General features: G+C 72.2%; 97 protein-coding genes and 2 pseudogenes (1 of these 99 cut by a window edge). 42 read left to right on the top strand and 57 right to left on the bottom strand.

Annotated features, from left to right (window positions below):
• The first annotated feature begins 203 nt into the window (after positions 1 to 203).
• The 4 genes from AC07DA_RS18810 to AC07DA_RS18825 all read left to right on the top strand — a co-directional run bounded on the left by AC07DA_RS18810 (position 204) and on the right by AC07DA_RS18825 (position 7242).
• Positions 204 to 1076: an aldo/keto reductase family oxidoreductase gene (locus tag AC07DA_RS18810; protein WP_479129274.1), complete on the top strand. Its 873-nt coding sequence runs from the start codon at positions 204 to 206 to the stop codon at positions 1074 to 1076.
• A 589-nt stretch (positions 1077 to 1665) separates the two neighbouring features.
• Complete coding sequence (locus AC07DA_RS18815) at positions 1666 to 4188, top strand: SpoIIE family protein phosphatase (protein ID WP_479129275.1); 2523 nt, start codon at positions 1666 to 1668, stop codon at positions 4186 to 4188.
• A 578-nt stretch (positions 4189 to 4766) separates the two neighbouring features.
• On the top strand, positions 4767 to 6275 hold the full coding sequence (locus tag AC07DA_RS18820) for a DUF4246 domain-containing protein (RefSeq protein WP_479129276.1): 1509 nt from the start codon (positions 4767 to 4769) through the stop codon (positions 6273 to 6275).
• Between the two features lie 124 nt (positions 6276 to 6399).
• On the top strand, positions 6400 to 7242 hold the full coding sequence (locus AC07DA_RS18825; protein ID WP_479129277.1) for an alpha/beta fold hydrolase: 843 nt from the start codon (positions 6400 to 6402) through the stop codon (positions 7240 to 7242).
• Here the strand turns inward: AC07DA_RS18825 and AC07DA_RS18830 are convergent.
• Entirely contained in the window at positions 7239 to 8027 is a 789-nt protein-coding gene (locus AC07DA_RS18830) for a class I SAM-dependent methyltransferase (protein ID WP_479129278.1), read from the bottom strand. The genes AC07DA_RS18825 and AC07DA_RS18830 overlap by 4 nt on opposite strands.
• A gap of 103 nt (positions 8028 to 8130) precedes the next feature.
• Between AC07DA_RS18830 and AC07DA_RS18835 the strand changes: the two genes are divergently transcribed.
• On the top strand, positions 8131 to 8760 hold the full coding sequence (locus tag AC07DA_RS18835) for a dihydrofolate reductase family protein (RefSeq protein WP_479129453.1): 630 nt from the start codon (positions 8131 to 8133) through the stop codon (positions 8758 to 8760).
• Here the strand turns inward: AC07DA_RS18835 and AC07DA_RS18840 are convergent.
• The 8 genes from AC07DA_RS18840 to AC07DA_RS18875 all read right to left on the bottom strand — a co-directional run bounded on the left by AC07DA_RS18840 (position 8711) and on the right by AC07DA_RS18875 (position 18851).
• A complete protein-coding gene (locus AC07DA_RS18840; protein WP_014677112.1) occupies positions 8711 to 8914 on the bottom strand; it encodes a cold-shock protein in 204 nt (67 codons plus the stop codon). The genes AC07DA_RS18835 and AC07DA_RS18840 overlap by 50 nt on opposite strands.
• Before the next feature lie 490 nt (positions 8915 to 9404).
• Positions 9405 to 9794: an STAS domain-containing protein gene (locus tag AC07DA_RS18845; RefSeq protein WP_479129279.1), complete on the bottom strand. Its 390-nt coding sequence runs from the start codon at positions 9792 to 9794 to the stop codon at positions 9405 to 9407.
• Positions 9795 to 9854: 60 nt separating this feature from the next.
• On the bottom strand, positions 9855 to 10160 hold the full coding sequence (locus AC07DA_RS18850) for an STAS domain-containing protein (RefSeq protein WP_479129280.1): 306 nt from the start codon (positions 10158 to 10160) through the stop codon (positions 9855 to 9857).
• Positions 10157 to 14326 carry a SpoIIE family protein phosphatase gene (locus AC07DA_RS18855; protein ID WP_479129281.1) on the bottom strand — a complete coding sequence of 1390 codons (4170 nt, stop codon included), beginning with the start codon at positions 14324 to 14326 and terminating at the stop codon, positions 10157 to 10159. The genes AC07DA_RS18850 and AC07DA_RS18855 overlap by 4 nt, the downstream gene beginning before the upstream one ends.
• Positions 14327 to 14465: 139 nt before the next feature.
• Positions 14466 to 15845, bottom strand: a complete 1380-nt coding sequence (locus AC07DA_RS18860) for a GH1 family beta-glucosidase (RefSeq protein ID WP_479129282.1) — start codon at positions 15843 to 15845, stop codon at positions 14466 to 14468.
• Between the two features lie 32 nt (positions 15846 to 15877).
• The gene (locus AC07DA_RS18865; protein WP_479129283.1) at positions 15878 to 16705 is read right to left on the bottom strand and encodes a carbohydrate ABC transporter permease; all 828 of its coding nucleotides are present in this window, start codon (positions 16703 to 16705) and stop codon (positions 15878 to 15880) included.
• 5 nt (positions 16706 to 16710) lie between these two features.
• Complete coding sequence (locus AC07DA_RS18870; protein WP_479129284.1) at positions 16711 to 17664, bottom strand: carbohydrate ABC transporter permease; 954 nt, start codon at positions 17662 to 17664, stop codon at positions 16711 to 16713.
• Positions 17661 to 18851, bottom strand: a complete 1191-nt coding sequence (locus AC07DA_RS18875; RefSeq protein WP_479129454.1) for an ABC transporter substrate-binding protein — start codon at positions 18849 to 18851, stop codon at positions 17661 to 17663. The genes AC07DA_RS18870 and AC07DA_RS18875 overlap by 4 nt, the downstream gene beginning before the upstream one ends.
• A 356-nt stretch (positions 18852 to 19207) precedes the next feature.
• Here AC07DA_RS18875 and yicI point away from each other — a divergent pair, with 356 nt between their 5' ends.
• Positions 19208 to 21478, top strand: a complete 2271-nt coding sequence (gene yicI, locus AC07DA_RS18880; RefSeq protein ID WP_479129285.1) for an alpha-xylosidase — start codon at positions 19208 to 19210, stop codon at positions 21476 to 21478.
• Between the two features lie 108 nt (positions 21479 to 21586).
• On the opposite strand, the gene AC07DA_RS18885 is transcribed toward yicI, so the two are convergent.
• Positions 21587 to 22759, bottom strand: a complete 1173-nt coding sequence (locus AC07DA_RS18885) for an ABC-2 transporter permease (RefSeq protein ID WP_479129455.1) — start codon at positions 22757 to 22759, stop codon at positions 21587 to 21589.
• Positions 22760 to 22915: 156 nt separating this feature from the next.
• Between AC07DA_RS18885 and AC07DA_RS18890 the strand changes: the two genes are divergently transcribed.
• On the top strand, positions 22916 to 23548 hold the full coding sequence (locus AC07DA_RS18890; RefSeq protein WP_479129286.1) for an HAD family hydrolase: 633 nt from the start codon (positions 22916 to 22918) through the stop codon (positions 23546 to 23548).
• A 53-nt stretch (positions 23549 to 23601) separates the two neighbouring features.
• Here the strand turns inward: AC07DA_RS18890 and AC07DA_RS18895 are convergent, their stop codons facing one another.
• From AC07DA_RS18895 to AC07DA_RS18905, 3 genes are all read right to left on the bottom strand, one after another.
• Positions 23602 to 25530 carry a ricin-type beta-trefoil lectin domain protein gene (locus AC07DA_RS18895; RefSeq protein ID WP_479129287.1) on the bottom strand — a complete coding sequence of 643 codons (1929 nt, stop codon included), beginning with the start codon at positions 25528 to 25530 and terminating at the stop codon, positions 23602 to 23604.
• 371 nt (positions 25531 to 25901) lie between these two features.
• A complete protein-coding gene (locus AC07DA_RS18900) occupies positions 25902 to 27011 on the bottom strand; it encodes an SPFH domain-containing protein (protein WP_479129288.1) in 1110 nt (369 codons plus the stop codon).
• A gap of 29 nt (positions 27012 to 27040) precedes the next feature.
• Positions 27041 to 27478, bottom strand: a complete 438-nt coding sequence (locus AC07DA_RS18905; RefSeq protein ID WP_479129289.1) for an NfeD family protein — start codon at positions 27476 to 27478, stop codon at positions 27041 to 27043.
• Positions 27479 to 28118: 640 nt separating this feature from the next.
• On the opposite strand from AC07DA_RS18905, the gene AC07DA_RS18910 reads away from it, so the two are divergent.
• The gene (locus AC07DA_RS18910) at positions 28119 to 28766 is read left to right on the top strand and encodes a response regulator transcription factor (protein ID WP_479129290.1); all 648 of its coding nucleotides are present in this window, start codon (positions 28119 to 28121) and stop codon (positions 28764 to 28766) included.
• Positions 28767 to 28795: 29 nt separating this feature from the next.
• On the opposite strand, the gene AC07DA_RS18915 is transcribed toward AC07DA_RS18910, so the two are convergent.
• A complete protein-coding gene (locus AC07DA_RS18915) occupies positions 28796 to 29593 on the bottom strand; it encodes a crotonase/enoyl-CoA hydratase family protein (RefSeq protein WP_479129291.1) in 798 nt (265 codons plus the stop codon).
• 494 nt (positions 29594 to 30087) lie between these two features.
• Here AC07DA_RS18915 and AC07DA_RS18920 point away from each other — a divergent pair, with 494 nt between their 5' ends.
• Positions 30088 to 30315: a hypothetical protein gene (locus AC07DA_RS18920; protein WP_479129292.1), complete on the top strand. Its 228-nt coding sequence runs from the start codon at positions 30088 to 30090 to the stop codon at positions 30313 to 30315.
• A gap of 76 nt (positions 30316 to 30391) precedes the next feature.
• Here AC07DA_RS18920 and AC07DA_RS18925 read toward each other — a convergent pair whose 3' ends face one another.
• From AC07DA_RS18925 to AC07DA_RS18985, 13 genes are all read right to left on the bottom strand, one after another.
• Positions 30392 to 31201 carry a class I SAM-dependent DNA methyltransferase gene (locus tag AC07DA_RS18925; protein WP_479129293.1) on the bottom strand — a complete coding sequence of 270 codons (810 nt, stop codon included), beginning with the start codon at positions 31199 to 31201 and terminating at the stop codon, positions 30392 to 30394.
• 62 nt (positions 31202 to 31263) lie between these two features.
• Positions 31264 to 32610, bottom strand: a complete 1347-nt coding sequence (locus tag AC07DA_RS18930; protein WP_479129294.1) for an aminotransferase family protein — start codon at positions 32608 to 32610, stop codon at positions 31264 to 31266.
• A 93-nt stretch (positions 32611 to 32703) separates the two neighbouring features.
• Complete coding sequence (locus tag AC07DA_RS18935; RefSeq protein ID WP_479129295.1) at positions 32704 to 33687, bottom strand: amidohydrolase family protein; 984 nt, start codon at positions 33685 to 33687, stop codon at positions 32704 to 32706.
• Positions 33671 to 35350 (bottom strand): AMP-binding protein, encoded by a 1680-nt coding sequence (locus tag AC07DA_RS18940; protein WP_479129296.1) that lies wholly within the window; start codon positions 35348 to 35350, stop codon positions 33671 to 33673. Before AC07DA_RS18940 ends, AC07DA_RS18935 begins: the two co-directional genes overlap by 17 nt.
• Complete coding sequence (locus AC07DA_RS18945) at positions 35347 to 36174, bottom strand: SDR family oxidoreductase (protein WP_479129297.1); 828 nt, start codon at positions 36172 to 36174, stop codon at positions 35347 to 35349. The genes AC07DA_RS18940 and AC07DA_RS18945 overlap by 4 nt, the downstream gene beginning before the upstream one ends.
• Before the next feature lie 118 nt (positions 36175 to 36292).
• Positions 36293 to 37801 (bottom strand): SDR family NAD(P)-dependent oxidoreductase, encoded by a 1509-nt coding sequence (locus tag AC07DA_RS18950; protein WP_479129298.1) that lies wholly within the window; start codon positions 37799 to 37801, stop codon positions 36293 to 36295.
• Positions 37794 to 39089 (bottom strand): beta-ketoacyl-[acyl-carrier-protein] synthase family protein, encoded by a 1296-nt coding sequence (locus AC07DA_RS18955; protein WP_479129299.1) that lies wholly within the window; start codon positions 39087 to 39089, stop codon positions 37794 to 37796. Before AC07DA_RS18955 ends, AC07DA_RS18950 begins: the two co-directional genes overlap by 8 nt.
• Before the next feature lie 15 nt (positions 39090 to 39104).
• Positions 39105 to 40079: a 3-oxoacyl-ACP synthase III family protein gene (locus AC07DA_RS18960; RefSeq protein ID WP_479129300.1), complete on the bottom strand. Its 975-nt coding sequence runs from the start codon at positions 40077 to 40079 to the stop codon at positions 39105 to 39107.
• A 118-nt stretch (positions 40080 to 40197) separates the two neighbouring features.
• Positions 40198 to 40989: an SDR family NAD(P)-dependent oxidoreductase gene (locus AC07DA_RS18965; protein ID WP_479129301.1), complete on the bottom strand. Its 792-nt coding sequence runs from the start codon at positions 40987 to 40989 to the stop codon at positions 40198 to 40200.
• A gap of 45 nt (positions 40990 to 41034) precedes the next feature.
• Positions 41035 to 42069 (bottom strand): 3-oxoacyl-ACP synthase III family protein, encoded by a 1035-nt coding sequence (locus AC07DA_RS18970; RefSeq protein ID WP_479129302.1) that lies wholly within the window; start codon positions 42067 to 42069, stop codon positions 41035 to 41037.
• A 78-nt stretch (positions 42070 to 42147) separates the two neighbouring features.
• The gene (locus tag AC07DA_RS18975) at positions 42148 to 43113 is read right to left on the bottom strand and encodes a ketoacyl-ACP synthase III (RefSeq protein WP_479129303.1); all 966 of its coding nucleotides are present in this window, start codon (positions 43111 to 43113) and stop codon (positions 42148 to 42150) included.
• Between the two features lie 5 nt (positions 43114 to 43118).
• Complete coding sequence (locus tag AC07DA_RS18980) at positions 43119 to 44972, bottom strand: CoA-transferase (protein ID WP_479129304.1); 1854 nt, start codon at positions 44970 to 44972, stop codon at positions 43119 to 43121.
• Positions 44973 to 45016: 44 nt separating this feature from the next.
• Positions 45017 to 46357 (bottom strand): beta-ketoacyl-[acyl-carrier-protein] synthase family protein, encoded by a 1341-nt coding sequence (locus AC07DA_RS18985; protein WP_479129305.1) that lies wholly within the window; start codon positions 46355 to 46357, stop codon positions 45017 to 45019.
• A 198-nt stretch (positions 46358 to 46555) separates the two neighbouring features.
• Here AC07DA_RS18985 and AC07DA_RS18990 point away from each other — a divergent pair, with 198 nt between their 5' ends.
• The 3 genes from AC07DA_RS18990 to AC07DA_RS19000 all read left to right on the top strand — a co-directional run bounded on the left by AC07DA_RS18990 (position 46556) and on the right by AC07DA_RS19000 (position 49243).
• Positions 46556 to 47875: a beta-ketoacyl synthase N-terminal-like domain-containing protein gene (locus AC07DA_RS18990; RefSeq protein ID WP_479129306.1), complete on the top strand. Its 1320-nt coding sequence runs from the start codon at positions 46556 to 46558 to the stop codon at positions 47873 to 47875.
• Between the two features lie 11 nt (positions 47876 to 47886).
• Positions 47887 to 48942, top strand: a complete 1056-nt coding sequence (locus AC07DA_RS18995) for a beta-ketoacyl-ACP synthase III (RefSeq protein WP_479129307.1) — start codon at positions 47887 to 47889, stop codon at positions 48940 to 48942.
• 70 nt (positions 48943 to 49012) lie between these two features.
• The gene (locus tag AC07DA_RS19000) at positions 49013 to 49243 is read left to right on the top strand and encodes an acyl carrier protein (protein ID WP_479129308.1); all 231 of its coding nucleotides are present in this window, start codon (positions 49013 to 49015) and stop codon (positions 49241 to 49243) included.
• Between the two features lie 487 nt (positions 49244 to 49730).
• Here the strand turns inward: AC07DA_RS19000 and AC07DA_RS19005 are convergent, their stop codons facing one another.
• A complete protein-coding gene (locus AC07DA_RS19005; protein WP_479129309.1) occupies positions 49731 to 51341 on the bottom strand; it encodes an MFS transporter in 1611 nt (536 codons plus the stop codon).
• An 89-nt stretch (positions 51342 to 51430) separates the two neighbouring features.
• Here AC07DA_RS19005 and AC07DA_RS19010 point away from each other — a divergent pair, with 89 nt between their 5' ends.
• On the top strand, positions 51431 to 52183 hold the full coding sequence (locus AC07DA_RS19010; RefSeq protein WP_479129310.1) for a TetR/AcrR family transcriptional regulator: 753 nt from the start codon (positions 51431 to 51433) through the stop codon (positions 52181 to 52183).
• Positions 52184 to 52615: 432 nt separating this feature from the next.
• Here the strand turns inward: AC07DA_RS19010 and AC07DA_RS19015 are convergent, their stop codons facing one another.
• Positions 52616 to 53317 carry a FadR/GntR family transcriptional regulator gene (locus AC07DA_RS19015; RefSeq protein WP_479129311.1) on the bottom strand — a complete coding sequence of 234 codons (702 nt, stop codon included), beginning with the start codon at positions 53315 to 53317 and terminating at the stop codon, positions 52616 to 52618.
• Between the two features lie 236 nt (positions 53318 to 53553).
• On the opposite strand from AC07DA_RS19015, the gene AC07DA_RS19020 reads away from it, so the two are divergent.
• From AC07DA_RS19020 to AC07DA_RS19035, 4 genes are read left to right on the top strand one after another with little or no spacing between them, the layout of a single operon-like run.
• A complete protein-coding gene (locus AC07DA_RS19020; protein WP_479129312.1) occupies positions 53554 to 54804 on the top strand; it encodes an aminotransferase class V-fold PLP-dependent enzyme in 1251 nt (416 codons plus the stop codon).
• Entirely contained in the window at positions 54801 to 56102 is a 1302-nt protein-coding gene (locus AC07DA_RS19025) for an ABC transporter substrate-binding protein (RefSeq protein WP_479129313.1), read from the top strand. The genes AC07DA_RS19020 and AC07DA_RS19025 overlap by 4 nt, the downstream gene beginning before the upstream one ends.
• Positions 56103 to 56104: 2 nt before the next feature.
• Positions 56105 to 57088, top strand: coding sequence for a carbohydrate ABC transporter permease (locus tag AC07DA_RS19030; RefSeq protein WP_479129314.1), 984 nt, complete (start codon positions 56105 to 56107; stop codon positions 57086 to 57088).
• Positions 57085 to 57921, top strand: a complete 837-nt coding sequence (locus AC07DA_RS19035; RefSeq protein ID WP_479129315.1) for a carbohydrate ABC transporter permease — start codon at positions 57085 to 57087, stop codon at positions 57919 to 57921. Before AC07DA_RS19030 ends, AC07DA_RS19035 begins: the two co-directional genes overlap by 4 nt.
• Positions 57922 to 58023: 102 nt before the next feature.
• On the opposite strand, the gene AC07DA_RS19040 is transcribed toward AC07DA_RS19035, so the two are convergent.
• Positions 58024 to 59046: an aldo/keto reductase gene (locus AC07DA_RS19040; RefSeq protein ID WP_479129316.1), complete on the bottom strand. Its 1023-nt coding sequence runs from the start codon at positions 59044 to 59046 to the stop codon at positions 58024 to 58026.
• A gap of 112 nt (positions 59047 to 59158) precedes the next feature.
• Here AC07DA_RS19040 and AC07DA_RS19045 point away from each other — a divergent pair, with 112 nt between their 5' ends.
• Entirely contained in the window at positions 59159 to 59794 is a 636-nt protein-coding gene (locus AC07DA_RS19045) for a TetR/AcrR family transcriptional regulator (RefSeq protein WP_479129317.1), read from the top strand.
• A gap of 56 nt (positions 59795 to 59850) precedes the next feature.
• Here AC07DA_RS19045 and AC07DA_RS19050 read toward each other — a convergent pair whose 3' ends face one another.
• Positions 59851 to 60687 (bottom strand): calcium-binding protein, encoded by an 837-nt coding sequence (locus AC07DA_RS19050; RefSeq protein WP_479129318.1) that lies wholly within the window; start codon positions 60685 to 60687, stop codon positions 59851 to 59853.
• A 643-nt stretch (positions 60688 to 61330) separates the two neighbouring features.
• Between AC07DA_RS19050 and aroQ the strand changes: the two genes are divergently transcribed.
• The gene (gene aroQ / locus AC07DA_RS19055) at positions 61331 to 61798 is read left to right on the top strand and encodes a gamma subclass chorismate mutase AroQ (RefSeq protein WP_479129319.1); all 468 of its coding nucleotides are present in this window, start codon (positions 61331 to 61333) and stop codon (positions 61796 to 61798) included.
• 17 nt (positions 61799 to 61815) lie between these two features.
• Here aroQ and AC07DA_RS19060 read toward each other — a convergent pair whose 3' ends face one another.
• Positions 61816 to 62766: a LysR family transcriptional regulator gene (locus AC07DA_RS19060; protein ID WP_479129320.1), complete on the bottom strand. Its 951-nt coding sequence runs from the start codon at positions 62764 to 62766 to the stop codon at positions 61816 to 61818.
• 170 nt (positions 62767 to 62936) lie between these two features.
• Between AC07DA_RS19060 and AC07DA_RS19065 the strand changes: the two genes are divergently transcribed.
• The 7 genes from AC07DA_RS19065 to AC07DA_RS19095 all read left to right on the top strand — a co-directional run bounded on the left by AC07DA_RS19065 (position 62937) and on the right by AC07DA_RS19095 (position 70351).
• Positions 62937 to 63539, top strand: coding sequence for a (2Fe-2S)-binding protein (locus AC07DA_RS19065; RefSeq protein ID WP_479129321.1), 603 nt, complete (start codon positions 62937 to 62939; stop codon positions 63537 to 63539).
• On the top strand, positions 63536 to 64522 hold the full coding sequence (locus AC07DA_RS19070) for an FAD binding domain-containing protein (protein WP_479129322.1): 987 nt from the start codon (positions 63536 to 63538) through the stop codon (positions 64520 to 64522). The genes AC07DA_RS19065 and AC07DA_RS19070 overlap by 4 nt, the downstream gene beginning before the upstream one ends.
• Complete coding sequence (locus AC07DA_RS19075; RefSeq protein ID WP_479129323.1) at positions 64519 to 66699, top strand: xanthine dehydrogenase family protein molybdopterin-binding subunit; 2181 nt, start codon at positions 64519 to 64521, stop codon at positions 66697 to 66699. The genes AC07DA_RS19070 and AC07DA_RS19075 overlap by 4 nt, the downstream gene beginning before the upstream one ends.
• Positions 66696 to 67814: an XdhC family protein gene (locus tag AC07DA_RS19080; RefSeq protein ID WP_479129324.1), complete on the top strand. Its 1119-nt coding sequence runs from the start codon at positions 66696 to 66698 to the stop codon at positions 67812 to 67814. The genes AC07DA_RS19075 and AC07DA_RS19080 overlap by 4 nt, the downstream gene beginning before the upstream one ends.
• 206 nt (positions 67815 to 68020) lie before the next feature.
• Positions 68021 to 68428 (top strand): hypothetical protein, encoded by a 408-nt coding sequence (locus AC07DA_RS19085; protein WP_479129325.1) that lies wholly within the window; start codon positions 68021 to 68023, stop codon positions 68426 to 68428.
• A gap of 147 nt (positions 68429 to 68575) precedes the next feature.
• Complete coding sequence (locus tag AC07DA_RS19090) at positions 68576 to 69229, top strand: SigE family RNA polymerase sigma factor (RefSeq protein WP_479129326.1); 654 nt, start codon at positions 68576 to 68578, stop codon at positions 69227 to 69229.
• 579 nt (positions 69230 to 69808) lie between these two features.
• Entirely contained in the window at positions 69809 to 70351 is a 543-nt protein-coding gene (locus AC07DA_RS19095; RefSeq protein ID WP_479129327.1) for a DUF4232 domain-containing protein, read from the top strand.
• A 161-nt stretch (positions 70352 to 70512) separates the two neighbouring features.
• On the opposite strand, the gene AC07DA_RS19100 is transcribed toward AC07DA_RS19095, so the two are convergent.
• From AC07DA_RS19100 to AC07DA_RS19135, 8 genes are all read right to left on the bottom strand, one after another.
• Positions 70513 to 71349, bottom strand: coding sequence for an SDR family oxidoreductase (locus AC07DA_RS19100; RefSeq protein WP_479129328.1), 837 nt, complete (start codon positions 71347 to 71349; stop codon positions 70513 to 70515).
• A gap of 111 nt (positions 71350 to 71460) precedes the next feature.
• Positions 71461 to 72930 (bottom strand): alpha/beta hydrolase family protein, encoded by a 1470-nt coding sequence (locus AC07DA_RS19105; RefSeq protein ID WP_479129456.1) that lies wholly within the window; start codon positions 72928 to 72930, stop codon positions 71461 to 71463.
• The gene (locus tag AC07DA_RS19110) at positions 72927 to 73265 is read right to left on the bottom strand and encodes a DUF4387 domain-containing protein (protein ID WP_479129329.1); all 339 of its coding nucleotides are present in this window, start codon (positions 73263 to 73265) and stop codon (positions 72927 to 72929) included. The genes AC07DA_RS19105 and AC07DA_RS19110 overlap by 4 nt, the downstream gene beginning before the upstream one ends.
• Positions 73258 to 74643 (bottom strand): acyclic terpene utilization AtuA family protein, encoded by a 1386-nt coding sequence (locus AC07DA_RS19115; RefSeq protein ID WP_479129330.1) that lies wholly within the window; start codon positions 74641 to 74643, stop codon positions 73258 to 73260. Before AC07DA_RS19115 ends, AC07DA_RS19110 begins: the two co-directional genes overlap by 8 nt.
• A 43-nt stretch (positions 74644 to 74686) precedes the next feature.
• Entirely contained in the window at positions 74687 to 75673 is a 987-nt protein-coding gene (locus tag AC07DA_RS19120; RefSeq protein WP_479129331.1) for a phosphoglycerate dehydrogenase, read from the bottom strand.
• Positions 75674 to 75729: 56 nt separating this feature from the next.
• Positions 75730 to 77004, bottom strand: coding sequence for an MFS transporter (locus AC07DA_RS19125; protein ID WP_479129332.1), 1275 nt, complete (start codon positions 77002 to 77004; stop codon positions 75730 to 75732).
• A 155-nt stretch (positions 77005 to 77159) separates the two neighbouring features.
• On the bottom strand, positions 77160 to 77741 hold the full coding sequence (locus tag AC07DA_RS19130) for a hydantoinase B/oxoprolinase family protein (RefSeq protein ID WP_479129333.1): 582 nt from the start codon (positions 77739 to 77741) through the stop codon (positions 77160 to 77162).
• A gap of 91 nt (positions 77742 to 77832) precedes the next feature.
• Positions 77833 to 78987, bottom strand: coding sequence for a tartrate dehydrogenase (locus AC07DA_RS19135; RefSeq protein WP_479129334.1), 1155 nt, complete (start codon positions 78985 to 78987; stop codon positions 77833 to 77835).
• 197 nt (positions 78988 to 79184) lie between these two features.
• Here AC07DA_RS19135 and AC07DA_RS19140 point away from each other — a divergent pair, with 197 nt between their 5' ends.
• The 4 genes from AC07DA_RS19140 (at position 79185) to AC07DA_RS19155 (ending at position 84735) form a co-directional block, all read left to right on the top strand.
• A complete protein-coding gene (locus tag AC07DA_RS19140) occupies positions 79185 to 80111 on the top strand; it encodes a LysR family transcriptional regulator (protein ID WP_479129335.1) in 927 nt (308 codons plus the stop codon).
• A 138-nt stretch (positions 80112 to 80249) separates the two neighbouring features.
• Positions 80250 to 82502, top strand: coding sequence for an MMPL family transporter (locus AC07DA_RS19145; protein WP_479129336.1), 2253 nt, complete (start codon positions 80250 to 80252; stop codon positions 82500 to 82502).
• 101 nt (positions 82503 to 82603) lie between these two features.
• Positions 82604 to 83323, top strand: a complete 720-nt coding sequence (locus AC07DA_RS19150; RefSeq protein ID WP_479129337.1) for a response regulator transcription factor — start codon at positions 82604 to 82606, stop codon at positions 83321 to 83323.
• Positions 83320 to 84735, top strand: a complete 1416-nt coding sequence (locus tag AC07DA_RS19155) for a sensor histidine kinase (RefSeq protein ID WP_479129338.1) — start codon at positions 83320 to 83322, stop codon at positions 84733 to 84735. The genes AC07DA_RS19150 and AC07DA_RS19155 overlap by 4 nt, the downstream gene beginning before the upstream one ends.
• 404 nt (positions 84736 to 85139) lie before the next feature.
• Here the strand turns inward: AC07DA_RS19155 and AC07DA_RS19160 are convergent, their stop codons facing one another.
• Positions 85140 to 85784, bottom strand: a complete 645-nt coding sequence (locus AC07DA_RS19160) for a LuxR C-terminal-related transcriptional regulator (protein WP_479129339.1) — start codon at positions 85782 to 85784, stop codon at positions 85140 to 85142.
• A 204-nt stretch (positions 85785 to 85988) separates the two neighbouring features.
• Between AC07DA_RS19160 and AC07DA_RS19165 the strand changes: the two genes are divergently transcribed.
• On the top strand, positions 85989 to 86708 hold the full coding sequence (locus AC07DA_RS19165; RefSeq protein WP_479129340.1) for a GntR family transcriptional regulator: 720 nt from the start codon (positions 85989 to 85991) through the stop codon (positions 86706 to 86708).
• Between the two features lie 622 nt (positions 86709 to 87330).
• Positions 87331 to 88668: an MFS transporter gene (locus tag AC07DA_RS19170; RefSeq protein WP_479129457.1), complete on the top strand. Its 1338-nt coding sequence runs from the start codon at positions 87331 to 87333 to the stop codon at positions 88666 to 88668.
• Between the two features lie 309 nt (positions 88669 to 88977).
• On the opposite strand, the gene AC07DA_RS19175 is transcribed toward AC07DA_RS19170, so the two are convergent.
• The 6 genes and pseudogenes from AC07DA_RS19175 to AC07DA_RS19200 form a co-directional block, all read right to left on the bottom strand.
• Positions 88978 to 90330, bottom strand: a complete 1353-nt coding sequence (locus AC07DA_RS19175) for a CHAT domain-containing protein (RefSeq protein ID WP_479129458.1) — start codon at positions 90328 to 90330, stop codon at positions 88978 to 88980.
• Positions 90331 to 90552: 222 nt separating this feature from the next.
• Positions 90553 to 91887 (bottom strand): annotated as a pseudogene (locus tag AC07DA_RS19180) (VWA domain-containing protein); the annotation flags it as partial.
• A 133-nt stretch (positions 91888 to 92020) separates the two neighbouring features.
• Positions 92021 to 93463, bottom strand: a complete 1443-nt coding sequence (locus tag AC07DA_RS19185; protein ID WP_479129341.1) for a GH1 family beta-glucosidase — start codon at positions 93461 to 93463, stop codon at positions 92021 to 92023.
• A 119-nt stretch (positions 93464 to 93582) separates the two neighbouring features.
• Positions 93583 to 94506 (bottom strand): carbohydrate ABC transporter permease, encoded by a 924-nt coding sequence (locus AC07DA_RS19190; protein WP_479129342.1) that lies wholly within the window; start codon positions 94504 to 94506, stop codon positions 93583 to 93585.
• A 12-nt stretch (positions 94507 to 94518) separates the two neighbouring features.
• Entirely contained in the window at positions 94519 to 95502 is a 984-nt protein-coding gene (locus AC07DA_RS19195) for a carbohydrate ABC transporter permease (protein ID WP_479129343.1), read from the bottom strand.
• Positions 95503 to 95595: 93 nt separating this feature from the next.
• Positions 95596 to 96906 carry an ABC transporter substrate-binding protein gene (locus AC07DA_RS19200; RefSeq protein ID WP_479129344.1) on the bottom strand — a complete coding sequence of 437 codons (1311 nt, stop codon included), beginning with the start codon at positions 96904 to 96906 and terminating at the stop codon, positions 95596 to 95598.
• Between the two features lie 326 nt (positions 96907 to 97232).
• Here AC07DA_RS19200 and AC07DA_RS19205 point away from each other — a divergent pair, with 326 nt between their 5' ends.
• On the top strand, positions 97233 to 98246 hold the full coding sequence (locus AC07DA_RS19205; protein WP_479129345.1) for a LacI family DNA-binding transcriptional regulator: 1014 nt from the start codon (positions 97233 to 97235) through the stop codon (positions 98244 to 98246).
• Positions 98247 to 98634: 388 nt separating this feature from the next.
• On the opposite strand, the gene AC07DA_RS19210 is transcribed toward AC07DA_RS19205, so the two are convergent.
• Positions 98635 to 99102, bottom strand: coding sequence for a winged helix-turn-helix transcriptional regulator (locus tag AC07DA_RS19210; RefSeq protein WP_479129346.1), 468 nt, complete (start codon positions 99100 to 99102; stop codon positions 98635 to 98637).
• A 90-nt stretch (positions 99103 to 99192) separates the two neighbouring features.
• On the opposite strand from AC07DA_RS19210, the gene AC07DA_RS19215 reads away from it, so the two are divergent.
• Positions 99193 to 99687 carry a PaaI family thioesterase gene (locus AC07DA_RS19215; RefSeq protein ID WP_479129347.1) on the top strand — a complete coding sequence of 165 codons (495 nt, stop codon included), beginning with the start codon at positions 99193 to 99195 and terminating at the stop codon, positions 99685 to 99687.
• Positions 99688 to 99868: 181 nt separating this feature from the next.
• On the opposite strand, the pseudogene AC07DA_RS19220 reads toward AC07DA_RS19215, so the two are convergent.
• The 3 genes and pseudogenes from AC07DA_RS19220 to AC07DA_RS19230 form a co-directional block, all read right to left on the bottom strand.
• Positions 99869 to 100162, bottom strand: a pseudogene (locus AC07DA_RS19220) (hypothetical protein); the annotation flags it as partial.
• The gene (locus tag AC07DA_RS19225) at positions 100087 to 101358 is read right to left on the bottom strand and encodes a PP2C family protein-serine/threonine phosphatase (RefSeq protein ID WP_479129348.1); all 1272 of its coding nucleotides are present in this window, start codon (positions 101356 to 101358) and stop codon (positions 100087 to 100089) included. The pseudogene AC07DA_RS19220 and the gene AC07DA_RS19225, both read right to left, overlap by 76 nt.
• 153 nt (positions 101359 to 101511) lie before the next feature.
• The gene (locus AC07DA_RS19230; RefSeq protein ID WP_479129349.1) at positions 101512 to 102045 is read right to left on the bottom strand and encodes a 2'-5' RNA ligase family protein; all 534 of its coding nucleotides are present in this window, start codon (positions 102043 to 102045) and stop codon (positions 101512 to 101514) included.
• Between the two features lie 806 nt (positions 102046 to 102851).
• Between AC07DA_RS19230 and AC07DA_RS19235 the strand changes: the two genes are divergently transcribed.
• Entirely contained in the window at positions 102852 to 103289 is a 438-nt protein-coding gene (locus AC07DA_RS19235; protein ID WP_479129350.1) for a VOC family protein, read from the top strand.
• A 177-nt stretch (positions 103290 to 103466) separates the two neighbouring features.
• On the opposite strand, the gene AC07DA_RS19240 is transcribed toward AC07DA_RS19235, so the two are convergent.
• Positions 103467 to 103679, bottom strand: coding sequence for a hypothetical protein (locus tag AC07DA_RS19240; RefSeq protein WP_479129351.1), 213 nt, complete (start codon positions 103677 to 103679; stop codon positions 103467 to 103469).
• A 294-nt stretch (positions 103680 to 103973) separates the two neighbouring features.
• Between AC07DA_RS19240 and AC07DA_RS19245 the strand changes: the two genes are divergently transcribed.
• The 3 genes from AC07DA_RS19245 to AC07DA_RS19255 all read left to right on the top strand — a co-directional run bounded on the left by AC07DA_RS19245 (position 103974) and on the right by AC07DA_RS19255 (position 108525).
• Complete coding sequence (locus tag AC07DA_RS19245; protein ID WP_479129352.1) at positions 103974 to 106973, top strand: 3-keto-alpha-glucoside-1,2-lyase-like domain-containing protein; 3000 nt, start codon at positions 103974 to 103976, stop codon at positions 106971 to 106973.
• A 125-nt stretch (positions 106974 to 107098) separates the two neighbouring features.
• Positions 107099 to 107488 carry a thiol-disulfide oxidoreductase DCC family protein gene (locus AC07DA_RS19250; protein WP_479129353.1) on the top strand — a complete coding sequence of 130 codons (390 nt, stop codon included), beginning with the start codon at positions 107099 to 107101 and terminating at the stop codon, positions 107486 to 107488.
• A 161-nt stretch (positions 107489 to 107649) separates the two neighbouring features.
• On the top strand, positions 107650 to 108525 hold the full coding sequence (locus AC07DA_RS19255) for an alpha/beta fold hydrolase (RefSeq protein ID WP_479129354.1): 876 nt from the start codon (positions 107650 to 107652) through the stop codon (positions 108523 to 108525).
• 97 nt (positions 108526 to 108622) lie between these two features.
• On the opposite strand, the gene AC07DA_RS19260 is transcribed toward AC07DA_RS19255, so the two are convergent.
• The 3 genes from AC07DA_RS19260 to AC07DA_RS19270 form a co-directional block, all read right to left on the bottom strand.
• Positions 108623 to 109072 (bottom strand): ATP-binding protein, encoded by a 450-nt coding sequence (locus AC07DA_RS19260; protein ID WP_479129459.1) that lies wholly within the window; start codon positions 109070 to 109072, stop codon positions 108623 to 108625.
• 181 nt (positions 109073 to 109253) lie between these two features.
• On the bottom strand, positions 109254 to 109598 hold the full coding sequence (locus AC07DA_RS19265; protein WP_479129355.1) for an ANTAR domain-containing protein: 345 nt from the start codon (positions 109596 to 109598) through the stop codon (positions 109254 to 109256).
• Positions 109599 to 109884: 286 nt separating this feature from the next.
• Positions 109885 to 110496, bottom strand: coding sequence for a dihydrofolate reductase family protein (locus AC07DA_RS19270; RefSeq protein WP_479129356.1), 612 nt, complete (start codon positions 110494 to 110496; stop codon positions 109885 to 109887).
• A 67-nt stretch (positions 110497 to 110563) separates the two neighbouring features.
• On the opposite strand from AC07DA_RS19270, the gene AC07DA_RS19275 reads away from it, so the two are divergent.
• The 4 genes from AC07DA_RS19275 (at position 110564) to AC07DA_RS19290 (ending at position 113597) form a co-directional block, all read left to right on the top strand.
• A complete protein-coding gene (locus AC07DA_RS19275; RefSeq protein ID WP_479129357.1) occupies positions 110564 to 111142 on the top strand; it encodes a TetR/AcrR family transcriptional regulator in 579 nt (192 codons plus the stop codon).
• 104 nt (positions 111143 to 111246) lie between these two features.
• Positions 111247 to 112203: a GlxA family transcriptional regulator gene (locus AC07DA_RS19280; protein ID WP_479129358.1), complete on the top strand. Its 957-nt coding sequence runs from the start codon at positions 111247 to 111249 to the stop codon at positions 112201 to 112203.
• Between the two features lie 106 nt (positions 112204 to 112309).
• Positions 112310 to 113308, top strand: coding sequence for a type I glyceraldehyde-3-phosphate dehydrogenase (gene gap, locus AC07DA_RS19285; protein WP_479129359.1), 999 nt, complete (start codon positions 112310 to 112312; stop codon positions 113306 to 113308).
• Positions 113309 to 113402: 94 nt separating this feature from the next.
• Positions 113403 to 113597, top strand: a complete 195-nt coding sequence (locus tag AC07DA_RS19290) for a hypothetical protein (protein WP_479129360.1) — start codon at positions 113403 to 113405, stop codon at positions 113595 to 113597.
• 170 nt (positions 113598 to 113767) lie between these two features.
• Here the strand turns inward: AC07DA_RS19290 and AC07DA_RS19295 are convergent, their stop codons facing one another.
• Positions 113768 to 114556 (bottom strand): sulfite exporter TauE/SafE family protein, encoded by a 789-nt coding sequence (locus tag AC07DA_RS19295; protein ID WP_479129361.1) that lies wholly within the window; start codon positions 114554 to 114556, stop codon positions 113768 to 113770.
• Positions 114557 to 114679: 123 nt separating this feature from the next.
• A protein-coding gene (locus AC07DA_RS19300) for an FAD-dependent monooxygenase (protein ID WP_479129362.1) crosses the window boundary here: on the bottom strand, positions 114680 to 115343 show its 3' portion. The gene runs 563 nt beyond the window's last position; only the last 664 of its 1227 coding nucleotides appear in the window; its start codon lies beyond the right edge, outside the window; the stop codon is at positions 114680 to 114682.

The raw sequence follows: 115343 nt of genomic DNA on the forward strand, positions 1-115343 counted from the left end.
GTAGCCGGTGATACCGGCCAGGTATCACCGGCCACCGTTTCGGTATTGGCTGGGCCGCCCGCGTGCGGGTGAGTATCGACCGCGGCGGAGCAGTGAGGACCCGGGTCCGCGGCCGGCACGGCCACGTTGCGCCCCGGCAGGCCACGGACCACGTGACACGCAGCCCGCCCCCTGACATCCGTCCCACGGAAGAGGACTCGGCCATGGACGCGCATGCGACCGCACTGCCCGGAGGCACCTGGCTCCTGGGTGACCTGACCGTCACACGCTTCGGCTACGGCGCCATGCAGCTCGCCGGCCCGGGGGTCATGGGACCGCCCGCCGACCACGACGGCGCCATCGCCGTCCTGCGGGAGGCCGCCGCCCGCGGGATCACCCACATCGACACCGCCGGCGCCTACGGGCCCCGCGTCACCAACCGGCTGATCCGTGAAGCGCTGCACCCCTATCCCGCATCGCTGCGCATCGTGACCAAGGTCGGAGCGGTCCGCGACCCGCAGGGCGGCTGGCCCATCGCCCGGCGGCCCTCGGAGCTGCGCCGCGCCGTCCACGAGAACCTGCAGGACCTCGGCCTCGACACGCTCGACGTGGTCAACCTCCGGCTCGGCGACGCCCAGGGCCCCCGGCCCGGCTCGCTCGCCGAGCCCTTCGAGACCCTCGCCGAACTCCGGCAACAGGGTCTGATCCGACACCTGGGAGTGAGCAACGCGACCGCGGAACAGGTCGCCGAGGCACGGACGATCGCGCCGATCGTGTGTGTGCAGAACCTGTACAACCTCGCCCACCGCCACGACGACGAACTGATCGACCACCTCGCCGCCGAGGACATCGCCTACGTGCCGTACTTCCCGCTCGGCGGCTTCACCCCGCTGCAGTCCGCGGCGCTCTCCGCGGTGGCCGACCGGCTCGCGTCGACGCCGATGTCGGTCGCCCTGGCCTGGCTGCTGCAGCGCTCGCCGAACATACTGCTCATCCCCGGCACCTCGTCACTGGCGCACCTGCGCGAGAACATCGCCGGCGCGGGACTCGCGCTGTCCGGCGAGGACCTCGCCGAGCTGGACGAGATCGGCCACTAGGCGAGCTCTTCGGCGGCGGACGAGGCACGGGCCGCGAAAGGAACCCTCCGGACCGGGCCGGCCGTCGCGCAGGCGCCCCGGACCCGGCACGACGCGCTCAGCAGGCCGCGTAGCCTCCGTCCACGGGCAGCACGGCGCCCGTGACGTACGACGACCCCGGACAGGCGAGGTGCTGTGGAGCAGGTCGCGCGCGTCGTCGGCCGTGGGTCTCGGCGAGCGGGCCGGACCGCTGGAGTCCGCGGCAGAGGACGACCACGCCCACCTCCCCCCAGCTGGTCCGCGGCCGTGGCGGCGAGCGTGGAGACGAAGGTCTCGTCGTCGAGGTCTCCCGGGCGGAGGGGACGGGCAGCGACCGGAGGGGCGCTGGACGGGTAGCGACCGGAGGGGCGCTGGGAGGCGACCCGCCTCGCGCGTATGCCCATGTGGCTCACCGGATCGTACCGGGCTCCCTTGGAGGGCTCTGTCCCCCGGGTGGAACGGGCTCCCGCCGTCTTCCGCCGGTGCCGCGCACGCGAGCCGGCGGCCGGAGCGCCGTGGAGCGGGGGCCGATTTAGGCTGGAAGCAGCCGCTGGAGACCAGCCCTGACGGGATGGCTGTCCGGACGGAGGCGTGGCGCGTGGAGATGGCCGACAAGCAGGACGCTCCCACTGCCGTCGCAGTGGTGGACGCGGACGGCATCGTGAGCGGCTGGAGCGAGGGGGGCCGCTCGGTGCTGGGCTGGACGGCGCAGGACACCGTCGGCCGCCCGGTGACCGACCTGCTGGCCGGTGCCCCGCCGCCCGGCTTCCCCGTGGACCAGGGCACCGGTCCGGCCGGGTCCCTCCCCGTGCGCCACAGGGACGGCTCCACCGTGGACGCCGTCGTAGCGGCTCAGCCCCTGTCGGGCCCCGACGGGCGGCCACTGGGCCACGTGGTGACCTTCCAGCGCTGGGAGCGCCGCCCGCTGATCGCCGACCGGGCCTTCGAGCAGTGCCCCTTCGCTCTGGGCGTGTACGACCCCGAACTGCGCTTCCTGTGGATCAACGCCTCGTCCGGCCGGGTGATAGCGCACTCCGAGGAGCAGGTGCTCGGCAGGCAGTACCGGGAGGTGCTGCCCGAGTTCGACCGCACGCTGTTCCCCGAGAGGGACGACAAGCCCTACACCGACAAGCTCGCCGAAGTGGCGAGGACGGGCGAGCCCGCGCGTCTCATCACCGTCTTCCGTCCTCGCGGCAGCAACTACGCCAACGCCTGGGCCACCAGCATCTGGCCCGTCCGGGACGGCGACGGCAGGGTTCGCGCGGTCGCCAACTGGGGGTTCGACATGAGCGCCGAGTACTGGGCTCGGCAACGCCTGCTCATCCTCAACGAGGCCAGCGGCGGGATCGGCCGCACCCTCGACGTCCTCGGCACCGCCCGGGAACTGGCCCGCACGCCGGTGCCGGTCTTCGTCGACCTCGTCAGCGTGGATCTCTTCGACGAGGTACTGCGCGGAGAGGAACCGCCCTCGGCGTCCGCGTTCACCTCCGGCGAGACGGCCGGACTCAGCCGTGCCGCCCGGCACAGCAGGACGGAGGACACCGGCCGGGCTCCGGGACCCCCGTCACCGGTCACGCACCCGCCCGGCTCGGTCGCCGCCCGCTGCATGGCCACCGGCAGGTCCACGGTCGAACTCGCCGTCGAGCCCGGTGAGGGCGGCGAGTGGGCCTTCGGACCCGGCCTCGCGGCGGACCCCGCCCACTGGCCGCCCGGCAACCCGGTGATCGAGGAGTCCCTCGCCGCCGAAGGGCTGACCGGCCGGATCACCGTGCCGCTCCGGGCGCGCGGCGCGCTGCTCGGCGTCGTCGCCTTCTGCCGCCTGGACCGGCCCGAGGCGTTCACCGCCGACGACCTGATCCTCGCCGAGGAGCTGGCCGCCAAGGCGGCCGTCGCCATCGACAACGCCCGCCGGTACTCGCGCGAGCGCACGACCGCGCTGACCCTGCAACGCAGCCTGCTGCCGCAGGGGCTGCCGGACCAGGAGTCGGTCGACGTGGCGTCCCGGTACTCGCCCGGCGGGACCGGCACGGAGGTGGGCGGCGACTGGTTCGACGTCATTCCGCTGTCCGGCGCCCGTGTCGCCCTGGTCGTGGGCGATGTCGTCGGTCACGGCCTGCACGCCTCGGCCAGCATGGGCCGGCTGCGCACGGCGGTCCGCACCCTCGCCGACGTCGACCTGCCGCCCGACGAACTGCTGACGCATCTGGACGACCTGGTCCTCCACCTGGCGAGCGACCTCCGGCCCGGCAGTCACTTCCAGCCCACCGGTGAGTCCGGCGCCACCTGCCTGTACGCCGTCTACGACCCCGTCTCCCGACGCCTCACCCTGGCCAGCGCCGGCCACCCCCTGCCGCTGATCATCCATCCGGACGGCACCACGGCCGCGGTGACCGCACAACCCGGACCGCCGCTCGGCATCGGCGGACTGCCCTTCGAGGCCACCGAGCTGCGACTGCCGGAGGGCAGCCTGCTCGCCCTGTACACCGACGGCCTGGTGGGGAGCCGCGAGCGCGAGGCCGACCAGGGGCTCGCCGAACTCCAGCGGGTGCTGAGCCGCTCGGTCACGTCCCTGGAGGCGCTGTGCGACACGGTGATGGATGCCCTGCTCCCCGCACGCCGCACCGACGACGCCGCCCTGCTGCTCGCGCGCACGCACGGTCTCGATCCGCAGCACGTCGCCGACTGGGACGTCGAGCCCGACCCCGCCCAGGTGCCGCTCGCCAGGAAGTTCGCCGTGGACCAGGTGGACGCCTGGGGCCTGGAGGAGGCGTCCTTCGTCACCGAGCTGGTCGTCAGCGAGCTGGTCACCAACGCCATCAGATACGGCGAACCGCCGATCAGGCTGCGGCTGATCCGTGACGCCTCGCTGATCTGCGAGGTCTCCGACTGCAGCAACACCGCCCCGCACCTGCGCCGGGCCCGTGTCTTCGACGAGGGCGGCCGGGGCCTGTTGCTCGTCGCCCAGCTCACCCAGGGATGGGGAACCCGGCACACCACCGACGGCAAGACGATCTGGTGCGCACAAGCCCTCCCCCAGCGTCCGGCGCCGGACGAGCCGTACGACGGCACCGGCCCGTCGGCGGACCACCCGTAGGCGACGGACCCTCCATGTCCGGGCGCGGGTACCGCTTCCGCCCCTTCCGGCCCGGCACGGGAGCCGTCGCAGCAGAGGCACGGCCAGCGGCCGCCAGGCCGGGGTGCGGTCCGCTCATGTCGCGTCCTCGCCGGCGGCGGTGGAGGCGGCGGCGCGCGCGCCACGGGAACAGGCGGGCAGGTCGGCCCAGCGAACGGTTCGCCCGGGACCGATCCGCGTCCCGGACCGGAGGGACAGAGCGGCGACGATGCCCAGGCCGCGGCCGCACTCGTCGGAATCCGGCCCGTCGGGGTACTCCGTAGTGGGTGAGGACGATGCGCGCGCGGTGACGCAGGGTGCGGAGCGCCTCGGAGATGCGCGGGACGGGGGAAGACGCGGGCCGCGCCGGCGGGCGCGGTGACGTCGGGAGCGGTCCTCCGCGTGGCCGAGGTGGCGCCGGCAGCTTCGATGCCCGGGGGGATCCCGGCCTCCTCCACCCGCTGGAGCGAATCACCCGAAGGCCCCCTGACCAGGGCCGCGTTGTCAGTGCGCTCACGTATCCTTCCCGCCACCTGACCACGACCGGGAGGACCAGGACCTTGACCGGCTTGTCCGCTTTCCCCTTGCCTTTTCACGCCGCCCGTTCCCTGTCGTTCGCGGCGCCGCGAACGCTGCGGGAACTCCAGATGATGCGGTGCAGCGCGCACATCCGGGCGAAACCGGGGTGGTCCGACAAGATGAACGACCCCGGCATCGTCGCCAGGTGGACACGGGAAGCGGTCGCCCAGGGCCTCACCGAGGCGCAGGTCCGCTACGTGCTCGCCGAACTCGGGCACTACGCCGCGCTGCGGGACGAACGGACCGGCATGGAGGTGTCCGCCGTCGACGGGGTGTGGCAGTCGGACACGCTGGTCGACGACGAGCTCGGATCCCGGCTGCGCCGGGCGGTGCGGGTGCTGGAGCAGGTCCCCGAAGCGGAGCAGGACTGGCATCCCGGCTCCGACGGCCAGGTGCTGGACCTGGTGCATCCGTCCCTGTTCTGCCTGGTGAGGGAGGTGAGCGGCGCACCCGCGCAGACGTGGCGGAACCCGACGGACCGCTACTCGAAGTACGAGTTCTCTGAGCGGTTCCAGTGGCTGCCGACGGACGTCGACGTCAGTGCCGACGGCGATGTCGCCTTCCGCTCGTACGTCAACAACGTCCACCCCGACAGGCACCGCGAACTGGCCCGCGTCCTCCCGGACCTGTTCGCGCGCATACGCCCCCTCCTGGAGAACGTGCTCACCGATCTGCGCCACCCGCGCCCGCTGCGGATCCAGGCCGATCCCTACGGGTGGTACGACTCGGAGCCGGAGCACCCGCTCAAGTCCTCCTACAGTGACGAGCAGGCCTACGAGCAAGCACTCCGTGCCTGGGAGGTGGCCCAGGACGACTGGTGGGAGAACCGCCGCCCGGTCGTCCCGGACGCTCCGGCCTTCACCCCGCCCGAGGTGCCCGGCGCGTCCGACCGGATCGACCTGCGCGGCCACCGCCTCCAGGTCATCGTCAAGCTCGCCACCGTTCACCTCACCCCGGACAAGCCCGAGTACCCCGGCGGTTCCTGGCATGTCGAGGGGATGCTGAACGAGCGCATCGTCTCGACCTGCATCTACTACTGGGACAGCGAGAACATCACCGAGAGCCGGTTGAGTTTCCGGGCGGCGCTCGACGATCCGCGGTACGAGCAGAACGACGACAACGGGCTCCGCGAGGTCTACGGCCTGGAGGACGAGGACGCGCTGAACCAGGTACTGGGATCCGCATCGACCCCGGCAGGCCGCTGTCTGGCGTTCCCGAACATCCTGCAACACCGTGTCGGCTCGTTCCGGCTCGCGGACCCCACCCGCCCGGGACATCGCAAGATCCTCGCGTTCTTCCTGGTCGACCCCTCGGAGAGGATCGTCTCGACCTCCGACGTGCCACCGCAGCAACCGTGGGCCGACACCTCGACCATGACGCTCGAGCAGGCCAGGCACTATCGCGAAGAGCTCATGCGGGAACGCAAGTTCTTCGTCGACGAGCACAACGAGCAGCTGTACGAGCGGGAGTTCTCCCTCTGCGAGCACTGAACCGGCGCGGGCAGCGATGAGTCCGGGCGGCGATCGACGTCTGTCCTGGCATGACTTCTCTCATCAGCGCCCCCGCGCCCTCGGCCGCCACGCACCTGACCCACGTCGTCGTCCCGGTGATCCGATGACCACGGTCAGCGTCAACGGAATCGCCCTGGGCGTCGAGTCGTTCGGCGACGACGACGCACCCCTCGTGCTGCTCGCGGGCGGGACGACGATGCTCTCGTGGCCCGACGCCCTGTGCGAACGTCTCGCCGCCGGCGGTCGCCGCGCCGTGCGCTACGACCTGCGCGACAGCGGCGAGTCGACGACGTCGGACCCCGAGGCTCCCGCCTACACCCTGCGCGACCTCGCCGCCGACGCGGCGGCCCTCGCCGGCGCACTCGGCGGCGGGCCCGCACACCTCGCGGGGATCGGCGTCGGCGGGATGGTCGCCCAGGTCGCCGCGCTCGACCATCCGGGCTCCTTCTCGGCGCTCACCCTGGTCGGCACCCGCGCGGTCGCCCCCGGCCCGCCCGACGACGACCTGCCCGACCACGACCGGGCGACGATGCGCGGGCTGTTCGCCCGTCCGACGCCCGACTGGACCGACCGCGAGGCGGTGGCGGAGTTCGCCGCCGCCGGCGCGGAGATCCTCGGCGACGACCCCACGGCCGCGCGCGAGCTCGCCGGACGCGTCTGGGACCGCACACCCGGCACCGCGCCCGCGCTCCACCTGGCCAACCAGGTGGGCATGGTGTTCTCGAAGCTCGACTGCGGACCCCGCTGGCGCGAGCGCCTGCCCGGGATCGCGGTCCCCACGCTCGTCGTCCACGGCCGCCGTAACCGGTTCTTCCCCGTGGGCAACGGCGAGGCGATCGCGCGCGAGATCCCCGGGGCGCGGCTGCTCCTGCTGGAGTCGGTTGCCACGGCGATCCCGGACGCGGCGGCCGACGAGGTCGCCGAGGCGATGCTCACGCTCGGCTAGTGCCGTGACCGCGACCGACCACCACAGGGGCCGGGCCGCTGGGTCCCGGCAGCGCCCGGCGGTGGCGGGGAGACGGTCCCGTCCCCGGCGGGGCGGCACGCGCTCACCAGCAGCGTGTCGGCGGTACGCGGCCCGTCGGCGGCGGCAGGCAGCCGTTCGACGGTGATGCCGGTGAACCCGGCTTCCTCGAGCAACCCGGCCCACACGTGCTCCTGGAGGACCCAGCGGCGCAGCGTGGTGGCTTCGCCGTCCGGCGTCCTCGCCGGGATGGCGGTAGCCACCGCGCGGGTCCGGGCGGGTGCTCCGCCCGGGTAGTGGGCGAGAGTGGCGAACACCAGCCGTCCGCCGGGTCCGAGGGAGGCGGCCGCCGCGGGCAGCGCCTCGCGCGGGTCGGTGAAGTCCAGTGCGCCGAAGACGCTGTACAGCACGTCGTACGCGCCGTGCGCCGCCCGGAGGTGGGACACCACCTCGGACCGCACGATGCCCAGGCGGGGGGCCAGGTGGCCGTAGAGGCCGGTCGCCATGGCGTGCTGGGCGGGCGACGCGTCGAGGGCGACGACCCGCGCGGGCCGGTGATGGACCGTCAGGTATGCCGCGTGCCGGGCCGCTCCGGCGCCGAGGTCGCCCACACGGCGCCCGTGCAGGTCACCGAGCACCTCGGGACCGGGCCCGGCGTCCTGGCCCCAGGTCCAGTGGAAGGTGCCGGGAACCGCACGGTCCCGGGCCGCGCGGTCGCGGCCGTAGTGGTGCCAGAGGTCGGGGGTGTCGGGGGTGTCGGTGGTCACCCAGCCCATCCTGTCCGACGACTCACCCCTTCAAATACTCCTCGACGGGACCCTACGCCGCACCGGACAACCCCTGGACATGGGCTGGGTGACGCCGTACGCGATGACCGACGCCGCCCGCGACCACCTCACCAGCCTCTGGCAGTCGGCGACCACGGCCCTGCTTGCTCGGCCGGGTCAACGCCGAGGGGTTACTGGGTTTCTGGCCCACCGGCATCGGCATGGAAGGTGCCGACCCGCGAGGTGGTCGCGGGCCTCAGGGGCCACCGGCGGTGGCGACATCCTCGTGCTCTCCAGCGCGAGCGTCATCGAGGCACTGCCGGCGGCTGGCCAGGTCGACCGGCTGGCGCTCACGGTCTTCCCGCTCTTCCTCGGCGGCGGGCCGCGCCTCTTCGACGACGGCCTGCCCGCGGGCTGGGGACGCTCACCAGCCAGAGCGCCGGCGAACACGGCACTCTGGCCCTCGTCAACGACCGAGTCCGCTGAGCCTTCCGCGACAGTCACGCGCGGACCCGAGCGTGTCGCCGGTCGGCGGAGCGTGGAGCACGCGACGCGTACAACGGGCCAGGGGCCCGGCTGGTGCCGGGCCCCTGGCGTGCGTAGCGGGACAGCGTGGAGGCTGCGGCCCCCGGGTGACGAGCCCTCGTGCCACTCCACGCGGGACGCCACGGCTGATGCGGGCGTCAGCCGCGCACGATGTTCTCGGCCTGCGGGCCCTTCTGGCCCTGGGTGACGTCGAATGTGACCGTCTCCCCCTCGACCAACTCCCGGTAGCCGTTGCCGGAGATGTTGGAGTAGTGAGCGAAGACGTCCGGTCCACCACCGTCCTGGGCGATGAAGCCGAAGCCCTTTTCGGAGTTGAACCACTTCACGGTGCCGCTGGCCATACTGCGTCCTTCGATCGCGCCGGGGGTACCGGCCGGAGTGAGTAACGGGGCCTTCCGCCTGGCGAAGGCGCCCGCGTCCGTTCTACCCCGACCAGGGCCCGCTCATTCGATCATTCGTCCACGAGTCGGATGCGATGTGATCCGATCGTGTTGCCCTGGGAGGGACGGCGGAGCCGGTGAGGCCTGCTGCCGCGGCACAGTGGTAGGGGGACCCGGGCCCACTCGTGGACGATGCGCCGGGCGTTCAGCGAGTCCGCCGGTAGCCGCGCACGGTGAGTGCGGCTCCGTCGCGGCCGAAGGCGAGCGAGCTCACCGGGTCCCGGCGGTGAGCAGCCGGTGTCCGAGCGGACTCGTCGTCGCGTCCCACAGCCTCACCGTGCTGCCGCCCGCCACGGCCGGGACGCGCCCGTCGGATGAGCAGGCGAGTGCCGAGACCGCCGGGCTTGCGAGGGGTGATCTCGCGTTCGGGCGGGCGTGTCCCCTCCCCGCCTCAGCCGGACGCACTGCCCCCGTCGCCGGCCGGGGCACCGGGTGCCCCGGCGGCCACCGCCTCTGCCACGGTCGCGTGGACCGGCAGCAGTTCGGAGATGCCGGTCATGGTCACCATGCGCATGAGGCGCTCGGGGAGGTCGGCGAGGCGGAGGGAACCACCCTGGTTCTCAGCCGCGTGCAGGATCCTGATGAAGGTGCTGATGCCGGAGGAGTCGACGTACTCCACTCCCGCGAGATCCAGTACCAGATGCCGGGCTCCTTCGTTCAGCAGCGCGAAGACGTGCGCGCGCAACGAGACGGCCGAATGCAGGTCCACGTCTCCGGTGACGACGACGACCGCGGTGCTGTCGTCGAGGTGCTGGACGGTCACGCCGAGCGCGTCGGACACGTGGTCACACTCCTGGCAGGTACGGGAACGTCGAGGGGCGGGAGGGGAAGGCGGTGAGGGTCACGGCACGCCGTCGGCGCCGACGCGGTGGACGGTGGCCAGGTCGGCCAGGCCGGACACGGCGAGTACCGGCTCCAGCAGGGGGGTGACCATCAGCTCCAGCCGGTCGGCGTGGGCGAACAGCACGCTCAGGGCGGCGCTGTCCAGGTACTCGACCCCGGTCAGGTCCACGACGAGGGGCCCGGAGCCGGCGCCGAGGGCTTCGGCCAGGGCCGCGGCGTTGCTCATGTCGATCTCGCCGCTGACCGAGAGACGCGGGGTGCCGTCCGCACGCCGACCGGTGGTGAGGGTGAGCGGAGTGGTCATCGGGCGATCCTCATCTGCATGTCGACAGTGGTGCCGGAGGGGCCGGGAGTGATGGTCACCTGCTGCATCATGGCCCGCATCAGTGCCACACCGCGACCGCGGTGGGCGTGGGGCTCGGGCTGCGGTGCCTTCCATCGGCCGGAGTCGGCGACCGTCAGGCGCAGGGAGTCCGCGAAGGCCTCGGCGCTCAGGCGCACGGGCCGTCCCGGCGCGTGCCGGTGCCCGTGCTCGATCGCGTTGGCGCACGCCTCCCCCGCGGCGACGAGGACGTTCTGCGCGTCGTTCGGAGTCAGGTCGCACTCGGCGAGCCAGCTGCGCAGCGCGTTGCGGACCGGCGCCAGCTGGGAGGACTCGGCCGGGAAGGACAGGTCGAGCGGCGCCGGGTGGCGGTAGAGCAGCAGCGCCACGTCGTCGTCGTAGCCTCCGGCGGGCGCGAGCCGGCTCATCACCTCGGTGGCGAGCTCGTCGACGGGCAGGTCGCGGCCCTCCTGGACGGCCTTGCCGGCCTCGTCGATCCCCGTGCTGAGCGGGCGGCGACGGCGCTCCACGAGGCCGTCGGTGTAGAGCAGCAGCGTGGACCGGGCGGGCAGGGTGCACCGTGCTTCCGGGCGCCGGCTGCCCGGGCGTACCGCCAGCGGCAGGGAGCGCCCCTCCTCCAGCAGCCGGACGGTGCCGTCGGCGTGCGCGAGGATCCCCGGCGGGTGTCCGGCGGTGGAGTAGGTCAGTTCTCCCGTGCCGGGGTCGAAGACACCGCAGAACACGGTCGTGCACAGCGCGCCGGGAACGCTCGCGGCGAACTGGTCGAGTGCCATCAGCGTCCTGGCCGGGCTGGGCTCCTGCAGCATCAGCGCCCGGCAGGCGCTGCGCAGTTGGCCCATGACGCTGGCCGCCTCCACGCCTCGTCCGACGCAGTCGCCGACGACGATGCCGATCCGCCCGTCCGGCAGGGTGACCGTGTCGTACCAGTCGCCTCCCACCTCCAGCGGGCGCGTGGCGGGCTCGTACCGCACGGCGAAGCCGTCCGGGAGCCGTGCCGGGCCCAGGATGGCGCGCTGCAGCGCGATGGCGGTCTCGCGTTGCTGGTCGATCTGGTGGGCTCGCACCAGGCCCTGCGCGAGGCGCCCGGCCAGCAGGGAGAGCAGGACCTGGTCCTCGGCGGAGAACGGCCGGTGTTCCCCCAGGTCGATCCAGACGGCCAGCGGTCCGTCGGGGTGCTCCAGCAGGACGCCCGCGCCGGTGTCCTCGGCCACCGGGGAGAGGGGGGACCGCCCGCGCAGTCCGCTGAGCACGGCCCGGCGCTCGGCGGAAAGGCCCTCCCAGCTCGCGCCGGGGTCCGTGGCCGTCAGGGCCGGCACGTCACCGCGTGCGAAGAGGGCGGCCAGCACGGACCGCGCGCGCCACAGGCTCCGCAGTTCGTTCAGCGCGCTGGTGAGCGCCTCGGGGAGACTGGAGGCCTGCGACAGCACGGTGTTCAGCGCCGCCAGTGCCGTATTGCGCTGGATGACGTAGTGCTCGGCGGTGACGTCGCGGAACGTCCCGACGGTGGCCCGGCGCCCGGTGTCCGGGTCCTGGGCCTTGTTCCAGGTGACGGCGATCCACAGGCGGTGTCCGTCCCGGTGCGTGACGGGGACGGTGGTGGAACCCTGATCGTGTGCCAGCAGGTCGGCGAAGGCGGCGCCGACCTGACGGTGCGCCTCGGGGTCGGCGGCGGCGTCCGGCCACCAGGGGTGGATCGGCTTGTACGGCAGGTCCTCGGGGCCGTAGCCGAGGATGTCGGTGAAGGCGGTGTTGATCTCCACGACGGCTCCGGACTCGTCGCAGACGAAGAACGCCTCCTGCAGCGAATCGATGAGCGCGGTGCGCCACCGCAGGTGATGGCTGCGCAGCCGGGCCAGTTCGATGTTGGCGCGCACCCGGGCCAGCAGTTCGGCGGCGGCGAAGGGCTTGACGAGGTAGTCGTCCGCTCCCGCCTGCAGGCCCTCGATCGACGCCTCCTGCCCGGCGCGCGCCGACAGCAGCACGACGGGCACCGCGGCCGTGCGGGCGTCCGCGCGCAGTCTCGCCACCATGGCGCGCCCGTCCAGCCGGGGCATCATCACGTCGCTGACGACGAGGTCGGGGACGTCGCGGCGGACGGCGTGGAGGGCTTCGACGCCGTCGGCCACGGCGGTCACCTCGTAGCCCGCTCCGGCGAGCGTGCGGGAGAGGTACTCGCGCATGTCGGCGTTGTCGTCCGCCACCAGCACGCGGCCGCTGACGGGCCGGCCCGGCACCACGGCCGGGTTCGCGTCGCCCGGCACCCGAAGGGCGCCGTCCTCGGCGCCGGCGGCCGCCGGCAGCCAGCGCAGTGCCTCCTGCACGTAGGGGTCGGCGGTCGCGGAGACGGTGGTGCCGCTCGCCTCGGACACCACGGAGCCGGGCGGCAGGTGGGCGGTCCCGAACGGGATGCGGACGGTGAAGGTGGTGCCCTCGTCCTGGCGGCTCTCCGCGGTGATCGAGCCGCCGTGCAGACCGACCAGCTCCCGTACCAGGGCGAGTCCGATGCCGCTGCCCTCGTTCGAGCGGGAGCGGGCGTTCTCGATGCGGTGGAAGCGCTCGAACAGCCGGGGCATCTCCGCCTCCGGCACGCCGATCCCGGTGTCGGAGACGGTCACCACGGCGTGGGCGCCCGACCGGCGCACCCGGACCCGGACCGCACCGTCGAAGGTGAACTTCAGGGCGTTGCTCAGCAGATTGAGCACCACCTTCTCCCACATGCCGCGGTCGAGGTACACCGGCTCGCCCAGGGGCGGGCAGTCCACCTCGAAGGCGAGCCCGGCGCGTTCCACGGCCGAGCGGAAGACGCTGGCGAGTTCCGCGGTCGCCCCGGCCAGGTCGACCGGCTCGTGGCGGGCTTGCATACGGCCGGCCTCGATGCGGGAGAAGTCCAGCAGGGTGTTCACCAGCTTGCCCAGGCGCAGCCCGTTGCGGTGCACCACGTCCAGGTCCTGCCGGACGGCCTCGTCGGCGTCGGCGAACCGGCTGCGCAGTTCCTCGACGGGGCCCATGATCAGCGTCAGCGGGGTGCGGAACTCGTGGCTGATGTTGGAGAAGAAGGTGGTCTTGGCGCGGTCCAGCTCAGCGAGCTCCTCGGCCCGCCGCTGCTGGGCCTCGTAACTCCGGGCGCTGCCGATGCCGGAGGCGATGTACCCGGCCGTCAGCTCGATGAACCCCCGGTAGCCCTCGTCGAGCACGCGGTAGCGGTTCAGCGCCGCGACGCAGAAGCCGTAGGGGGCGCTGCCCTGCTGTACGAGCGGGACGACGAGCGCCTCCCGGGGCGGTTTCGGCCAGTCACCGGCGGGGAGGTCGGCGAACGCATCGCCGACCAGCGGCACCAGGGCCGTCTCGCCCTGGGCCAGCGCCGCGGCCGGCCACGGCCCGTCCGGGTCGTCGACGCGGAGGGCGGCGGGTGCCGCCGGGTGGCCCGCCGGGATGCCGGTGGCGGCGGACAGCCGGGCGGTGCCCTCGTCGAAGAGGTAGGTCAGGGTGAAGGGCAGGTCCCTGCGGTTGCGGTCCAGCTGCCGGCCGGTGAAGGCCAGCACCTCCTGCTCGGTGCGGATCACGCTCGGGTCCGAGCCCAGGTCCCGCAGCGTGGCCATCCGCCGCTCCCCGATCACCCGGTCGGTGTCCTCGCTGACGACGCACAGCATGCCCACCACGGCGCCGGCGTCGTCGCGCAGCGGGCTGTAGGAGAAGGTGTGGTACGTCTCCTCGCTGTAGCCGGACCGCTCCAGGAAGAGCAGCAGGCCCTCGTCCCAGGTGGCCTCGCCGGTGCGGAGCACGGTCTCGATGCGCGGGCCGATGTCGTCCCAGATCTCCGCCCAGACCTCGTTGGCGGGCCGCCCGAGCGCCCACGGGTACTTACGGCCCAGCGTGTCGCGCCGGTAGGCGGCGTTGCAGAAGAAGGTGAGCTGCTCACCCCACGCCATCCACATGGGGAAGCGCGAGGACAGCAGGATGCTGACGGCGGTCTGCAGGCTCTGCGGCCACCGCGCCGGCGGCCCGAGCGGCGTGGCCTCCCAGTTCACCCGGGCGAGGTCGCCGCCCACCTCGCGGTCGGCGGCGAACACGTCGCCTCCGGCCGACGCGGGCGACAGATCCTGTCCGGCCACGTCCGACTCCTCCACGCGCTACCCGCCCCTCCGTACGGCCACCCCGTCGGCCGTTCCCACACGGACACGCAGGCGTATATCCCCTCGTCGCGTACCTAACCCTCGCAGAGCGCCGGCGCCGAAGGGGCGCCACCACCCGGCCCCCCGTCGCCCGTCAGCCCCGGTGGGCGGCGATCAGCCGCCGGTACCAGTGGTAGCTGTCCTTCGGGGTGCGCCGCTGGGTGTCGTAGTCGACGCGGACGATCCCTAACCGCTTGCCGTAGCCGAAGGCCCATTCGAAGTTGTCCAGCAGTGACCAGACATAGTAGCCGCGCACGTCCACGCTCGCGTCGATCGCCGCCCTCAGCGCGGTGAGGTGGTCGCGCAGGTAGGCCACCCGGTCCTCGTCGTGCACCACGCCGTCGGCGCCGGCCGTGTCGTCCTCCGCCGAGCCGTTCTCGGTGATGTGGACGGGCGGCAGCGCGTCGCCGTAGCGCTCCTGGAGCCGCACCAGCAGGTCGGTGAGGGACTCCGGCACCACCGGCCACCCCATCGCGGTGTGCCGTACGCCGGGCAGCGGCACCTCCTCGTAGCGGTTGTCCGTCGCCACCCGGCGCGCCGGGTCGGCCTCGCGGTGGGGGGCGTCGGCGACCACGACCGGCCGGTAGTAGTTGACGCCGAGGAAGTCCAGGGGCCGGGAGACCAGCTCCAGGTCGCCGTCGCGGCGGAAGTCCTGGCCGGCGACGAGCTCGCCCCAGGTCTCGTCCTCCGTGGCCGGGTAGCGGCCGGCGAGGATCGGCTCGGTCCACACCAGGTTGTGCTGGGTGTCGGCGCGCACCACGGCCGCCAGGTCCGCTTCGGAGCCGGTGGCGGGCAGGTTGCGGTCGAGGTTGAGCGTGATGCCGGCCTCACGCACCCCGGCCGCGCGCAGGGCCCGCAGGGCGAGGCCGTGACCGACCAGCAGGTGGTGGGCGGCGGCCAGCGCGCCGCGCCCCTCACGGGCGCCGGGCGCGTGCCGGCCGACGGAGTAGCCGAGGAAGGCGCTGCACCACGGATCGTTGAGGGTGATCCAGCGCGGCACCCGGTCCCCGAGGTGCCCGGCGACGACGGCCGTGTACTCGGCGAACCGCTCGGCCGTCTCCCGCACCCGCCAGCCGCCCCGGTCCTCCAGGGCCTGGGGCAGGTCCCAGTGGTAGAGGGTGGCGGCCGGCTCGATGCCGGCCGCGAGCAGCTCGTCCACCAGCCGCGAGTAGAAGTCCAGCCCCTTGGGGTTCACCGGGCCGAAGCCGTCCGGCACGACGCGCGGCCAGGCGATGGAGAAGCGGTACGAGTCCACGCCCAGGTCCCGCAGCAGCGCCACGTCCTCCGGGTAGCGGTGGTAGTGGTCGCAGGCCACGTCACCCGTGTCGCCGCCGGCCGTCCGGCCGGGCGTGTGGCTGTAGGTGTCCCAGATCGACGGGCCACGGCCGTCCTCGCGCGCCGCGCCCTCGATCTGGTACGAGGCGGTCGCGGCACCGAAGACGAAGCCGGGCGGGAAGGAGGGGAGGTCGCTCATGCGGGGAAGGTCCGTCTCCTGTGCGGTGCGGGTCACTTGACGCTACCGCCGGTGATGCCGGCGGCGATGTACTTCTGGGCAAGGACGAGCAGGATCGCCGCCGGCACCGCGGACAGCACCGAGGCGGCCATCACCGAGCCCCAGTCGCCGACGTGCGCGCCGATGTACTGGTAGATGCCCAGCGTGACGGGTTTGACGTCGTCGGTCGTGGTCAGGGTGAGCGCGAACATGAAGTCGCTCCAGGAGAACAGGAACGCGAACAGCCCCGAGGTGATCAGCGAGTTGCGGCTCATCGGCAGCACCACCGTGAGGAACGTGCGCACCGGTCCGGCGCCGTCCATCTGCGCGGCCTCGATCACCTCGCCGGGGATCGACACCATGAACGACCGCATCAGCACGATGGAGAACGGGATGCCGAGCGAGGCGTCCGCCAGCATCAGGCCGAAGTAGGAGTTGACCAGGCCCAGGTCGACGTAGGAGTTGTACAGCGCGTTGGCGATGACGATGCCCGGCACCATCTGGGTGATCAGCGTGCCGAACACGATGGTCCTCGAGCCGCGCAGCCCGAAACGGGCCAGTCCGTACGCCGCCGGCGCCGCGATCGCCAGGCAGATCACGACCGCGCCGAGCGAGACGGCCAGGGAGGTCAGCAGGTTGGCCCCCTGGTCGCTGACGGCCTTGGAGAAGCCGGACAGATCGAGTCCGCCCGGAACCGGGTCGACCTCCAGCAGGCCCGACTCGGGCTGGAGCGCGGTGTTGAGCATCCAGTACAGCGGGAAGAGCATGACGCTCAGGACCAGCACGCCGGCGACGGTGGAACCCCAACGGCGCCGCGCTGCGGTGGGCGGGTGGGAGGCCATGGACGTCACTTCCCCTCGGTGCGGTTGGCCCGCAGGTAGAACACCGCGAACACGGCGGAGATCAGGATGAGTACGTTGCCGACGACCGCGCCCGACCCGAAGTCCAGCCGCACGAAGGAGTTCTGGTAGGTGAGCGTGCCCAGGGTCTGGGTGGCGTCGGCCGGGCCGCCGTCGGTGAGGGCGAGGATGAGGTCGAGGATCTTGACCGTCGACATGAAGCCCAGCACCAGCACGACCGTGACGACCGGTCTGAGCATCGGCAGGGTGAGGGAGCGGAACGTCCGCCAGGCGGAGGCGCCGTCCAGGGCGGCCGCCTCGTACAGCTCCTTCGGGATCTCCTGGAGGCCGCCGTACAGGATGACCATGTTGAACGGGATGCCGATCCAGATGTTGACCAGGATCACCGACAGCAGGGCCGTCTGCGGGTCGGTCAGCCAGGGCGTGTGGCCGCCGAGGCCCAGCGTGTCCAGGAACGAGTTCAGCACGCCCGTGTCCTGGTCGAGGATGCGGCGCCACACGATGCCGGAGACCACCATGGGCACCAGCCAGGGCAGCAGGATCAGCGACCGCAGCACCCCGTTGAGGGGGAAGCGGCGGCTGAAGAACACCGCGAGGGCCAGTCCGGCGCAGAACTGGCCGAGCAGCGAGCCGGCGGTGAACACCAGCGTGTGCCAGAGCGCCTTGCCGAACAGGGCGTCCTGGAGGACGTTCGCCCAGTTGTCGGTGCCGTTGAACGGCGCCTCGCCGGTGAAGAACGTCCTCGGCGTGTAGTGCTGGAAGCTCATCACGACGTTGCGCACGAGCGGGTATCCGAAGAACAGCAGCATGAAGACGACGGCGGGGGCGACGAACCCCCACTGGGCGAGCCGGCGCCGCCTGCGCAGCCGGGCCGGGTCCGGCGCGGCGGCCGGCCTGGGCGCCCGGCCGGCGGACGGGGCGGTGACGGTGGACGTGGTCATGGGCGCGTACCTCGGTTCCCGCTCGTCGCCCGCTGCTGGGCGCGCTGGAGTGCCGCCTCGCTGGACTGGCTGGTCAGGGCGGACTGGAAGGCGCTCTGCAGGGCGAGCGACACGCTCGACCAGCCCGCGCCGAGCTTGGCGGTCCGGGACCGGGCTGCGGCCACCTGGTCGGCCAGTGCGCCCAGTTCGGGCACGCGCTCGCGCCACACGGCGGCGGCCCTGGAGTTGGCCGGCACCATCCAGCTGTTGAGGGCGTAGGTGAGCTGCTCCTTCTCACCGGCCAGGCAGGCGACGATCCGCCCGGCCGTCTTCTCCCGTGTGGTGTCACCGGTGCGGGGCACCGTGAGCACGGCTCCCCCGAGCGGGCCGACCGAGTCCGCGCCCGGCTCGGGGACCGGGATCCGCGCGATGCCCCAGTGCAGCGACTTCTTGGTGTTGAGCGTCTCCACCTGCCACGGTCCGTTGATCATCATCGCCGCCTTGCCGGCCATGAACTGGTCGTTGACGTCCGCCTGCGTCCAGTTGACCGTCGACTTCGACAGGGAGCCGTCCGCCAGCAGGTCCTTCCAGAAGTCCAGCGCCTCGACGACCCGCGGGCCGTCGAGCTTCGTCTCGTCACCGCCGTTGGACCACATGAAGGGCGTGAACTGGAAGACGCCGTCCTCGGCACCGCCCGCGCTGAGGGCGAGGCCGTAGCGCTTGCCCCGGGTGAGCGTCTTCGCCGCCTGCCGCAGCTCCGCCCAGGTGCGGGGCACCCGCACGCCCGCCCGGTCGAGGACGTCCTTGTCGTAGAAGAGCGCGAGGGTGTTCACGGACCGGGCCGCGCCGTAGTAGGTGCCCTCGTAGGAGCCGAAGCCGACGATGCCCCGGGGGATGCCGTCCGTGCTCAGCCCGAGGGACTTCAGGTCCACCAGGCCGCCGGCCTCGGCGAAGGTCGGCATCTCGGAGGCGTCGAACTGGACGATGTCCGGCAGCGACTTGGAGGAGGCCATGCGCAGCGCCTTGGTCATCACCTGCGCCGCCGGGACGCTCTGCTGCTCGATGGTGACGCCCAGCCGCTCGCCGCACCGGGCCATCGCCTGCGCGTCCCAGCGGTGGTACGTCTCGTCGGTCGAGGAGTTCATCACGGTGTACACGTCGGCGTCGCGTTGCGGTGCGCAGCCCGTCAGCGCCGTCCCGGCGACCAGGGCGCTGAGCGCGGCGAGCGAGGTGACGGCCCTGCCGGGCCGTCGGCAACCTGTCCGTTGAAGCGCTTCGACAACACGCGGCTCTAGCTGTGGCACTGCCGGCTCCTTCGCCGGTCGGTTTTGTTTGATGGGATGACTAATACGTCACGGCGCCCTCCCCGCGCTAGCCCTCAGCGCTGCCCGCCTCCCCCGCCCGGGATGTCGCGGTATTGCCCGGAGCGGCGATAACTCCTGTTCAGAACAGGTGAATCAAGGACGAGACCCCTGGTGGCCGCAGGTGTTTTGTGTACGATCAAAACGCATGCGAGACGCCCCGCCCCCACCTCCGTCCGCCCCGCACCCATCCAAGGAAGATCATGAAGTTCACCGACGGCTTCTGGCTCGTCCGCGAAGGAGTGCAGCTCTCCTACGCCACCGAGGTCCGTGACGTACGGGCCGAATCGAAGCGCTTCACCGCACATGCCTCCGCGAAGCGGGTGAGCCACAGGGGCGACACCCTCAACGCGCCGCTGCTGACCACCGAGTGCTTCTCCCCCGCCGAGGGCGTGATCGGCGTCCGGGTCACCCACCACGCGGGCAAGCGGCACCCGGGCCCCGACTTCGCGCTCACCAGCGCGGACGACGGCACCGGCGAGGTGCGCCGGGAAGGCCCCGTCACGCGGCTGACGAGCGGTCCCCTCAGCCTGCGCCTGGACCGGTCCGGCCCCTGGACCCTCACCTTCCACGACGCCGGCGAGCGGGAGCTGACCCGGGCGAACGCAAAGAGCACCGCCTTCGCCACCACACCCGACGGCGCGCACCACATGCTCGCCCGGCTCTCCCTCGGCGTCGGCGAGCAGATCTACGGCCTCGGCGAGCGCTTCACCCCGTTCGTCAAGAACGGCCAGGTCGTCGACGTCTGGCAGGCGGACGGCGGCACCAGCAGCGACCAGGCGTACAAGAACGTCCCCTTCTACCTCTCCTCACGCGGCTACGGCGTCTTCGTCAACCACCCCGGCAAGGTCTCCTTCGAGATCGGCTCCGAGTCGGTCGGGCAGGTCCAGTTCAGCGTCGAGGACCAGAGCGTCGAGTACTACGTCGTCGCCGGTCCCACCCCGAAGGACGTCCTGGCCCGCTACACGGCCCTCACCGGCCGCCCGGCCCTGCCGCCCGCCTGGTCGTTCGGCCTGTGGCTGAGCACCTCGTTCACCACCGACTACGACGAGGCGACCGTGACCTCGTTCGTGGACGGCATGGCCGAGCGCGGCATCCCGCTGTCCGTCTTCCACTTCGACTGCTTCTGGATGCGCGAGTACCAGTGGTGCGACTTCGCGTGGGACCCGGACGTGTTCCCCGACCCGGAGGGCATGCTCGCCCGGCTGAAGGAGAAGGGGCTGAAGGTCAGCGTCTGGATCAACCCCTACATCGGGCAGAAGTCCCCGCTGTTCCAGGAGGCCGCGGACCTCGGGCACCTGGTCCGCCGCCCGGACGGCGACATCTGGCAGTGGGACCTGTGGCAGGCCGGCATGGGTCTGGTCGACTTCACCAGCCCCGAGGCCCGCACCTGGTTCCAGTCGAAGCTGAAGCCGCTGCTCGACCAGGGCGTGGACTGCTTCAAGACCGACTTCGGCGAGCGGATCCCCACCGACGTGGTGTGGCACGACGGCTCCGACCCGCAGCGGATGCACAACTACTACGCCCACCTGTACAACCGGACCGTCTTCGAGCTCCTGGAGAAGGAGCGCGGCCCGGGCGAGGCCGTCCTGTTCGCCCGGTCGGCGACCGCCGGCGGCCAGCAGTTCCCGGTGCACTGGGGCGGCGACTGCTGGTCCTCCTTCGAGGCCATGGCCGAGTCGCTGCGGGGCGGTCTGTCCCTGTCGCTGAGCGGCTTCGGCTTCTGGAGCCACGACATCGGCGGCTTCGAGGGCACCCCCGACCCGTCCGTCTTCAAGCGGTGGCTCGCCTTCGGCCTGCTCTCCTCGCACAGCCGCCTGCACGGCTCGTCGTCCTACCGGGTGCCGTGGGAGTTCGGCGAGGAGGCCGTCGACGTCGCCCGCCGGTTCACCCTGCTCAAGCACCGGCTCATGCCCTACCTCTACGGCGCCGCCGCCGAGGCGCACCGCACCGGCGTGCCGGTGATGCGGCCGATGGTCCTGGAGTTCCCCGCGGACCCGGCCTGCCGAACGCTGGACCGCCAGTACATGCTCGGGCCCGACCTGCTGGTCGCGCCGGTCCTCACGGAGGACGGCGAGGCGGAGGTCTACCTCCCGGCCGGTACCTGGACCCACCTCCTCACCGGCCGGCGCGTCACGGGACCGGCCTGGCGCACCGAACGCCACGGCTACGACAGTCTCCCCCTGTACGTCCGCGAGGGCGCCGTCCTGCCGCTGGCCGCCGACGACCGGCGGCCCGACGGGGACTGGCTGGACCACCCGACGCTGCTGGTCCACCCGCCGGCCTCGGCCGCGTACACCGCGGAGGTCACGGTGCCGGACCTCACCGGCGAGCCGGCCGCGACGTTCCGGGTGTGCCGCGACGGCGGCACGCTGCGGGTCACGGCCGTCGGCACGGACCGGCCGTTCACCGTCCGGATCCCCGGCGGGGCGAGCGCCGACGGCACCGGTGAGGTCTCGGTTCCGCTCGGCTGACGGAGGGAGCCGGGCCGGGACCGGAGGCCCGTGGGCCCGGGACCCGGCGACGGGACGGCGGGGGCGCCGCGGTGGCGCGTCGCCCCCTTCGCCGTTCCGTCAGCCGCGTCAGGCTCCGCCGCCGTCGGGTGCCGGGTCGTCGGCCGGCTGCCGCTCCCGCCCGCCCGGGTGGCGGTGCCGCCAGATCCAGAACACCGCGCAGGACACCAGCGCCCAGCCGGCCAGCACCAGGAACGGGAAGGCGTGCTGGTGCCGGGCGAAGTACACCGCCGTGTGCTGGGCGTTGACCGACGCGCCGGGCGGCAGCCACCGCCCGATGACGCCCAGCGCCGAGGGCAGCAGCGGCCACGAGACCGCGCCGCCGGAGGAGGGGTTGCCCAGCAGGACCATCACGCCCCAGGTCGGGAGCATCGCCCAGCGGCCCACCAGGGTGTTGAACATGGTGAAGGTCATGCCGCTGGCGAACATCGTGAGCGCCAGGATCAGCCACGACTCCGCGAACGGCAGGTCGAGCGCGCCGAGCAGCCAGTCCACGGCCGCCGCGATGGCGAAGCCGCCGAGCAGCGCGTAGGCGGCGGTGAAGGCGATCCGCTCCGGCGGGGTGAGCGCCCGCGCGTGCACGCTGAGCTGGATCGCGCCGACGAAGCCGATGATCACCGCGGCGAGTGAGATATAGAAGATCGCCAGGCCCCGCGGGTCGCCGTCCTGGAGCGGGTTGACGTCCCGTACCGTCACCGACACCCCGGTCTCCCGCCCCACTGCCGGCGCCGCCCGCGCGAGCAGCTCCGCCACCGAGGCGCCGGAGGCAGACGACACGTCCAGCAGCACGTGCCGCCCGTCGTCACGCAGTTCGAAGACCGCGAAGACGCGCTGCTCCTCGACCGCTCGCAGGGCCGCCTCGCGCGAGTCGTAGGCCCGGGTGCGCATCGAGGAGTTGAGTGCCGTGCCCAGCCCCGCGAGGAACGCCCGGCCCCGTTCCTCCTGGTACGACCCGACGACGGCCGTCGGCAGCTGGTGCGGGGCCGGATTGGCCATGGTGTACGTGTACGACCAGGCGAACAGCCCGGCCGCCGCGGCCAGGATGAACACGAGCACGGTCGCCGGCCACCACGGTGTGCCGCGGAAGCGGGCCCAGCGGCCCCCGGCTGCCGGGGGTGCGTCCTGGCCGTCACCGGCCGTCTCGGGATTGTCGTGCACGTTCGCCCGTCCTCGGTCGCGCGGAGCACCGGTCCGCGCTGACCGGTCGTCAGCGCGGTACACCGTCTCGAACTCCGCGTCCATGGTCACGCGGCGGGCGCGGCCACCCGGTCAGCAACACCCGGGTCGGCCGGGTGAAGACGGCCGCGGCCGACACCGTGCCCGCGTGCGCGCCCGGCAACGGACGAACTCCCCCGCTGGACTCATCAGGGGGGCGAACGCTGTGCTATTCATGGGCGGGTGACGGCTTCCGAGACATCCGGCAGACCCTTCGACGCGGTGCTGTGCGACCTCGACAACGTGATCCGCTTCTACGACATGGCTCCGCTGGCCGAGTTGGAACGCGCCGTGGGAGTGGCCGAGGGCACCACAGCGGAGGTGGCCTACGCCCCTGAAGTGGACCTGCCGTTCCTCCTCGGCGAGATCACCAAGGAGGCGTGGGTGGACGCCATCGTGTCGGCGCTGTCCCCCCAGGTACCGCTGGCGCACGCCCGGAAGCTGGGAACGGCGCTGGCCGAAGCGCCGTTCCGGGCCGACGGCGCCGTGGTGGCCATGCTGCGCCGGGTGCGCGGTCACGTGCCCCTGGTGCTGGTGACGAACGCGACCACGGAGCTGGAGCGGGATCTTGCATCGATGGGGCTGGCGGATCTCGCGGACCACGTCGTCAGCAGCGCCCGGGTCGGGGTGGCCAAGCCCGACCCGGTGATCTACGAGATCGCAGCCGAGCGGGCCGGAGTCGCGGCCCGACGGTGCCTTTTCGTGGACGACCGGTGGGAGAACGTCGAGGCCGCCGTCGCGCTCGGGATGACCGGTGTGCACTATCAGCGGCCGGCCGACCTGGAGAAGGCGCTGGACTTCCTGCCCGCCCCCTGAGAGAGAGCCCTTCTGCGATCGTCACCGGCCGCGTCGGGGCCGGGCGGGGGGGATCAGCCCGTGCGCAGCGTCCACTTCTGGTTCGCCCCGCCGGTGCACGTCCAGATCTGGGCGGCGGTGCCGTCCGCCGAGTTGTTGCCCGTGACGTCCAGGCACTTGTCGGCTCCGGTGTTGACCACGTCGTGCGTGGCGGCGTTGTACGACCACTGTTGCGCCGAGGTGCCGTTGCAGGTGTAGAGCTGCACTTTGGCTCCGTCGGCCGTCGAGGCGCCGCTGACGTCGAGGCACTTGCCGAGTGCGCGGATGCTGCCGTCCGAAGCGACCGTCCAGCGCTGGGCCGTCGAGCCGTTGCAGGCGTACAGCTGGACCGCCGTACCGTCCGCGGTGCCGCCACCGGCGACGTCCAGGCACTTTCCGGCGAGGCCCACGAGGCTGCCCGTGCCGCCGCCCGGGTTGCCCGACGGCGTACCGGACCAGGTGAAGGTGGCGGTCGTGCGGGCGGGCAGCGTGTAGTGGAACGACTGGCCGCCCCAGTCGACGCGGACCGAACGGGACGACGCGGTGCCGTTGTGCGCGATCAGGGCCTTGGAGCCGTCCGGGTTGCGCCAGGCCACGTTGGGCACCGCGCTTCCGGCGGTCGAAGCGATCCGGTGGGCGCCGGGCCTGACGAACTTGGTCAGGTGGCCGGTCGTGTAGTACTCGACGGTGTAGTCGACCTGCCCCGCGCGCGGCCCGCCCTCCTGGACGGTGATCAACCCGGTGCAGGTGCCGCATCCGCCGTTGTGCGGGCCCATGTTCTGGTTCTGGGCCAGGCTCCACTTGACCAGGCTGCCGCTCCAGTTGCGGGCGTAGTTGACGATGTCCGCCAGGTCTTCGTTGTGCTGGTTGCCGATCCAGGTGCCGCCGGAGTGCTCGGTGCTGAACTGCCGTACCTGGGGGTACTGATCGTGCACCTGGCTGCCCACGGCGGGGTCCCCGGAGTAGCCGTGCCATGCGATGCCGCCGAAGAGGGGGTCGTCGCGCACACCGGCGTCCGCGAGGACGGGGGCTCCGATGGCCGGGTAGTCCCCGTAGTTCCAGTCGTGCACGAGGACCTTGGTGTCGATGCCGGCCGCGCGGAAGGCCGGGTACACGTGGTTCTTCGTGAACTCGATCAGTCCGGAGGCGTTCCAGCTCATGCCCGGGTAGTTCATGGCGGTGGGGTTGCCCGCCTGGCAGCAGTTCGGTTCGTTCTGCACCGAGATGTAGTCGATGTCCACGCCGGCCGCCCGGTAGCTCTGGATGTACTTCACGAGGTACTGGGCGTACATGGGGTAGTACTCCCATTTCAGCCAGCCCATCTGGTCCATCCGGCCGTTGTCCTTCATCCAGCCCGGCGCGCTCCACGGCACGCCTTTGACGCGCAGCGCGGGGTTGAGTTGCTTGGCCTGGGCGGTCAGCAGGCGGACGTTGGTGTCGTAGCCGTTGGCACCGAAGTCGCCGAGGTCGCAGCAGGTGTCGTCCAGGGAGACGTGGCCGGGCCGGGACAGGTCCGAGGCTCCGATGGGGTTGCGGACGAAGGAGAGGCCTATGCCCTCAGTGGGGGAGAACAGGCGGCGCATCACGGTGTCGCGGGTGGAGGCGCTGACCGCACCGCCTCGCAGCAGGTGTGCGGTGGTGTCGGTGATGGACGCGCCGCCGCCTTCGAACCGCTGGTAGGTGGTGGACTCGTCGACACTGATCGTCTGGTCGGCGCTGCCACCGGGGGAACCGAAGTGCACGGCGGCCTGCTGGGCGAGTCCGCGGGTGACGTTGCGGCCCGCGGAGTCCGACGTCGTGGTGAGCCAGACGTCGACCCGCTCTCCCGCCGCCGCGGCGGGAGAGGTGAGGCCGAGTCCCGCGATCAGTGCGAGCGCCAGGATCAGTACGGCGATGGCGGCACCCGGCCCGCGGAGGGCCGTGGGCGTTCCGCGCGTGAGCGGGAGCCCGGGGAGCAGGGTCATGGCGGGGCCTCTCTGTGGGGGTCCTCGTCCCGCCTCGGCGCGCATCACGCGGGGTCCGCCGGGGCGAGGTGAGGTGAGGGGGCGAGCACGACGGTCACGCACTCAACTGCCTTAACTTAAGCCCTGATTAAACTGACCGGTCATGAACCCGTCAACACTGAGCGCGCGGAAGACGGAAGATGGCGGAGTACCGCGAAGGAGCGGCCGGGCCCGGCGTGGTCACCGTGCGGGAGGGGGCCGTCGACATCGGTGATGCCCAGGAGACCGGGAGGCCGGCAGACCGGGAGGCCGGCGCGCATCGGGTAGGCAGCACGACTCACCCGCGCACCGCGTCGGGGACGTGCGGCGTCGTGTCGTGGTGGACGGTCTGCTCAGCCTCCGGACGCCTGCCCCCGGCGCGGCACCTGCGGTGACTTCGCGGCTTCGGCCTCCGCCTTGGCGTCGCTCACCGCGGCGGCGGCCTGTTTGCCGGCCTCGTCGGCGGCCGCCGCGGCGTCGAGGGAGGCCGTCCAGCCCGCATCGAGCTCCGGTGTCCGGCCCTCGCCCGGCGCGCGGTCGGCGCGGTCAGCGGCGGCCTCCCCGGTTCGCGGGGCGGCTTCGGGCCCCGTCGCCGACTGGTCGCCGAACGCGCGGGTGACGGTCCGCACCGCCTCGGTCAGCTCCCCCGGAATCACCCAGAACGTGTTGTTGTCACTGCTCGCCAGATGCGGCAACGTCTCCAGGTACTTGTACGCCAGCACCTTCGGATCGGCGTTGTTGCGGTGCACGGCCTGGAAGACGAGCTCCACCGCCTTCGCCTCACCATCCGCCCGCAGGATCATGGCCTGCTGCGCACCCTGCGCCTCCAGAATGTCCTTCTGCTTCGTCCCCTCCGCCGTGAGGATCTTCGCCTGCCGCTCCCCCTCGGCATGCAGGATCGCCGCACGCTTGTCCCGCTCGGCCCGCATCTGCTTCTCCATCGCCTCCTTGATCGTGTGCGGAGGATCGATGGCCTTGATCTCGACACGATTGACCCGGATACCCCACTTACCGGTGGCATCGTCCAGAACAGCCCGCAACCGCGAGTTGATCTCCTCACGCGACGTGAGCGTCTCCTCCAGATCCATACTGCCGATGACATTACGCAGCGTCGTCACCGTCAGCTGATCGATCGCCTGCAGATAATCGGCGACCTCATAAGCCGCCGCCCGCGGATCCGTGATCTGGTAGTACAAAACGGTGTCGATGTTCACCACGAGATTGTCCTCGGTGATCACCGGCCTGGGATCGGAGGAGTAGACCTGCTCACGCACATCGAGCTTGGTGTTGATACGGTCCGCCACCGGCACCACCATGTTGAGCCCGGGCTGCAGAGTACGGCGGAACCGGCCGAACCGCTCCACGTTGTAGCGGCGCGCCTGCGGCACGATCCGCACACTGGAGGCCACCAGAAAGACGACCACCAGGGCCGCCACCAGAGCAAGCACGACAACGGGATCCACGACGCCTCCGAAGATATGTGTTCAACCAGTCACGGCAAAAGAGCACGCGGATAGACGACGGCCGTCGCCCCGTCGATCTCCATGACATCCACCAGCGCCCCCACCGGAATCACCAGGCTCTCGTCAAGGGCACGCGCGGACCACTCCTCACCCGACAACCTGACCAGGCCACCAGTCGCCGTGACCTCCCGCACCACCTCGGCAGGCCGGCCGACCAAGGCGTCACTGCCCTCCCGCACCAGAGGCTGCTGCTCCATGTGCCTCAGCGCCACAGGACGGACGACCACGAGCCCCACGGCCGCCGCCGCTGCCAGTGCCACGAGCTGACCGAGTACGCCGACACCCAGGCCCGCGACCACGGCGGCCACCACGGCGGCGCCCGCCAGCAGCCCGAAAACCAAGGTCAGCGTGAAGAACTCCGCGACCCCCAGCCCCGCGGCGGCGAGCAGCCAGAACAACCACGACATCGCATCGCCCTCCTTCTGGGGCCCTCTCCACCACGTTACCGCTTGGCACATCGGGCAGACAGGGACAGCGGACGCGTTTCTGGCCGGAGGAGGACTGCGAGCTTCGTCCACGACGTGGGTTCGTCGGGGCATTGTGCAACGCCACCAAGTCGGCATGCGTCTACCCAGCCGAGCGCAGGCCGGAATGCGCCGGCCTCATCGAATGCGACACCCGGTACCGTGAGTACTGTACGGTTTATCGTACAAAGTACGACTAGTGGCTGCTGTGAAGCTGTGCCTCCATGACAGTCTCTAGGTAGTCGTCTGTCATCCGCGAACAAAAAGGGAGGAGCGACTAATTCCGGTCGCGGGATTGTCCAACGGGGGTCGGTGAACGATCGTTTCCGGTCTCGGAGTGTCCATCGGAATAGTCAACGAGGTGTTATCACGATCGCTCACTGACGACGAATCACTCCGTCCACCAGCCTGACCAGCTGGTTTCTCCGGGAGGTGGCATGGCGCGGTGTCGTGGCCCGCGCGTCGCCCGGCCCGGTCTTCTGCGCACGTCACCGCGGGTGGCGCTCGCAGCGTGGTCGCAGCCGCATCGTTGAGCAGGACTTACTCGATCCACAGCCGCTGCACTCACTGTGAGGAGTTCTCCATGCAAGCGTTAGGTGTTCTCGTCGTGGACCAGCATCCGGTGGTCCGGTACGCACTCTCCTCGCTCCTGGAAGCGAGAGGGGCCTGGACCGCGGAAGCCGCCGCCAGTGACGAGGCGTGGAACGCGATCAAGAGGTCGCGACCAGGTGTCGTCGTACTGGAACTGAACCTCGACGACGGAACCACCGGTATCGACCTGTGCCAGCAGGTGAAGGCGATGGAGGACGCCCCCCGTGTCGTGGTCTTCACCGGTGACGCCTCGCCCAGCGCGGTCGTCGCCGCGATAGCGGCGGGGGCCGACAGCTTCCTGCACAAGAGCGTCGGCAGCGCCGAACTCGTGGACGCCGTCGAGCGGACCCACCGCGGCCAGCGCATGTGGATGCTGGGCAACAGCGACCGCCACGACATCGATATCCGAAGCGTGACCTCGGACGTGCTGCCCGCCATCACCCGCCGCGAGGAGCAGGTGCTCAGCCTCGTGCTGCGCCGCTACACCAACGAGGAGATCGCCGACGAGCTGTCCCTCGCCCCGCAGACCATCAAGAACCAGGTCAGCAGCGCGCTGCGCAAACTGGGCGTCAGCGGCCGGCGGGAGCTGTTCCGCAAGTACACCCGGCAGCCCGGCGTGGCCACCGCCGCCAGAAGCTGACCCTCCCCCCCCCCGGCCGACCGTCCACGTCACCGCCGCGTTCCCGATTCCCCCTGCGCTTCCCCCGAGCCCTGCCGGACGAACGCACGCGCCCCGGCACGCGCGTCGGAGGAGTCGAGGATGCCGGACAGTTCCTCCCGGTGCGCGCGGTAGGCGTCGGTGAGATCCCCGTCGCGCACGCGGGCCAGGACGCGCTTGCTCGCGAGCACCGCCCGGTCCGCGTGCGCGGCGATGCGTTCCGCGAGCGCGCAGGCCGCCGAAAGCGCTGTCCCCGGCTCGACCACGTGGTTGACGAGTCCGAGCGTGTGCGCCCGCCAGGCGTCGATCGGCTCGCCGGTCAGCGCCATCTCCATCGCCACGGCCGGGGGGATGGCACGCGGCAGCCGCAGCAGTCCGCCGGCCGCCGCCACCAGCCCCCGGCGCACCTCCGGCAGCCCGAACGTGGCGTCGTCCGCCGCCACCACCAGATCGCAGGCCAGCACCATCTCGAAGCCACCCCCGACCGCCGCGCCCTCCACGGCGGCGATCAGCGGCTTGGCGGGCGGCCGTTCCGTCAGACCGCCGAAGCCGCGCCCCGGCAGGGACGCGCGTTCCCCTCGCGCGAAGGCAGCGAGGTCCATGCCCGAGCAGAACGCGGGCGGCGTGCCCGTCAGGACGCCCACCCGCAACTCCCCCGCTTGGTCCAGCCGTTCGAAGGCGTCGGCCAGTTGCTCGGCCATCCGGCGGGTCAAGGCGTTGCGCACCCGCGGACGGTTCAGTCGGACGACCAGCAGCGGGCCGCGCTCCTCGACGATCACGTCCGGCTCGTTCGCTGACTGTGCGGACACGCGTTCCGACCACCTTCGCTCGGCGTACCAGGCTTCGGACTTGCCAGCGTAGTGAGACCCGGCCCGGTGCCCCACGCCCTGGGAGTACCTGTCCCGAGGACTGTTGAGTACCGCCGATGCCTGTACGGGCCGCACACCCGCGCGTGCGATGCCTACCTGGGACGGGAGCCCCCTGTGGGCGGAGGACGCCGAGCAGCGAGTGGGGCGCGGCGGGCGGACTGGGCGCCTACGCGCCGCAGACGGTGAAGAACGCGGGAGGCATCGCCGTGGGCGTGGTCGGCTCACCGCGCAAGGCCGAGGCGCTGCGGCGGCCCGGCTGCGACGTCGTCCTCGACCGCACGGAACCCGGCCTGGGCGACGCGTCCGTCCTCACGCGTCGACTACGTGGGCGAGGCGACGTCCGGCCTGTCGGTCTTCGTCGTCCGGCGCGGCGGCACCGTGGTCACCTGCGGCTCCAGCACCGGCTACGGCCACCACTTCGACAACCGCTGCCTGTGGATGAACCTCAAACGCATCGCCGGCAGCCACGCGTCTACCCGCTGGAGCAGGTCGGCGAGGCGGCCCACCGGGTGCAGCGCGACGAACGCGTCGGCAGGGTGGGCGTGTTGTGCCTCGCGCCAAAGCCGGCCCGGGGCGTCACCGAGCCGGAGCTGCGCCTGGCCGTGGGCCCCGGGGGCCGTCATCCCTTCGCGCGTGACGCGGCGGACCGCGCCGCCGGGTGACGGGCCCGCACGGCACCGGGGCCGGGAGCGGCGGCCACCGCTCCCGGCCCCGGCCGGTTCCCGGACGGTGCTCCGTTCACTGCTTGCGGTAGACGGACACCGCGTCCCTGCTGTCGTAGTGGAACGGCTCCTTGCGCCAGCCGCCCCAGCGGTCCTCCAGTTCGAGGCCGCCCAGACGTGCCATCAGATCCTGCTCCGACGGCCACACGAACCGCATGGTCGCCGCGATGATCTTGTTGCCCTTCTCGCTCATGATGACGTCGGTGCGCTTGACGATCTGCGTGGTCGGGTCGATGTGGTTCATCTCGAACCAGGCGAGCCGCGGGTGCCCGGCCAGCCGGCCCGAGATCCGGAACGGCTCGGTCATCCCGTAGTCGTTCTGCCGGCCCCGCTGGTAGTACGTCATGTCCGGCACGATGTTCTGCACGACGAGCCGTCCGCCGGGCTTGAGGCGCCTGGCGCTGTTGGCCAGGCAGCGTGCCTGCTCGTCCTGGTCGGGCAGCACGAACAAGGTGGCCAGGGCGATGAAGACGACGTCGTAGTCCTCCGGGACGTCGACGTCGGCGAAGTTCCCCTCGTACAGCTGGATCTGGTCTCCGCCGTCCTTCTCCCTGAGCCTGTCCAGCATCTTCGGGGAGGCGTCGATGCCGCTCACCCGCACGCCGCGGCGCGCCAGCGGCAGGGCCACCCGGCCCGTGCCGATGCCCAGTTCCAGGGCGGTGCCGCCCTTGGCGAGGTCCGCGAGGAAGTCCGCGGCCTCCTCGGCGTCGTCACGGCTGTCGTCGGGCGTCCAGCTGTCCCAGATGTCGGCGTAGCGGTCCCACTCCGCCTTCGCCTCCTCCTGCCACTGCTTGCTGGTCTTGCGGCCGGTGGACTGACCGGTCATGGTGTGTCACTCGCCTTCCGTGGTGAAAAGCCGGCTGGAATCGTCGGGCAGGGGGCAGTGGCTCATCCCATGGCCCGGGCGAAACCGGACTCGGGCATCCGGCCCGCCTTCACGTCGCCGATCGCGCCGTCCAGCGCTCCGGCGATCTCGGCCACGTCGTCCTGGGTGATGACGAGGGGCGGCATCAGCATCAGGTTGGGCACGACGCGCAGGCTGGAGCTGAGCACGCCGCGGCTCTCCAGCGCCATGCGCAGCTTGTTCACCTGTCCCGGCGTCCACGCCGGACCGTCGGGCTCGCCGAACTCCAGGCCGCAGAACAGGCCCAGACACCGCACCGCGGTGAGTTCCGGGTGCTGCGCCTGCACCTTGCCCAGGGCGGCGACGAGGTCGGACTCGCGCTGCCGGACGTTCTCCAGCACGCCGTCCTCGCTGAGGACGCCGATGACCGCGATCGCCGCGGCGGCGGCCACGGCGTGACCGTCGTTGGTCGAGCCGACGCTCAGCGCGGTCTCGCCCGTGGTGCGGTCGTGGAGCTGCTCGTAGAGGCGGTCGTGGATGGCCACGGCGGACATGGGCACGTAGCCGGAGGTGATGCCCTTGCCCAGGGTGATGATGTCGGGCGTGACGTCGGGGAGCTGACCGGCGCGGGTGAAGTCGCCGACCCGGCCCATGCCGGTGACGACCTCGTCGAAGATCAGGTGGATGTCGTGCCGGCGGCAGAACCGGGCCAGGGAGCCGAGGTACTCGGGTGACAGGATGTGCCCGCCCTCGCCGACCACCGGCTCCACGATGACCGCGGTCACGCGCTCGGGGCCGAAGTCGGTGATGTGCCGCTCCAGGTCGCTGACGCCGTCGGTGGCGCCGGGCGCGAACGGGCCCGGGGCGTGATGCACCTCGGGCAGCATGGGCCCGGTCTGGTGGTGCAGATAGGGCACGCCGGTCACCATGCCGGCGCCCGGCCCCTGCCCGTGGAACCCGTCCCACATGGCGAACACCGCCATGCGCTCGGGCTGTCCGGCCCGCAGCCGCAGGAAGCGGGACAACTGCAGCGCCATCTCCACGGCCTGGGCGCCGTTGCTGGCGAAACGGACGTGGTTGATGCCGTCCGGCAGGTGCCGCACCAGGGTCCGCGCGCACTCCACGGTCACCTGGGCCGGACGGCCGTAGCCGTAGCTGTTGGCGAACGGCAGCCGGTCCACCTGCTGCTTGATGGCCTCCTTGACGCGCTCGTTGCCGTATCCGAGGGTGACGTTCCACAGGCCGGAGCGGCCGTCGAGGTACCAGCGTCCGCCCGCGTCGCGCACGCGGACGCCGTCGGCCTCGGCGAGCAGGTCGTCATGGGACAGCGCTTTGAGGTAGGGGCGGGGAACGCCGCTGTTCCACAGTGCGTAGTCGGCGGGGTCGATCACGTTGGATCCCTTTCTGTTCTTCCGGGTCCGCGCTCGCCGCGGCGGTGTCGGGTGGTGAGGGAACGGGGGGTGTGGGGTGCGGGGCTACGCGCTTCAGGCCGGTCCCAGGCCGAGCAGCCGGGCCGCGTTGCCGTACAGCCAGCTGTCCGTGACCTCCGCGCCGAGGCCCAGGGCGGCGACCTGGCCGGCCAGCACGGCCACCGGGTCGGCGTTGACCCAGGTGGCCGAGCCGAACAGGACCCGGTCGCGCAGCGTGGTGGCGCCGTACAGCAGCAGGGGCTCCCAGCCCGAGCCGGGCCGCGCCATCCACGGCGGCCGGTGCGAGGAGATGTCGAGGTAGACGCGGCGGTGCCGCTGGGCGATGGAGACCATCTCCAGCACCCACGGCCAGGCCGCGTGGCCGGCCACGATCGGCAGCCCGGGGTGGCGGCGGGCGATGTGGTCCACGTTGCGCGGGTGGCACAGGTCGTGGGCGTGCGTGGCGAAGTGGTGCCCGGTGTGCAGCCACAGCGGCATGCCGAGCTCGCTCGCCCGCCGGTAGACGGGGTCGCAGGCGGGATCGCGCGGATCGGTGCCCTGCCAGAACGGCGTCACCGCGAAGCCGCGCATGCCCAGGGCGTGGCAGCGCTCCAGCTCGGCCACCGCCCGGCCGGGATCGGTCAGGTCGATACCGGCCCACGCCTGGAGCCGGTCGGGGGCCTTGGCGGCGACGGCCGCGACGCGGTCGTTGACGTCGTCACCGTCGGCGGTGGTGCCGCCGCAGCTCATCAGGACCTGGTGGACGACTCCGTTGTCGTCCATGGTCCGCACGAGGTCGCCGGGGTCGGTGCGGTCCGGCTGCCCGGCGACGAGCAGGTCGATCGCGCCGTCGTGGTCCCCGGCGTCGAGCCGGGCGCGGAAGGCCGCGTACTCGGCGCCGAAGACGGTCGCCGCATGCCGTCCGAAGGCCCGCAGGTACGTCGGCGCGACGGCGGTGAGGTCCTGGAAGTACGTGCGCCAGCAGGCCCGGTCCAGCGCCAGCGCGCACACGTCCACGACCCGGTGCCGGGCCGGGGGCGGGTCAGCCGACGCGTTCACGGGTGACCTCGATCCCGGCGGCCGCCCGGTCCCAGGTGTCCGGGGTGATCCCCTGGGCGCGCAGCACCTCCTTGCGCACCTTCCCCGTCTCGGTCAGGGGCAGTTCGGGCACGACACGGACGTAGCGCGGCACCATGAAGTGGGCCGTCCGCGGCCGCAGGTACGCGATCAGCTGCTCTGGGTCGAAGGGCACGCCGGGGCGCAGCACGAGCACGGCCAGGATCTCGTCCTCGGCGTGCTCGCTCGGCACGGCCACCGCCGCGGCCATCGCCACCGCCGGGTGGCCGGTCAGCTCGGCCTCCACTTCCGCCGAGGACACGTTCTCGCCACGGCGCCGGATGGCGTCCTTGATGCGGTCCACGAAGAAGAAGTCGCCGTCCGGGTCGCGCACCACCGCGTCGCCCGTGTGGAACCAGCCCTGGCGCCAGGCCGCCGCGGTGGCCTCCGGCATGCCGTGGTAGCCGTGGAACAGCGACCAGGGCCGGTCCGCGCGCAGGACCAGCTCACCGACCCGGCCGTCCGGAACGTCGATGCCGTGCTCGTCGACGACCCGGCACTGCACTCCGCGGCGCGGACGCCCGCAGCTGCCGGTGCGCCGCGGATTGAGGGACGACACGAGGGGCGCCGACGTCTCCGACATGTTGAAGCCCGTGTACACGTCCACGGCGAAGCGGTGGCCGAAGTCCAGTGCCTGCCGGTTGAGGGGGATCACGCACGCGGCGCGCAGTGGGTGGTCCCGGTCGTCCGGTGCCGGCGGGACCTCCAGCAGGAAGTCGGTCATCGAGCCGAGCAGCGTGCACATGGTCACCCGGTGCCGGCGGACCAGGTCCCAGAACTCGCTCGTGCGGAACCCGTCGGTGACCAGCATCGAACCGCCGTACAGGAGCATGCAGTACGCGACCTCGGTGCCGCCGCCGTGGCACAGCGGCAGGTTCAGCAGGTACCGGTCGTGCTCGGTGATCTCGTCGTCGAGCAGCGCCGTCACCGTGGAGTAGTGGTGGACGTAGGAGACCAGGACGCCTTTGGACGGGCCGGTGGTGCCCGATGTGTAGATCACCGCCATGGTGTCCCACGGCGCGACCGGATCGGGCGGCGGCGCGAACTCCTCCGGCCGCACCCACAGCGCCTGCGGCCCCAGGATGCGCGGGGAGCCGGGCAGCGTCTCGGGCACCAGGTGGTCCCCCGGGTCGCCGAGGACGACGACGTCCTCCAGCCGGCCGCCCCCGGTGCGCTCCAGGCGTTCGACGAGTTGTGCGTGCGCGACGAGCACACGCGCGCCGGAGTTGTCCAGCACGTGGTCGAGCAGCGCGCCGCGATAGGCGGTGTTCACGGGCACGTGGACGGCGCCCAGCAGGTTGGCGCCGAACCAGACGCGCAGCGCGTGGCGCCCGTTGGGCAGCCAGCACAGCACCGTGTCGCCGCGCCGCACACCGAGCCGGTGCAGGGCGGCGGCGGTGGCGCGCGCGTCGTCGTAGGCCTGCGCGTAGGTCCACGGGGTGCCGTCCGCGAGGACGGCGTACACGCGGTCGGGGTGGGCGGCGGCGCGGGCGGCCAGCAGCTCGCCCGTGACACAGTGCTCGGCCTTCGGCACGCGGGGATCGCCCGGTTCGAGGATCTCCACGAGCGGGTCCGGGGCGGCGCCGGCGGTGGGAGCGCCCGTCATTCCGGGAGCCCCGGCACGTCGGTCATGTGCCCGCCGACGGTGTCGTAGTGCCGCAGCGTCCGCAGGTACTGCTCCCAGTTGACCAGGGTCTGGGCGTTGCGGCTCACCGGGCGCACCGGGATCAGCGGGCCGATGCCGACCGCCGGGGGGCGGGTGACGGCCCACAGCACGACGTCCGCGATGTCCGAGGGGTCCAGCAGGTCCTCGACGCCGACGCCGAGGGTCTCGGGGTCCTGCGCCAGGTCGGTGCGGACCCAGCCGGGCAGTACGGCCACGGCCCGGACCCCGACGTGCCGGTTCTCGATGTCCACCTGGGCGGTCAGCGCGTTCAGGGCCCGCTTGGTGATGGAGTACGGGGCCGACCAGTCCGCCTGGAGCAGACTGCCCTCGGAGCTGATGTTGACGATCCAGCCGTGCCCGCGCTCCCGCATGCCCGGCAGGACGGCGCGGATGAGCAGGAACGGCACGTCCAGGTTGAGGTGGAAGGCCTGCCGCCAGTGCCTGGGGTGCGTGTCGTGGATGGGTCCGGTGCGTGCCAGGGCGGCGTTGTTCACCAGGATGTCGACGGGGCCGAGGGCCTGTTCCGCCGCGCTCACCGCGTCCTGGGGCGCGTCCTTGGCGGCCAGGTCGGCCGGCAGCGCCAGGACGGGCACCTCGTAGGCGGCCACGTCCCGCTCGACGGCGGCCAGTTGCTCCTTGCGGCGCGCCACGAGGGCGATCGAGGCGCCCGCGCTCGCCAGCGCCCGGGCGATGCCCGCCCCGATGCCCGAGGAGGCACCGGCGATGAACGCCACCTTTCCCTTCAAGGGCCGTTCCGCGGTCACCTGGGGCTCCCTTCCGAAGATGCGGCCGCCGTGCGGCCGGCCGTCACGAGCGCGCCGCGCGGGCCGCACGTGCGGGCCGCGCCGCGCAGCCGGGATGGGGGGCGGGGTCGCGAAGTCGTCACGGCCGGGCTCCTTCCGTGGTGGGGTTCAGGGGTGGCAGGCCGGCCAGGCAGTGCCCGCCGCCGTCGATGCGCAGCGCCGCGCCGGTCAGTCCGGCCGCGGCGGGGCTGATGAGGTAGCACAGCAGCGCCGCGACCTCGTCCGGTTCGCTCATCCGGCCGGTGGGCACCAGCCGGTTGGTGGCCCGCAGGAAGGCGGGGTTGGTCACGTCCGTCATGGGCGTGCGCACGAAGCCGGGCAGTACGGTGTTGGCCCGAACGCCGTAGCGGGCTGCCGAGGTGGCGAAGTGGTGGGTGTACAGCGTCGTGGCCGCCTTGCTCAGGCCGTAGCTCGCCAGGTTGGCCACGGGCGCGCTGACGGCGGCGAGGGAGGACACGGCGGCGACGGCGCCGCCGCGCCCGGCCGCCGCCCACCGGTCGAGCAGGGCGTCGCACGCGCTCGCGTAGGACAGGGTGTTGAGGTTGAGCAGGCGCTCGCGGTGGGGCGTGTTGTCGCCGGGGCCGTCGAAGGTGACGGCGCCCGCGGCGTGGGCGAGCGCGTCGAGGCCGCCGGTGTGCTCCCAGGCGTGGCGTACCAGCTCGGCGGCGTGCGCCGGCGTGGACAGGTCGGCGGTCAGCACCCAGGCGCGGCTGCCCCGTTCGCGCAGTTCGGCCGCCAGCTTCTCCAGTTCGGGGCGGCGCCGGGCGGCGAGCACCACGTCGGCGCCGCGCGCCGCGCACTCGCGGGCGATGCTCGCGCCGATGCCGCTGCTCGCGCCGGTGACCAGGACGACCGTGCCGTTCATGCGGAAGGGGTCGGGCACGCCGAGGCCGGTGCCGCGGTCCGGGCGGGGGGCGCGCGCCGAGGGCATGGGCACGACGGCGGCGTCGAGACCGCCGTCCAGCGGCAGGGTCTCCCCCACCACGTTGCCCAGGCCCCGTGAGGCCAGCACCCGCAGGGCCGCGGCCAGTTCGGCGGGCTCCACCGGGCGGCGGGTGACCAGGTGCCGCAGCAGCTCGCTCTCGGCCTGCTCGGTCAGTACGTGTCCCAGGAAGGGGGCGTAGCCGACGCGGACGGTGTTGGCGGCCACGCCGCGTGGCGCGCAGCGCTTGGCGAGGTGCTGCCACCAGGCATGGTCGGCGGCGCGGGCCGCGGCGGCCTCCGGCCCGGCGTCGTCGTGCACGTGCGGGCCGCCGTCGGTGACCAGCACGGCCCGGCCGCGGCCGCGGCGGGCCATCGCCAGCAGCACACGGGCCACGTGGCCGCGGCGCAGCGGCGCCGCGGGGCGGCCGCCGAACGCCTCGTTGCCGACGGCCACGACGCAGTACACGTCGGGCGGGCCGCCGCCGGGCGCGCCGTCGGCCTCCTCGACGTGGAAGCCGTAGCGTTCCCACGCGGCCCGCACCGCGCGGGTGTGGGTGGCGTCCGGCTGCGACTCCAGCAGGACGCGGGTGCCGACGGGCTCCAGTGACCGGCTCGGCAGCACGTCGGTCCCGGTGCCGCCCGTCGGGGCGGTGGGCTCAGTCATCGGCACCTCCCAGCACGATGGCGCTGGCCACCGAACCGATCGTGTAGTTGAGGCTGAGGGCCAGGTCGATGCGGGCGGGCCGGCCGCGGGTGCCGGGCACCGGGTCGAAGGTGCACACGTCGGCCGGCTTCTCGCAGTTGGCGGTCGGCGCGATGTGGCCGTGGCGCATCATCAGCAGCGTCGCCGCCACCCCGACCGCGCCGAGCGGTGCCCCGCTGTGGCCGAAGACGGCCTCCTGCACGGTGACGGGCAGCGTGGCCGTCCGGTCACCGAAGATCGCGGGCATGAGGGTGCTCTCCATGACGTTGAACGCGCGGTCACCGGTCGCGGCGCCGTTGACGTAGTCGATCTCCTGCGGGGTGGCGATCCCGCTCAGGGCCGAGCGGGCGGCGCGTACCGCTCCGGTGCCCCGCAGGTCGAGGGCGAGGTTGGGCTGGGCGTTGCGGGTGGTGGTCTGGGCGAGGATCCGGCCGTAGGCCCGTGCCTGGCGGCGTTGCGCGTGGGCGCGGCTCTCCAGGACCAGGGTGGCGGCGCCGTTGCCGTAGTTGAGGCCGGCGGCGCGCTCGTCGTAGGGGCGCATGGGCTGGTCGACGAGGGTGGCGGTCTGCGGTTCGGTGCCGCTCACCGACCGCTCCTCCAGCTGCGCGTACTGGCGCAGTCTGCTCTCGCGCCAGTAGTCGGCGCCGGTGACCACCGCGATGTCCACCTCGCCGGCCGCGATCATGCGGGCGGCGTTGCCGAGGAGCACCGCCGAGGAGGCGCAGCCGCAGGACAGGGTGTAGCTCGGGCCGGTGGCACCCACCAGGCCGGCCTGCGTGGTCTCCACGTCCGACATGACCGCGTTCAGCACGTTGCGGAACAGCAGGGAGCGGGCCTCGCGGGGGGTGATGTGGCGGGCGTCGGCCAGCAGCACCGGCAGGTAGGTGTCGACGATGGCGTCGGCCGTGGCGTTGCGGGCCGCGAGGACCGCGGCCTCGCGCAGCGCCCCGGCCCGCCAGTCCAGGCCCGCGTCCGCGCACGCCTCCACCAGCGCCAGCAGCCCGTAGAGGTGGATGTCGGAGTACTTCTCCACGAACCGGGCCGGGATCTCCGGCAGCCGCTCGGCCACGGTGGCGGGGTCGAGGGGAACGCTGCCGAAGTACGTGCCGTCGTCCTGCCGGAGGAACGAGTCGCCCTGTGCGACGGCCGCCCAGAACGCGTCGGGGGTCGCCGTCGGCCCGGTGCGGCCCGGCAGGCAGAAGCCCATGCCGGTCACCAGCACGTCCCGGGCGCCCTTGGTCGAGGTCACCGCTCAGCCCTTCGCTCAGATCCGGTACAGCAGGCCGCCCCAGCACCAGACCCCGCCGCCGATCGACGGGGAGAGCACCAGGTCGCCGCGCTTGACCACGCCGCGTTCCAGCAGCTCCGACACGGTGGTCGGGATGGAGGCGCTGGAGACGTTGCCGCGGAAGGAGAGGTTCGTCAGCACACGGGCGGGGTCCGCGCCCAGGTGGTGCTGGATGCCCTTGGCCAGCGGCTCGGTGCCCGAGTGCGGGATGAGCCAGTCGATGTCGGCCATGGTCAGCTTGTTGCGTGCCAGGAGGTCCTCCACCGCCTCTCGGACGTGGGAGAGTGCCACCTCGTTGAGGTCCGGGTGGCTGCGCACCCAGCCGTGCTCGCCCCCGGCCGCCGACATGTGGGCCAGGAAGCCGTCGGTGTGGAAGACCGAGTCGATCAGTCCGCTCGGGCCGCCGGGCGTGGCCTCCAGGACGCAGGCGCCCGCCCCGTCGGAGACGAGCATCGCGCCCTTGGACCCCGGCCGCACCCGGCGGGTGACCCGCTCGGTGGTGGCGACCAGCGCCTTGCGGTAGCCGGTGGGCGAGGTGAGGAACGCCGCCGCCGTGTGCACCGCCTGGATGAACCCGGCGCAGGAACCGGCGATCTCGAAGGCCATCGGGCCCTTCATGCCGAGCTCGGCCGCGGTCAGCGCGCCCACCTCGTGCACGTAGTTGCGGTCCGTCCAGTGGCTGACGACGACCAGGTCGATGTCGCCGGCGTCGGCACCCGCCCGCTGAAGTGCCTGCCGGGAGGCCTGCGCGGCCATGAACACCGGTGTCTCGTCGTCACCGGCCCGGTAGCGGGTGCGGACGCCGACACCGCCGATGACCCGGTCCTCCACGACGCTCGTCGTCGCCCTGTCGATGCTTTCGTTGGGTATTTCCTCGGAGCCGAAGTAATGGCCGAACCCGGTGAATCGAATTCCGGCGTCCGACCAGATTCCGTGATGTTCTGCATTCACCCGTGAAAAGCTAGTGGCGTCGGCAGGGTGCCGCATCGGGCCTCCAGTACTCGATCAGGGGCGGTGCGGGTACGTGAAGTACCGGCATAAGAAAGGGATTTGGTCCGGGATCGGAATATCACGGCACCCAGCCGGGCGGTCCCCCGCCGTCGATACGGATGACCGAGCCCGTGAGGTAGGGATTGTCCGCGGCAAAACACACCGCGTCGGCTATCTCGTCCTCGGCGGCCCAGCGGCCCAGCGGCACGAAGCGTTTGAGGCCCTCCATGTACCGCGCGTGCCGCGGGAAGGCCGTGCTCTTCTCGCGCAGCGCCTCCCCGTCCATCACGCCGGGCGCGACGGCCACCACGCGGATGCCGTACGGGCCGAGTTCGTAGGACCAGGTGCGGGTCAGCGCCTCCACGCCGGCCTTCGCCGCGGTGTACGCCGACTGCCCGTAGGCGCCGCGGGCCAGACCCGAGGACACGTTGACGATGACGCCCGGCACCTCGTGCCGGACCATGCTCGCGGCGGCCTCACGGCCGACCAGGAACACGCCGGTCAGGCACAGGCGCAGCGTGCGTTCGAAGTCGTCGAGCGGGTGGGTGAGCAACTCGCCGCCGCCGTCGCGCGGCGGGCGCAGCAGCAGTCGGGAGAGGTTGCGGCCGGCGTTGTTCACGCACAGGTGCAGCGGCTGGTTCCGCGTCAGCTCGGCCACGGCCTGCCGCACGGACTCCTCCGAGGTCACATCGGCCCGCACCGCGTGCAGGTCCAGCCCTTCGGACCGGGCCATCGCCCGCACCTTCTCCAGTCGGCCCTGATCGAGGCCGAACACCGTCGTGGTCCAGCCCTCGGCCGCGAGCCGTCGGGCCACGGCCAGACCCAGGCCCCTGGTACCGCCGGTCACCAGCGCGTTCCTGGCTTCGGACAAGGTCGCTCCCCTCTCGCTGTGCGTCGTCGCCCGCGGCCCGGTGGCTCACCGGTACCGGAAGACCATGGCGCCCCAGCTGAGGCCGCGCCCGATGCTCACGCCGAGGAGCAGCTGCCCGGGTTTCACCGTGCCGTCCTGCACGAATTCGGAGAGCGCTCCGGGCATTCCGACGCTGGAGGTGTTGCCGCGCCGGGGAAGGTTCAGCAGCATGCGCTCCCGGGGGATGCCGATGCGGTCCGCCATCGGGTACAGCAGATTGGTGTTCGCCTGGTGCGGAACGCACCAGGAAATCTGCTCCGGTGAAAGGCCGTTGCGTTTCAGTACGGACTGCCCGGCGTCCACGAGCATGTCCGGGGTCACCTCGGAGAGCACCCCGCCGCGCATCACCATCTTGTCGTTCTCGTCGATGTCGAACACGTCGTAGTAGCGGCCGTCGGAGTGCAGCACGATGTCGATCAGCCCGCTGCGGCTGGGCAGTCCGTCGGTGCCGGCGCCCACGGACTCGCCGCGCCGCCACACGGCCGCCGCGGCACCCGCGCCGAACAACGCCGAGTTCTTGTACCGGAAGTCGAGGATGTCCCGCGGGCTCTCGGCGCACACGACCAGGGCGGTGCGCGCGCCCGTGGTCGCCAGCAGGCCCCGGGCCACGACGCTCGCGTACAGGAAGCCGGCGCAGGCGACCGCCGTGACGTCGAAGCAGTAGGCGCCGTGCGCGCCGAGCTGCCGCTGCACGGGCAGGGAGATGTCCATGTAGTTGTTGCCGAGCGAGGAGGGGTTGGCCCGCGGGCGTGCGGTGGCGCTGGTCCCGACGATCAGGTCCACGTCGGAGACGTCGAGACCCGCGTCGTCCAGGGCGGCACGGGCGGCCTTGACGCCCATCTCGGCGAACCGTTCGTCCGGTCCGGCCCAGTGGCGGGAGACGACGCCGGTGTGCTCACGGATCCACGCGTCGTCGACGCCCAGTCCGGGCAGGCGCTCGAAGTGGTCGTTGGTGACGGGCTCGCCGGGGAAGTAGTGGCCGACACCGTCGAGCACGACCGGCGGCGGAGCGCCGTCGAACGGTGACTGGGGGGTGGACATGACGGGTGGTCCTTTCCTCGTGGAGGGTGAGCGGGTCGTCCGGTGCCCGGAGCCCGGCAGGAGGCGTCGGCCCGACGGTCAGAGCTGGTAGAGCAGCGCTCCGGAGAACCAGCCGGCGCCGGCCGCGGGCGACAGGATCACGTCTCCCTTGCCGAGGCGGCCGGACTCGACGTACTCGGACAGGGCTGTCGGGATGGTGGCGCTGGTGGTCTGACCGCGGGTGCGCAGGTTCGTCAGGACGCGTGCGGGGTCGGCGCCGATGCGGGTCAGGAGGTGTTCGCTGATCCGGACCGAGCCGGGGTGGGGCACGACCCAGTCGATGTCGGCGAGGGTCATGCCGCTGCGGCGCAGCACCAGGTCGGTGGCCTCGCCGGCGGTCTCGGCGGCCACGTCGGCGATGGTGGGCAGGCTCACGGTCCAGCCGTCGGTGCCGCGCGCCTTGGACACTCCCGCGTGCTCGCCGTAGCTGAGGACCACCGAGTCCCGCAGCCGGGAGTCGTCCGGCGGGCCCACCTCCAGCACCGCGGCACCGGCCCCGTCCCCGCCGACGTAACTGCCGCGACGCCCCGGCTTGAGCCGCCGGGAGAACTGGTCGGAGCAGATCACCAGGGCACGCCGCCACTGGTGGCTGGTCAGCAGCGCGGCAGCCGTCTGCACGCCGTGCACGAAGCCGACGCAGGCGGCGCACACGTCGAAGGCCAGCGCGCGCCGGGCGCCGAGCCGCAGGGCGATCCGCGGCCCGTCCTCGGGCGCGTACCTGCGTTGCGACCAGGACGAGAAGACCACCAGGTCGAGGTCGTCCCCGTCGAGTCCGGCGTTGTCCAGTGCCCGGCGTCCGGCCTCCACGGCCATGTACGGCACGGTCTCGGAGTCGTCGGACAGGTGGCGTCCCGCCACGCCGAGGTCGGGACCGAGGATCGCCGCCTCCATCTCGGGTGCCTCCGGCAGGTCGGCCGGGGTCGGCTCCCAGTGCCTGGGGAAGTAGTGGCCGAAGCCCCGGAAGGACAGCCCTCGGCCCGCCCAGATTCCACCTGTCACTGCCATGCTCCTCACCTGTAGAAACCCTGCGGGTCGAGACTGCGCAGCCAGGCGACCTCCGCCTCCGTCACCTCCGGCTCGGGCACGCAGCCCGACACGGGGGCGGGCCAGCGGGTCAGCCGCGCCACCGCCTCCTCGGGGGTGGCCGGGCCGTCGTCGCCGGGCGGGAGCCAGGTGGCCAGCCGGAACGGGCTGTCCGCTCCGCCCTCCCGGCGGAACCGCCCGAAGTGGCTGACGACCTCGCGCACCCGGGCGCCCGGGCTGGTGACGTAGGCGACGCGCTCGACGAACTTGCGCGGGGACGCGGTGGACAGCACCAGGCAGTCGGTGCTGGTGGCGATGTCGTTGGCGCCGCCGGAACCGGTCAGCCAGCGGCCGTCGGCCAGCAGGCTCGTGTTGATGTCGCCGCGGGTGTCGACCTCGCCGGCCGCGAGGACGCCCAGGCAGCGCCGGTTGCCCGCCACCATGCCGCCGAGGATCTCGGTGATGCCCGCGAGTTGCTGGGAGCGGGTGGCGTGCAGCTGGCTGAAGAGGAAGACGTCGCCGGGCTCGGGATCCATGCCGTAGAAGCCGAGTTCGGCGCAGACCGGGACGTGCACGTCCTGCTCGCGCAGGCGCGCGGCGGCCAGCCACGCCGCCAGGTGGGACACGCCGATGCCCGCGAGCAGGGTGTCGTACCCGTCCTCGGTGACGTGCTGGACGATGGCCCGCGCGCCGAGGATGACGGTGCGTTCCTGCCGGCTCACGGGCGTGCGGGGCTCCGGCCGGGGGCGGCCGGCGTCCGCGGCCCGCGGTGTCCCGGCGGGCGACGGCCGGGCGGCGCCGCGGGGCGGGGCGACGGGCGTGCGGGGGGTGAGGGGCCGGGCGGCGAGGGTGAGTTCGGCGCGGCGGGTGGATCCGAGCTTGCGGAGGTAGCCGGCGTGACCGCCGGGTTCCTCCACCCACTCGCGGTACCACTCCTTGGCGCCGTCCTCGGTCGCGAGGCGTTCCACGAGCTCGGTGAGGAAGGCGTAGTCGTCGCGGTAGCCGGTGACGTGCTGGGCCGGTTCGCCGATGGTGAGGCCGCGCAGCGACTGGGGGTGCGCGCCCAGCGGGGCCTCGCACAGCGCGACGACGCGCTGCCCCGGGATCACGACCCGCTCCGGGTGGGCGTCGACGAACGCGTCGGGCACGATGCGCTCCACGGACGCGAGGACTCCCCGCCGGGCGGCGTAGGCCGCCCAGGCGCCCTCGCCGGCGGGCGGCACGAGCACGATGTTGCCCCGGCTGTCCGCGCACGCCCCGTGCAGCAGCGTGAAGTCCGGACGCAGCGGTTCCACGAGACCGAAGGTCCGGTCGGTGCCGGCCGGGTCCGCCAGTCGCACGAACTTCGGGACCGCGTCCGCCGCTGCGCCGTCCCCGCCGGGCAGCGGCCCGCGCCCGCCCGCGGCCAGCCCGCGCTCCAGATCGCTGCCGACCAGCGAGGCGGTCACGCCGTACGGCAGCCCCGTCGCCCCGGCCGTCAGCCGCTGTGTGAAGCTCAGCAGCGACCACAGTTCACAGGTGAAGGGCACACCGCGGGCCAGGTCGCGGTAGAGCGGGTTGGGGCGCGGTGTGGGGTAGGTGTCGCCCAGGAAGCAGGTGATCAGGTGGTCGACCGCGCCCGACATGGTCAGGGCGTGCATCGCCGTGTGCGTGGCCGACGTGCTGACGGTGAACGCGCCCCGGCCCGCGAACTGCCGGGCCAGCGCGTAGACCATGGCGTTCGGCCGGGCCATCGTCATGGCCAGGTGCAGGTGCGTGCCGGGGGTGACGTACCGGGCCACCAGGGCGTCGACGTCGGGGACGACGGCGGGGCGCCGTGCGGGTCCGCTGTGCGTGGTCATGGTCTCCTTCGCAGGGTCGGTCCGCCGAGGGGGCGCACCACCGGTCAGGCGGCGCCCAGCACGAGCACCGAGGTCTGGCTGCCGATGGCGAAGGCGAGGGACACCGCGAGGTCCAGCTCACCGGGGCGCGCCCCCTCGCCGACGTGGTCGTGGTCGCACTCGGGATCCGGTTCCGCGTCCGCGTAGTTGGCGGTCGCGCACAGGGTCTGGTGCCGCAGGGCCAGGGCGGTTGCCGCCGCGTTGACCAGGGCCGTGGCGCCGAGCAGGTGCCCGTGCACGGGCTTGACGGACGTCAGAGGCGGCCAGGCGGAGCGGGGGCGGTCCGCGTAGAGCGCGCCCAGCATCCGGCTCTCGGCCACGTCGTTCTTCGGGGTGGCCGTGCCGTGCCCGCAGAACCAGCCGACGTCCGCGGGGCTGCGGCCCGCGTCGTCGAGGGCCTCGGCGACCACCGACGCGGTGACCTTGCCGCTCATGTCCATGCCGAACGGGTGGGTGGCCTCGTTCCGCGCCCGGTGGGACAGCACGCGCGCGTAGCCGTCGACGCCGCGGGCGCGGGCGTGGTCCTCGCGTTCCAGGCACAGGGCGATCGCGCCCTCGCCGAAGACGAAGCCCTCGCGGTCCCGGGTGTAAGGGCGGACGGCCCGGCGCGGGTCGTCCGACTCGGTCGACAGCACGCCGTCGCCCATGGCCGTGAAGGACTCGAAGACCAAGGGCGTGAGCGGGAACTCGTACCCCAGCACGAGCGCGGCGTCGGCGCCGCCCGAGCGGATCAGGTCGGCGGCGAAGCCGAGGGCGTGGTGCCCGCCGACGCAGGCGCTGCTGAGGGTGGTGACGAGTCCGCGCACGTCGCCGTAGATGGCCGCGAGGGTCGCCGGGGCGCCCGGCATGCCGCGCAGCATCGCGCCGCTGTCGCCGAAGTGCCGCTGTCTGGCCGCTGCCCGTGCGACGGCGCTCGCCTCGGCCGCGTCGTGGTGCGTGCCGCCGGTGAGCACGTCGCTCACCCACTCCAGGGGCCCGCGCGAGGAGGAGGCGATGAGGGACAGCCGGCACGGGTCGATCTCGCCCTGTCCGAGCCCCGCGTCACGGCGGGCCTCCTCCACGGCCGACATGGCGGCCAGCGCCTCGCGTGTGTACCGGCCGGCGAATTTCTCGCTCAGGTCCGGCAAAAACTTCCGGTGGTCGAAGTCCCGCAGTTCGCCCGCCGCCCGGACACCGGTCGGTCCCGGAGCGCAGCGTGTCAGCGGGCCCAGACGTGAACGGCCGTCACGTACGTCCTGCCAGAATTCGTTGACGTGGGTTGCACCGGGGAGCATCACACCGATACCGGTGACGAGTACCTGGCCCCCACGGTTCTGCCCTGCGGTGGATTCAGCCAGTGCAGCCATACCGAAAACGTATCCGGCGCTCAACTATTCGACATCGTTCCACCGGTACCGGGGACATTTCCCGGCCGGTACCGGAAGTACCCGCGATGACGCGGTACCGCGAATACCGGTGACCTGGGATTTCGGGTACCGGGGGCCGGTTAACGGCGGCGACGCACGGCCTTTAGTGTGATCAGCCCAAGCAACGCAGGGAGTCGTATGACCGACCAGCAAAAGGACTCCGGGCGCGACACGCTGATTTCCGGAATGGGATTCTCCCTGCCCGGCCCCGAGGGGCTGTGTGCGACGTCCGCGGAGTTCTGGGACATCATTTCCACGGGCGCCTGCCACGTGGAACAGGACGGAATTTACTTCGGGCAGGCGAGAACCGACGCCACGGATGTGAAGGAGCGGTTTCCGGAGCTGCCCCGAAAGGCACTCGCGCTGTACTCCCCCGTCCAGTTGCACGGCCTGGTCTCGTTCGCGGAGGCGTGCACGGACGCCGGTCTCGACTGGCGTTCGGGGGATCTGGCCGAGGCGGGGGTGCTGACCGCGCGCGACGGCGGAGACTGCTGGTCGACGCAGTACAGCGACATCCTGCGCGCCGACCGTGCCACCGTCACCAAGGACGAGATCAACGCCCTGGGCACCCGGCTCGCCCTCACCGGAATCCCCATGGACGTCACCAACGTCCAGGTGTCGGTGATCGGCGGGACCGGGCCCAGCTTCACCATCTCCAACGGCTGTACGTCCTCGGCCGTGGCGCTCGGGATGGCGCACCGTCTGATCGCGGGCGGCGAGGTGGAGGTCGCCGTGGTCACCGGCGCCGACGTGTTCGGCCGGGACTTCCTGCTGCACTACGCGGACCTGCTGGACCGTTACGCGGAACTCAGTGCGGACGAGGACGGCACGGTCGACGCGATGGAGGACGCGGCCCTGGCGATGCGCAGCCTGATGCGCCCCTACGACAAGAACTCACCCGGCTCGAACATGGGCAGCGGCTCGATCACGCTGGTCCTGGAGAGCCGCGCGCACGCCGAGGCGCGCGGCGCCCGGCCCTACGCCCGGCTGATGTCGCAGCGCACCCGGCGCAGTCCCCAGCACAGCGCCTTCGCCATCGACCGGGCGGGCACCGGCATGGTCCAGGCGTCCCGTGACGCCATGGCGGGCCTCGTCGAGCCGGACCAGATCGACTACGTCAACGGTGGCGCGGAGGGCGACCGCGTCTTCCACGAGACGGAGTCGAACATCGTGCACTCGCTGTTCGGGGACCGGGCGGCCCGGCTGCCCGTCACCGTGCAGGAGGCCTGTTTCGGGCACAACGGCGGCCCGCTCGGCAACCTCGGTGTGGCGGCGACCTCCCTGATGATCCAGCGCGACACGGTGTGCCCGACCGCCGGCTGCGTCGACCCGGCGGACGAGTGCGCCTTCGACCCGGTGCCGGGCACCACGGCCCGGCCGCAGCGCGTCGACCACGCGCTGTCCTTCAACTACACCGTCGGCATGATCAGCAGCGCGATCCTGCTGGGCAAGGCGTGAGGGGGAAGGCCATGGACAGCAGCGCGCCGGCGCACGTGGGTGCCGGCTCCCGTGCGGCGGTTCTGACGGGCGTCGCCGGGTGGGTACCGCCCGTCACGGTCACCAACGCCGACCTGCAGGCCCGCCTGGACACCAGCGACGAGTGGATCCGCAGCCGCACCGGCATCGCACAGCGCCACACCGTCCCGCCGGGCACCGCCACGCGGGAACTCGCGGTCGAGGCGGGCCGGCTGGCCCTGAAGTCGGCCGGACGCGACGACGTGGACGCGGTGGTGCTCGCGACGGCCACACCCGACCGGCTCTGCCCGGCCACCGCTCCCGAGGTCGCGACGGCCCTCGGGCTCGGACCGGTCGCCGCGCACGACGTCGCCGCCGTCTGCGCCGGCTTTCTGTACGCCCTGTCGACGGCGGTCGGGGCGATCGCGGCCGGGTTCGCCGACCACGTGCTGGTCATCGGCGCCGAGACCTTCTCCAGCATCGTCGACCCGCACGACCGGACCACGGCGGTCATCTTCGGCGACGCCGCCGGTGCCGTGGTGCTGCGGGCCGGGGAGCGGGACGAGCCGGGCGCCGTGGGGCCGGTGCGCCTCGGCAGCGACGGCGCCCTCAGCGACCTGATCGAGATCCCGGCGGGCGGCGCGCGGCAGCGCTCGGCCGGCTCGGTGCCCGGCCCGGACGAGTACTACCTGCGCATGCAGGGGCGCAAGGTCTACCGGCACGCGAAGGAGCGCATGGCCCAGGCGTCCCTCGACGTCCTGGAACGCTCCGGCTGGCAGGTCGGCGACGTCGACCGGCTGGCCACCCACCAGGCCAACGCACGCATCAATGAGGCCGTCGCCGACGAACTCGGCGTCCCGCGCGAGCGGGTGCTGTCCAACATCGAGCGCGTCGGCAACACCTCGGCCGCGTCCCTGCCCCTGCTGCTCGCCGACGCCGCCTCGGCGGGCGAGCTGCTGCCGCACCACCGGGTGCTGCTCGCCGCGTTCGGCGGCGGACTCGCCTGGGGCGCGGCGACCCTGACGTGGCCGGAGGTCACCCCCTTCGCGGTGCACACCTACGACGTGTGAGGACGCGCCGGCCCCACGCCGGCGCGCTGTCCCGCGCACCCCACCGACACGGCGTTTCCCGGGAGGAACGGTGTACGAGAAGGTCAAGTCCCTGCTGACGAACAGCTTCCGGGTCCCGGAGGACCAGATCGCCCCCGAGGCCAGCCTGGAGGATCTGGGCCTGGACTCCCTGGCGGCGGTGGAGTTCTCCCTCGCCCTGGAGAAGGACTTCGGTATCGACATCACCGACGACGAAGTGGTCGAGCTGGGGCGGCTCGACCGGATCGTGGCACTGGTGGAGCAGCGCGTCCGGGCCGTCTGACGCGGCCGTGCGCTCGCCCGGTGCAAGAGCGGCGCCTGCGGCGGACGCAGGCGAGCAGGGCGACAAGCCGGGACCCGACAGGGGTCCCGGCTTCCTCGTCGCGTGCGCGGCGATCCCGAACGGCACGGCGGCCCGGCGCGACGGGCCCCGTCACCCGGGGCCCGTCCCATGGGCCGTGGCGACCCCGGGCACGGTCACTCGGCCGGTCCGGAGCCGCCCAGCCACACGGCTGGACCAATGCGCGGTCACACGGCTGGACCCGGGCAGAACCACACGGCCGGGAGCGGTCACAGGGCCGGCCCCAGGCCCGGTCACACGGCCGGACCCAGGCCCGGTCACACCGCCGGACCCAAGCCCGGCCACACAGCCAGACCCAGGCACAGCCACACCGCCGGACCCAGGCCCGGTCACACCGTCGGCCCCAGGCCCAATGACACCGCCGCACCCAGGCACAGCCACACCGCCGGGCCCAGGTGCAGCCGCTCGGCTAGGGCTTCGCCAGGTCCACCGCTTCCGGCGAGTCGGAGCCGTCGCCGTCGTCCCGCGTCTGGCGCCCCGCCTCGCGGGGGATGAGCACGGCCACGGCCACGGCGACCAGGACCAGCAGGATGCCCGTGGCCAGCGAGGTGACGCCGAAGGCATCGGCGAACGCGTCGTCGGCCCGGCGCTTGAGTTCCGCGCCCGCCTCCCCCGGCAGGGCACGCGCCGCGGCGACGGCGTTGGGCAGTCCTTCCCGGGCGGCGTCCATCACCCGCTCGTCCACCCCGGGGACGGAGGTGTCCATCTCCCGGCGGAACAGCGCGGCGGCGATGCTGCCCATGATGGCCACGCTCAGTCCGTTGCCCAGCTCGTAGCTGGTCTCCTCGATGCCGGCGGCGCCGCCCGCGCTGTCCGCATCGGCCGTGGACATGATGGCGTCGGACGCGGCCGTCATGGCGCAGCCGGCCCCGGCGCCGATACCGGCCAGCGCGACGGCGAAGACCCAGTAGTCGGTGTCGGGCCGCACGTTCACCAGGACGAAGAAGGCCGCCCCGATGAGTCCCAGGCCGATCATCATGGCGTACCGGGTGCCGTACCTCGGCACGATGGCGGACATCGCGGGTGCCCCGATCATGGTGGCCAGCAGCAGGGGGAGCAGCCGCAGACCCGATTCCATGGGCGAGGCCCCGCCGATGAACTGCCAGTGCTGGGTGAGGAGCAGCATCAGTCCGCCCATGCCGAACATCGCCAGCACCACCGAGACGACCGCCACCGAGAAGGCGCGGTTGCGGAACAGTGCCGGGTCGATCAGCGGGTCGCGCACCTTGAGCACCCGCACCACCAGGCCGCCGAGCATCAGCAGTCCGAGCACGCCGGTGACCACGGTCTGCGCCTCCAGGCCTTCGGCGCCGCCGTGCTGGATGGCGTACACCAGCAGGATCAGACCGGCCACGGACAGCAGGGCGCCGACGGTGTCCCAGCGCGGGGGGTTGGAGTGACGGGACTCCGGCACCAGGGCCAGCGCGGCGATCAGGGCGAACACCATGATCGGCACGTTGATGAGGAAGACCGAGCCCCACCAGAAGTGCTCGATCATGATGCCGCCGACGACCGGCCCGACGGCCGCGCCGGCCGCGGACATGGTGGCCCACACCGCGAGGGCCACCGTGCGCTCCTTGCGGTCGGTGAAGACGTTCCGGATGATCGACAGCGTCGAGGGCATGATGATCGCCGCGCCGACGCCGAGCAGGGCGCGGGCCGCGATCAGCATCTCGGGCTCGGTCGCCCACGCGGCCATGGCCGATGACGCGCCGAAGACGACGAAGCCCAGGCACAGGAAGCGCTTGCGCCCGAGCCGGTCACCGAGTGTGCCCGCGCTGATGAGCAGACCCGCGACGACCAGTGAGTAGACGTCGACGATCCACAGTAACTGCACGGAGGAGGGGTCGAGTTCCGTGCTGAGCGTGGGCAGGGCGACGTTCAGCACGGTCAGGTCCAGGGCCACGACCAGGAGGCTGAGTGACAGGACGGCCAGTACCGCCCACCTGTTCCGGGCACCGGGTGCGGCACCCCCGTCCCCACCGTCGCCCGGGGTGTGCCTGTCGTGCACGGGTTCCATGCGTGTCCTCCTAGACGATCCGTTCGGCAGTTTTGTCGTACGGCATACCAGCTATCGTACGTTGTACGGGCGCGCGCTAACATGGAATGGTGACTGAGACTTCTGGACGAGACGAGAACTCGGGCCGGGACACGGCCAAGGGCCGACCGGGGTCGATCTGGTTGCGCGACATGCGGCAGCGGCCGGCGAAGCAGCCGCTGAACCGCGAGCAGATCGTGCGCGGTGCGGTACGGCTGCTGGACGAAGGAGGCGTACGCAACCTGCGCATGCGCCAGCTCGCCGAGTCCCTCGGCTCGGCACCCATGTCCCTCTACTGGCACGTGCCGACCAAGGACGACCTGCTGGAGCTGGCGGTCGACGCCGTCTTCCCCGACCCGCCGGCCCGGTCCGCGTCAGGGGACTGGCGCGAGGGCATCAAGGCCGGCGCGACCGGTCTGTTCGAGGTGCTGCTCCAGCATTCCTGGATGATCGAGCTGATGGGCAGCCATCCGCCGGTCGGGCCGCGCGCCCTGGCGCACACCAGCGCCGTCATCGCGATCCTGGAGGAGGCCGACTTCACCCCGTCCCAGCTGGACTCCGCGCTGTCGGCGATCTACTACTACACGGTGGGCGCCGCCCTGTCGGAGGCGGCCTGGCAGCGCATGGCCCAGCAGAGCTCCGAGTCCGAGGAGAGGTGGGCCCAGCGTCTCGGCCCGTACCTCGACTCGGCGCTGGAGAACCACCCGTCCTCACTGGCCGACTACGTCAAGCGCAGCGCCGACAGCAGTACGGGACGGCGCTTCCACGACGGACTGGAGTGCATGGTGTCCGGCCTGGAAGGGATGCGGCCGCCGGCGCCCTGACCGCGCGGCGCGCCGCGCGCTCACCCGCGAACGGGGCGCGGGACCGAGCCGGGATGCCGGGGGCGGACCGGTGGCCGCCCGCGGGCGGGCCGCACCGTCCGCAAGGGGGGCGCGGACCCGCGGAGTTCGTGCCCCTGCACCACGGCGACGCGGGCCGCGCTCGCGTCACTCCCTCCGTCCGGGCGCGCAGGCCGCCGGGACGCCCCCGCCCGGGCGGGGTCCGGGCGGACCAGCCGACCGGGGACTTACCGCCGGGTGCGGCCGCCGAGGATCCCGGGCACGGCCCGGCCATGTGCCCGGCGCGCCGGCCGGGCACGGCCCCGGACCGCCGAGGAGGACCGGAGAGCCGGCGCCCCACCGCTCACGGGCTGACCCGGGCGGGCGCCACGGCGCGAGCCGCCTCCGGCAGGGCGAACGGCCCGGCCGGCACGGTCAGTCCGCCCCGCCGGTCTCCTCCACCGGTGGCATGAACGCCCTCAGCCACCGCTCCGTCTGGGCGACGTGCGCCTGGGCCGCACCGGCCGCCGCGACCGGGTCGTGGTCGGCGATGGCGGTGGCCAGGACGCGGTGGTCGTCGTCGCTCTTCCTGCGCAGTTCGGGGCCTTCGGGGAGGGTGAAGACCTGGTACTTGCGGGAGCGGGCGCGGAAGACCGCCAGGAGGGTGGCCAGGGTGGGGTTGCCTCCCACGCGGGCGATCTCCGCGTGGAAGCGGTGGTCCAGTTCCGACGCCTTGGCGGGGTCGCTCGTGGCCTCCATGTCCTCGATGAGGGCGAAGAGCGTCTCCACCGTCTCCGGGGTGCAGCGGGCCGCCGCCTGGGCGGCGACGTGCGCCTCCAGCACGCGCCGGATCTCGTAGACCTCCAACAGGCCGGACAGGGGCAGCAGTTCGAGGGTCAGGGAGAGGCTGCCGATCACGTCCTGGGGTCTCAGCTGGGAGACGTACGTACCCGAGCCGTGCCGCGGTTCGATGACCCCGAGGGCGGCGAGCATCCGCACCGCCTCGCGCAGCGACCCCCGCGAGACGCCGAGTTCCTCGCAGAGCTCCCCCTCGGGCGGGATGCGCTCGCCCGGGCCGAGACGTCCCGTCCCGATCATGTGCCGCAGGCCGTGGAAGGCCTTCTCGACTGCGGACATCCGTCCCCTTCTTCCTCCCCTGACGGGGCGCGAGCGGGCCGCGTCCCCCGGAGCACTGTAGCGAGGCCCGGGGAGTCATCGGATGAGTCGGGTACGCATCCCGGGAAAGTCATCTGATGACTTTCACTGTAAGCCTCTTGTTTCCGCCACAGAAGGTCGGCAGGATGCCCAGTCATCAGATGTGTCCGGCGGAGCGCGATCCTCCGCAGAACCGCCCTGCCCAGATGTGGAGTCCTGTGAGCGAGACCGAGGTGACCACCGCACCGCGCCCCCTGCTGCTGGCGGACGGCCGGCCCGCCGACCGGGCCTGGTCGCTGGATCCTGTCCTCAAGCACCTGAACCACGGCTCCTTCGGGGCCGTTCCGCTGGTGGCCCAGGAGCGGCAGCAAACGCTGCGCGCGGAGATGGAACGCTCCCCCGTCGTGTGGTTCCCGGCGCTGCCCCAGCGACTGGCCGCCACCCGGGTCGAACTCGCCGGCTTCCTGCGGATCGACGCCGACGACCTCGCCCTCGTGCCGAACGCCAGCGCCGGCGCGAGCGTCGTCTACGCCGCCCTCACCCTCCGCCCCGGCGGGGAGATCCTCGTCACCGACCACGGCTACGGGGCCGTGACGATGGGCGCCGAGCGGCTGGCCCGCCGCTGGGGCGGCCGGGTCCGTACCGCCCGGGTGCCGCTGGACGCGGACGAGGACCGGGCGTACGAAGCGGTCGTCGCCGGTCTCGGCGACGCCACCGCACTCGTCGTCGTCGACCAGATCACCTCGGCGACCGCGCGCCGGCTGCCGGTGGAGCGCATCGGGGCGCAGGCCCGGCGGCGCGGCATCCCCGTCCTCGTCGACGGCGCGCACGCGCCCGGCCTGCTCGAAGCACCCCTCGCCGGTGCCGCGTACGACTTCTGGACCGGCAACCTGCACAAGTGGGGCTGCGCCCCGCGCGGCACCGCCGCGCTCGTCGCCCGTGGCCCGCTGCGCGAGCGCCTCTACCCCCTGATCGACTCCTGGGCCGCGGCCGACCCCTTCCCCGACCGCTTCGACCAGCAGGGCACCGTCGACGCCACCGCCCATCTGGCCGCGCCCACGTCCCTCGCCTTCGTCGAACGCACCTGGGGCTGGACGGCCGCCCGCCGCTACATGGACGACCTGGCCGACTACGGCGCCCGTGTCATCGGCGCCGCGCTCGCCGAGGCGGCCGGCACGGACCCCTCGGTCGACGTCGGCATGCCCGTGCCCGGCATGCGCCTGGTCCGGCTGCCGGACGGACTCGCCGCCGACCGGATCGAGGCCGACGCCCTGCGGGACCGGGTAGCCCGGGAGCTGGGCGTGGAGGCGGCCTTCACCAGTTTCGGCGGCAACGGCTACATGCGCTTGTCCGCCCACGTCTACAACACCGCCGCCGACTACGAGTACTTCGCCGAGGACTGCGTCCCCGTCCTCGTCACGTGGGCTCGAGGCAGCTCAGGAAACTCAGGAAAGAGGTCAGCACCATGAGAAGCAGGACGGCAGCCCTCGCGCTCGGCACCGCCGCCGCGACCCTCCTCACCGGCTGTTCCACCATGAGCCCCGAGGCGAGCGGCACGGTCACCCTGAACATGGTCGAGAGCCTGACGAACCCGACCCGCACCGACCTGCTCAAGGACCTCATAGCCGACTTCGAACGGCAGAACCCGAAGATCAAGGTCAATCTGGTCTCCCCGCCCACCGAGCAGGCCGACCAGAAGCTCCAGCAGATGCTCCAGTCCGGCAGCGGGGTGGACGTCCTGGAGGTCCGGGACATCACCGTCGGACCCTGGTCGAACAACGGCTGGCTGCACGACATGAAGAAGGACCTGGACGGCTGGAAGGGCTGGCAGGCCATGACGGAGAACGCCGTCAACGCCGCCGAGGACGCGAAGGGCCGCACCTACTTCGTCCCGTACGGCTTCTACGGCCTGAGCCTCTTCTACCGCACCGACCTGATCGAGAAGGCGGGCTTCGACAAGCCGCCGGCCACCTGGCGGGAACTGCTGGAGCAGGCGTCCGCCATCCACGACCCGGCCGAACGCCGTTACGGCTACGCCTTCCGCGGCGGCGCCAACGCCCACAGCAACGCCACCGCCGCCATCGAGGCCTACCTCGCCGACGAGGTCGACCCGGCCAACGGCTTCAAGCTGAGGAACGGCCGTTCGATCTTCTCCGCTCCCGAGGCCGAGGACGCGATCGAGACCTACCTCGAACTCTTCCAGCAGGCGTCCCCGAAGTCGTCCGTCTCCTGGGGCTACCCCGAGATGGTCGAGGCGTTCTCCAACGGCTCCACGGCGTTCCTGCTCCAGGACCCCGAAGTGATCGCCACGGTCTCGGAGTCGAAGTCGATCTCCAAGGACCAGTGGGCCACGGCCCCGCTGGTCGCCGGCCCCGGCGGCAAGACCGTGCAGCCTCTGGCCACCGCCGGCTGGGGCGTCGCCGAGGGCAGCGGCCACAAGGCCGAGGCCGTGAGGCTGGTCCAGTTCCTCTCCCAGGGGGAGGCGTCGACGTCGTTCACGAAGAAGAACAGCCTGGTGCCCATCCTCAAGTCCGCGATCAGCGACCCCTTCTACAGAACGGGTCCCTGGTCGAGCTACGTCACCATGACCGAGCAGCCGGACAAGTACCTGGTCGTCACCCAGCCGCGCGGGGTCAGCTGGTGGGCCGAGTGGCAGCAGAAGGCGGACGCCGACGTGCAGAAGCTGATCCTCGGCAGGACGACGCCGAAGAGGCTGCTCGCGGGCTGGGACGCGTACTGGACCGAGAAGTGGCGGCAGGAGCAGTAGACATGCCCGTCACCTCCACAACGACGTCGAAGGCGTCGACGCCGGGTGCGCGGGAGGCCTCCGGCAGCGGAGCCCTCCCGCAAGGGGGCCGGCGCAAGCGCGAGTTCACCACCCGCCGCGGCCTGACCATCGCCGCCTTCATGGCACCGGCCGCCCTGTTCGTGGCGGTCTTCACCTACTACCCCGTGATCGCGGGCGGCCAGATGGCCTTCCGCAACTGGAAGCTGACGGACCTGACCGACACCTCGTGGGTCGGGCTGAGGAACTTCGGCGACGTCTTCGCCGACCCCGCCTGGGGCACCGTCCTGGGCAACACCGCCCTGTGGGTGGTCGGCTCGATCGTCCCGCAGCTGGTGATCGGCTTCGCGCTCGCGCTGTGGCTGCGCCGGCGTTTCCGTCTCCGCGGGGTGTACCAGGCGCTGATCTTCTTTCCCTGGGCGATCTCCGGGTTCCTCATCGGCATCCTCTTCCGCTGGCTGTTCAACAGCGAGTTCGGCGTCGTGAACGACCTGCTGCAGAAGGCCGGCCTGATCGACGAACCGATCGCCTGGCTGGCCGACCCGGACACGGCGATGGTGGCCGTGCTCGTCGCCAACATCTGGTACGGCGTCACCTTCTTCGCCATCATGATCCTCGCCGCGCTCCAGTCGATCCCGGACGAGCTCTACGAGGCGGCGGCGCTGGACGGCGCGGGCAAGGCCCGCACCCTGTTCCAGATCACCATTCCCTACATCCGCACCACACTGGCCCTGACCGTGCTGCTCCGGGTGATCTGGATCTTCAACTTCCCGGACCTGATCTTCGGCATGACCGGCGGCGGACCCAACAACGAGACGCACATCGTGACCACGTGGATGATCAAGATCACGCAGCAGGGCGACTACGGCAGGGCCTCCGCGCTGGGCCTGCTCGTCGTGGCCGGGCTGCTGGTGTTCGCGGTGTTCTTCCTCATGGCCACGCGCGAGAGGAAAGGGGTGAGGTCGTGACCGGCAAGGCATCCGCGGCCGGCCGGGCCGTCAAGTTCACCTTCCTCGGCGTGTGGCTGCTCTTCACCGTCTTCCCGCTCTACTGGATCACCGTCACCTCGCTGAAGGCGCCCGGCGACATCTTCCGCTTCCCCCTTGCGTACTGGCCCGAGCGCTTCTCCCTGGAGAACTACCGCGGCCTGTTCGGCACGGCCGACTTCGGCACGTACCTGACCAACAGCCTCATCGTCTCGACGGTGGCGGGCGTGACCGCCACGGCCATCTCGATGCTCTCGGCGTACGTGCTGGCCCGCTTCGAGTTCCGCACCAAGTCCGCCCTGCTGATGGCCGCGCTGGTCACCCAGATGATCCCGTCCTTCATCGCCCTGGGCCCGCTCTACCTGCTGATGACCGATCTGAGGCTGGTCGACAACCGCCTCGGCCTGATCCTCGTCTACATCGCGGTGTGCATCCCCTTCTGCACGGTGATGCTCCGCGGGTTCTTCGAGAACATCCCGGACGCGCTGGAGGAGGCCGCCATGATCGACGGCCTGTCGCGCTTCGCGGCACTGTTCCGGGTCCTGTTGCCGGTGATGCGCCCGGGCATCATCGCCGCGTTCATCTTCAACTTCGTCAACTGCTGGAACGAACTCTTCCTGTCGGTGACGCTCATGAACAGCGACACCAACAAGACCGTCCCCACCGCCCTGAACGGCTTCATCTCCAGCTTCAACATCGACTGGGGCTCGATGTCCGCGGCGGCCGTGCTGACGATCGCGCCCACCATGCTCCTGTTCGCCTTCGCCAGCCGCCACATCGTCCAGGGACTCACCTCGGGGTCGGTGAAGGGGTGACGGCGTCCCGAGTCCCGCCGGCATGGTTTGCACCGCCGGCGGACGCGACCCGACGGAGCCGCCGCCCGTTCATGGCCACGGACAGCCGCACGCTGCCCGGCGTCAGGCAGCCGCGCGTTCGCTGAGGGGCCGCCGGCGCAGAGCGGCGGTTTCCAGGACGGGAGGCACGTAGTCCTGGTCGAGCGTGCCCACGTCGGTGCCCGGAGGGACGATCGCGTCGATCCGGTCCAGGAGGTCGTCGCCGAGGACGACGTCGAGGCCGGCGAGGAGGTCATCGAGGTGGGCCATCGTGCGCGGCCCGATGATGGCGCTGGTGACGCCGGGATGGGCGAGGGTGAACGCCATGGCGAGGCGGGTCAGCGGCAGGCCGGCTTCCCCGGCCAGCGGAATCAGCTGTTCGACGACGTCGATGCGGCGCTCGTCGTTGAGGTGCTTGACGAAGCCGGCACGGATCAGGCTGTTCTCCTGGTTCCTGCGCACGCGGCCGGTGAGCAGTCCCTGAGCGAGCGGGCCCCACACCAGGGTGCCCATGCCGTACCGCTGGGCGACGGGCAGGACCTCGCGCTCGGCACCGCGGTTGAGGAGGGAGTAGGGCGGCTGCTCGGTACGGAAGCGCTCCAGGTTCCGGCGCTCGGCGGCCCACTGCGCCTCGACGATGCCGGAGGCCGGGGTCGTGGAGGAGCCGATGGCGCGGACCTTTCCGCTGCGGACCAGGTCGGTGAGCGCGGAGAGGGTCTCCTCGACGTCGGTCGTGGGGTCGACGCGGTGGATCTGGTAGAGGTCGATGTGGTCGGTCCGCAGCCGGCGCAGCGAGTTCTCGACCGCGGTCGTGATCCAGCGCCGGGAGGCTCCCCGCTGGTTCGGGTCGTCGCCCATCGGGCGGCTCACCTTGGTGGCCAGGACCACGTTGTCGCGGCGCCCCTTGAGCGCCTTGCCGACGACCTCCTCCGCGTCGCCGTAGGCGTCGGCGGTGTCGACGAAGTTGATGCCGGCGTCCAGCGCCCTGTGGATGACGCGGATCGACTCGTCGTGGCCCGCGTCGTTGAGCGCCGAGGCGAACATCAGCGTGCCGAGGGCGTACGGGCTGACCTTGATGCCGGTGCGACCCAGCGTGCGGTACTGCATGGGTTCCTCCTGAACTGGAAGGGCACCGGTGGGATGCCCTACCCTGCAGTTAAGCGGAAAGGTTTTCCGGAACTATACGGAAAGGCTTTCCGGTTATGCAACCGGAGGGAACATGACCAAGAAGGAAGCGCCGCCCGGGGCACCCCGCCGCACCCGCGCGGACGCCCAGCGCAATGTGGAGGCCCTGATCAAGGCCGCGAAGACGGTGTTCGACACGTCCGGGGTCAACGCACCGGCCAAGGAGATCACCGACCTGGCCGGCGTCGGCGTCGGGACGCTCTACCGGCACTTCCCGTTGCGCTCCGACCTGGTCAAGGCGGTCGTGGAGAGCGGGATCGACGCGTGCGCCGCGGCCGGGCCGCGGCTCAGCGCCACCCACGAGCCGGGGGAGGCACTCGCCGAGTGGCTGCGCCGGTACACCGAGTTCCTGGGGACCAAACGCGGACTGGCCCCCGCCCTCCACTCGGGCGATCCGGCCTACGAGGCTCTTCCCGGCTACTTCCTGGAGAAGGTCGGTCCCGTTCTCACGGAACTGCTCGACGCCGCGGCGGCCAGTGGAGCGGTGCGCGCGGACGTCAGCGCTCGTGACCTGCTGTACGCCATCGCCAACCTGTGCATGCCCGTACCGGGTGAAGGTCCCGAGTACAACCAGCGCATGGTGGCTCTGCTCATCGATGGCCTGCGCGGTCCTGGCCACGACGTCGCATCCGGCTCCCGGCCGACGGGTGGGGCGGACGCCGGAGCGTGAGGGAGGTGCGGCTCCCTCACGCGGGAGCCGCACCCGGTGGTCCCGGTCCTGCTCGTCTAGTCCTGGTGGACCTCGTCGGTCCCCGGTCCGCCGGAGAGCGTGTCCGTGCCCGCGCCCCCGCGCAGCAGGTCGTTGCCGCTGTTGCCGTAGATCTTGTCGTTCCCGGAGTCGCCGTACAGCTTGTCGTTGCCCTTGCCGCCGTAGACGAGGTCGGCACCGGCACCGCCGTGGATGACGTCGTTGCCGTCGTCCCCGTGCAGGCCGAAGCCCTGCCCCGTGGCGGTGCCCGTGAGGCTGTCGTTGCCGGGACCGCCGTGGCACTCGGCGTCGCAGTTGGTGATCGTGTCGTTGCCCGCGCCACCGAACGGACCCATGGCCCAGACTCCGCCACCGCCGTCGAGGCGGTCGTCGCCCGCGTCCCCGTAGAGCACGGCGGCGCGGCTGCCGGCGAGGACGTCGTCGCCCTCGCCGCCGTGGATCGATGTGTACGCGGAGCCGGTGACCGTCGCGGTGTCGCTGCCGTCACCGAGGTCGACGCCGTAGTTGTCCGAGTCGTCGGAGCCCACGGGGATGGCCACCGTGCACTCGACGACCTTGCGGTCGGCCGGCACCGGGTAGCTGCACGCGGCGGTGGAGACGGTGATGTCGAACCTGTCGCGGAACGTGAGCAGGTAGTCCTCGCCGAACTGCGAGGGATCGGCGTCGACCACCTTCGCGGTCACCGTCAGGTTGTTGGCCTGTCCGGCGCCTGCCTTGTACCAGAGCTCACCGTCGGCGTGCAGGAGGGAGGCCGAACTCACCGCGGCCGCCTGGGCGGTGGACGTCGCGAGCACACCGCCACCAAGGGTGAGGGCGAGTGAGGCGGTGAGGACTACGGTCCTTAACGTGCGCATGCGGAAGCAACCCTTCGCGGGATCGGTGGAGAAGTCGTCGGTACCCGGCGCGGCAGTTGTCGCGGAGACGGCACTCCGGCGAAGGAGCGAACGGCCGCGGCCACGCGCCGGGGGCGTTGTGCACGATCACCCGCTGAGACCTCGCACCCCCGGCAGGGGTTGCACCGCGATGTCACTCCGTTCTCGCAGGCGGCCTCTCTTCCCCTGCCGTTAACCCGGAGGGCGCCAGGATGAGAGCCCCTCTTCCCTTCCGCGGCCGGCGACGAGACAGCCCTTGCCCGTGAACGCATCCCGACGAGCGCGTACTTGACGGTTCCTTGACGGTTTCCGATGGCGAGCGCGTATGCCTCCGGCTGACCAGCGAGCTGCTATAGCGTGGCCCCAACCCCACAGCCAGGCACGGCACTTACTGACGTCCGGCGGTCTCGTCCGGCCCGCGGCCATCGCCATCGCCATCGCCGTCGTCGAGCACCGTGCCGGAAAGGAACGTCGAGTGTCCTCCAGAATCCCTTCCTCCCGGTCTGTGCGTGCCGGACTCACGGCTCTGATGATGACCGGGCTGCTGTCGGTCGGCGCGACGCCGGCCACAGCGGCGTCCGCGTCGGCGACGCCGAGGGGAGGACTGACCCAAGGACTGACCCCGTTGGTCGGTCTCGCTGCCGAGCGGATCCTGCTCGCCGACAAGGTGGCGGCGGCCAAGTACGGCACCGACGTCCCCATTGAGGATCCGGTACGGGAACAACAGGTGCTGGACCGGGCGGCAGCACTCGCCGCCGACGCGGGGGTCGATCCGGAAGAGACCGTGCACTTCTTCCGGGCGCAGATAGAGATGAGCAAGTTCGTACAGCGGGAGCTCCACGAGCACTGGGCAGCACACCCGGAATCGGCACCCACTGAACGTCCCGACCTGAGCACTGAGGTACGCCCCGCACTGGACCGCATCACCGTCGAGTTCATCGGTCAGCTGGCCGGTACGGAGGACCTGCGCGGCTCCACCCTGCGGTGCAAGGTCTCCCTGGTCCGGGCCAGGGAGGAGGCCCGTCACCGCTACGCGCTCGACCGGCTGCACGGCCGTGCCCTGCGGGGAGCGATCGCACCGGTCTGCACATGAGCAGCCAGCAACCGTTCTCAGTGATCGACCGGCACTGGAGCGGCACCACCCTGAAGCGGCCCATGGCCGGTCACCCGCACAGCCGTCTCCCGCATCACCTGCCGCAGCCACCGGTGAGCGGGGTCGCCGTCGACGCGGGGGTGCCAGGCGATGCCGTAGGGGAAGGGCGGGAGTTCTTCCGGGGCCGCGGCGACGCGGTAGGCGGGGTCGCCGGCGTACGGGAGGACGGCGCGGCGCGGGAGCGTCGCGATCAGTTCCGTGCCCGGCAGCGCGGCCGCCGCCGCGGAGAAGAACGGCACCCGCAACCCGACGGGCCGGCGCAGTCCGTACTCGTCGAGCCGGCGCTCCACCATCGCCTGCCCCAGGCCCAGGATGTTGACGACGACGTGCGGGTGGGCGATGAAGTCGTCCAGGGTCACCCGATCTCCGCGGACGGGATGGTCGCGGGGCAGCAGGCAGGCGAAGTCCTCGTCGAACAGCGTCTCCCACCGCAGCGCACGCGGTGCCACGACCCCGGAGATGATCAGATCCGCGCGGCCCTGCTCAATGTCGGCGAAGGACTGGTCCGTCAGTGGCGCAACGGTCAGTGAGATCCCCGGAGCCTCGCGGAGGAGGCGCGGGAAGAGGACCGGGCCGAACAACGAGGTGGCGAAGTCCGTGCACAGAACGCGGAAGTGGCCCGTCGCCGTCGCGGGATCGAAGGCGTCTCCGCGCAGCAGCGCTTCCAGCCGGGGAAGGAGCTCGGCCAGCTCCGACTGGATCTGCTGGCCCCGGGGGGTCGGTTCGTACCCGCCGCGGGTGCGCACCAGGAGCTCGTCGCCGAACGTCTCCCTCAGTCGCTGCAGGACACGGCTCATCGCCGACTGGCTCAGGTGGAAACGGTCCGCGGCCCGCGTGACGTGCCGCTCCTCCAGCAACACGGCGAGCGCCTCGAGCAGGTTCAGATCCGCGTTCCGCAGATGTGACATGGCGACAGCGTAGGCAGTTCCATGCAGGCAACGCATAAAGCCCCGCTCCCCCGGTCCGCATCATGCGCCCGACGCATGGCTGACATGCACTTTTTGCGTTGGACGGCTGATTTCCTCACGCGTCAGGCTCACTTCATCTCGCCGACCCGGGATCACAAGGAGCGACTCCCATGTCCCAACACAGCAGGCGCAGCGTCTTGAAGTCGGGGGGCGTCGCGGCGACCGCGGTGATGGTGCCCCTCTCGGGGACCGAACCGGCCGCGGCACAGACCCCGGCCGCGCAAGCGGCACGGCCCCGGACGGCCGGCACCCTCACGCTCAGGATCAACGGAGCCGAGCACCGGCTTCCGGGGGTGGAGGCCCGCGTCACCCTGCTCGACGCGCTGCGCGAGCACGCCGGGCTCACGGGCACCAAGAAGGGCTGCGACCGTGGCGAGTGCGGTGCCTGCACCGTACTCGTCGAGGGCCGGCGCACCAAAGCCTGCCTGACCCTGGCCATGATGGAGGAAGGCCGGTCGATCACCACCATCGAAGGGCTCGCCCAGGGTGATGAACTCCACCCCGTGCAGGAGGCGTTCGTCCGCCGCGACGCCTTCCAGTGCGGCATCTGCACACCGGGACAGATCATGTCCGCGGTGGCGTGCATCCAGGAAGGGCACACCGGCTCCGAGGACGAGATCCGGGAGTGGATGAGCGGCAACCTGTGCCGGTGCAGCTGCTACCCGAACATCGTCGACGCGGTGGCCGACGCGGCGAAGGCGGGACGCCGATGAGGGACTTCGCCTACGCTCGCGTGACCCGGACGGCCGAGGCCGTGCAGCTCGTCGCCCGCACCCCCGGCGCCACGTTCGTCGCCGGGGGCACGGACCTGCTGAACCTCATGAAGGACGGCGCCGAGGAGCACGACCTGGTCGTCGACATCAACCGCCTGCCGCTCCACGGCATCGAGGAGTCGGGGAACGGGTTGCGCATCGGCGCCCTGGCCAGGATGGCGGACGTGGCCCTGCATCCCGTGGTCCGCAGACGACTGCCCGTGTTGTCCCAGGCGCTGCTCGCCGGGGCGTCCCCGCAGGTCCGCAACATGGCTTCGATCGGCGGCAACCTGCTGCAGCGCACCCGCTGCTGGTACTTCCGCGGGGAGGACTTCGCCTGCAACAAGCGCACCCCGGGAAGCGGCTGTGCCGCGCTCGAGGGGCGCAACCGCTGGCACGCCGTCCTCGGGGGCAGCGACCACTGCATCGCCGTCCACCCGTCCGACCTCGCGGTCGCCCTGCGCGTGCTGGACGCCACCGTGCACACCCTCGGCCCGGACGGCACACGGACCATCGCCATGGCCGACTTCCACCGCACGCCGGACGACACTCCCCACCTCGAGAACGCCCTGCGGCACGGCGAGCTCATCACCGCGGTCGAGGTGCCGTTGCCCGCCCCGGACAGCCGTCAGCGCTACCTGAAGGTCCGCGACCGCGCCACCTTCGAGTTCGCGGTCGTGTCCGTGGCCGCCGTACTGCGCATGAGCGGCCGCACCGTCGAGGAGGCCCGCCTCGCCTTCGGCGGCATCGCCACCCGTCCCTGGCGCTCCGCCGAGGCCGAAGCAGCCCTGCGGGGCCGGGCGCTGACCGGGCGGAGCATCGCCGCTGCCGGACGCGCCCTGGTCCGGGACGCACGGCCGCGTCAGGACAACGCGTTCAAGGTCGAGCTGGTGCAGCGGGCGCTGCAGGACGCGCTCGGCCGCTTTCACGGAGGTTCCCGATGAACAGGGATGTCGTCGGCCGCCCGCTGTCCCGCGTCGAGTCACGGCTGAAGGTGACGGGCGCGGCCGAGTACACCGCCGATGTGAGGCTGCCCCGCATGGTCCACGCCTGCATGGCGACGAGCACCATCGCCCGCGGCCGGATCACCCGGATCGACACCCGGGCCGCCGAAGCGGTGCGCGGCGTGATCGCCGTCTACACGCACGAGACCATGCCGCGCCTGTCGCAGCCCACGTACCGGACGTTCCTCAAGCCGTTCATCCCCCTGCAGACACCACAGATCCGTCACGCGGGCCAGCCCATCGCCTTCGTGGTCGCGCGGACCACGGAACAGGCGCAGCGGGCCGCGGAGCTGATCGAGGTCGGCTACGAGGAATCGGGCACCCCCGAAGGCGAACTCGCCGAGGGCGAGGTGATCCGGCCGCCCGCCGGGCCGGACGGTCCCAACACCTTCCGGCGCGGCGACACGGCGGCGGGCATGGCCCGGGCGGACGTCCGGATCAAGGCCGAGTACACGATCCCCATGCATCACCACAACCCCATCGAGCCCCACGCCACCACGGCCGTGTGGGAGGGACCGAAGGTGACGGTGTACGAGACCACACAGGGAGTGGACGGCACCCGGCAGGTCGTCAGCCAGGCCCTGGGGATTCCGCTCGCCGACGTCCGGGTCATCTGCCGCTTCCTCGGCGGCGGTTTCGGCACCAAGGGCCCCATCTGGCCGCACACCGTCCTGACCTGCGCCGCCGCCCGCGCACTGGGCCGGCCGGTCAGGCTCGTACTGTCCCGGGCGCACATGTACACCTCCAACGGGCACCGTGCTCAGACGCGTCAGACCATCGAGTTCGGCGCCCGCCGCGACGGCCGTATCACCGCGCTGAACCACGTCATCACCCAGCAGGTCACCCGCGACGACGTCGCGCTGTTCAACAGCAGTGAGCCCATCCGCATGCTGTACGACGTCCCCCACCTGTCCAACGAACAGCACGCCGTGCGCCTGGACCTGCCCACGCAGAGCTTCATGCGCTCCCCGGAGGCGTGCGCCGCCCACGCCCAGGAAGCGGGCCTCGACGAACTCGCGTACGCCCTGGACATGGACCCGGTCGACCTGCGGGTGCGCAACTGGAGCGCGCGGAACATGGAGAACGGCGAGGAGTGGGGCAGCAACCACCTCCGTGAGTGCTACCGCCGTGCCGCGTCGGTGTTCGGCTGGTCCCGGCGCGACCCGCGGCCCCGCTCGATGCGTGACGGCGGTGAACTCGTCGGCTGGGGCATGGCCACCTCCGCGCACACGGCGGGCGGCAGGCCCGGCGCCGGGGCCCGTTTGACGCTGGGCACCGACGGCAAGGTGCGCATCCAGGTCGGCACCCAGGACAACGGCACCGGCACATACACCATCATGACGCAGATCGCCGCGGAGGTGCTCGGCGTGCCCGTCTCCGATGTGACCTTCGAACTCGGCGACAGCGCCTTCCCCTTCAGCTTCGCCTCCGGCGCCTCCACCACCGCGCCCGGCGTCGGCAGCGCCGTCAACCGCGTGTGCACCGCCGCGCGCGGGGCCGTGATCGACCTGGCCGTGGCCCAGCCTGGCTCACCGCTGCGCGGCGTCCCCGCCGACCGGGTGGACACCGCCGACGGCCACCTCTTCGACACCGCCGACCCCCGCACCCGGGTCAGTCACCGCTCCGTGGTCGGCCACGGCGGCAAACCCCTGACCTTCCAGGTCGAGCCCGTCGACACCCCGCTCGGCTACTCGACCGGCGCCGTGTTCGTCGAAGTCCGCGTCGACCCGCTGCTGGGCCGGGTGCGGGTGACCCGCGTGGCCGGGTGCTACGACCCGGGCACCGTCCTCAACCGCAAGACCGCGCGCAGCCAGGTCCTGGGCGGGGTGATCTGGGGCATCGGCTTCACGCTCCTCGAACACACCCTCGTCGACCCCGCGACCGCGCGGATCGTCAATCCGAACCTCTCCGGCTACCTGATCCCGGTCAACGCCGATGTCCCCGACATCCAGGTCCAGTTCATCGACGAACCCGACCCGGTCAGCGGCGCCCTCGGCGCCCGCGGCTTCGGCGAGACGCCCATGACCGGGGTCACCGCCGCCATCGCCAACGCCGTCTTCCACGCCACGGGCAAGCGTGTGCGCGACCTCCCCCTCACCCAGGACAAGCTGCTGTGACCGGCCGCGACGACGTCTGGGACGCGCTGTACGAGGCGTGGTCCTCGGGCGAGGTCTCCGGCCTGGCGACGGTGGTGCGCACCTCCGGCTCCGCCCCGCGCCCGGCCGGGTCGGCCATGGTGCTCACTCCGCAAGGGCGGGTCGTGGGCTCGGTGTCCGGCGGCTGCGTCGAGAGCGACGTACTCGAACGGGCCCGTGAGGCCGTCCGGAACGGCGGCACCGATCAGGTGACCTACGGCATCAGTGACGACGACGCCCTTGCCGTCGGCCTCACCTGCGGCGGCACGCTGGAGGTCTTCGTGGAACCCGTCGGCGTCCGTACCTTCCCCGAACTCGCCGAGGTGGTGCGGTCCGTGCGGGCCGGGATCCCCACGGCCGTCGCCACCGTGGTGAACCATCCGCGTCCGCAAGCCGTCGGCACCCACGTGGTCCTGCGCGCCGACGACCGCTGCGGCAGCCCGCGCCCGCGGCACACGCCACCGGAGCTGATGGACCACGCGCGGACCCTGCTGCGGCGCGGTGACAGCGCGCTGCTGAGCCACGACACCGAGGGCGTCCGCGTCTTCGTGCGCACGGTCGCGCCGCGTCCACGGATGTTGCTGTGCGGCGCCGGAGACTTCGCCTCGGCCCTCGCGTCCATCGGCCGGACACTGGGCTACCGGGTCACCGTGTGCGACGCCCGCCCGGTCTTCACCACCGCCGAGCGCTTCCCGGACGCCGACGACGTGGTGGTGGCCCGGCCCGACCAGTACCTGGCAGGCGAGGCCGCGGCCGGGCGGGTGGACGCGCGGACGGTGGTCGTGTCCTTCAGTCACGACCCGAAGGTCGACATCCCCCTGCTGCGGACCGCGCTCGGGCTGGATGTCGCGTACGTGGGCGCGCTGGGCTCACGGCGCACCCATCTGCGGCGCACCGCGGCCCTGCGCGAGTCCGGCGTCACCCCACTCGCCCTCGCGCGGTTGTCCTCCCCGGTGGGACTCGACCTCGGCGGGCACTCCGCAGCGGAGACGGCCGTCTCGATCGCCGCCGAGATCATCGCCCACCGGCACGGCGGCCGGGGAGTGCGTCTGTCCGACCGCGACGGACCGGTCCACGCGACACGGGCGGTGGGGTGACGGCGAGCCTTCGACTGACGCGGACCGCGGCTCAGTGATCCAGATCACTGGATCGCCTCCGCATCGGTGTCGCCCGACCTGCAACCCCAAGGGGCTTGAGACGTCTGTCGGAATGGATGCGCCTCCAGCACAGGGCCTCCGCATGGCAAGCCATCCATGCCGGACGGCCGACCCGGCAAGTCGAGACCCACGAACCGAGGACGAACATGTCAGTACGTCACGCCGCTTCCCGCAGCCCCCGCCCCGGCCGGGCCCGTACCGCCCTGGGAGTCTCCCTCATGGGCGCCGCGCTGACCCTCGGCGGAGCCTTCACGGCCCATGCCGACACCACCGCGCCCGACGCCACCGAAGCCGAGAAGGCTCACTCCACCACCCCCGCGAAGTCCACCTCCACCGCCAAGCACGCCAAGCCCTACGTCTCCGGATCCGAGACGCCCGCCCTCAGCAGCGAAACGGACGTCCCCAAGCACGCCAAGCCCGCCCAGCCGGTGCAGCGGCCCGCGACCCCGGCCCCGCGGCCCGCGCAGCCGCACGCGCCCGGGTCGGAGACCGACGTCCCTGACGACGCCGAGCCCGCCCAGCCGGTGCAGCAGCCCGCGACCCCGGCCCGGTGAGCCCTCCGGCGCGGATCGGTTCCCTGATCCGCGCCGGCCGTCCGGCACCACCACGTGCACGCACGCTGCGGGGCCCGAGCCCCCAGCACGGTCCGTCCACCCGGGCGCCCGGGTGGACGGACCCGCACCGCAACGCCCAGGAGACACGTGAGCACAGCGACGATCCCCACCCCCGCACCGCCGGTGACCTGGTGGCAGAGCCTGCGCAGGCTCGTACAGGGCGGACTCGCTCCGCGTTCACCGACCACTCGGGCGGACGGCTGGCGCAGGCCGTTGCACGCGCTCTCCCCCGGCACGGGCGCAGCGGGGGGCGAGGACGGCTTCAGCGAGCTGTACCACCATCGTCGGCTCGCTCTCGTGCGGCTGGCTCTGCTCCTGGTGGACGACCTCCCCACAGCGGAGGACGTCGTGCAGGACGCCTTCACGGCCCTCCTGCACCGCCACGGCCACCGGCTCGCCGGCCTGGACGACCCCGAGGCCTACCTGCGCACCAGCGTCGTCAACAAGGCACGCTCCGTCCTGCGCCGGCGGCGCACCGCACGCGCCTACGTCCCCGAGCGCGAACGCCCCTGCCCCTCCGCGGACCACGGCGTGCTCCTCGCCGAAGCGCACCAGGAAGTGATCGACGCGTTGCGGCGCCTCACCCCCAGGCAGCGCGAGGTCCTGGTGCTGCGCTACTGGTCGGACCTCACCGAAGCGCAGATCGCCGACACCCTCGGCATCTCCCGCGGGACGGTCAAGTCAACCGCCAGCCGGGCCCTGGACGCCCTCGGCAGACAACTGCAGGAGACACCCCGATGACCACGGACCGGCGATGAACCCCGGCCGGCTCCCCCGCGAGGCGCTCGAACAGCGACTGCGCGAGGCCCTCACCGCCCGGGCCGACACCGTCGAAGCGGGACACCTGCGGCCTGCCCGCCTGCCCACCGGGCCGAGGCGGTGGCGCCTGCCCCTTCGCCGTACCGCCGTCGCGCTGCTGGGGCTGGCCGCAGCCGCCGCCTGCGCCGTGTTCGCGGTCACGGACGACCCCCCGGATCGTCCGGCCCCTCCGGCAGGCACTCCCCCGCATTCGGTCGGCCCGCCCACGACGCCGGCCCCGGCCTCCCCCGCCGAACCGGTTGCGCCACCCGGCGGAGCGAGCACCGGCGAAGCACCTGACCCGGCGTCCCCGGCCACCACCACGGGTCGGTGACCTGCCGGTCGACGCCGCCCGGCAGCGCCGGCTTTTCGGAGGACACGGGCACCGGTACCGGCATCCGGCCAAGAAAGGCGGGAATTGGTTCTCCGCACACCGAACCGCTTCCGCACATCGCGCATCTTCAGATGCGTAGGCGCGCGCTGACCTCGCGCGCCGGTTCATACGGGAGGGGAACCCGAATCATGAAGAGCAAGCTGACCGCTGTGGCCCTTACGTCCGCCCTCGTCCTCGGTGCCGCCGCTGCCGCCGTCCCGGCCTCGGCCGCCACCGGCAAGGCGGAGCCGGGCCGCTGCCACACCGCCGACCTGAAGGCCGGCTTCGCCACGGGGGGCGACGCGCGGCCGGAGATGGGACAGAGCGAGAAGCAGACCCAGGCCTACATCTGGTTCACCAACCAGAGCGGGCGCACCTGCACCCTGTCCGGCTTCGCCGGTGTCGACATGGTCGGAGCGCAGAAGACCGACGGCACCTGGTCGCTGGCGCGCTCCTCGAAGGCGCCGGTGAAGATGACCCTGGAGCAGGGCGACACGGTGGACTTCAGCATCACCCTGCTCCCCGTGGCCGCGTCCACGCCGCAGAAGGAGAAGTTCGTACCCGCGAAGTTCCTGGTCACGCCGCCGAACGAGACCAAGCACTTCACCCTGACGTGGCCCTTCGGCGGTCAGATCCTCAAGCAGGACGGCGCCACCCACCCGGCCACCTACCTCAACCCGATCGGCATGTGAGGGAGTTGGGCAGCCCCTGAGCTGTCCCCGGCATAGCCGGTGGCCACCGCGGGACCCCGACACGATGCGCGGCATCGGGGCGTGCGGTGGTCACCTCCGCTCGCCCCTCGGGAGGTGCCGGGTGAGCGCTTCGGGATGCGCGCCCACCGGCTCGACGGCTCTCACTCCGCGTCGCGATGTGCCACCCCGAGTGCGATGGCGCGGTGGGCGTCGTGTTCGGCCAGCCGGGCGACGAGCGATGCCCGTACGTCCTCGTAGGTGTCGGAGCCGAGGGGCACACGCAGTGGCGTGTCCTCCGAGTCGACCAGGTCGATCATGGCCTGCGCGATCTTGTGCGGGTCGTTCGGCAAGGGGAAGTCGCCGGACGCGATGGCGCGCCGCACCTCACCCGCCGGGGTGTTCTCGTACTCCGGCATCACGGGCGCGGTGTCGAGAGCACCGGCGAACCCGGTCTGCGTGGCGCCGGGTTCGACGATGGTCAGGCCGATACCGAACGGGGCGATCTCGCGCGCCACCGTCTCGCAGAAGCCTTCGATCCCCCACTTCGACGCGTGGTAGTAACCGAAGTTCGGGTAGGTCGTCTGGCCGCCGGCGGTCGACACCTGCACGATGCGTCCGTGTCCTTGCGCCCGCAGATGCGGCAGGGCCGCGCGGATGACGTGGATCGACCCGAGGAGATTGGTGTCGATCACCCGCCGGATCTGCTCGTCGGTGGCCTCTTCCACGGAGGCGAAGACGCCGTGACCGGCGTTGTTGACGACCGCGTCGATCGTGCCGAACGTCTTGAACGCGTCCCCCACCACGTGGTGGACCTGCTCGGTGTCCGTGACGTCGAGCCGGGCCGTCCACAGGCGTTCACCGTGCTGGGCACGCAGATCGTCGAGCATCTCGGGCCGGCGTGCGGTGGCGGCGACCCGGTCACCTCGGGCCAGCAGCCTCTCGGTGAGCAGGCGGCCGAAACCAGAGGAGGTACCGGTGATGAACCATGTGGTTGGCATGGTGCTCCTTTCATCGATGACAGCCACGCTAGGACTTCGAGTCGACACGAGGGCAAGCCCGCGAGGACCGGCCGCGCATGACGCGTGACCGCGTGGGACCCCTGGGTCGCTTCAGGGCGCGATGCCCACGCCGTCGATGCGGCTCCACGCCCGTTCCCGCACCGCGGACATGGCCGGCCAGTGCAGGCCCCCGGGCCGGGGGCGGACCTGGGAGGCGAACGGGGCGGGGCGGAACGCCGGATCGTAGAAGCAGCCACCACCATGCACCGCGTCGTACGCGCCGCACGAGCGCGCGATCGAGCTGGGAGTGGGCTTCCTCCCCGTGCGGGCCCATGTGTCCAGTGCCGCCAGGGAGTTGGCGTACTCGGCTTTGCTGAGCGCGCTGTGCCCGCTCTCCCTCGTGAAGGTCTGGACGAGGTTCTCGCCCCGGCCGGCGGCCTGGACCGTGGCGCGGTAGGCCGCCTCGTGTTCGACGAAGACCTGTGGGTCGCCGATCGCGTGCAGCGTGAGGACGGGCAGGGGGACCCGTCCGGTGAGGTCGCTGTCGTAGGAGAGGTCGCGGCGCGCCGTGGGGTCGGCCGAGAAGCGGGCCACACCGGCGTTGAGCGCCTTGTCGTCGTGTGAACCGTCGTAGCGCACACCGCGGTTGCCGAAGGGGTTACGGCCGCCGAGCCGCCGGTGCACGATGTCCTGCAGGAGGAAGGCCGCGTACTGCATGTGGGTGGCCAGTGAGCGTTCCGGGATGCGGGTCACGGCCAGGATGTCGTCGAGGTTGCGCTGCTGCCGCTCCGTCCGGTCGGCCGGTGCGGAGTCGACGCCGGTGCACTCCTGGAGCCGGCCGTGGACCTCGTCCGGTGTCATCGTGGAGTTGGCGGGCAGCCCTTGCCACAGCGGGTACTGCGCCTCGGTGGGGCGGGGCAGGTTGCGGCAGTAGTACTGGTACACGGCGCGCAGGTCCACGCGCGTGTCGTAGCCGCGCGAGCCGCCGGCCAGGAAGCCGTTGGTCAGCAGGACCCCGTCGTAGGCGCCTCGCTTCCCGCCGTGGGTCTCGGCGGTCCTGGCGGCGACGTTGCCGCCCCAGGACTGGCCGTGGAGGTAGGTGCGGTCGGGGCGGCCGAAGTGGCTGACGAACAGGCGGCGTACGTTCTCGGTGTCGGCGGCGGCCATCCTGACCCCGTAACCGCCGCGCCGGTACGAGGACCCCGCCCAGGCGTAGCCCTCGTCGACCATCACCGCCCAGCGTTTGAGGTCCTCGGTGGGCGTGGAGGCGTCGTAGGAGAAGTCGGGACCTCCGTGGGCGTGGACGACGAGGGAGCCGTTCCAGTGGCGCGGCACGGCCATGGTGTAGTAGGCGCCCTCGGCGTCCCGGCCGGTGTGGCAGGTGGCCTTCTCCGCCAGGTGGCCCGGGCAGGTGACGGTGGTGGGACGTGTGCTCCCGTCCGGGACCGCGGGTGCGGTGCCCACGGTGCCCGCGATCACGGCCGCGGCGGCGATCAGTGCGGCAACTGACCTCACGGAACTGCTCCTTCGGGTGCTTGCGGGGAGGGTGAGCCGGCGAGGTGCCCGGTCGGGCGATGTCAGGTGGCGGGCAGGGGCAGCACCGCCAGGGGCACGTGGTGCTGACCGGAGTGGACGTCACGGTCCCGCAGGGATGCCTGGCCGACGGGGCGCGGGAAGGAGATCTTGACGACGTTCAGCGACGGGATGCGGAACATCTGGACATCGGCCGCGTCGATTCCGTAGAGCCGGGCGACCGTGCCCTCGTTGAGGAACGTCTCGTCGGCGGCGACGCGATAGCCGTCCGCGTCACGCAGGAACAGTTCCATGGTGACCCAGAAGGGCCCGGCGTTCTTGGACCGGACCTCGTACGCCAGGTCTCCCAGGGTGGTCGGGGTGGTCGGGGTGGTCTCAGCCATGGTGGGGGACTTCCTCGATCTCGGTGCGGAACATCTCGTCGGGGGTGCGGGTGTCGACGACGTGGTGGAGTACGAACTCGTACGCCGGGCCGCGTTCGACCTCCGCCGGTGAGGTGGCGAAGGCCAGGCTCGGCAGGTAGTCCATGTCAGCCGTCGGCAGGTGGAGCATCAACGGGTTGGCGATCTTCGCGATGGCGGTGGCGGTGCTCTGGTCCGATGCGCTGACGAGGAGCATGACTCCCACCTCGCGAGGCGGGCCCGGTGCCGGCTCCAGGTCCCCGAGGACGGCGTTGTGCCCGTAGAGGCGCAGATCGAAGGCGTACTTGTCCTCGCTCAGGCCGATCGTCTGCTCCACGCGCTGCCTGATCATCGTGCACATGAGCTCGGCCCAGTCGTCGATGTGCGCCAGGATGTGCGGGTCCCGGATCGCGCTGAACGACATGGTCTCGTAGCCGGTGATCCGGGCGCCTTCGAGCTTGACGGTGTGCTGGTCGGCCACATGGAACTGCGATCCCTCGACCCGCACCGTGCGTTCGTCCAGGGCCGTGTAGACGGCGTCGCGCACGTCCAGGGTGCCGTCCGGCTCGCGCATCCGGAACGGGTTCACCGTCTCGTACAGCATGTGGGCGGCGACCAGGATCGGCGTGCAGGCGGCCGTCGGGGCGAGCGGCTCGATCGTGAAGCCGCCGGCGTCGACGGTGGCCAGGACCCCGCCCGCGCGCGGATCGCTGGTGCACTGCCCACCGCACTCGATGATCTTCGCGGCGTGCCAGGCCGGTCCGGCCGGCATTCCCTTCATCAGCGGGTAGGCGGCGGCGATGGCGGTGTCCGTGGCCCGCCCGGCGAGCACGACCTGCGCCCCGGCCTCCAGCGCGGCGACGATCGGCTCGTGCCCCATGGCTCCGACGATGTGCGTGCAGCTCCGCAGCGTCTCCGGCTCCAGTTCGCCCAGCGGGGGCAGGGCATGGATCCGCCCCTCGTCCAGGCGCTCCAGGAGCACGCCGGTGTCCTGCTCGCTGTAGATGCGCGCCACCCGCAGCCGGAGTCCCTCGGCCGCCAGGATGTCGGCGACGATGCCGGCGACCCAGTCGACACCGGCGTCGGTTCCGCTGGTGCCGCACGAGCCCACGATCAGGGGGATACCGGCGTCCGCCGCGGCCTTGAGCAGCACCCGGAGGTCACGGGCGACCGCCGCCCGGGTGGTCTTGGGCTGTGACGCGCCGAGGTAGTGGGGGCCGGAGTCGGTGCTGCCCGCGTCGACGGAGATGACGTCGGCGCCGAGCGCCAGGCCCCGCTCGATGGTGGCCTCGGGGAAGCCGGCTCCGAGCATGCCGGTCGGTGCCAGGACCCTGACCCGGTCCACCTGTTCGTTGTCCATGTTCCTCTTCCTTCTTGGCTGTCGGGCGGGTGGCGGGCGGGTGTCACCCGTCGTCCCGGGCGGTGGGCGTGCGGGGCAGCAGGTGCGCGTTCACCGCGAACCGGGGGCGGCCCTGGAGGGCGGCCACCACTTCGGCGGCCCCCTCCAGGCCCGCGGCGGCACGGGCTTCGGCGGTCTGGCCCGCGAGGTGGGAGAGGACGACGATTCCCTCGACGTCCCGCAGCGGGCTGTCGGCCGGGAGCGGCTCCTCGCTCACCACGTCGAGGGCCGCCCCGGCGATCTCGCCGGTGCGCACGGCGTCGGCGAGGGCCCGTTCGTCGACGACGGCGCCCCGCGCGGTGTTGACCAGCACCGCCGTCGATTTCATCCGCCGGAAGGCGGTGGCGTCCAGCAGACCGCGTGTGCGGTCCGTCAGCGCGGTGTGCACCGACACGTAGTCGGCCGCCGCCAGCAGCTCGGAAAGCGCCACGAACCGCACGCACGGGTCCGGCCGTTGGTCCTGCGGCACGCCGGTCGTGCAGAGCACCTCCATGCCGAAGGCCCGGGCCAGCGGCACCACGGCGCGCGCCGCCGCCCCGTATCCGATCAGGCCGAGCGTCGAGCCGCGCAGCTCGTGACCGTCCTCCCTCGGCCACCGGCCGGCGGCGACGCCCCGCGCGCTCTGCACCAGCCGCCGCGCGGCCGCCAGCAGCAGACCGAGGGTGTACTCGGCGACGGCGTTCGCGTTGATGCCCGGCAGGTTGCTCACCGTGATGCCGAGCCGGGCCGCGGCGGCGATGTCGATGGAGTCGTAGCCGACGCCGGTGCGCACGATGGCGCGCAGGCGAGGCGCTTCGGCGAGCACCTGGGCGGTCAGCGCGTCGTGACCGACGAGCGCGGCGTCGATCCCGTCGAGCGCGGCGACGAGGTGCCCGGGCCCGTGCCGTCCGGCGAGCGGCGCGTGCACCGTCGTGTGTCCGTGCGCCCGGAGGTGGTGATCGGCCGGGTCCCCGGGACGCAGGTAGTCGGTGGTGATCAGGATGCGGGGCACGGTTTCCTCGTCTCTTGCCGGCGCCGGGTCGGCGCCGCACCGCTGGGATGGACTGATTACTGCGCGAGCGTCAGGGCGGTACGCCGCTGCAGCACACCGATCCTGGCCACGACGACGATCGACAGCGTGGCGACGACGGCGATGTCGATGAGCATCAGCGGCCAGCCGGTGATGTCGACCATCCCGCCGACCACCGCCGGGCCCAGGAAGCCGCCGCCGGCCCAGCCGACGGTGTACATGCCGGCGTACGTGCCGAAGACCCGCGCCGAGGGCGCGAGGTTCCACAGCACGACCACCGCGTTGACCAGGAAGCAGGCGGCGCCCGCGGCCGCGAGGCACAGGGTCGCGGTGGTCCCCGTCGGCGTCTGGACGAGCGTTCCCAGGACCATGGCGCCCGCGAAGACCGACATGCCCACGGCCATGACCCGGAGCCGTCCGTAACGCTCGGCGAGCACCGCTGCCGGGTAGGCCGCCAGGATGAAGGCGATGCCGCTGGGCAGGGTGAGCCCGCCCGCGGCTCCCCGTGACAGGTCCAGGGCTTCCATCCCGTACGGCGTGATCAGGGAACGGGAGGCGGCCCATGCGCCGCCGAAGAGGAGGATCGCGAAGAGCAGCAGGAGCCGGCTGCGGTCGGAGTCCTTCAGGATCTCGACGACGGTGTCCCGGACCCGTGGCTCGACGCGCCCGGCGCCGTCCTCCCGTTCGCACTCGGCCACCGCCGCCTGGTAGGCCGGGGACCGGTTGTCGCGCACGGTGGCCGCGAGCACCCCGATCGAGACCAGCATGATGACCGCGGGGATCGCGAAGGCCAGACTCAGGTGGTCGTCGACGAGGAAGATGCTGATGAGCGCGGCGACGATGGCCGTGAGACTCGAAGCGATCTTGACCACGGCGTTGGCCCGGCTCCGGCGCCCGGGTGCGATGAAGTCCGGGACGAGGGCCTCGGCGATCGGCTTGAAGGTGTTGGCGACGAGCGCGTACGAGAACAGCACCGCGACCAGGAGCGGCAAGGACCCCGCGCTGTGCGGGATGAGGATGAACAGCGCGGCGGCGACCGGCATCCCGACCACCAGGTAGGGCATCCGCCGGCCCCAGGAGGTCCTCGTCCGGTCGGACCGGTTGCCGATCCACGGCTGGATGAAGATGCCGAGCAGGTTGTCCATGCCCATCAGCAGTCCCACGACGGCCGCGCTGGTGAGGTGTTCGCGCAGCAGCGGCGGAACCTGCGATTCGTAGAAGTTCCAGGTCGACTCCTGCGCGAAGACCGCGAGTGCGACCAGGAACGTGATGCGCCGGGTGGGGGTGCGCTGCCCTGCTGACACCGTCGTCATGAGGGTCGTCCCTTCGCGCCGCCACCGTGCTGGCAGCTGCTGGATGGTTGGTCGGTGTTGGCGTGGGGGGGGAAGGCATCGGCCCTCTGCGGGAGAGGAGCAGGACGATCCGCGTTCCTCGAGGACCGCCGGGCCTGCCAGCTCGGTGCCCGGTGTCAGTTCGTAGCGGTTCCAGACGGCGGCATCGAGCAGGCCGTGGCCCGGAAGGCGGACCGGTCGGACACCGCGGATCGCCCCGCCTCCGCGCGCGGGGCTGCCCTGCGCCGGCACGCCGTGGCCGGGCGGTTCAGGCCCCGGACGCCCGCCCGCACCGCGGCGTCGGTCACCGCGTGGACCTGGGCCGCGAAGGCCTCGGAGTCCGGCTCACGGAAGTCGGTGAGCAACTCCTGGGCCCGCCGTCGGCACACGGCGTGCGCCGCGGCCTGCGCCCCCAGGTCGCCCCACACTCGGTCCGCCAGCCGCACGCCGGCCAGCAGCGGGTCCTTGACCCCCCGCTCGACCCGCCCGGCCCGGAACAGGCGCGGCGGAGGGATCAGGATGCCCTCGGAGAGCAGTTGGGTGGCGTTCGTCGTGGGACTGCCGCCGATGTCCGGTGTGTGCGCCACCGTGCCGGTGAACGCGGCGAGCCGTCCGCGGTGGAGGACCGGGGAGATCATGGCGGTGTCGGGCAGGTACCCGGCGGTGATCCACGGGTCGTTCGACTCCCGGATGATCGTGGAGAAGGCCGTGCGCGGCATCGTGGCGGCCGCCTCGTCGGTGGCGGCGGCCAGCCGGTCCGGCGCAGTCCGTGACCGACCGGGCCGGGGACAGGTCCGGTCATAGGTCCGGTCATGAGGCCGGGATTCCTTCTCCGACCGCGCGACCGGCCAGGTCGGCTGCCGCTCCCCCGCCCCGGCCGGCGAGCGGCCTCGCCGCGATCCGGGCCGCGATGGCCTTGCCCAGTCCCACCGTGGTTCCCGGACCCCCGAGGTCGGGGGTGACCACGTCGGGCTCTTCGTCCAGCACGCTCTCGATCGCGGCCACGACGTGGGCGGCCGCCTCGTGTTCGCCGAGGTGGCCGAGCATCATGGCGCCGCTCCAGATCTGGCCGACGGGGTTGGCGACACCCAGGCCGGCGATGTCCGGCGCCGAGCCGTGCACCGGCTCGAAGAGGCTGGGGAAGGAGCGGTCGGGGTTGATGTTGGCACTGGGGGCGATGCCGATCGTTCCCGTGCAGGCCGGGCCGAGGTCCGAGAGGATGTCACCGAACAGGTTGCTGGCGACGACCACGTCGTACCGCTCGGGCTGCAGGACGAACTTCGCGGTCAGGATGTCGATGTGGTCCTTGTCGGCGGTCACGTCGGGATAGCGGGCCGCCATCTCGGTGGCGCGTTCGTCCCAGTAGGGCATGGAGATGGAGATCCCGTTGCTCTTCGTCGCCCACGTCAGGCGCTTGCCCGGGCGTGACGAGGCGAGTTCGAAGGCATAGCGCAGCACGCGGTCGACGCCGGTCCGTGTCATGACCGTTTCCTGGACCACGGTCTCGCGGTCGGTGCCCTCGAAGATCCGGCCGCCGATGCTGGAGTACTCCCCCTCGGTGTTCTCCCGCACGACGTAGAAGTCGATGTCGCCGGGCCGGTGGTCACGCAGCGGACTGCGGACGCCGCGCAGCAGCCGGACGGGACGCAGGTTGACGTACTGGTCGAAGCCGCGCCGCAGTTGGAGCAGGCTGCCCCACAGCGACACGTGGTCCGGGACCACCTCCGGCCATCCGACCGCCCCGAAGAAGATCGCGTCGAACGCGCCGAGCACGTCGCGCCAGTCCCCGGGCAGCATCGTGCCGTGGTCCAGCCAGTAGTCGGCGCTGGCGAAGTCGAACTCGGTGACGTCGAGCCGGAAGCCGTGCACCTCGGCGGCGGCCCGCAGGCACCTCAGCCCCTCGGGGACGACCTCGCGGCCGATTCCGTCACCCGGAATCGCTGCGATGCGATACGTCTGCGGCACGAATTCACTTCCCGTCCATGTGATCGATGCGCGAGTCCGGTGGCGGGCACTGCGTGCAGGCGTCCCGGCCACGGCGCGGCTGGGTCTACCTTGGCCAGCGGGGACGGCCGTTACAACCCCGTAACCGGCAAGGTACGTTTTCCCCCATGGAAAGCCCCCGGCGTTCTCCCCGCTCCTGGTCCAGGAGTCGTTCGGTCGTGGACGACCTGCAGTTCTTCCACGTGGTCGCGTCGAGCGAGACGCTGACGGCCGCCTCGCGGGAACTCGGTTGCTCGCTGCCCGTCGTCAGCAAGCGCCTCAGCGCCCTGGAGCGCCGCCTGGACGTCCGGCTCGTGCAGCGCGGTGCCCGCCGGCTCGTGCTGACGTCGGAGGGGGAACTGTACGCGGCGCGCGTCGAGGCGATCCTGGACCAGGTACGCGAACTCGAGGACACCATCACCGACACGGCCGGAGGGCTGCGCGGATCGCTGGTCGTCGAGGCCACCCTGGGCCTCGGCCGCGCGCACATCGCGCCGCTGCTCGGCGAGTTCGCCGCGGCCCACCCCGGACTGCACGTGCGGATGCAGACGTCCGCGCTTCCGCTGCGGCCCCACCGGCGTGAGTTCGACGTGGCCGTCCACGTCGGCATGCCGCCCGACTCCTCGTTGCGCATGCGGCGCCTGGCCGGGAACCGGCGAGTGCCCTGCGCGTCGCCGTCCTACCTCGCCGAGCACGGCACGCCGGCCACCATCGAGGACCTGGCAGACCACAACTGCATCGTCCTGCGGGAGAACGAGAGCGACTTCGCGCTGTGGCGCTTCGGCGACGCGGACCGTCCCCGGCACGTGCGCGTGCAGGGCAGCCTGTCGAGCAACGACGGTGACGTGGTGACGGGCTGGGCGCTGGAGGGCCGTGGTGTGATCATGCGTTCCGAATGGCATGTCAGGCCGCATCTGGAGCGGGGCGAGCTGGTCAGGATCCTGCCGCACCTGTCGACACCGGCCGCCGACATCTACGCCCTGGTGGGGGTGGACGGACACGTCCCCCGGCGGGTCGGCGCACTCGTCGACCACCTCGCAGCGCGGCTTCCGCTCCGGCTGGAACAGGCACGTGACGAGCACACGGTCCGGCGGAACGCCGGGTAGTCCCCCGCCGGGCGACCGGCGCACCTGAACGTGCCGGTGCCGAACCGTCAGGAAACCCTCAAGTTCCTCGTGCTGCGGCCGTCAAGTCCACTGCGAAGGATGGGGCGGGTCGTCTTCCGAGCAGTGAGGGAATCTGTGATGGCTACGTTCTTGTACCGGCTGGGCGCGTGGGGTGCCCGCCGCTGGCCGGCGATGGTGATCGGGTGGCTCCTGGCGCTCGGTGCGGTGGTCGGTCTGGGGGTGTCCTTCGCCGGCTCGTTCACCGACAGCGGCTCCATACCCGGTTCACCGGCCCAGACGGCCCTGACCAAGATGGAACGGCACTTCCCCGAGCCGGATGCCCAGTCGGCGCGGATCGTGTTCCAGGCGCCGGCCGGCCGCGAGGTGAGCGAGGCCGATCTGCGTGAGCCGCTGGAGGCCACGCTGGAGGCCACGCGCCGGGTGCCCGGTGTGAGCGAGGTCAGTGACCCGTCCACCAGCGGCACCGTCTCCGGGGACGGACGCACCGCGGTGGCCGAGGTCACCTTCACCACCAAGGAGGAGGACGACGTGCCGGCCGGCACGCTGGAGGCGGTGAAGGCCGCGGGGGACGAGGCCCGGCAGGCGGGTCTGAAGGCCGTCTACGGCGGCGAGCCCTACGAGTCCTCGCATCCGCCCGTCGGACCCGGTGAGCTGGCCGGACTGGGTGTGGCCCTGGTCATCCTGGTGATCACCTTCGGGTCGCTGCTCGCGGCGGGCCTGCCGCTGCTCACCGCGGTCCTGGGCGTCGTCGGCACGATGGGCGCGATGATGGGCCTGGCCACCGTGTTCGGCGTCTCCGACAACGCGCCCACCCTGGCGATCATGCTGGGTCTGGCCGTCGGCATCGACTACGCCCTGTTCCTCGTCTCGCGGCACCGCACACAACTCGGCGCCGGCATGCCGGTGCGGGAGTCCGTCGCCACGGCCACCGCCACGGCGGGCAGCGCCGTGATCTTCGCCGGGGCCACGGTCCTCATCGCGCTGGCCGGTCTGTCCGTGGCCGGTGTGCCGATGCTGACCTCCATGGGTCTGGCCTCCGCCGGAGCGGTCGCGTTCGCCGTCGTCACGGCGGTGACCCTGCTGCCCGCGCTGATGGGAATGGCCGGTCACCGGCTCGCCCCCAGGGCAGCACGGCCCGCGGCCCGGCGCCGGGGGTTCCCGCCTCTGGGCCGCAGGCGCGCCACGCGGCAGCCGGGGCGCAGCGGGCGGACGGCCACGATGGGCGTGCGCTGGACCGAGGCAGTCCTGCGCCACCCCGTACGCAACCTGGTCCTGGGCACCGTCGCGCTCCTCGCCCTGGCCGTGCCCGGCACGGAACTGAAGCTGGCACTGACCGACGAGGGTTCCAGCGCCACCGGAAACTCCAGCCGCCAGGCCTACGACATGATCGGCGACGCGTTCGGTCCCGGCGCCAACGGCCCCCTCGTCGTCCTGGTCGAGGACGAGGACCCGGCCACCGTCGACTCCACGGCCGCCGGCGTCGAGCAGGAGCTGCGGGGGGTCCGGGGGATCGCGGACGTCAGCGGTGCCGACCAGTCCGAGGACGGGACGGCGGCGCGTATCCGGGTCGTTCCCGACACCGGACCGCGCACGCAGGAGACCGGCGACCTCGTCTCCCGGCTGCGCACCCAGCTGGAGCCGCTGGCACAGTCGAGCGGCAGCTACGTCGCCGTCACCGGAATGACCGCGGTCAGCATCGACGTCTCCGACAAGCTCAGCGGCGCACTCGTGCCCTTCGTGATCGTGGTCGTCGGTCTCTCCCTGCTCCTGCTGATGATCGCGTTCCGCTCGATCGCCATCCCGGTCAAGGCCACCCTCGGGTTCCTGCTGTCCGTGGGAGCCGCCTTCGGCGCGACCGTGGCGGTCTTCCAGTGGGGCTGGCTGGCCGGCCCGCTGGGCGTGCCCAGCGAGGGACCGGTGGCCAGCTTCGTGCCCATCATCGTGATGTCCGTGCTGTTCGGCCTGGCCATGGACTACGAGGTCTTCCTCGTCTCCGCCATGCGGGAGGACTACAACCGCCACGGCCACGCCCGCACGGCCATCCTCAACGGAGCCCGCGACGCCGCGCGCGTGGTAACTTCTGCCGCACTCATCATGATCGCGGTGTTCGTCAGTTTCCTGTTCTCCCGCGACGCCGATATCATGCCGATCGCCTTCGCCCTGGCCTTCGGAGTCATGGTCGACGCCTTCCTGGTCCGTATGACCCTGGTGCCGGCGGTCCTGGCCCTGCTCGGGGACCGGGCCTGGTGGCTGCCGCGACGCCTCGACCGCGTGCTGCCCCGTCTCGACGTCGAGGGCGGGAACGTCACCGCTGCCCGACCGGCGGCCCAGCACACCCCCGTCAGGGAATCCACCCCAGCAGGTCTGTGACACACGATGATCAGGGAAGCCGCCGTCGCGAGATCCACCGGGTCCGCCGCGGCGGCGGCAACGGCAAACGTCGGGCGGCGCGGCCGCCACCAGGAGCACACATGAACGCCGTCAGCACACCGGGCGCCACCGACCGCGTCCTCGTCATCGACGACGACCCCGGCATCAGACGCCTGCTGATCTCGGCCCTGCAGTTCGCCGGATTCGACGTCGACGTGGCGGGCGACCTGAGCGAAGCCCTCGACCAGGTCGCGCGCCGCCCTCCGGACGTCATCGTCCTGGACGTGATGCTCCCCGGCGCCGACGGTTTCGAGATCCTCCAACTGCTGCGCGACCGCGCCATCGACGTACCCGTGCTCTTCCTCACCGCCCGTGACGCCGTCGAGGACCGGGTGCGGGGACTGCGGTTGGGCGGTGACGACTACGTCACGAAACCCTTCAGCGTCGTCGAGGTCGGCGCCCGCCTCCAGGCGCTGCTGCGCCGGGCCCGCGGCGGAACCCCCGCCCCCGAGGAGACCCTTCTGCGGTGTGGCGACCTCACACTCGACGACCGCCGCCACGAAGTCCGCCGGGACGGCCGGCTCATCGAACTGTCTCCCACCGAGTACCGGCTGCTGCACTATCTGTTGAGCCACCAGGGGCAGGTCCTCTCCCGCGCCCAGATCCTCGAGGCCGTGTGGCAGTACGACTTCGGTGGGGACTCCGTGGTGGTCGAGCGCTTCATCTCCAATCTCCGCCGCAAGATCGACCACGGCCGCACGCCGCTGCTGCGGACGGTCCGCGGGGTCGGCTACAGCCTCCGGGAACAGGACGACTCGTGACACTGCGCACCCGTCTTCCCTGGGCCTCCTCCAGCGTCCGCCTGCGTCTGCTCGCCGGCCTGGCCGTTCTCCTGGTCGTCGGCCTGGCCGCCAGCGCGGTCATCAGCGCCCTCCTCCTGGAGGACTTCCTGGACAGGCGCAACCAGGACACCCTCGAAGCCAACGCCGAGCGCTTGACGCGCGTCATCGGCCGTGGACCGCAGACCGCCGACGCCGACCAACTCGGCGCCCTGCTCGGCTCGCCCCTAGGTACGGTGGCCGTCGACGAGGACAACGACGTCCTGCTGAGCACCGGTTCCGCCTCCCGGGCGGCCGACGAGCTGGCCGCGCTCAGCGCCACGGCGCCGGCGGGAAGCGTGATCACCCTGGAGGGCGGCGACCTCAGCGCCGTACGCATCCCCAGCCCGGGCCTGATCATCGACCGCGGGCCCGCCGAGGGCACCGTGAGGCCGGCGAGTGTCATCCTCACCATCGACACCTCCGTCGACGACGCCACCACCGATGTGCTCATCGGGCGGCAACTCGCCCTGATCGGCGGCGCGTTACTGGTCCTGCTGGGGCTGTCGGTCATCGTTCTGCGCCTCGGCATGCGCCCGCTCGCCCGCATGGCCCGCAGCGCCGACGCGATCGCCGCCGGCTCCCTGACCGAGCGGCTGCCCACCCACCGCAACGGCAGCGAGGCCGACCTGCTGGCCAAGGCGGTCAACCGCGCGTTCGACGCCCAGGCCCGCGCGGAGGCGACCGTCCGCTCGCTGGCCGCCGACACCTCCCACGAGTTGCGCACCCCCCTGTCCACCATCTCCGGATGGCTGGATCTGCACCGCCAGGGCGGCCTCTCCGGTCCGGGCCTGGAGACGGCACTGGAGCACATCGAGAACGAAGTGGGGCGGATGCGGCTGCTTGTGGAGGATCTCTCGCTGCTCGCCCGGCTCGACGCCGGGCGCCCCGTAGAGCAGGACGACGTGGACCTCACCGTCCTGGCCGCGGGTGTCGTCGAGGACGCCCAGGTCATCTACCCCCAGCGCGACATCTCCATGGCACCCGCACGGCCCGCACCCGTCGTCGGGGACGCCGCCCGTCTGCAGCAGGTCCTGCGCAATCTCGTCGGCAACGCCGTCCAGCACACTCCGGCCCGGACCTCGGTACGCGTCGAGATCACCCTCGGCCACGAGACCGCGCAGCTGAGTGTCATCGACGACGGCCCCGGGATCGCCCCCGAAGACCTGCCGCGCGTGTTCGAGCGGTTCTGGCGCGCGGAGGCCAGCCGCAGCCGCGCCTACGGGGGTTCGGGTCTGGGGCTGGCCATCGTGGAGGCCATCGTCCACGCCCACCGCGGGCAGGTGGCCGTGCACTCGGAGGTGGGGGTCGGCACCACCGTCACCATCCGGCTCCCGCGCGGTCCTCGCCCCTGACGGCTCTCGCACGTCCTGTCTACCAGACCGACCCCGGACCCACCGATATCCGGAGGATGCCGTGCCTGCACTGGCACACAGACCCTGACAGGGAATCGTCCGCGCTCAACGCCGGGCTCCAGCGCTGGCAGACCGTCAGGAAGTTCCGGCCGCCGCCCCGCGACCCCGATGTCGAGCGTGGAGATGCAGCGGGGCGCGCGCGAGGCGTGGGGGTCGCGCGCCTCACTCGACGACGCCGCGCGAGCTCCCGCACGGCACACGGCCCGTCAGCGGACGGCCCCGGACACGGTGCCTGACGCGGTCGCGGCGGAACTGCCGCCGCGACCGCCTCGGACCTGGCCGGCTGCTGCCCTGGCCGCTTCCAGGTGCGCCGGCTCCCCGCCCGCGCCCCGTCCGTGGAGGGGTTACGAGGCCGCCCGCAGCCGGTCCGCCAGGAAACCGGTGGGTGTCGTGCCCGGCACGATGAGCCCGCTCTCATAGGCGAAGGCGACCAGGTGTCCGCGCTGGCGGATTCCGAGCTTGCCGAGCATGTGGGTGATGTGGGTCTTCACCGTGAGAGGACTCAGAGCGAGGTCCCGGGCTATGGACGCACTGTCCTGGCCGCTCGACAGCATCGTGAGGATCTCGCGCTCCCGCAGGGAGAGCTGCCCGGTGAGTGCGGGTGTGACCCGTGCCGGAGCCTTCCTGACCGCCGGGGCCGTGTCCAGGGCGACGACGAGCCCGCCCCGGCACACGGTCTCCAGGGCGGCGACGAACTGTGACGCGCTGACGTCGGCGCCGAGGACGCCCGTGGCGCCGGCGCGCACCTGGGCGTCGATGTCCTGAACGCTCGCAACGCCGAAGACGACAACCCGTGCCTCGGCGCCTGTGTCGTGGACCAAGGCGGTGAAGCCGTCCGGTTCGCCGGTGTGGAGGGAGCGGTCGAGCACCACGACGTCCGCGTCGAGGCCCGCGTCGAGCAGACCTCTGAGCTCCCCGGCGTCCGCGGGGGTGTGAGCCACCCTCAGGGTGCCGCTCGCGTCGATCACCTGGGTGAGCGCGGTCCGCACAAGGGACGGCCCTCCTGCGACGATTACCTGGTTCACGGGTCCTTCTTCTCGGCTCGACAGCCCGGCCCCGCACATCATTCACACCGCGGTTGACGGTCGGCCCGCGAAGAACCTGAGCGTTTCCTGACGGTCGCGACAGCCGGTCGGATGCCCGCCTCCCCGCGACTGGTTGACAATCGTGCTGTAGCACATACGGTACTTGCCATGGCTCAGCTCCCGCAGCTCACGATCTCCGCGACGCTCGGGGATCAGGCGTACACGGCGATCCGCGAGGCGATCGTCTCGGGCGTCCTGGAACGAGGCCAGAAGGTGACCGAGCGGGGGCTCGCCGAGTCTCTCGACATCAGCGCCACGCCGGTACGTGAGGCGTTGCGCCGCCTGGAGCAGGACCGGCTCGTGGAGAGAACCGGCCCGCGCTCCGTGCGCATCGCGAAGTACACGGAAGAGGAACTGCGCGAGTTCTCCATGATCGGGGACTCGCTCCGCGCGCTGGCCGCACGCCTGGCCGCCGAGAAGTCGACGGCGGCGCAGAAGCGGCAGATGCGTGACGTCCTCGACGAGGCCGACCGGCTGCGTGGCCGGGCGGCCGGACTGTCTCCGGGCAGTGACGAGGAGCGGCAGCTGATCGAGGAGATCCTGCACTGCACGCGGCGGTTCCACAGCCTGGTGGACCAGGCCTGCGGGAACGCGACGCTGCTGCAGATGCTGCACATGGTCGACGCCTTCGGCGTGGACGAACGGCGTGACACCGTCCTGTCCGAGGCCGGCGACGAACGGCGCGGCGCCGTGGACGGGCGCTATCACCAGCACCGCGCCATCTACGACGCGATCGCCGCCGGAGACGGCAGGCGTGCGGAGGAGCTGATGAACGCGCACAGCCGGGCGTCGAGTTCCTCCCTGCTCACAGCACGTTTCTCGCACTGAGGGGGCCAGGGCGTTCACGCCTCCCACCCGCGGTGCTATAGCACATAGCGACTGAGGAGGGATCCCGCGAACGTGACCGACGAAGCGGTGGAACGGCAGAACCAGGCGCGGCGAGCCGACTGGTACGAGCGCGGCGGCGACGCACGCCTCGACATCGTCCCCGGCACCGGCCCCGACCACTTCGCGCCCCCGTACGTCGCAGGCCCCCCGGCCGTGACCCGCCCCCGACTCGGCCCACAGGTTGCCCGGCTGATGGCCGGTCGCGGGACAAGCAGGCGGTCCGGACCGCCCGGCCTGCGCACGCTGCGCGAGACGCCTGGCACCCCGCCCGGCGCGCACTGCCGCGGGCGAACGACTGCGATGGCGGGCACCGGCGCGGGAGCCGACCGCGCCGGCGGCGCGGCACTCGCGCTGGCGTACCCCCCGTCCGCGGCCGTGGCCCGGCTTCTGTCCCCGGAACTCGGCCCGTTGCCGCCCGACAGGGCGGCGCCGACGAGGAGGTGCGGGTGGTGACCACCGCCATGGCGCTGCCCGACGAGGGGACGCGGGCGTGACGCGCGCGGCCGCGCGGTCGCGGCGCCGGTCCGGCGAGGGCGGCTTCGACCGCCGTCTGATCGCACCGATGATCCTGGGCTCGATGCTCAACCCCGTCAACTCCTCGATGCTGGCGGTCGCGTTGATTCCCATCGGCCGCGCCTTCGACGTGCCGCCCTCGCAGACGGCATGGCTGGTCTCGGGTCTCTACCTCGCGACGGCCGTGGGACAGCCGGTGATGGGCCGGCTCGTCGACGTGTTCGGTCCGCGCCGGCTCCATCTGCTGGGTTCCGCGCTGACCGGGCTCGCCGGACTGCTCGGCATGCTCGCCCCCGACTTGTGGGTGCTGGTCGTCTCGCGCCTCCTGCTCGGATTCGGCACGTCGGCGGCGTTCCCGGCGTCCATGTCACTGCTGCGCTCCGAGTCCGAGCGCACCGGCCGGAGGGACCCGAGCGGCGTCCTCGCCGCGCTGTCGATGTCCAACCAGGTCGTCGCGGTCCTCGGCCCGGCCCTGGGCGGCCTCCTGATCGGCGCGGGCGGCTGGCAGCTGGTCTTCGGCGTCAACGTGCCGCTGTCCCTGATGTGCCTCGTCCTGGGCGCACTGTGGCTGCCGCGCGGAACACCCCCGGACCGCACGCCCCGCATCGACGTGCCGGGCATGCTGTTGTTCGCCGGATCGCTGACCGCGTTCATGTTCTTCCTGACGGACCCGGCAGTCGCGCACTGGTACCTGCCCGTACTGGGCTTGGCCACGGGCAGCGTGTTCGTCCACCGCGAGCTCCGCACGGCGCGGCCGTTCATGGATCTGCGCGTTCTCGGCGGCAACGTACCGCTGCTCGTCACGTTCACGCGGCAGTGTCTCGCCTGCACCACGTCGTACGCCTTCTTCTACGGCTACGGCCAGTGGCTCCAGGAGGGCCGGGGACTGAGCGCGTCGCAGGCCGGTCTGCTGCTGCTTCCGCTGTCGGCGACGGCGGTCGGTGTCACCGCGCTGACGGGACGCCGGAGTGGGGTGCGGGGCAGGCTCGTCGTCGGCGCTGCCTTCCAGTGCCTCGGCTGCGCCGCGCTGTTGCTGCTCCGGGCCGACAGTCCGGTATGGCTGCTGGTCGCACTCGGCGCGGTCGCCGGCATCCCGCACGGGCTGGTCGGGCTGGCCAACCAGAACGCCCTGTACGCGCAGGCCGATCCGGCCCGCATGGGCTCGTCCGCGGGACTGCTGCGCACGTTCATGTACGTCGGCGCACTGTTCGCGGCGGCGGCCACCGCCGTGTTCTTCCGCCACGGCGCCACCGATTCCGGACTGCACGCCATGGCCTGGGCGTTGACCGGGGTGGCCGCCGCGTTCCTGGCCCTGTGCCTGGCGGACCGGTCGCTGGGCCGCGTCGGTGCTGCGGCCGCGCACGCCGGCGAGGAGCGGTCGACGTGATCCGGCCCGGAACCGCGGTGTTCGACGGTCCAGTCGGGGACGGCTCGGGGGGCCGACCGGGTCAGCTCCCGGTCGGGGTGACAGCCACCGCGGAGGTGCCCTCGCTCGGCGCCTGCCGCACACGGTGGCCCACGGGCTCCGGCCGGGGCCGGACCTCGTGACCACGACTACCGCCTGCGCCGGGTCGCCGAACTCACCGGCACCGACCCGGGATCGGCGCACGAGGCGCGCACGCTCGGCGCCGTGGTGACGCGTCGGCTGTCGGCTGCGCGGGCCTGACCCGGGCGCCGGTCACCCCCGAGAGCCGGGTCACCCTCGCGGGGCCGACGTCTCGGGAACGGCGGCGCGCGCCGCGGGACTGCCGTACACCGCGTACGCCAGCCAGGTGGGGTCCCCGCCGTGGTCGCGCAGCGCCCGTCGCGCGTTCAGGGACGCCTGCCCGAGGCTCTGTCCCCCGGTGACCAGGTGCTCGTAGAAGGTGTCGGCGAACAGCAGCGCGGAGTCGGACCGTACCGGCCAGAGGGTACCGATGAACGCCCCCGCGCCGGCCTGGAGGAACTGCGGTGCCCAGCCGAGCCCGGCCGAGAACCAGTCGATCTGGCCCGCGCTGCGGCAGGCGTTGAAGAACACCAGCGGATGCGTGGTGCGCAGGGCTCCGGAGTGGGTGGCGTAGGCGAGGTCGATGGGGTCGAACGGGCCGTCGGCCATCGTGACGTGCGAGCCCGCGCTGGTGAAGGAGTTGTGGCAGGCGAAGTGCAGCAGCCCGTGGAGCCCCGCGTCGATGAGGTCGCTCACGGCGGCGCGATGGGTCAGCGTGCCGCCGTCGGTCACGGAGGCGCCCAGACGCGCCCGGAGCGCGAGCACCTCACGCTCCGCTTCGGGAGGCGAGCCGGGCGGCACGACGAAGGCGGCGGAGGACAGGGACAGTTCGCGCACCCGGTCCTGTCCGAAGACCCGGCGGACGACGGGCAGCCACTCGGCGAGGAAACCGTCGCCCTCACGGTGGCCGTCCAGGGGGTACAGCAGCTCCCAGGGGACGACGTCGTGCTCGCCGAGCACCGTCAGGGCGGTGACGTGCCCGATCTCTTCCCAGAACTGCTGCCGCACGGCGTCGGGCACCGCCGTCGCCCACAACTGCACCCCGAGGTTGACCAGCCGGCGCCGGGCCGTGCGCTGATCGGTGCCTCCCGCCTGCCCGGCCGCGGCCGCGGTGCGCCGCAGCTCGTCGTAGATCCGTTCCCTGGCACCGTGCGAGTCGCCCGCCAGCAGGCGGAAGGACTCGGGGGCGTAGGTCGTCTCGCTGAGGAGCTGGAAACTGTAGGCGCCGTCCGCGCCCTTGAGGACCTGCAGGGTCACCTCCCCCGGGTCGAACGCGAGCGAGGTCAGGGGTGCCGCGCGCGGGGGGCCGTCCCTGGCGGGGGTGCCGGGCTGCACGGAGACCTGCGCGCGCAGTTCACCGAGGAAGGTGCCTTTGTGGAAGGCCCGCACGGTGACGGTGTGCAGTCCCGGTTTCATGGTGCGCAGACCGAACTGGAGCCAGGGCGAGTCCTGACCGGGACGGACGGTCAGCTCCTGCTGCAGGTCTCCCAGGGCCAGCAGACCGGGCGCGTGCACGGTGATCAGCAGCCGCGCTCCCGTCACCGGGAGGGGGAATCCCCTCATGGCCACGCCGGACTCGCCGGTTCCTGCGGTGACCCGCACGTGCAGGGGAACCTCGCGCCCGGGAGGCGCCTGCTCGACCAGTTCCGCCTGCAGGAAGCGCGGTTCCCGGCCGTGCCCCTCCTCGCCGTCGCCCGGCCGCCCGGGCGCGCCGTGGCCGGGTGGGCCGTGGCCGGGAGGGCCGTGCTGGGACGGGCTGTCGTCGTGATCGAGCGCCCCGGGGCGCGGAACGGCGCGGACCGACTTGGTCGAGCGGGTCTCCAGGGTCATCTCGTCCGCGTCCGCGTCCGTGACCCTGGACCGCAGCCGGACCGTGCCGGTCGCGGCATCGACCACGTCCACCACTCTGGCCAGCAGTGCGCTGGTGTCGTCCTGGCCCAGCGCGCCGGCGAGCTGCACCGCGCGTCCCAACCTGGCCACGGCCGCTTCGCTGTCACCGGCCCTGCGGGCGTCGAGCCCCTGCTGGATGGCCTCGGCCAGCTCCGCCTGACCCGTGTAACGGGCGACGACCGGGTCGATCGCGGTGAAGGCCGCGGGATCGTCGGTCCACGCCGCACGGATCAGCCCCTGGGCCAGAGGACGCGTGCTGCCGTCGCTCGCGTGGGTGACCAGCGAGACGCGGGCCGCCAGCATCTGCCGGCCGACGTCCGACGCGGGGACACGGACACGGACGTGGTAGTCGCGCGACTCCTCGCCCCAGGAACCCGTGGGGTAGTCGGCGGTGCGCGGGCCTGTTCCGGTGTGCCGGCCGGTCAGTTCCGCGACGCCGGGCGAGACCTGCCTGACGAAGACGGTCCGCGTGCCGACGGGCGTCCGCAGGCGCAGCGTGACAGCGCCGGCCTCCTGGTCCGTCGCCTTCGCCATCACCCGGGTGAAGTCCTCCACCAGGCCGGCCGGACCGGCCACGGTGCCGGCACGGCCCCGCAGCGCCGAGGCGATGTCCGTCGCCTCCTTCACCGCCCAGTCCGTGCCCACGCCGCGCACGTCGCAGGTGAATCGGCCCGCGCAGGCGTCCAGGGCGGCCCGCAGTTCCTCAGGCGGTTCGTTCTCGTCGCGTCCGTCCGTGAGCAGGACCGCGTGCCGGACGTCCAGGTCGGCGGAGTGCAGCAGACGGTCGGCGAGGCGCAGCCAGGTGCTGATGGCCGTGCCGCCGCCCGCGGAGAGCGTGCGCAGGGCCCGCTTGGCCTCCTCCCTGGTGCGGGCGTCGGCCACCGCGAGGGTGCCGTCCCCCGGATACACCTCCGTGGCCCGGTGCGTGCCGCCCACGACGGCGAAGCGCACGCCGTCGCGCACGGCGTCGATGGCGGCGGCGGTCGCCGCCCTGGCCACCTGCATCTTGGCCGGCGGACGGCCCATCGACCCGGAGCAGTCGACCACGATCGCCACCGCGGCGCGTCGCGCGGACGCCGCCGGGTCCGGGTGCGGTCCGCTGCCCCGGCCGCCGCGGGTGGCCGTGACCGTGACGATCGCGTCGACGTCCCGGCCGCCCTCCGGCAGGTACTCGTTCTGGTGGACGTCGACGGCGAACCCGGGTACGGGGGATCTGTAGAAGTCGGCCACGTCTCCTCGCCCGTGTGGGGACAGTCCGGTTCAGGCACTTCGGGATTCCGGACGATACTGCCCCCGGCGGCGGGTACGGGGAGAACCCGCCAACGCGGTCGTGCGCGGCGGGCCTTGTCCCGTGCCGCGGGCGTCAGGCGCCGGGCAGCACGCCGGTGCGGGCGACCCCGGAGTACCAGCGGGCGCTGGCCTTGGGGATGCGGGTGCCGGTCGGGTAATCGACGTACACGGCACCGAAGCGCTTGCTGTAGCCGTGGGCCCATTCGAAGTTGTCCAGCAGGGACCACAGGAAGTAGCCGCGCACGTCCGCGCCGTCCAGGATCGCCTGGTGGACGGCGGCGAGGTGGTCGCGTACGTAGGCGATCCGGGCCGGGTCGTTGACCTGGCCGGAGGGGTCGGCGTAGTCGTCGAAGGCGGCACCGTTCTCGGTGATGACCAGCGGCAGGCGGGGGAAGTCGGCAGCGAGCCGCCGCAGCAGGTCGTGCAGGCCGCCCGCGTCGATGGCCCAGCCCATCGCCGTGGTGTCGCCGGGCGGCTGGTGGAAGGCGACCCGGTCGGCGCCCGGCCAGGGGCTGTGGGAGCTGTTGCCGTGTCCGTCGGAGGTGTGCGTGCCGCGGCCGTCGGACTCGGAGACCACCGTCGGGCTGTAGTAGTTGACGCCGAGGAAGTCCAGCGGCTGGTGGATCCGCGCCAGGTCGCCGTCCCGGACGAAGGACCAGTCGGTCAGCTCCGCCGTGTCCTTCAACAGGTCCTCCGGATAGGCGCCGTTCAGCATCGGGCCGGTGAAGACGCGGTTGGCGAGCGCGTCGATCCGGCGTACCGCGTCGGCGTCGCCGTCCGTGCCGGTGAGCGGGCGGACGTGGTGGATGTTGAGGGTGACCGAGACCTGGGCGTCGGCGCGGAGGCGGTCGCGCAGCGCCCGGACGGCCAGACCGTGTCCCAGGTTGAGGTGGTGGGCCGCGCGCAGGGCGGCGACGGGGTCGGTGCGGCCGGGCGCGTGCACGCCGGAGCCGTAGCCGAGGAAGGCGCTGCACCAGGGCTCGTTGAGTGTGGTCCAGGTCTTCACCCGGTCACCGAGGGCGTCCGCCGCGAGGGCCGCGTACTCGGCGAACCGCTCGGCCGTGGCACGCTCGGGCCAGCCGCCGGCGTCCTCCAGTTCCTGCGGCAGGTCCCAGTGGTACAGGGTGGCGACGGGCTTGATGCCCTTCTCCAGCAGTTCGTCGACGAGGCGCCGGTAGAAGTCCAGGCCCTTCTGCACGGCGGGGCCGCGGCCGGTGGGCTGGATCCGGGGCCACGCGAGGGAGAAGCGGTAGGCGCCCAGGCCGAGTTCGGCCATGAGGGCGACGTCCTCGCGCCAGCGGTGGTAGTGGTCGGTGGCGATGTCACCGGTGTCGCCGTTGCGGACCCGGCCGGGGGTGCGGGCGTAGGTGTCCCAGATGGAGGGGGTGCGGCCGTCCTCCGCCGCGGCGCCCTCGATCTGGTAGGCGGCGGTCGCGGAGCCCCACAGGAAGTTCCGGGGGAAGGTGCGGGGGGCGTCCGGGCCGGGTGCGGCGGTCTGCTGTGCTGCGGTGACCACGTAAGTCCTTTCGAGGAGGGGTGTGCGGAGGGCTTCGGGGGTGGGTGACGGGCCGGAGGGAGGCGGGGTGCGGGCCTCTCGTCGGGGCGGCGGGCCGGCCCTTGCCGGCGCCCGCCAGGTCAGCCCTTGACGGCGCCCGCCATGATGCCGCTGACGATCTGACGGCCGAAGACGACGAACATCGCCAGCAGCGGCAGGGTGCCGAGCAGCGCGCCGGCCATGATCAGCGACTGGTCGCGGACGTAGCCCGCGCTGAGCTGGGTGAGGGCGACGGGGACCGTCGGGTTGGTCATGTCGAGGACCACGAACGGCCAGAAGAAGTCGTTCCAGGCGTGCACGAACGTGATCATGAACAGGACGGCCATCGCGGGCCGCGCGACGGGCAGCACGATGCTCCAGAAGATCCGCAGCGAGTGCGCACCGTCCACGCGTCCGGCCTCGACGAGTTCGTCCGGCAGCGCCTCCGACAGGTACTGCCGCATGAAGAACACGCCCACCGCGCTCACCAGCGTCGGGAAGATGACGGCGGGCAGCTGCTGCGACCAGCCGAGCTCGGCCATCATCATGAACAGCGGTACGACGCCGAGCTGCGGCGGCACCATCATCGTGCCGATCACCAGCATGAGCAGGACGTTGCGCCCCTTGAACTTCAGCTTGGCGAAGGCGAACCCGGCGAGCGTCGCGAACATCACCGTGGACAGGGCGATCACTCCGGCGACGATCAGGCTGTTGATCATCGCCTTGCCCATCGCCGCCTCGTCCCAGGCCCGGGCGAGGTTGCTGAACAGGTTCGGGCCGGGCAGGAAGGGCGGCGGTGTCTGGCTGACCCGGGTGTTGTCGGTGGAGGCGGCCACCATCGTCCAGTACAACGGGAAGATCGACAGCACCGCCATGATGACGAGCAGGACGTAGGAGAGGGGGCCGGCGTGGTGCTGGCGGCCGGCGCGCTGGCGCAGCAGCCTGCGGCCCCCGTGGCCGGCCGGCCGGTCGGCGGGGGTCTGGGCCGCGGTACCGGTCCGGGCCGGGAGACTCTGAGTGGTCATGGTGACTCCGGGTCAGGGCGTGCGCGCACGTGCGCGCTTGACGAGGCGCTGGACGAGGAAGACGAGGACGAGCAGCAGGAACATCGCCCAGGCCACGGTCGCCGAGCGGCCCATCTGGTAGTTCTTCCAGCCCTCCTCGTACAGCAGCAGTCCCAGCGTCTGGTACTGGTTGTCCGCACCGCCGCTGACCCCGTTGGGGCCCTGGCCGAAGATCAGCGGCTCACCGAACAGCTGAGTGGCGCCGATCGTGGAGAGCACGATGGTGAAGACGATGGTGGAGCGGATCCCGGGGACGGTGACATGGGTGAACTGCTGCCACCGGGAGGCGCCGTCCAGGGAGGCCGCCTCGTACCGTTCGGCGGGAATGGCCTGCATCGCGGCCAGGTAGAGCAGCGCGTTGTAGCCGGTCCACCGCCAGATGACGATGGTGGAGATGGCGACCTGGGCGGGCCACTTGTCGGCCTCCCAGTCCACGGGGTCGATCCCGACCGAGCCGAGCGCCCAGTTGATCATCCCGAAGTCCCGCTCGAAGATCATGGTGAAGACGAGGGCGGCCGCGGCGACGGAGGTCGCGTACGGCACCAGCGAGGCGACGCGGAAGAACAGCGAGGCGCGCATCCGGTAGTTGAGCAGGTGCGCCAGACCCAGTGCCATCAGCAGCTGCGGCACCGTCGAGATGACGCCGATGGTGATGGTGTTCTGCAGCGCGTTCCAGAACCGCGCGTCGCCCCACAGCTCGACGTAGTTGTCGAGGGCCACCCACTCCATGACGTCGAGGGTGGCCAGTTCCACGTCGTGCAGGGAGATCCACGAGGTGTAGATCAGCGGGTAGAAGCTGAACGCGGCGAAGACGACGAAGAACGGCGCGACGAACACGTACGGAGCGCCCTTGACGTCGAGCCGGTGCAGCAGCGCCCCGCGCCGGGCGGTGCCCCCGTCCGGGGGTGATCCCGCGGGGCCGTCCCCGGTCCGGGCCTTGGTGGTGGAGGTGGCCACCGGAAATCCTTCCTGAGAGCGGATGGTTGAGCCGGCCGCCCGGGCCCGCCGCGGGGAGGCGGTGCGGGCCCGGACGGCCGCGAGGCCCGGCGGTCAGCCGACCGCCTTCTCGATGCGCTCCGCCGTGGTCTCCCAGGCCTCGTCGCGCGCGGTGCCCTGCTGCTCGATCAGGGTCAGTCCCTGGGAGAAGGTGTCCTTGATCGTGCCGTCCTTGCGGCCGAGGACCTGCTTGTCCGGTATCTCCTGGGCGGCGGCGCCGAAGATCTGGCCGATCGGCGCACCGCTGAAGTACTCCGACTCGGCGCCCTTCACGTCCGGGCTGTCCAGTGCCTGGCGCGAGGAGGGGATGTTGCCGATCTCCTTGAAGATGTGGGTCTGCTGCTCGGGTGCGGTCAGCCAGGCGACGAGCTTCTTGGCCTCCTCCTTGACCGGGCTCTGCTCCACCACGCCGAGGAAGGACCCGCCCCAGTTGGCGCCCTTGGGGGCCTTCGCCACGTCCCACTTGCCCTTGTTCGCCGGGCCGGCCTTCTCGCTGATGTGGCTCAGCATCCACGCCGGGCACACGGCCGTGGCGAACGTCCCGTTGGCCAGACCGGGGTCCCAACCGGGCTGGAACTGGCGGAGCTTGGCCGTCAGGCCGTCCTCCGCCGCGTCGGCCGCGAGAGTCCACGCCTGCTTGACGACGGGGTTGCTGTCGTAGATCAACTCGCCCTTTTCGTCGTAGAACTGCTCGGGGTGGCCGTAGATCATGGCGTTGAACAGGCCGCTGGCCGCGTCCATGTAGGCGACGTCCTTGCCCTTGAAGTCCTTCTTGAAGGTGCGGCCGACCTCGACGTACTTCTTCCAGTCGCCCTCCCAGAGCTTCGCGACCTCCTCGCGGTCCGTGGGCAGCCCCGCCTTCTCGAAGTAGTCCTTGCGGTAGCAGACGGCCATGGGGCCGATGTCGGTGCCCAGGCCGAGCACCTTGCCGTCGGCGGTGCTGATCTGCGACTCCTTCCACGGCAGGAAGTGGTCGGTGCCCGACACGTCGCTGAAGTCGGCGAACTTGTCCGCCTGGGTGTCGGTGATCTCCTTGGCCCGGCCGATCTCGATGCCCTGGATGTCCTTCAGGCCCTTGCCGGCGGCGAGCCTGGTCTGCAGCGCGGTGTAGTACGTCTGCTCGTCACCGGCGATCTCGGCCTTGATGTCGACCCCGGGGTTCTCCTTCTCGTACCGCTCGAGGAGGCCCGTCTCCTTGATTCCCATCACTCCGTACAGGCCCATGGTGATGGTGACCTTGCCGTCCTTCTTCCCGCCCCCGGTGGCGGAGCCGTCGCTGCCGCCGCAGCCGACGACGAGCGCCAGCGCGCCGACGGTCGCGGCCGTCGCTACCGCCCTTCTGCGCAACGAACCGGAAGTGCCCATTGATCTCCTCCTAGCGACCGCGCTGACACATCGGAGTGACGACTTCTGCGCTGACTACTGCGATGGCTACAGCGATGACCTTCATGACGGCTCTACAGATTGGGAACGTGCCCACTTGTGGGTGGGCACGTTCCCATCGGCGCAACGAAGACTCGTTGGAGGAGGCGGATCTGTCAATGACTTGAACGCGACTCGTTGCCGTCGCCACGGGCCGCGGCCGGCTGCCCCGGGGTCCCGGGGTGCTCCGGCGACCGCCGAGTCTGCAAGAATTGCCGCAGGTCACCTCCGCGGCAGGCCCTGCCTCCGCGGCGCCGAGGGGGGAGCACATGAGCGGCAACCGCCGTCCAACGATCAAAACGGTCGCCGCCCGCGCCGGCGTGGGCCGCACCACGGTGTCCCGTGTCGTCAACGGCTCGGACCTGGTCAGCGCGGAGGCCCGGGCCAGGGTCCTCGCGGCGATCAAGGAGCTGAACTACGTCCCCAACTCGGTCGCCCGCGGCCTGGTCACCAACCGCACCGATGCCGTGGCCCTGGTGATCCCGGAGTCGGAGAGCCGGCTCGGTTCCGAGCCGTTCTTCGCGGCCCTCATCCGCGGCGTGAGCAGCGCGTTCGCCGAGAGCTGCACGCAACTGCAACTGATGCTCGTCCGCGACCAGGCCGAGCGGGACCAGCTGACCGAGTCGGTGGCGACCCGCCGCGTGGACGGCGTCCTGCTCGTCTCGGTGCACTCCGAGGACCGGCTGCCGGGCATGCTGGAGGAGATGGGGCTGCCCACCGTGCTGGCCGGCCGGCGCGACGCGGGCGAGCGCCTGAGCTACGTCAACTCCGACAACGCCGGCGGCGCAGCGGTGGCGGTACGGCACCTGCTGGAGCGCGGCCGGCGGCGCGTCGCCACGATCAGCGGCCCGCTGGACATGGACGTCGGCCGCAGCCGGCTCGCCGGCTGGCGCGCCGCGCACGGGGAGGCGGGTGTGCCCGCTTCCGACGCCATGATCGAGGCGGGCGACTTCACCGAGGAGGGCGGTGCGCGCGCGATGCGTTTGCTTCTTGAACGCGTCCCGGACCTGGACGCCGTCTTCGCCGCCTCCGACCTGATGGCGGTCGGCGCCCTGGCCGAACTGCGCCGGTCCGGGCGGCAGGTGCCCGCAGACGTCGCCGTCGTCGGTTTCGAGGACTCCATCCTCGCCCGCCACACCAACCCGCCCCTGACCACGGTGCGGCAGCCGGTGGAGGAACTGGGCCGGACGATGGCCCGCATCCTGACCGACATCACGCGGCACGGCGCGCCCCGACAACAGGTCACACTGCCCACGGAGCTGGTGGTGCGCGAGTCGTCCTGACCGGCCGACCGTGCCCTTCCGCAACGGGCGTTGCGGGAGGGCACGGCCCGCTGCGCCCCTCCTCCCCCGGCGCGACGGCGGCCGCGCGGGGGCCGCGCGGGGGCCGCGCGGGGGCCGCGCGGGGGCCGCGCGGGGGCCGCGCGGGGGCCGCGCGGGGGCCGCGCGAGCAGGCGGTAAGGCAGGTGGGCGCCCTCGGAGAAGCAGGCGCGTGACCGTCACGCAGGCGGAGTCCGTGGTGGGCGGCCGGGTCGGCCCCCGCGTACGGCTTCGCGGGGGCAGAGCTGCGGGAGGGCAGGGCCGCGCGGGCGCAGGGCTGCGGGAGCAGGTGGGGCAGCGGCAGTGCGCCTCTGGCCGCGGCGGCGGACGTCCCGCCCGGCCCGTCGGACCGTCAGGTGGCGGGCCGCGCCGAGGGGCCCGGGCGGATACCGGCCTCCGGAGGCGTCAGCGGCCCGTGGCCCTCTCCGCAGACCACCACGGCGCGCAGCCCTTCTCCGCACTCCTCGTGGTGGACGGCCAGGGGCGGGCCCTCGGGATCCGCCGCGTACTGGTCACCCCACTGCTTGAGGGCGATCATCGCGGGCCACAGGTCCCAGCCCTTGCGGGTGAGGCGGTACTCGTGCCGGGTGCGGCTGCCCGGTTCGCGGTAGGCGGCGGTCTCCAGGATCCCGGCCGCGACCAACTTGCGCAGCCGGTCCGCCAGGACGGCCTCGGACAGCCCGATGTGCCGACGGAAGTCGTCGAAGCGCCTGACGCCGTTCATGGCGTCCCGCAGCAGCAGCAGCGACCATTTCTCGCCGACCAGGTCCAGGGTCCGCTGGACCGTGCAGTTCGCCGTGCTCGTCTCCAACCACCTCATGCGCCCATCCTAGGCTGACTTCGGCATTGACAGCCAGATGTCGATCCAGCTAGCTTCGCCCGGAGAAGCCAGATGTACGAGGGAGCGGGAATGCGCAGGTCACGCACGTTCGAGTGGGAGGACCCGCGGGTCTCCGCCGGTGCCGTCGTTCAGCACAGCGGTCTCGGCTTCCTCCGCGAGATCCTGGACGGGCGCCTGCCCGCTCCGCCGATCGCCGCGGCCCTGGGCTTCACCCTCGAAGAGGCCGAGCACGGCCGGGCGGTCTTCGCCCTGGTGCCGGGCGAGGAGCACTACAACCCGATCGGCAGCGTCCACGGCGGTGTGTACGCCACGCTCCTGGACTCGGCGGCCGGCTGCGCGGTGCAGTCCACGCTGCCCCCGGGCACGGGATACACCTCGATCGACCTGAACCTGAAGTTCCTCCGTCCCGTCACCGTCGACACCGGCAAGGTCCGCGCCGTCGGCACGGTCCTCAACTCGGGGCGTCGCACGGCGCTCGCCCAGGCCGAACTGCGCGACTCGGAGGACCGGTTGCTGGCCCATGCCACGAGCAGCTGCATGCTCTTCCCGCTCCCGCCCGCCTGACCGGGCAGCGCCGGAACACGGGGGACGGAGACGGGTGATGGTGACGGACACGGGCTGACGGGCGACGGGCGACGGGCACGGACGACGAGCAACGGCAACGGCACCGGGCACACCGGGCCAGGTGCGGGTGAGGCGCCGCACCTTCCGTGCCGGTGCGTGGCCGATCGGCGAAGCGCGGTGATCAGACCCGCGCCGGCCAGGAGTCCGTGGGAAGTGACCCGCCAGTGCCTCCCGTGCTCTCGCGCAGTACCGGCCGGTGCGCCACCACCAGGTCTTGCGGCGACCGCACGTCGGTCCAGGAGGCGTCCGCCGCGGTTCCCGCGGCCTCGTCCATCCGGCGTCGCGGCAGCGCGGCGGCGACCCGGGCGACCGCGGCATTGCCGGGTGGTGCCACGGTGCTCAGGGTGGGGACGCCGAAGCGTCCGCTCTCGACGTCGTCGAAGCCGATGACGGCGACCTCTCCGGGCCGAAGTCCGCTTCCGGTACGTACGACCCGCCGAGGTCGGCCGGTCGGCCGCGGTCGCCGTGCCAGTCCAGTATCAGGACCGTGGCGTCGTCGCGGAGATGGCCGTGGCAGGCGTCGAGCACCGCCGCGGTCAGGCTCCGGACGGCCTCCCGCGGATGCTGTTCGCGGGTGTCGTGGATGACCGAGGCCAGGTCGACCGCTGCCGCGCCGCGGTCCTGCATGCCGTCGGTGAGCAGGATCAGGCGGTCACCCGGGCGCAGTTGCAGTTCCTGCACCCGGTAGGAGGTGGGTGCCGCCACCCCGAACGGCAGGTTCACGGCGAGTCTGACCTCCTCGACGACGCCGTCGCGCAGCCGCAGCGGCCAGGGGTGACCTGCGTTGACCAGTTCGCACAGCCCCGTTCCGAGCTGGACGCACAGCAACTGCCCGGTGGCCAGGCCACGGCTGTGGCTCAGCAGGGCCTGGTGGGCGTGCTGGGCCTGCTTCAGGGCGTCGCAGCCGCTGCGGCGCGCCCGTCGGAGCGCGCCGACCAGCAACGTCGCCAGCAGCGCGGAGTTCGTGTCGTGCCCCATGGCATCGGTGATGGACAGGTGCAGGGTGTCGCGGTCGAGGGTGTAGTCGTAGGTGTCACCCCCGATGTCGTCGGCCGGGATCAGCCCGGCGGCGAGGGTGAACTGGGGTGCTTCGCAGCAGGAGGCCGAGGGCAGCAGTTGGTGCTGGATCTCCGCGGCCAGGCTGGTCTCGGTGGTGCGCCGTCCCAGGTGGTACAGGTCGGTGAAGCGGCGGTCCGTGACGATGATGTACGCCAGCGCGTGGGCCGCGTCGCGGACCTGCCGGAGCACGGCGTCGTCGGCGGACTGCAGGGTCGCCTCCAGAACGCCGATGCAGTCGCCGCGGTTGGTGACCGGCGTGATGACGCGCAGTCCGCCCTGGCCGTCCGGTTCCACATGCTGACGCTGGCTCTGCAGCACGCTGTCGTAGACGCTGCCGCGCAGGTCGACCGGCCCGGGCTGGTCCACCGCGTCACCGTCGGCCGCGGCGAGCCGTACCAGCCGCTGTCCGATGAGATCGGCGAACAGGAACGACACGCGCGCCGCACCGAACCGCTTCTGCAGGTCCCGTGCGACGACGTTCACGGACTCACCGGGCGGCGCCGCCTCCGCGGCGGCCAGCACGTGGCCCAGTTCCAGATCTGCACGCTCCACGACAACCTCCCGTCAGCTGCCGGACCTTTTTCCCCGAGTTTCCGCGACCTCACCTCATCCGCCCGTGTTGCCTGGTCAGGCGGGTCGGGCCGGGTCGCCAACGAGGTCGTCCCCGACCGCGTGATCGTGGGCCAGCCGCCCCCGTGCCGGGGTTCACGGACGGGGCTCCAGCACCTCCAGGGCGCCGGTCAGGGTGTCGTAACTGCGCAGGGTGGTGAGCCGCACCGACAGCGGCGGCGCCGGCAGCAGCGCGGGGACGCGCCGGTCGGCGAAGGCCCCGGCCCGCCGGGTCCGCCCGAGGGTGATGTGCGGGGCCCACCGCCCGGGTGCGTGAAAGGGGTTGAGGGTCTCCGGCGGGCTGTCCGAGGCCACGGCCTCCCACACCCTGCGGTGCAGTCCGGCCAGCGCGGAGTCGAGGTCCAGCGCCCAGGCCAGCACGGAGGTGGGCCGCTCGAAGCGGACGACGCCGGTGCACCGCACCGGCAGCGGCAGGGCGGCGGCCACCTCGGCGAGCTCCCAGCGGATCGGGGCGGTCAGCTCCGGGCAGGCGGCCAGGGTGAGGTGCGGGCTGTTGGTGGGTGAGCGGTGCCGCGCCTGGCTGGGCAGCCCCGCGTCCGCGAGCCGCCGCCAGGCCTCCCGCACCGCTTGCTCCGCCGCCTCGTCCAACAACAGCTCGACCGTGCGCACCGCCGCAGCCTACCGGCGACCGGTTGCGCCCTCCCCGCAGGCCGGGCCGTCGGCCGGGCGCACACAGGCCCCGGCCGTGCTCGCCGCCCGGGACGAGGTTGCGGAAGCGGTGTCGGCCGTCGGGAAACTCCGCGCTCCCGTGCGGGAGGAGCGCCGTGAGGATCCGGACCGTCGCGTGTCCCCGCCCGTCACCCCGACCCGCCGGCGGCTCGACGTCGAGGCCTTCGCCCGGGCGCCGCCGTGCCCGTCACCGACGCCGTGCGGCACACCCGGCACTCGACACCACCGGGCGCCGCCGCACCCGCCACGCCCGCCACGCCCGCCACGCCCGCCACGCCCGCCACGCCCGCCACCGGCACCGTGCGGCACACCCGGCACTGGACACCACCCCGCTGCCCTGGTCGCGGCTACCGGGACCGGTCGAGGCCTTCGCCCGGGCGCCGCCGCACCCGCCACCGACGCCACGCGGCACACCCGGCGCACGGCACCACCAAGTGCCGCCGTGCCCGCCACCGGTACCGTGCGGCACACCCGGCGCTGGACACCACCCCGCTGCGCTGGTCGCGGCTACCGGGACCGGCGATCGCCGCGGGTCGGTGCCAGCCGCGGCCGCACCAGCGTGCCGCTGCCCGCCGACCGGCTCCACCGGTCGGTGCCTCGGAGGGCGCCTGCGCGGCGGCGAGAACGTCACCGAGGTGGAGGTGGCGCCCCGCTCCTCGACCGCCGGCGCGTCGTCCAGCCGTCCGCAGTCGCCGCGCCCCTGTCGACCGGCGTCCGGCGGGCCCCGGCTCGGTAGCATGCCGGGCATGGCCATCAGACTCGAGAACGTCGGCATCGCGGTCCGGGACCTCGAAGAGGCGATCGCCTTCTTCACCGACCTCGGCCTCACGGTCGTCGGCCGCGACACCGTCAGTGGCGAGTGGACCGACACGGCCGTCGGTCTTGATGGCAATCACGCCAGGATCGCGATGCTCCGGACGCCGGACGGCAACGGCCGCCTGGAGTTGTTCGAGTACATCCACCCCGAGGCGATGGAGACGGAACCGGCCCGTCCCAACGACATCGGCATGCACCGCGTCGCCTTCTCGGTCGACGACATCGACGAAGCCCTCGAGACAGCCGCGAGGCACGGCTGCCATCCGCTGCGCGGTGTGGCGACCTACGAGGACCTCTACAAGCTCACGTACGTCCGCGGCCCCAGCGGCATCCTCGTGATGTTCGCCCAGGAGCTGAAGGGGAACTGACGGCCCGTCGGAACGACGGTCTCGCGGCCGGGTGACGTCGACGTACCCGCGGCGCGGGAGGCGGCGGGACGTCCGGATCGTGGTGCCGGCTCGTCCGGCCGGAGCCTCGGGCGGCGTCCCGAACCGGTTGGGCCGGTGCACTCTCGCCGTGTCCCGTCGTGCTCGTGCGCCGGCGGGTCAGAACAGCCGCTCCTGGCGGACGCGTTGAGCGGAGGGCCGAACCGGCCGGCCCGTTCCCGCCGGAGCCGGCTCGTCCCCGAAGAGGGGAGCCGTCCCGTACTCGTCCAGCTCGGCTGGCACACGGGCGTCCGGCTCCGGGCGCGGCGGCGCCTCACGGTCGAAGTCGTCCGGGGTCATGCGCACCCAGTCACGGCCGCCCTCTTCGCTCACCCGTCCTCACCGCCTCTCCCCCGGGCGCACCTCCGGGAGATTCCCGGGAGCCAAGTGCTGCCCACCCATGATCAGTTCCACCATCGGGGCATGGCCGAACCCCCTGAGTCCGGGCAGCACACGAGCGGCGCTCACGGCGGGCGCACCGGGATGCGGACCGACTTTGAACACACTGATGACAAAGTATGGACATGACAAGCGAAAGTCTCTTACCTTTGCGGCGCAACCAGCGCTCCACCCCCGTGAACGACCGGAACGATCCGGCACGGTCCGGTCCCCAGCACAGGAGGACCAATGCGCCAACGCCCCTTCCCCCGAACCCGAAGACACCTCATCGGACTGCTCACCTCGGCCGTCCTGGCCGGCGGGGTCCTGGCCGCCCCGGCGGCCGCAGCCGACATCCCGCCGCAGGAGCCCGGAGTCACACTGCGCGTCTACGACGTCCAGACCCCGCTCAGCAAGCTGTGCACCCTCAAGCCGGGACAGACCCCGAACCACGACAAGCTCATGCCGACCGTCGACTGGTCCACGGCCGCCGACTTCGGCGGGTTCGAGGACCGGTTCGTCTCGGAGGCGACCGGCTATCTGATCGCCCCCCGCGACGGGTCGTACGTGTTCCGGCTCACCAGCGACGACGGCTCCAGGCTCACGCTCGACGGCTCGACGGTGATCGACCACGACGGTCTGCACGGCGCTGAGCCGAAGGACGGAACCGTCCATCTCACCGCCGGATCCCACCCCTTGCGCCTCGACCACTTCGAACGGGACGGCGGGCAGCAGCTGCAGCTGTCCTGGAAACCGCCGGGCGAGAGCGAGTTCACCGTCGTGCCCCGCAAGGCGCTGACCACCGACGCCGGCGTGGTCCGGGTGACGGCGCCGGGCCGCAAGGAGTGCGAGGCGAGCGGGGACTCCCCCGGAGACGGGCTGCCTCTCACCTCCGTACGCCCCGACCTCGACCTCACGGACCTGCGCCCCGAAGGGTTCGAACCGCAGGTCAGCGGCATGGACTGGCTGCCCGACGGACGACTGGCCATCAGCACCTGGGGCGGCACTGACAACGTTGCCGGTGAGGTGTACCTGCTCGACAACGTCACCGGCGGGACCAGCCGCGACGAGGTCACCGTCAAGAAGGTGGCCGAAGGGCTGCGCGAACCCATGGGCCTCAAGTACGTCGACGGCTCGCTGTACGTCTCGCAGAAGCACGAGCTGACCCGGCTGGTCGACGACGACGGCGACGACGTCACCGACACGTACCGCACGGTCGCCACCTGGCCCTACGGGGGCAACTTCCACGAGTTCGCGTTCGGTCTGCTGTACCGCGACGGGTACTTCTACGTGAACCTCTCCGTCGCCATCGACTACGGCGGCGCGACCACCACCCCGCAGCCCGCCCCCAACCGCGGAACCACCTACAAGATCAGCAAGAAGACCGGCCGGATCAGCCCGGTCGCGGGCGGTCTGCGCACGCCCAACGGGATCGGATGGGGCCCGGAGGGCGGCCTGTTCGCCACCGACAACCAGGGCGGCTGGCTCCCCTCGTCGAAGCTCGTCCAGATCAAGCAGGACCGCTTCTTCAACCACTACACCGAGCCCGCCGGTCCCTTCGAGTCCTCCCCCGTCACGGCGCCGGTGCTCTGGCTGCCGCAGAACGAGATCGCCAACTCGCCCTCGACACCGCTGTACTTGAAGAAGGGGCAGTTCGCGGGTCAGATGCTGATCGGCGACGTCACCTACGGCGGCCTCCAGCGCGCCTACCTGGAGAAGGTGAAGGGCCAGTACCAGGGCGCGGTCTTCCGCTACACCCAGGGGCTGGAAGCCGGCGTCAACCGCCTCACCCTCGGCCCCGACGGCGCCGTCTACGCCGGGGGGCTCGGCGCCGACGGCAACTGGGGCCAGGAGGGCAAACTCCGCTTCGGCCTGCAGAAGCTGACACCCAACGGCGGCAACACGTTCGACATCAAGACGATGCGCGCCGTCCCGGGCGGCTTCGACCTGACCTACACCCAGCCGGTGTCCGAGCAGACCGCGGCCCAACTCGCCGCCCGCTACCGGGTCGAGCAGTGGCGCTACACCCCGACCGCCGACTACGGCGGCCCGAAGATCGCCGAGGAGAGGCTCGCCGTGCGTTCGGCGACGCTGTCCGACGACGGCCGCACCGTCCGGCTGCGGACCGACGGCCTCAAGCCCGGCCACGTGGTGCACGTGCGCTCCCCGCGCCCGTTCACGTCGGCCTCCGGTGAGACGCTGTGGAGCACCGAGGCCTGGTACACGCTCAACGAGGTGCCCGGGAAGCAGCCGCCGGCCGCGACGCTGTACGAGGCGGAGGAAGCGCGGCTGACCGGGACGGCCGGGATCGGCACCGACCACTCCGGCTACTCCGGCAGCGGTTTCGTCGATCGCTACGCCACCGAGGGCAAGGCCGCCACGACCTTCGACGTCACCGTCCCGAAGAGCGGCACGTACGACGTGAATCTGCGCTACGCCAACGGCCCCAACCCGTTCGCCGGCACCAAGTCCCTCTCGCTGTACGCCAACGGGAAGAAGGTCCGGCAGACCCGGCTGCCCTCCACCGGGGACTGGGACTCCTGGTCCACCCGGACCGAACGGCTGAGCCTGCGCGCCGGCCCGAACTCGGTCTCCTACCGGTTCGACCCGGGCGATACCGGCCATGTCAACCTCGACCTGATCACCGTGCGTCCGCACGGCAGCGAGGTGACGCTCTTCGACGGCAGCGCCGGCTCGCAGGCCCAGTGGCAGCACACGGACGGGCGGAAGGTGGCGTGGCCGCTGGCGGAGGAGAAGTCGATGGAGGTGTGCTGCGGCGACATCCGCACCAAGGACGCCTACCAGGACTTCGCCCTGCACGTCGAGTTCCGTGTCCCCCAGCTGCCACCGGACGTCACCGGCCAGGACCGCGGGAACAGCGGCATCTTCCTCCAGGACCGTTACGAGCTGCAGATCCTCGACTCCTACGGCGACACCTCACCGGGCACCGACGAGGCCGGGGCGATCTATCGGAAGAAGGCACCCGACGCGAACATGGCGACCCGGCCGGAGACCTGGCAGACGTACGACATCGTGTTCCGCGCGGCCCGCTTCGACGACAGCGGCGCCAAGACCGCCGACGCCCGGGTGACGGTCGTGTGGAACGGCCGGAAGGTCCACGACGACGTCGCCCTCGACGGTCCCACCGCCTCGGGCCGGCCCGAGACACCGGCGGCGGGAGCGATACGGCTGCAGGACCACGGCAACAAGGTCCGCTTCCGCGACGTTCGGGTGCGCCCCCTGCGGTGAGACCCGTCACCGCGGGCAGTTCCGTACGCAGGTGAAGGGGGCTGGTGGCGGCGGCCACCAGCCCCCTTCCGGCCCGGACGCCGGTGCCCGTGCGGGCGCGGACGCGCGTGCGGCACGATGGAGGGGTGCGTACGCGACCAGTGCTGATCTTCGACGGGGACTGCGGCTTCTGCACCACGTCGGTGGGCGTCGTCCGGCGTCTGGTGCGACCCGGGTGCGACGCCGTCGCGTGGCAGCACGCGGACCTGGCGGCGCTCGGCGTCACCGAGGAGCGGGCCCGGTACGAGGCGCTGTGGGTGACGCCCATCGGCCGGGTGTACGGCGGCGTCCGGGCCGTGGCGAAGTTGTTGCTGAGCGCGGGCGGCGCGTGGGCCGTCGCTGGGGCGGTCCTCGCCCTGCCGCCCCTGCGCTGGGGCGCCCACGGTGTCTACCGTCTCGTGGCCCACCACCGCGGGCGCCTGCCCGGCGGTACGGCGGCGTGCGCGGTCCCCGGGGCGAGGACGCACCCGTCGTAGGCCAGAGGCACCGGCTGGGCCGCGTCGGTCGGCTGCCGGTCCAGGGGGCGGCGATGAGGGCCGGCAGCGGGAGACATGGCCGCCGCCGAGCGGGGCAGGGGGTAAGCCCGTACCGCGGCGGCCGGGCGACGCGGTGGTCAGCTGAACCCTAGGAGGCCGGGGTGTTCGAAGGTTTCGAGACGGCGCAGGTCGATGTCGGTCCGGCTTCCGTCTTCGTCCGCTTCGGCGGGGAGGGCCCGCCGGTGGTGCTGCTGCACGGGCATCCCCGCACCTCGGCCACGTGGCACCGGGTCGCCCCGCTGCTCGTGCGAGCCGGTCACACCGTGGTCTGCCCGGACCTGCGGGGATACGGGCGCTCGAGGGGGCCGGGCTTCACCGCTGATCACGCGGGCTATTCCAAACGCGCCGTCGCCGGGGACGTGGTGGCCGTGATGCGCCACCTCGGTCACGACCGCTTCGCGCTCGTCGGACACGACCGCGGAGGGTATGTGGCGCTGCGCCTCGTCCTCGACCATCCCGGGAGCGTCACCCGGGTGGCTTTCGCGGACTGCGTGCCGCTCACGGAACACCTGTCGCGGATCACCGTCGACTTCGCCACCCAGTGGTGGCACTGGTTCTTCTTCGCCCAGCCGGGCATCCCCGAACGCGTCATCACCGCCGATCCCGACAGCTGGTACAACGGCGATCCCGAGACGATGGGCCGGGAGAACTACGAGGAGTGGCGGCAGGCCACCCGTGACCCCGACGTCGTACGCGCGATGCTCGAGGACTACCGCGCCGGCCTCACCATCGACCGGCGGCACGAGGAGGCCGACCGCGCCGCCGGTGCGCGCATCGACTGCCCGGCGCTCGTCCTCTGGTCGCTGCGGGACGACCTGGAGGACCTGTACGGGGACCCCCGCGCCATCTGGCGCCGCTGGGCCGGCGACGTCCGCGGCCAGGGCATCGACTCCGGTCACCATGTCGCCGAACAGGCACCCGAAGCGCTGGCCGCCGCCCTCACCGACTTCCTCCGGCCCGGTCCGGGCCCCGCGTGACGGCCCGTCGCCCCCGCCGGTCAGGCATCCGCCCGGCATAGACGTCGAAGTCCGGGCCGACGACGCCCCGCGGGACGGCCGGCCCTTGCGGCGGGCGCTACTCGGGGTTGCGCCCGGCGACGTCACCGCCGGGGTCGTCCAGCAGGGCGATGCGGACGGTGATGCGCTTGCCGACCGGCTCCCGCCGGACCTCGAAGCCCTGCGCCACGGCCATGACGATCTCCAGCCCGTGCTGCCCGACCCTGCCCGCGTCGGCGGCCCGGGCCACCGGCAGGACCGGGTCACTGTCCCACACGGCCACGAGCACCCCGTCACCGGAGACGCGCAGTTCCATCAGCACCGGCCCGGGGGCGTACTTGCGGGCGTTGGTGACCAGTTCGCTGACCACCAGCTGGGTCAGATCCATGGCGCGCGCGGACACCGGGATGCCGTGCTCGGCCTGGACGCGCGCGAGGAAGCCGGCCGCCCGGTGGCGCGCCTCGGCGATGACGTGCCCGTCACCGTCGAGAGCGACCGTGTCCTGCAGCTGAGGGGCGGCGCCGGGCATCACGTGGCCCTGCCCCTCGGGGACTGACTCCGCCGGCTCCATCCCTGTACCCCCGTTCACACGCCTGCGCGTACCCCGCACTATGCCTCACATGTTTCCCCAGGTCTCCACGATGGGGCGAACGTCCGTTCGTCGCGGTGCCGGGAGGACCGCGCCGCGGTACCGGGGTGGCCGTCCGGCCCTACCCGGGGCGCTCCGGGTCTCCCTCCGTCCGCGGGCGCCGCTGCACGGCCGCGTCCAGCTCCCGGCCCACCGGCGGTGGCAGGGGATCGCCCAGCGCCCAGTCGATCACCGTCTCGGCCACTGAGTGAAGCTTGACGTTGCAGTGCTGGGACACCTCACGCAGCACCTCGAACCCGGCAGTCGGCGTCAGCCGGTGCACCGCGACCAGGACGCCGATGGCCTGATCGACCGTCGCGTGGGAATCCACCGCCTGCCGCAGCTGGGCATTCTCCCGCTCCAGGCGTGTCGGCGCGGCCTCCTCCCCGGCCTCGGGCAGGGACCGCTGCGCACGGGAAGTCGTCATCACCGGCTCTCCATCGTGAGGTTACGTCTGCTCCCCATACGCCTGCCCACAACACGAGCCACGAGACACGTCCGGCCCCGGCCGCCCCTGACAGCGCCGGATGACGCCTGTCCGGAGCGGCCGCCAACTCTTCGGCCACGGCGAACGGAACGGCGGGCGGTTCAGGGGCCGCGGCAGAACGCGACGCGCGGCTGGACGGGAGTCGGGAGCGGCTCGGCTTCAAGCGGACGCGTGACGTACCGGCCGGCCGCGTCCGGCGGCGCAACGCACCTGGCCCGGGCCGGAGTCACGACGACCGCACGACTCCGCGGCGGGTGAGGCGGGTGAGAGTGACTCCGCTGGGAAAGGCGGTGCGCTCGGCCACGTCGAAGACGGTGGGGTCGAAGGCGCCGTCGACCAGCGGGACACCGGCGCCGGCAACGACCGGATACGTTTTGATCAGCAGTTCGTCGATCTCGGGCAGCAGGGCGCCCGCGAGCCGGCCGCCGCCGCAGAGCCAGATGTCCAGGCCGGTGTCCTCGCCGCCCTTGAGCCCACGGACGAGCCCGGCCGGGTCGCCCGGCACGACGGTGACGGCCGGGTCGGTGTCCGGATCGAGGGTGCTGGAGACGACGTACTGGCGCAGGTGCGCGTACGGGCTGGTGATTCCGTTGTCGAGCGTGAGGCGGTAGGTGCCGAGCCCCATGACGACCGTGTCGAAGCGCCGGCGGGGCGCGTCGGCGACGCCGGCTGCCGCGCGGTAGGCGGTCGGGACGGTCTCCGGGTACAGCCCGTTCATCCAGGCCGAGTAGGCGGTGGCCTGCTGTGCGTCGCCCTGCGGGAAGAAGCCGGACTCCCCACCGGGGCCGGCGATGCGGCCGTCGAGCGAGACGGCGATGTAGTACACGAGCTTTCGCACGGTGACCCCCTACGTAGTACTCTGCCTGAAGTGGTGTAATCGTAGTACTACAGATGGAGTGGTGTCCATGGTGAGGCGCAACGACCAGCGGCGCGCGGCCCTCGTCGACGCGGCGATCGAGGTGCTGGCCCGAGAGGGCGCACGCGGCCTGACCTTCCGGGCCGTCGATGCCGAGGCCGCCGTCCCCGTCGGCACGGCGTCCAACTACTTCGCCAACCGCGACGACCTGCTCACCCAGGCCGGCGCCCGGGTGTACGAGCGCCTCCAGCCCGACGAGGCCACGATCGCCCGTCACCGGGCCGCCGACCGCAGCCGGGAGACGTACGTGGAGTTGATGCGGGAACTCGTCGGCCGCGTCGCGTCCTTCCGCACCGGATACCTCGCGCTCCTGGAACTCCGACTGGAGGCCACCCGCCGCCCGGAACTGCGCAAGGTGCTCACCGCGCGGGTCCGCGATGACGTCGACGCCAACGTCGCCTACCACGAGGCCTCCGGCCTCCCCGGCGACGCCACGGCCGTCAAGTTGCTCATCCTGACCCTGAACTGGCTGATCGTCGAGCAGCTGACCCTGCCCGACGTCTTCACGGAGGCGGAGCGCGAACAACTGGTGACGGCCGCGGTGGAGCGCATCGTGGTGGCGGACTAGCAGCCCATGCGTCACGCGGGCGAGGCCGGGCGCGGGCCGCGTACCGCCGGGCTGCCGGTGCGGGCGGCGGGCGTACCGGCGGCGCGCCCGCGTAATCTCTCCCTGTGTCAGCCTCCCGCCCGCGTCGCGTCGCCGTCCTCGTGCTGGAGGGTGCGAAGCCGCTCGACGTCGGGATTCCCGCGCAGGTCTTCACGACCCGGGCGAGCATGCCGTACGAGGTGCGCGTGTGCGGCGCGGCGCAGGGGCTGGTGACCGGCGGCGACGGGCTCGCCTACCACGTGGCCCACGGCCTGGACGCGCTCGCGTGGGCCGACCTCGTCTTCGTCCCGGGCTACCGGCACCCGGACCACGACGATCCGCCACGGGCCGTCGTCGCCGCGCTGATCGCCGCTCACGAGCGGGGCGCGCGGCTCGCCGCCATCTCGACGGGGGCCTTCGCGCTCGCCGCCACGGGGCTGCTCGACGGCCGGCGCGCCACGACGCACTGGCACTACACGCGGGCCCTCGCGGCCCGGCACCCGCTCGTACGGGTCGACGAGAACGTGCTGTTCGTCGACGAGGGCAGCGTGCTCACCTCGGCCGGCGCCGCCTCCGGCATCGACCTCTGTCTGCACATCCTGCGCGGTGACCTGGGAGTGGCGGCCTCCAACCACGCGGCCCGCCGGCTGGTCGCGGCCCCCTACCGCAGTGGCGGTCAGGCGCAGTACGTGCCGCGCAGCGTGCCCGAGCCGCTCGGCGAACGGTTCGCCGCCACCCGCGAGTGGGCGCTGCACCGGCTGGGCGAACCCCTCGCCCTCGACGCGCTGGCGCAGCAGGCGGGTGTGTCGGCGCGCACGTTCTCCCGGCGCTTCGTCGAGGAGACCGGCTGCACGCCGATGCAATGGGTGATGCGGGCGCGCATCGACCTCGCCCGTGAACTGCTGGAACGCTCCGAGCGCAGCGTCGAGCAGATCGCCGACGACGTCGGGCTCGGCACCGGAGCCAACCTGCGCCTGCACTTCCAGCGCATCCTCGGCACCACCCCGAGCGAGTACCGGCGCACCTTCACGCGCGGCGAGTGACGCCACCCGCCGCGGGTGGCGGGATCCTTGTGAACCGTGGCGATACCGCCACTGTCACGGGTGCCGGCCCCGGACGAGCATGGTGGCGGACGAAAGGACCTCATTCATGACTCGCATCGCCATCAACGGATTCGGCCGCATCGGACGCAATGTGCTGCGCGCCCTGCTGGAGCGCGACAGCGCCCTGGAGATCGTGGCCGTCAACGATCTGACGGAGCCCGCCGCCCTCGCGCGGCTGCTCGCCTACGACAGCACGGCCGGGCGGCTCGGGCGCCCGGTGAGCGTCGACGGGGACGCCCTCGTCGTCGACGGCCGCCGGATCACGGTGCCGGCCGAGCGTGAACCGGCGCGGCTGCCGTGGGCCGAACTCGGCGTGGACATCGTCCTGGAGGCCACCGGCCGCTTCACCTCGGCGAAGGCCGCCCGCGCCCATCTCGACGCGGGTGCGAAGAGGGTGCTGGTCAGCGCGCCGTCGGACGGCGCCGACGTCACGCTCGCGTTCGGGGTCAACACGGACGCCTACGACCCGGACCTGCACACGATCGTCTCGAACGCCTCCTGCACCACCAACGCGCTCGCGCCGCTGGCCAAGGTCCTCGACGAACTCGCCGGTATCGAGCACGGGTTCATGACGACGGTGCACGCCTACACGCAGGAGCAGAACCTGCAGGACGGTCCGCACCGCGACGCCCGCCGTGCCCGGGCCGCCGGTGTCAACATCGTGCCGACCACGACCGGCGCGGCCAAGGCGATCGGCCTGGTGCTGCCGAACCTGGACGGCAAGCTGTCGGGTGACTCCATCCGCGTGCCGGTGCCGGTGGGTTCGATCGTCGAACTCAACACCACGGTGGCGCGCGACGTGACGCGCGAGGACGTGCTGGCGGCGTACCGCGCGGCGGCACAGGGGCCGCTCGCCGGCGTCCTCGAGCACTCGGAGGACCCGCTCGTGTCGACCGACATCGTGGGCAACCCCGCCTCGTCGATCTTCGACTCGGCACTCACCCGCGTCGACGGCCGCCACGTCAAGGTGGTCGCCTGGTACGACAACGAGTGGGGCTTCTCCCACCGCGTGATCGACACGCTCGAACTCCTCGCCACCCGCTGACCCGTACCGGGGTGGTGCCCCACCGTGCGGTTGCCCGTCTCCTGCCACCCGCCTCACCTGGGGCGACGGGATTGTTGCAGAGGACGGATCAGGGGTGCGCAGCAAGATCACCACAGCCGTCGCGGCAGCCACCCTGGCCGCCGGACTGCTCGCCGGGGGAGCCACCACGGCCTCGGCGGACATCGCCCCCAAGTCCTGCTGCGGCAGCGCCAAGAGCTTCAGCACGACGAACAAGGTCTGGCCGGCCTATCCGGACTGGCCACCACCACGAGCAACTGCGCCGACGTGAACGTGAAGGCGAACATCGGCGCGAACGTGGAGGCCTGCTTTGTTCGACCGCAACACGAGCGGCCTCATCGCGTACTGACACACCGCCGGTGCCCGGCCCCCGGGGGGAGGCCGGGCACCGGCGTTCCCGGCCCCTCCCGGCCCTCCGTCCGCGGTACTCCGGACGCGAGGCTAGGTGAGTGCCTGAAGGGCGTAGAGGGCGCCGACCAGGGCGGCGAGGGTGCCCAGCAGGAGGCGGAGGGCGCCTTCGGGCAGCCGGGGCTGGAGGCGGGCCCCCAGGTAGCCGCCGGCCAGCCCGCCCAGTCCGCCGGACAGTCCGAGCAGCCAGTCCGGGGCGATGTGCTCGCCCCCGGTGAGGGCGAGCAGTCCGTAGGTGCCGGCGCCGGCCAGTGAGGTCAGGAAGGTGGAGGCGAGCGCGGCGGGAGCGACCTGGGCCACGGGCATCCCCCGGCCGACCAGGACCGGCCCGAGGATGGAGCCGCCGCCGATGCCGTAGACGCCGCCGATCGTGCCGACGGCCAGCGCCAGGGTGGTGACGGCGCGCGGTGCGGGCTGGTGCCGGGTGCGGGCGGTCGGCCGGCGGAGTGTGCGGGCGATCAGCCAGAGCCCCAGCGGGAGCAGCAGGACGGCGACCAGGATCCGGAAGACGGCTGGTCCGGGGAGGGCGAAGACGCGGATGAGGGCGCCGAGGACGACGCCGGGCAGGGTCCCCGCGATCAGCCGGCGGGTCAACGGGCCGTAGAGGCTGCCGTCGTGGCGGTAGCGCAGCAACGCGCCGGGCCCGGCGACCACGTTGTAGAGCAGGTTGGTGGGGGTGACGGCGGGACTGGGGACACCGAGGACGCTGAGCTGGACCGGCAGCAGGAACACGGCGCCGGAGACCCCGACCGGCGCGGTGACCAGTGCGATCAGGGTGCCGACGGTGAAGGCGAGCAGCGACGCCGACCAGTCCGGCTCCATTCTCGTGTCCCCGCCCCGTTCCGTGTCCGCCGCCTGCCGGTCCCGCAGTCGGTGCCCTGGAACAGTAGCGCTCCGGGATCGGCACGCGGCCGTCGCCCACCTCTGCCCCGTCCGTGCCCCTGGTCAGCGCCCGGACGGCCAGGGGGGCAGGGTGAGCGCCGAGTGGGCCGGCCGTTGCGGCGCGGAGGGCAGGGCGCTGAGCCGGCGCAGCATGTCGTTGCGCTGCCGCAGGGCCCGTGCGGTGGTGGGGAACAGCTGGGCACCGCTCTCGCCGGCCTGGTCCTGGTTGGCGGTGACGAACTCCCGGGTGTCGCGTTCGTAGGCGGCGAAGCCCGCGGCGTGGTCCCGTCCCGCCAGCGAAGCGGCGAGCATGTACGCGCCGACGAGGGCGAGGCTGGTGCCCTGTCCGGTGAGGAACGAGGGCGCGTACGCGGCGTCGCCCAGCAGCGCGACCCGGCCGCCGGACCAGCGGGGCATGCGAATCTGGCCGGTTGCGTCGAAGAACAGGTCGTCGGCGTCCCGCAGGGCGGCGAGCATGCCCGGCACCCGCCAACCCGCGTCGGCGAAGACCTTCTCGATCAGGTCGCGTCGGGACTGCGGGTCCCACAGCGCGTCGAACGGTTGTTCCGGGCGGGCGAAGTCCAGGAAGGCGTGCACCTCGTCGTCGTCACCGACGGCGTAGAGTGCCGCGGCTCTGCCCGGGCTGTTCCACATCACGGTCTCGTGGGAGAGGCCGAAGGTGTTGGGCATGGTGAAGACGGCGAAGCAGTGGCCGAGGTAGCGGTGG

It is taken from the genome of Streptomyces sp. NPDC044921 (genome assembly GCF_056432865.1).

Coding starts and splice junctions, on each gene's coding strand:
- AC07DA_RS19260 (WP_479129459.1), bottom strand. CDS start 109,072: ATGCCCGGCGCCGCCCCTCAGCTGCAGGACACGGTCGCTCTCGACGGT.
- AC07DA_RS18885 (WP_479129455.1), bottom strand. CDS start 22,759: ATGGACGCGGAGTTCGAGACGGTGTACCGCGCTGACGACCGGTCAGCG.
- AC07DA_RS19200 (WP_479129344.1), bottom strand. CDS start 96,906: ATGGGCACTTCCGGTTCGTTGCGCAGAAGGGCGGTAGCGACGGCCGCG.
- AC07DA_RS19095 (WP_479129327.1), top strand. CDS start 69,809: ATGAAGAGCAAGCTGACCGCTGTGGCCCTTACGTCCGCCCTCGTCCTC.
- AC07DA_RS18840 (WP_014677112.1), bottom strand. CDS start 8,914: ATGGCCAGCGGCACCGTGAAGTGGTTCAACTCCGAAAAGGGCTTCGGC.
- AC07DA_RS18850 (WP_479129280.1), bottom strand. CDS start 10,160: ATGACCACTCCGCTCACCCTCACCACCGGTCGGCGTGCGGACGGCACC.
- AC07DA_RS19015 (WP_479129311.1), bottom strand. CDS start 53,317: ATGTCCGCAGTCGAGAAGGCCTTCCACGGCCTGCGGCACATGATCGGG.
- AC07DA_RS19170 (WP_479129457.1), top strand. CDS start 87,331: ATGATCCTGGGCTCGATGCTCAACCCCGTCAACTCCTCGATGCTGGCG.
- AC07DA_RS19245 (WP_479129352.1), top strand. CDS start 103,974: ATGCGCCAACGCCCCTTCCCCCGAACCCGAAGACACCTCATCGGACTG.
- AC07DA_RS18825 (WP_479129277.1), top strand. CDS start 6,400: ATGACCACGGTCAGCGTCAACGGAATCGCCCTGGGCGTCGAGTCGTTC.
- AC07DA_RS19275 (WP_479129357.1), top strand. CDS start 110,564: ATGGTGAGGCGCAACGACCAGCGGCGCGCGGCCCTCGTCGACGCGGCG.
- AC07DA_RS18870 (WP_479129284.1), bottom strand. CDS start 17,664: ATGACCACGTCCACCGTCACCGCCCCGTCCGCCGGCCGGGCGCCCAGG.
- AC07DA_RS19110 (WP_479129329.1), bottom strand. CDS start 73,265: ATGGCTGAGACCACCCCGACCACCCCGACCACCCTGGGAGACCTGGCG.
- AC07DA_RS19040 (WP_479129316.1), bottom strand. CDS start 59,046: ATGCAGTACCGCACGCTGGGTCGCACCGGCATCAAGGTCAGCCCGTAC.
- AC07DA_RS19025 (WP_479129313.1), top strand. CDS start 54,801: ATGAGAAGCAGGACGGCAGCCCTCGCGCTCGGCACCGCCGCCGCGACC.
- AC07DA_RS18860 (WP_479129282.1), bottom strand. CDS start 15,845: ATGAGCGACCTCCCCTCCTTCCCGCCCGGCTTCGTCTTCGGTGCCGCG.
- yicI (WP_479129285.1), top strand. CDS start 19,208: ATGAAGTTCACCGACGGCTTCTGGCTCGTCCGCGAAGGAGTGCAGCTC.
- AC07DA_RS19205 (WP_479129345.1), top strand. CDS start 97,233: ATGAGCGGCAACCGCCGTCCAACGATCAAAACGGTCGCCGCCCGCGCC.
- AC07DA_RS19145 (WP_479129336.1), top strand. CDS start 80,250: ATGGCTACGTTCTTGTACCGGCTGGGCGCGTGGGGTGCCCGCCGCTGG.
- AC07DA_RS18910 (WP_479129290.1), top strand. CDS start 28,119: ATGCAAGCGTTAGGTGTTCTCGTCGTGGACCAGCATCCGGTGGTCCGG.
- AC07DA_RS18835 (WP_479129453.1), top strand. CDS start 8,131: ATGACCGACGCCGCCCGCGACCACCTCACCAGCCTCTGGCAGTCGGCG.
- AC07DA_RS19045 (WP_479129317.1), top strand. CDS start 59,159: ATGACCAAGAAGGAAGCGCCGCCCGGGGCACCCCGCCGCACCCGCGCG.
- AC07DA_RS19165 (WP_479129340.1), top strand. CDS start 85,989: ATGGCTCAGCTCCCGCAGCTCACGATCTCCGCGACGCTCGGGGATCAG.
- AC07DA_RS19085 (WP_479129325.1), top strand. CDS start 68,021: ATGTCAGTACGTCACGCCGCTTCCCGCAGCCCCCGCCCCGGCCGGGCC.
- AC07DA_RS18895 (WP_479129287.1), bottom strand. CDS start 25,530: ATGACCCTGCTCCCCGGGCTCCCGCTCACGCGCGGAACGCCCACGGCC.
- AC07DA_RS19210 (WP_479129346.1), bottom strand. CDS start 99,102: ATGAGGTGGTTGGAGACGAGCACGGCGAACTGCACGGTCCAGCGGACC.
- AC07DA_RS19115 (WP_479129330.1), bottom strand. CDS start 74,643: ATGGACAACGAACAGGTGGACCGGGTCAGGGTCCTGGCACCGACCGGC.
- AC07DA_RS19060 (WP_479129320.1), bottom strand. CDS start 62,766: ATGTCACATCTGCGGAACGCGGATCTGAACCTGCTCGAGGCGCTCGCC.
- AC07DA_RS19265 (WP_479129355.1), bottom strand. CDS start 109,598: ATGACGACTTCCCGTGCGCAGCGGTCCCTGCCCGAGGCCGGGGAGGAG.
- AC07DA_RS19125 (WP_479129332.1), bottom strand. CDS start 77,004: ATGACGACGGTGTCAGCAGGGCAGCGCACCCCCACCCGGCGCATCACG.
- AC07DA_RS19065 (WP_479129321.1), top strand. CDS start 62,937: ATGTCCCAACACAGCAGGCGCAGCGTCTTGAAGTCGGGGGGCGTCGCG.
- AC07DA_RS19050 (WP_479129318.1), bottom strand. CDS start 60,687: ATGCGCACGTTAAGGACCGTAGTCCTCACCGCCTCACTCGCCCTCACC.
- AC07DA_RS18905 (WP_479129289.1), bottom strand. CDS start 27,478: ATGTCGTGGTTGTTCTGGCTGCTCGCCGCCGCGGGGCTGGGGGTCGCG.
- AC07DA_RS18970 (WP_479129302.1), bottom strand. CDS start 42,069: ATGTCCACCCCCCAGTCACCGTTCGACGGCGCTCCGCCGCCGGTCGTG.
- AC07DA_RS18980 (WP_479129304.1), bottom strand. CDS start 44,972: ATGACCACGCACAGCGGACCCGCACGGCGCCCCGCCGTCGTCCCCGAC.
- AC07DA_RS18985 (WP_479129305.1), bottom strand. CDS start 46,357: ATGGCTGCACTGGCTGAATCCACCGCAGGGCAGAACCGTGGGGGCCAG.
- AC07DA_RS19235 (WP_479129350.1), top strand. CDS start 102,852: ATGGCCATCAGACTCGAGAACGTCGGCATCGCGGTCCGGGACCTCGAA.
- AC07DA_RS19100 (WP_479129328.1), bottom strand. CDS start 71,349: ATGCCAACCACATGGTTCATCACCGGTACCTCCTCTGGTTTCGGCCGC.
- AC07DA_RS18865 (WP_479129283.1), bottom strand. CDS start 16,705: ATGGCCTCCCACCCGCCCACCGCAGCGCGGCGCCGTTGGGGTTCCACC.
- AC07DA_RS19070 (WP_479129322.1), top strand. CDS start 63,536: ATGAGGGACTTCGCCTACGCTCGCGTGACCCGGACGGCCGAGGCCGTG.
- AC07DA_RS18995 (WP_479129307.1), top strand. CDS start 47,887: ATGGACAGCAGCGCGCCGGCGCACGTGGGTGCCGGCTCCCGTGCGGCG.
- AC07DA_RS19215 (WP_479129347.1), top strand. CDS start 99,193: ATGCGCAGGTCACGCACGTTCGAGTGGGAGGACCCGCGGGTCTCCGCC.
- AC07DA_RS19030 (WP_479129314.1), top strand. CDS start 56,105: ATGCCCGTCACCTCCACAACGACGTCGAAGGCGTCGACGCCGGGTGCG.
- AC07DA_RS19295 (WP_479129361.1), bottom strand. CDS start 114,556: ATGGAGCCGGACTGGTCGGCGTCGCTGCTCGCCTTCACCGTCGGCACC.
- AC07DA_RS19005 (WP_479129309.1), bottom strand. CDS start 51,341: ATGGAACCCGTGCACGACAGGCACACCCCGGGCGACGGTGGGGACGGG.
- AC07DA_RS18940 (WP_479129296.1), bottom strand. CDS start 35,350: ATGACGGGCGCTCCCACCGCCGGCGCCGCCCCGGACCCGCTCGTGGAG.
- AC07DA_RS19130 (WP_479129333.1), bottom strand. CDS start 77,741: ATGCCGCGCACGGCCTTCTCCACGATCATCCGGGAGTCGAACGACCCG.
- AC07DA_RS18950 (WP_479129298.1), bottom strand. CDS start 37,801: ATGACTGAGCCCACCGCCCCGACGGGCGGCACCGGGACCGACGTGCTG.
- AC07DA_RS19075 (WP_479129323.1), top strand. CDS start 64,519: ATGAACAGGGATGTCGTCGGCCGCCCGCTGTCCCGCGTCGAGTCACGG.
- AC07DA_RS19175 (WP_479129458.1), bottom strand. CDS start 90,330: ATGAGGGGATTCCCCCTCCCGGTGACGGGAGCGCGGCTGCTGATCACC.
- AC07DA_RS18990 (WP_479129306.1), top strand. CDS start 46,556: ATGACCGACCAGCAAAAGGACTCCGGGCGCGACACGCTGATTTCCGGA.
- AC07DA_RS19150 (WP_479129337.1), top strand. CDS start 82,604: ATGAACGCCGTCAGCACACCGGGCGCCACCGACCGCGTCCTCGTCATC.
- AC07DA_RS19190 (WP_479129342.1), bottom strand. CDS start 94,506: ATGACCACTCAGAGTCTCCCGGCCCGGACCGGTACCGCGGCCCAGACC.
- gap (WP_479129359.1), top strand. CDS start 112,310: ATGACTCGCATCGCCATCAACGGATTCGGCCGCATCGGACGCAATGTG.
- AC07DA_RS18810 (WP_479129274.1), top strand. CDS start 204: ATGGACGCGCATGCGACCGCACTGCCCGGAGGCACCTGGCTCCTGGGT.
- AC07DA_RS18975 (WP_479129303.1), bottom strand. CDS start 43,113: ATGGCAGTGACAGGTGGAATCTGGGCGGGCCGAGGGCTGTCCTTCCGG.
- AC07DA_RS18925 (WP_479129293.1), bottom strand. CDS start 31,201: ATGACCGGTCAGTCCACCGGCCGCAAGACCAGCAAGCAGTGGCAGGAG.
- AC07DA_RS18815 (WP_479129275.1), top strand. CDS start 1,666: ATGGCTGTCCGGACGGAGGCGTGGCGCGTGGAGATGGCCGACAAGCAG.